Raw genomic sequence first — 115,343 nt, 5'->3', positions numbered from 1 at the left:
ACTTCTATCAAATAGAATTGCCATTGGTAGTCTCCGATAGGAGTGATACATCTGAAAATGATGTTTGGCCAGAAGCAAACCGATTGAACGTTCCTTTAGAATTTCTTCAAGAGGTAAAGTCAAATATTATTGCTGGCGGAGGTGCGTTCAATGCTGCTGATCTTAACTTCTTTGATGGGCCAAATAATATAAGGGTTGGTATAAAAGGAAACCCTAGCTTGGGAGATGTAAGAGTAATGATGGTAGGGATTAAAAATGATAGCGGTACAGATCAATCAGGTACTGTTTGGTTTAATGAAATGCGCCTAAGCGACCTTAAAAATCAAGGCGGATGGGCCGCCGTGGCGAATATGGATGCCAATATTGCTGATTTTGCCAATGTAAGTGCCTCTGGTAGGATTACTACTATAGGTTTTGGAGGTGTTGAACAAGGGCCAAATGAAAGAAGCCTAGAAGATCATCGACAATATGATTTAACTACAAATGTTAACTTGGGACAACTTTTACCAAAAAAATGGGGTGTACAAATTCCATTTAACTATAGTAGAGGTGAAGAGTTGATAACACCGCAGTATGATCCAGAGTTTCAGGATTTAGAACTTCAAGATCTGTTGGATGCGGCGCCAAATGCCGAAGAGCGAGAACGCAGAGAACGTCAATCTACCGATTATACAAAAAGACAAAGTTTTAATGTTATAGGGTTGCGAAAAGAAAGAACTGGAGATGCAAAACCTATGCCTTATGACGTAGAAAATTTTACTTTTTCGGGAACCTATAATCAAACAGATCATAGAGATTTTGAAATCGAAAAGTCTTTAGATCAAACGGTAAGATTAGGAGGGACCTATGATTTTACCTTTCAACCAAAAGAGGTAGAACCATTTAAAAAAGTTAAACTACTCGGTAAAAGTAAATATTTTGACCTGCTTAAAGACTTTAACTTTAATTTATTGCCAACAAGTATATCTGTAAATTCAAATATTAATAGGCAATATAACGAACAAGTATTCAGGGATATTACTTTGGCAAATTTGGGCACAGATAATATTGAGTTACCAACGCTATATCAACGTAATTTCCTTTTTGATTGGCAATTTGGTATTAATTATAACCTCACAAAATCATTGAATTTCAATTTTACTTCTGCAAATAACCGTATTGTAAAGAATTTTATTGATGAAAATAATGTTGTGGACAATACTATAGATATCTGGAGCGGCTTTTTTGATATAGGTGATCCTAATGCCCACAATCAACAGTTACAGGTGAATTATGAAATACCTTTCAAAAAAGTGCCTTTATTTAAGTTTATGCGTGCAACGTATTCTTACAATGCAGATTTTCAGTGGGTAAAAGGAAGTGAAGCTTTAAAAACTCTTGAAGATATCCCGGATTTGGGAAATACAGTTCAAAATGCAAACGTACATACTTTAAATGGTTCCTTGGATATGAATACTTTGTATAAGTATGTGGGCTTGACCAAAATAAAACCGGGAAGAAAGAAAGCTAAAAAAGAAAAAGACTCAAAAGATAAAAAAGAGAAAGAAGAAGAAGGAAAATCTGGAGAAACCAAGAGAACTTCAAAAGCTACCGCCAATAAGAGAATAAAAAGTAAATTGAGTGTTGGGCAAAAAGCATACAATACCCTTGTTGGATTGGTGACCGCAGTCAAAAAGGTAAATGTAAACTATCAACAGGATAATGGTATCTTTTTGCCAGGATATACTCGAGAACCTGGTTTCGTAGGGACTTTAAAACCTACAACCGGATTTACGTTTGGAAGCCAATCTGAGATTAGGGATTTGGCAGCGCGTAACGGATGGCTTACATTGTACCAAGAATTTAATGAACAATATAGAGAGGTTGAAGGAAGACAATTTAATGTTCAGGCTTCTTTAGGATTGTTAAAAGATTTGAAAATAGATATCAGTGCAAACCGTAACTATTCTGAAACATATACAGAGAACTATAGAGTTAACCTGGATACCGATGGTAATATCGATGTAGATAATCCTTATTCATCTCTTACTCCCAATGTTTTTGGTAATTTTACAATTTCGGCATTACTTATTAATACAGCATTCAAGAAGAGTGATGAGTTTAGTTCTGAGGCATTTGATAAATTCAAAGAAAACAGACTAATAGTAGCCAGACGTCTGGCTATAGACAGGGGTAACGATCCAAATGATGTGGGTGAAGATGGTTTTCCTATAGGTTATGGGAGAACAAACCAGGCAGTGCTGTTACCAGCATTTTTGGCAGCATACACCGGGACAAGCGCAGAAAGTGTGCAGAAAGGCGCATTAAGGGATGTTCCTATGCCTAATTGGGATATAAAATATACTGGATTAATGAATCTAAAGTGGTTCAAAAAACGTTTTAAACGATTCTCTGTTGCACATGGTTATCGAGCAAATTATACGATTAATCAGTTTCAAACTAATCTTGAGTTTAATAATAGTGAGTTTGATGAAGGAGGCAATTACCGAAATCCAATATTATATTCAAATATTAACCTTACCGAGCAATTTAGTCCATTGGTTAGGTTTGATATGGAAATGAAGAATTCGATTAAGATTCTTGCAGAATGGAAAAAAGACAGGGCACTTTCATTAAGCTTTGATAATAATCTACTTACGGAAATACAAGGAAATGAGTATATCATAGGTCTAGGATACAGACTTAAAGGATTGACCTTTGCTACTCGAATAGGAGGAAGGAAACAAGTATTAAAAAGTGATCTTAATCTTAGGGCCGATATCTCATTACGTCAAAACGAAACACTAATTAGATATCTTGATCTGGATAATACACAGGTAACCGCCGGACAGGATATTTATGGTATAAAATTCACTGCAGACTATGCACTTAGTAAAAACCTAACGGCATTGTTCTTCTATGATCATACGTTTTCTGAGTACTCTATTTCTACCGCATTTCCTCAAACAACTATTCGAGGAGGGTTTACATTACGCTATAACTTCGGGAATTAAGGATTTTTAGATAATAGATTAAGAAAGGTTATTGACAATAGTTTTTTGATAATTTTTTTATCGGTTTTCTTAAAATCTAACAAAATAGAATTATTTTCGTCGGGAGATTAATTTAAATACTTTTTTCGAATGAATATTCCTTCCGAATTAAAATATACAAAAGATCACGAGTGGATCAAAATTGATGGCGATATTGCTACAGTAGGTATAACCGATTTTGCCCAAGGCGAATTAGGAGATATTGTATATGTAGAAGTAGAAACTGTAGGAGAAGAACTTGAACAAGAAGAAGTTTTTGGGACAGTAGAGGCCGTAAAAACTGTTTCAGATCTATTTCTTCCATTAACCGGAGAAATTGTAGAGTTTAATGAAAACTTGGAAAGCGATCCAGAATTGGTAAATAGCGATCCCTATGGAGAAGGATGGATGGTAAAAATAAAAATATCAGATGCATCCCAAATAGAAGGCTTATTATCTGCAGATGGTTATAAAGAAGTTATTGGGGCATAAAATACTTTTGGCCCTACTTATTGTGTATATCATTACTATTACATGGGCCTCATTGGCCAAATTCATAGTGCCACTAAGTATTAATATGCAAGGAGGTGATAAAATAGGGCACTTTGTGGCTTACTTCATATTTACATTAGTTTTGTTTTCGTTTTTGTTTTTTTCAGAAAGGAGAAACGAAAATTTTAGGCAGAGCCTTATTCGATCTTCGATAATTTGTTTTTTTTATGGAGGATTAATGGAATTATTGCAAATGCTCCTTACAAATTATAGAAGTCCAGAGTGGAATGATATGTTGGCCAATACAAGCGGTATAATTTTTGCTGCAATTATATTGAAACTGTTTGAAAATAAACTGATTGTGTTTAATAAGGAAAAGAAGCCTGTTACTTGAGCAAAAACACTTTAATAGTATTTTGCTTCAATTCACCCGCGAGATAAAAGTTAAAAAACTAATTTTTTGTTTTACATTTTTATCTTTAATTGGAAATTACAAAAGAAATTAGCTATTTTAGCAATCCTATAACGTAATATAATTATGGAACCGAAGAAAAATCCTAAAGCAGATTTAAGCAGAAGAAGTACACTGTTCCTTCAATTGGGACTTATCCTTGTACTTTTTATAACATGGCGAGGTATAGAGTGGAAGACCTATGATAGAAGTAATATAGATATTGGTCAGGTAAACCTTGATGAATTAGAAGAAGAGGATGTGCCTATTACTCAAAATCTTAATACACCACCTCCGCCACCGCCTCCGCCACCTGCTCCGGAAATTATTGACGTAGTAGAAGATGAAGAAGAGGTTGAAGAAACGATAATCGAATCTACGGAAACAAACCAGGAAGAAGAAATCGTTGAAGTAGAAGAAGTAGAAGATGTTGAAGAAGAAGAAGAGATTGCAGATGTTCCATTTGCGGTAATCGAGAATGTGCCAATCTTCCCTGGTTGTGAAGGTGCAGGAAATAATGCTGCAAAGAAGAAATGTATGAGTGATAAGGTTAAGAAATTTGTTAACCGTAAGTTTAATACAGAACTTGGTAATGAGTTAGGTCTGTCTGGTGTAAACAGAATCTATGTAAGATTTAAAATTGACCGAAGTGGTAATATTGTAGGTGTTCAGGCCAGAGGGCCGCACCCAAGATTAGAGAAAGAAGCTCAAAGAGTGGTAAAAATGTTACCAAAGATGACTCCAGGAAAACAAAGAGGAAAAGCAGTTGGTGTACTGTATTCTTTACCAATCGTTTTCCAGGTACAGGACTAAAAAAAATATCCTTTAAAATATCAGAATCCCGTCACATTTATGTAGACGGGATTCTTTTTTGGTATGCTTGTTGATTCAGTATTAATTGTAACGTTAAAACTAAATATTATGAGTAACAAGCATGATGCTAATGTACGAAAAAGTACATTGGTGAACTTTCAGATTGGACTTGTAGCAAGTCTTTTATTTACTTATGTGATGTTCGAGGTGTATACTGCCGTGCCTATTGTAAATCAACCCCCGCCAAAAGAGGTCGATGATAGCGATACCTATGTTTGGGATGGTAGATTTGTAGAGTACAAAGAACCCGAACAAAAGACAGTAGCGGCAAAAAAACCGACACCCGTAGTGGATCCTCAGGATTTTGATATTGTTGATAATGATACTGCAATTAAGGATGAGGATAGGATATTTAAGAATGAACCAGCAGAATCTAACCCAATTGAACCAGGTGTATTACCAGACGATCCAGATGATAATAACGAGCCAATTGTGTATCCTTTTACCAAAATTGAATGGGTTCCCATTTTTCCGGGATGTGAAAAATTGAAAACCAATGCCGAAAGAGCTGCGTGCTTTTCAGAAAAAATTCGAAAAATTGTATCAAGAAAGTTTAATACAGACCTTGGAGAACGATATGGGTTAACAGGTTTGCAAAGAATCTATACACAATTCGATGTAGATCCAAGTGGGTTGATTACAAATATTCAAATAAGGGCTCCACACCCGAAATTAGAAAAAGAAGCAAAAAGGGTTATAGAGTTGTTTCCTCAAATGACCCCTGGAAAACAGCGAGACACGCCGGTAACGGTGAAATATCAATTACCAATTGTGTTTAAAATACAAAACTGAAAATGGATAAAACCCTGTTATCATAAATAGCAGGGTTTTGTTTTTATCTGGTGAGACTTTGATAAATAGTTTTCCTTATTTTTTCAGAATTGATGTAACCACTCCCGTAGCCCTTTACGTCATAATTTGCAGTAATTACAGTATTTTTGGTAACGTCATCTTCAGATTTACCAGCATCAATTTCCTTTTGAATTGTATCTGTAATGTTTTTTAGCATTGCTAAAAATGATTCAAGATCTTTTTTTGTTGCCAATTTTCCATGTCCGGGGATGATTTTTGTATCATCATTTACTATCATTAAAGCTTTTTCTGAGGCTTTTATGTATCCTTTAATACTTCCTCCTGATTTAAGATCTATATAGGGATAACGTCCATTAAAAAAGGTGTCACCCATGTGTAGCACGTTTCCTTTTGCGAAATAAATCAATGCGTCACCATCGGTATGTGCATTATGAACATGAAATGCTTTTATATGTTCTTTTTCAAAATAAAGTTGTAGGCCTTTATCAAAAGTAATTACAGGTAAAGATTTGTAAATGATATTTCCCTTTTCTTGCTGCCTTTTTTTCATTCTGGATCGTACATTTTTTTGTGCAAAAATGGTAGCGCCTTGATTAGCCATGTTTTCATTACCTCCTGTATGATCTCCATGAAAATGAGTATTAATTACCATGGTAATAGGTTGATTGCTTATAGTTTTTAATTTCGAAAGTATTTTACTAGATAGCCTGGCAAATTGATCATCTATAATAAAAAGTCCTTTTTCATTTTTAAAAACTCCTATATTGCCTCCTTGCCCGGTAAGCATATAAATGTTTTCTGATAGTGTATCGATTTTGATAACAACTTCCTTTTTTTGTGCATTAATTGATGTCCAAGTAATTAATAACCCCGCTATTAATAATTTTTTCATGAGTATATGCTTTAAAGAAGTTATGTCGAAATGAAAGTACAAAAATTACCATTGGGACTTGGATAAGTTTCAAAGTTCTTTTGTGTAATAATTGATACTCGAAGCTTTGTTAAGTTGTTAAAGCTTAATAATGCTTGCTTAGAAAGTTGTCTAAAAACCTTTTAAGGTATATCTTTGCACCACTTTTAAAAAAGCTATTATAAAAGACGTGCAAGATTTGAGTGTAACCCAAATTAAAACTGCAAAAGTTTCTGTTGTTCAGGATTTTAAAGAAATCACAAAAATGCGACTTGCGTTAAGTGTGGTTTTTTCTTCTGTTGCAGGGTATTTATTAGGAGTAGAAGTAGTCTCATGGAGCACTTTGTTGCTTTTGGCAGTTGGTGGTTATTTTATGGTTGGTGCTTCAAATGCATTTAATCAAATTATAGAAAGAGATTTGGATAAACTGATGGATCGAACCAAAAATAGACCTATCCCATCAGGAAGAATGTCTGTTAATACGGCTTTTGCCATCGCAACACTGTTTACAATCGCAGGGATTAGTGTATTGTATACTATAAATCCCAAAACAGCGATGTTTGGTGCGATCTCGATTTTTATCTATGTAAGCTTATATACACCTCTAAAAACAAAAACGCCTTTATCAGTTTTTGTAGGAGCAATACCAGGCGCTATTCCATTTATGTTGGGCTGGGTTGCTGCTACTAATGATTTTGGTATAGAGCCCGGGACATTGTTTATGGTACAATTCTTTTGGCAATTTCCTCATTTTTGGGCTATTGGATGGTTTTTATATGATGATTACAAAAAGGGAGGTTTTTTTATGCTGCCTACGGGTAAAAGAGATCAGGGTACAGCTGTGCAAGTGACTCTCTATACCGTTTGGACTGTTGTGACATCATTAATTCCTGTTTTTGGAGTAACAGGTGATCTTTATCTTACTCCTGTTTCAGGAATTGTAATCCTAATTTTGGGATTAATCTTGTTAAGGGCCGCAATTAGATTATATAAAAAAAGGGATGCAAAAACTGCAAAGCAGTTGATGTTGATGAGTGTTTTATATATCACATTGCTACAAATTATTTATGTGGCAGATAAATTTATTCGTATATGGATTTAACACAGGGAACAACCCAAGAAAAGATAAATAGATCCAAAAAAACCATGATGTGGTTTGCAATGGTGAGTATGGCTATGGTGTTTGCGGGTCTTACCAGTGCCTATGTGGTAAGTAAGTCACGAAAAGACTGGGTAACAGATTTGGTTTTTCCACAGGCATTTGTTTACAGTATATTGATAATTATAGCAAGTAGTGTTACTTTTTATTTGGTGAAAAAAGCCATAGAAAGAGGTAGTAGAAGTCTGGCAACTGGACTCTTGGTATTAACTCTTGTATTAGGGCTGCTATTTGTTGTATTACAGTTTGAAGGTTTCAAAGATATTATGAATCAGGGCTATCATTTTACTGGTCCAACATCTAATATTGTTTCTACGTTTATGTTTATTATCGTAGTAACTCATTTAGCGCACATTGTTGGGGGGCTTTTGGTTCTTTTAGTAGTAATTTATAATCATTTTAAACAAAAATATAAACCAGGTAAGACCTTGGGATTAGAACTGGGTGCTATGTATTGGCATTTTGTTGATTTTCTGTGGGTTTATCTCTTTTTGTTTTTGTATTTCGTGAGATAAGAAATTTTTATTGGTAAGACAATGAAAACAGTATTCTTTTTCCGATTTAGATTTACCTTAATTAAAAAGTAGATTTAAGGAGGTGAAATAATAAAATTGATTATTTTTGTGGAAAATTTAACAATACCAAATTCTTTATATGGAAACAACTGTTACTAAAACAGGTACCGAGGATAAGATCTGGGGAGGTGGTAATCAACCACTGAAGGTAAGCTACGGTAAAATGATGATGTGGTTTTTTATCCTTTCGGATGCACTAACATTCTCTGGTTTTCTTGCCGCTTATGGTTTTTCAAGATTTAAATTTATAGATTCATGGCCAATAGCCGATGAAGTGTTTAATCACTTTCCGTTTTTACATGGCGTAGATGCTCCTATGTACTATGTGGCACTGATGACATTTATACTTATTTTCTCTTCTGTTACTATGGTATTGGCTGTTGATGCTGGGCACCAAATGAAGCAGAAAAAAGTAATTATTTATATGTTCTGGACTATTATTGGTGGTTTGGTATTCGTTGGGTCGCAGGCTTGGGAATGGAAAAATTTTATCAAAGGGGAATATGGTGCGGTAGAAACCAAAGGAGGTCAGATATTGCAGTTTGTGAAACCTGTCGATGATGGTTACAAGAGAGTTAAATTAGGAGAGATTGCTATCCTTGATACGCATAAAGAAAGAGCTCAGCATGATAGAAAATCTGGAGTTTGGTATGAGAAAGAAGGTGCACTTCCTACCTATACTATAGAAGAAGTAAGGGCTGGTTTTGCCAAGAAGAGTGACTTGTTAATCCGAACTCAAACCCTTACCAAAGAGGGAGAAAAAACAGTATTATCCAGAGAAGAATCTTTAAGAAGATTACAAGGTGATGCTATCGGTATTGTCGAAGGAGCCAATCTAAGACATAATGAATATGGTACACCTTTGTTTGCCAATTTCTTTTTCTTCATTACTGGTTTTCACGGTTTTCACGTATTTTCTGGAGTGATTATTAATATTATCATCTTTATTAATGTAATCTTAGGTACGTATGAGCGCAGAAAGAACTATGAGATGGTAGAAAAAGTCGGTTTGTACTGGCACTTTGTAGATTTGGTATGGGTATTTGTATTTACATTCTTTTACCTGGTTTAATAAAAATATAGTAGTAAAATAACATGGCACACGATACAGCACATCACGAATCAAATACAGGAAGAATTTGGAAGGTGTTTTTTATACTTTCAGTTATTACTATCGTTGAAGTAATACTGGGTATTATAAAACCAGCGTTTTTAGTTGAAACAACAGTAATAAGCATGAAACTCCTTAACTGGATTTTTATTATTCTGACTATCTGGAAAGCATATTATATCACATGGGCATTCATGCACATGGAAGGTGAAACAAAAGGATTAAGAAGATCTGTGGTTTGGACGGCAATCTTTTTGATTTGTTACCTTATTTTTATATTGCTTACCGAAGGAGATTATGTATATGAAGTTTTCAAAGCAGGATATAAAAGTTGGGACTTTTAATGCATAAAATATATAGTTAAAAGCATTGTAAAAAGACGGTTTATTAGACCGTCTTTTTCTATTTTTGCACCACTTATTCGAGTAGAAATAAAGCTACTTTACGAAATGAAAAAATATCTTGTTCTTGGAATTCTATTTGTATTACCATTAGTGGCATATCTGTTTTTTGCTTCTGGAGTGCATAATTTTGCAAAACTTCCTGTGCTAAATACAAATATTGGAAATATTGAAAACTTCGAGTCTCTTACTTCAGAAAAAATTACTTTTAAAGATAAAATCACAGTATTGGGTTTTCTTGGCCAGGATATTCATAATAAACAGGGAAATGCATTCAATCTAAATCAAAAGATTTATAAAAAAAATCACGGATTTCAAGATTTTCAATTTGTGATGGTTCTGCCATTTGGAAGTGAAAATGCAGCGAAAAAACTTTTAGACGAATTGGATAATATCGCAGATGTATCTGGATGGAAATTTGTTTTTGGTACTCCAGAAAGTATACAAGAATTGTTTAATAGCCTTAAGTCTCCTCATAAACTAGACAAACGATTTGCTACGCGATTTGTTTATATCATAGACAAGAATCAAAGTTTGCGAGGAAGAGACGGAACATTAAAAGAAAATGAGTCAAAAGTATATGGTTATGATGCCAGTTCTGTGGCCGATTTGGCAAATGTTATGAATGATGATATTAAAGTAATTCTTGCAGAGTATCGTTTGGCACTAAAAAAATATAAGGCAGATCGTAAAGTAAAATAAAAACTTCATACAAATGAAAAAGTATTCATACGTAGGTATATCGTTTGTTATTTTAATCTTCGGAATCATTTTTATTCCCAGAATTGTTAACCGAATAAAAAATACTTCTATTGTTAAAAATGATAGAATGAGCGCTTCTAATCCTATAGCAAATGAGAAGTTATCTTATATAAAGATTAATGGAAAACCAAGGAAAGTTCCAGAATTTGCATTTCTAAATCAGGATAGTATTTTAATCACCAATCATGATTATAAGGGAAAAGTATATGTGGCCGAATTTTTCTTTACCAGCTGCCCAACAATTTGCCCAAAAATGAGCAGAAATTTGGTCTACCTTCAGAATGAATTAAAGGAGTATAAAGACTTTGGAGTGGCTTCATTTACAATTAATCCAAAATTTGATACACCACGTAGATTAAAAAGATATGCCGAGAATTATAAGGTCACAGATCCCGATTGGCATTTTTTAACCGGGGATAGAGAAGATATTTATGATTTGGCCAATGCCGGGTTTAATATTTACGCTGCAGAAAATCCTGATGTACCAGGAGGTTTTGAGCATAATGGGCACTTTGCCCTTATTGATCAAGAAGGATATGTAAGATCAAGATATGATGCGTCTGGAAATCCAATTATCTATTATAGAGGCACTATTGGAGTCGACGAGAAAGTTGATGAAAATGGAGAAGAAGAGCAAATCACAATTTTGTTAGAGGATATTAAAAAACTTTTGAAGAAAGATGAGTAACACAACCGTTGTAGAACAAAAATATAATAAGTGGATCATAATATTGTCTATTGCTATTCCGGTAGTAGTAGCTGCTTTATTTGGTGTTAATTTAAGAAGATTGGGTTTTGATGTGAAACCATTAACATTTTTACCTCCGATTTATGCATCGATTAACGGATTAACAGCGGTTATTCTTGTAATTGCACTTTGGGCCATAAAAAATAAAAAAGTAAAATTGCATGAAGGATTAATGAAAACGGCTATCCTTTGTTCGGTGCTATTTTTGGTAATGTATGTAGCTTATCATATGACTAGCGATTCTACAAAATTTGGAGGAGAAGGTGCTATACGTTATGTTTATTATTTTGTTCTTGTTACCCATATAGTGTTATCTATTGTAATTATTCCTTTGGTTCTGATAACCTATGTAAGAGCGCTAGCACAACGTTTTGATAAACACAAAAAAATTGCAAGGATAACTTTTCCTATATGGTTGTATGTTGCGATAACTGGGGTAATCGTTTACTTAATGATTTCGCCTTATTATGCATAATTATATGTTTGCCGAAAAACAGTAATGCCGTTATGAAAACAAAGGTTTTATGGATATCAATTCTTCTGTTATTTGCAACTTTGGATGTAGAAGCACAATGTGCGATGTGCAGAGCTGTTTTAGAAAGCGAAGAAGGACAAAAAACAGCAAAAGGAATTAACAATGGAATCATATACTTAATGATCATACCTTACATCCTAATAGGAACAGTAGGGTACTTTATCTATAAGAATAAAAAAAAATCTACCGGCAGTGAAGGTTAGTGATATAGTAGAATTCCTACTTTTAACATTTTCATAACAACCAAATATGTAACAAAAATGCTATAGGGTTAGTCTTATGTACAAGACTGCACTAGCCAATCAATAGTCTTCAAAGGGGAAAATTAAGAAGATTAATCTGAAAAATATATGTTTCCGTTAGTGAGTCTGACTTATAAAGGTGTATAAATACCCAATAAATTCTTAATAAAGAGTTATGATTGAAATAAAAGACTTACATAAATCTTACCAGATGGGGAGCAATTCACTTCACGTGCTTAAAGGAATAGATTTTAGTGTAAAAGAAGGCGAGCTCGTTGCCATTATGGGATCATCTGGTTCGGGAAAATCTACATTGCTTAATATTTTGGGGATGCTTGACGAGGCTGATAGTGGAAGCTATTTTTTAGATAATGTTCCGATTAAAGGGTTAAATGAAACCAAAGCTGCACAATATCGTAATAAGTTTTTGGGGTTTGTTTTTCAATCTTTTAACCTTATAAACTATAAGACAGCGCTAGAGAATGTTGCTTTACCTCTATATTATCAGCGTAAAAAGAGAAAAGAAAGAACCGAAAAAGCGATGAATTATTTGGGTAAAGTTGGTCTATCCGAATGGGCAACACATTTGCCAAGTGAACTTTCTGGAGGACAAAAACAACGTGTGGCTATCGCTAGGGCTTTGGCAGCAGATCCAAAGGTGCTATTAGCCGATGAGCCAACCGGGGCATTAGATAGTAAAACCTCTTATGAGGTGATGGATATCATCCAATCTATTAATGACGAAGGTAAAACCATATTGGTGGTTACTCATGAACCCGATATTGCCGATATGTGTAAACGAATTGTGCATCTTAAAGATGGTGTTATTGTAGAAGATAAAAAAGTAGAACAGGTAAGAGCATCTCAATATGTTTGATAGGGACAGATGGCGTGAAATATTCGAAGCTATAGGAAAGAATAAGCTACGTACTTTTCTTTCTGGGTTTACTGTAGCCCTTGGGATACTCATATTTACTATTTTGTTGGGTATGGGTAATGGGTTGCTTAATAGTTTTCTTAGCAGCTTTGTCGATGATGCGCAGAATATAATATTTATTAGAGGAGGGAATACTTCAAAAGCATATAAAGGATTTCAGGAAAATAGAAGAATACGATTCAAAAATGAAGATTTTGAGTTTATTAAGAGTAATTATATAGGACAAGTCGAATTTGCTACCCCTAGAATTTATCGCAATAGCCAGGCAAAGTATAAAAAAGAATCAGGAAGTTATAGTATAAGGGCCGTTCATCCCGATCATCAGTATCTCGAAAAAACAATTATGATGAAAGGGAGATACTTAAATGAAGAAGATGTAAATGAACGTACCAAAAATATTGTCATTGGAAGACTAGTTGAAAAGGACTTATTTAAAAATGAAAATGCATTAGGTAAAATGCTCAATGTTGAAGGAATACAATATAAGATCGTTGGTGTATTTCAGGATAGTGGAGGAGATAATGAAGAACGCATTATATATATACCTTACAAGACGGTACAGTTGCTTTATGGGAATAACGAATATTTAGATCAGATCAATATATCCTATAATATGGCAATGAGTACAGAACAGGCGATTGCCTTTGCTAACCAGATAGAAGACGATCTTAAAGAAAAATTTAAAGTTGCTCCCGACGACCAAAGTGCTGTTAGGGTTCGTAGTTTTGCTGAAGATATTAAAGAAACAATGGTGATTTTGGGAGGGATCTATTTTATAATCTTTATTGTTGGAATTGGAACATTGATTTCTGGAGTGATTGGAATAGGAAATATTATGACCTTTAGTATCAAAGAAAGGACCAAAGAATTAGGAATTCGAAAAGCTTTAGGTGCCTCACCCAGATCCATAATAGCTATGGTGCTTCAGGAATCTATTTTGATTACATCTGTAGCTGGATATTTAGGCTTAGTTCTTGGTATTTTAGCGTTAAAGCTTATTGGTAATAATCTTGAAGAATTTTTTATCCTTAACCCAAGAGTAGAAACAGGAGTAATTATTGTAGCTACTATTACACTCATTTTGGCAGGTCTAATGGCTGGATATATACCGGCTAGAAGAGCCGCCAAAATAAAACCAATAATTGCTCTAAGAGACGAATAATTAACTGAAACACCGTGCCGTTATGAAATTTATTTTTGAAAAAGATACCTGGCAAGAAATTTACGGAGCTATTCGTAAAAATAAAATAAGAACTGTAATAACGGTAATAGGCGTTACTTGGGGTGTGTTTTTATTCGTAGTTCTGCTTGGCATGGCAAAAGGTCTTGATAATAGTTTTAGAAGTCAGTTTAACGACTTTGCCACCAATACAATGTTCGTGTGGGGGCAACAAACCAGCATACCAAATGGTGGTTTTAAGAGAGGTAGAAGAATGCAACTTACGTTGGATGATGTAGAAGCACTGAGGTCACAGGTTAATGATATAGAATATATAACACCGCGTAATGTGACCGGGCAATGGGGAACACCACCAGGTCAATTTGTAAGGGGTTCAAAATCCGGTGCTTTTAAAGTTTTTGGTGATTACCCTACAATAGATAAGGTGTCGAAAAAGAAAATTTTTGATGGTGGAAGATTTATTAACGAAGAAGATATCACTTATGAAAGAAAGGTTTGCGTAATTGGAGAAGACATCTACAAGCAGTTCTATGATAAAGATGAGAATGCCATTGGAGATTTTGTGCGTATCAACGGGATCTATTTCAAAGTGATAGGAGTATATAAACCTACACAAAGCGGATTTGAAGGGGATGACTCTATTTTTCTTCCGTTTACCACATTTCAAACCATATTTAATCAAGGAAAGAATATTTCCTGGATGGTAATCACTGCCAAAGAAGATAGAAATATTGTAAATACTGAGACTAAAATTAAAACATTACTTAAAAGAATTCATAATGTTCATCCAGAGGATACCCAGGCATTTGGTAGTTTTAATTTAGGCGAAGAAGTTGCAAAAGTAAATGGATTCCTTTCGGGAATGCGATTAATAACATACATAGTTGGTATTGCTACCCTAATTGCAGGTGTTATTGCTATAGGAAATGTGCTTTTGATAACCGTAAAAGAGCGTACTAGGGAGATTGGAGTTCGCAGAGCATTAGGAGCTACTCCTGCTGAAGTGCGCGGACAAATAATGCTGGAGTCTATTCTACTTACTTTTTTAGCAGGTTTAATAGGTTTTGTCTTCGGAACCCTTGTGTTATGGGCTATAAATACTGCGATAGGTAATAATGATGACATCCCAATATTAAACCCTACGGTAGATTTCTTTGCAGTAGTTGGAGCATTACTATCAATAGTCCTTTTAGGAACATTAATTGGTCTAATACCGGCTCAAAAAGCAGTAAGTATTAAGCCAATAGAGGCGTTAAGAGAAGAGTAAATAGTTTAAAGAGAATAAATCATAATCAATCAGAAATAAAATGAAAAAAGTTTTTAAAATCCTATTGGTAGTATTTTTATTGGTAGCATTGGGTTTTTCAGGTAAGTATCTCATAGATTCCAATAGTAAATCACCTATTGTTTTTACCACAGAAAAGGCGTTTAAAACCTCGATAGAAGAAAAAACAGTAGCTACAGGTAAAGTAGTTCCTGAAGAGGAAGTAGAAATCAAACCACAAGTTTCAGGAATTATCGAGAAAATATACGTAAAAGAAGGTAGTGCAATTAAAGCAGGTGATTTAATAGCAAAAGTAAAGGTGGTACCCAATGAACAATCCTTAAATAGTGCTAGAGGGAGAGTTAAAAATGCCGATATAAGCCTTGCAAATGCCAAGCAAGATTATGATCGTAATAAGGCTCTTTTTGATAAAGGAGTAATTGCGACGCAAGATTTTCAAAATGTACAATTACGATATGATCAGGCAAAACAAGAAGTGCAAAATGCAAAGAATGACCTTCAGATTATACGTCAGGGATCAACAGGAGGAGCTCAGGCAATTACAAATGTGAGGGCTTCGGTTGCCGGAACTGTACTTGAGATACCTGTTGAAGAAGGAGACCAGGTTATTCAAAGTAATAACTTTAATGATGGAACCACAGTAGCTACTATTGCCGATCTTAACAAAATGATTTTTGAAGGAAAGGTGGATGAAGCAGAGGTTAATAAGTTGAAAATAGACATGCCCCTGAAAGTCAGTTTGGGAGCAATAAGAGATAAAGAATTTGATGCAAAACTTAAATTTATTGCCCCAAAAGGGACAGAAGAGCAAGGAGCCGTTCAATTTAAGATAGAGGGCGAAGTTTTTCTCGATAAAGCATATTTTATACGGGCGGGTTATAGCGCAAATGCGTCGATTGTTTTGGATACCAAGAATGATATATTGGCTATAAAGGAAGCATTGCTTCAATTTGATCGCGAAACCGAAAAACCTTATGTCGAGGTACAAACAGGAGATCAAGAGTTTGAAAGACGTGATATAGAGATTGGTCTTTCAGATGGGATTAATGTAGAGGTATTGTCTGGAGTAACCGAAGAAGATAATATCAAAGTTTGGAACAAAACGGAACCTATAAAGAAAGAAGGAGAAGAAAATCAGGGATAAATAAATAACTATATAAGTCTGTGTTTTAAAGAGTAAACCTCTTTTGGCACAGGTTTTTTTTAAAATATTTGTAACAACATCGATCAATAATATACATATAGGCATTATGCGAATAAAAATTTCACTTTTATTAATAGCACTTTTAACAGTGTTGGGGACCCAAGCGCAAGCGAAAAAATGGACGCTGCGCGAATGTATAGAATATGCTTTAGAGAATAATATAACCATAAAACAATCTGCGCTCGATATTGAAAATGCAGATATTGGTAAGTCTGATGCATTTGGTAATTTTCTTCCAACATTAAATCTATCTGCTTCTAATTTTTGGAACTCAGGTCTTGTAACCGATCCTATTACGAATACTAATAGTACTCAAACGCTTAGAAGCTCTAATTATGGCGTTAATGTAGGAATAACAATATTTAATGGTCTAAGAAATATAAAGACTTTTCAAAGAGCTAAACTTAATCAGTTATTAAGTCAATATAATCTTGGGAAATCGAAAGATGACATAGCATTGTTTATTGCCAATAGCTATTTACAAGTACTCTTAAACAAAGAGTCTTTAAAAGTAATTGAGAAGCAACATGAGATAACTTTAGAACAATTACAAAGAACAAAAGAGCTTGTAGATGCTGGGGTATTGCCCCAAGGAGATCTTCTTGAAATTGAAGCAACATCGGCAGATGAGTTAACACGTATTGTCCAGGCAGAAAACTCGGTACAAATAGCTTTAATAGGATTGGCACAAACGTTATTGATCAAAGATTATGAGAGTTTTGATATCGCAGAACAGGAATACTTGGTTCCAGGGGCTGAAATGCTTGAAAAACCAATTGATCAAGTTATAGCAAAAGCCAGAGATTCTAGATATGAAGTGCAAATTGCCGAACAAAATAAGCTTATTGCAGAAAAAGATCTTGAAATAGCTAAAGGAGCTTATTACCCAAGTTTAACAGGAGGACTTAGTTATAATACCAGAGAGTCTGGAGCCAATACATTTGCTCAGGTCTTGGATGAAAACAATCCAGTATTAACGCAAACAATTGGTTTTGTTGAAGGTACAGGGCAAAATGTATTAAACCAATCTCCAAATTTTACATTGGTTGAAAGAGGGCCTTCATCTTTTATTGATCAGCTATATACCAATGATGCAATTTCTTATGGGTTATCTTTAAGTGTGCCTGTGTTTAACGGATTTTCTTCCAGGAATACGGTGAAGAGAAATAAGGTAAATGTAAAACGTGCAGAATTTCAATTAGAACAAGCAGAATTAGATTTGGACAGTAATGTGTATCAGGCATATTTGGATGCAAAAGGGGCGGCAGAGGCCTATGAAGCATCTCAAGTTGCGGTAATAGCACAAGAAAGAGCTTATGAATATGCCAAAGATAGATATGATGTTGGGCTTACCAATGCTTTTGACTTTAGTCAATCAAAATTCAGACTTGAAAATGCACAAAGTCAAGAAGTACAAAATAAATTTGATTATATCTTTAAGCTCAAAGTATTAGAACTTTATTTCGGAATAAAGATCGCAGACATAAAATTATAAATCGAAGGTCTTCCTATTTTTGGCTGTTATCCAAAAGATTGTAATTTCATGTTACAGAATTAATGTAAAATAAGTCATGAATAGAAAAACACTACTTTTTATTTTAAGTGCCGTAATCGTATTAATCATACTTCTTGTCGTTGGTAAAAAAGCAGGATGGTTTGGTAAAAATGGAAATTTTAAAGAAGTATCCATTACCGAAATCAAAAAGATTGATATCATCGAAACTGTAGCAGCAACAGGAAAAATTCAACCCGAAGTAGAAGTTAAACTTTCTTCAGAAGTATCAGGGGAAATTATTGATTTGCCTATTAAAGAGGGGCAGCAAGTAAAAAAAGGAGATCTTTTGGTGCGTATTAACCCAGATATTATTCAATCAGGGTTAAACAGGTCACAAGCAGCACTAGAAAATGTTAGAGCAGGACTACAACAAGCCGAAGCAAGCTTAAAAGAAGCACAGCTTAGTTATGACCGTAACAAAGGTCTATTTGAAAGAGGAGTTATTTCTAAAGCAGATTGGGATGCATCTGTGTCGTCGTATGAAGTGGCGAAGGCTGCAAGACAGTCGGCATATTACAATGTAAAAAGTGCGCAAGCTACAGTTAATGAGGCAAAAGATAATTTAAGTAGAACTACCATTTATGCCCCAATGGGCGGTACAATTTCTAAACTATCTGTCGAACTAGGAGAAAGGGTAGTGGGAACCCAGCAAATGGCAGGGACAGAAATTGTAAGAGTTGCCAACCTAAATAATATGGAAGTTGAGGTAGATGTAAATGAAAATGATATTGTTAAAGTTTCAATTGGAGATTCTACTATTGTTGAAGTAGATGCATATCTTAAAAAACAATTTAAAGGTCTTGTAACCGAGATTGCTAATTCTGCGGAAAATGCAACCAGTGCAGATCAGGTAACCAACTTTAGGGTTAAAGTACGTATTCTTGAGGAATCGTATAAAGATTTAATCGAGGACAAGCCAGAGAGTTATTCTCCATTTAGGCCAGGTATGACGGCGACTGTTGATATCATAACAGATAAGAGAGAAAATGTTATTGGAGTTCCTATAAGTGCTATTGTTATAAAAAATGATACTACTACAACATCAAAAGAGAATAATAATAAAGAAAAACTATCTGATGCTGATGAGAAATTCGAATGTGTGTTTGTTAAAGAAGGAGAGCAAGCCAAGTTACGAGTAATTAAAACCGGAATTCAGGACGATAGTAATATTGAAATTACCGAAGGACTTGGCGAAGGTGTAGAGGTTATTACAGGTCCATATAATATTGTTACAAAAAGCCTTAAAACAGGTGATAATGTAATTTCGGAAACAGAAAAAAAGTCTGACAAATAATTTTTGAATAGGTTATCTTTGCCAAAATTTTTGAGGATGGCCTATATTCTTTGTATAGAAACTGCTACAACCAATTGCTCTGTTGCTTTGGCTCATAATGGGCAGGTTATTGCTTTAGAGGAGGACTATGATGTGAAATATTCTCATGCAGAGCGTTTACATAATTTTATAGATAAGATTGTAAAAGGAGAGGGGTTAACTATGAAGGACCTTGCTGCAGTGGCTGTAAGTAAGGGACCTGGTTCTTATACTGGACTTCGCATCGGTGTTTCTACAGCCAAAGGACTTTGCTATGCATTAGATATTCCTATGATATCTATTCCAACCTTACAATCCTTGGCTTTGCAAATAGAACCCAAAGAAAATGATGCCTACATCATTGCAATGCTAGATGCACGCCGCATGGAAGTGTATTCTGCCGTGTTTTCTCCCAAATATGAAAAAATGAGAGATACAAAAGCTGAAATCTTGGATGATAACTCTTTTTTCGAATATTTAAAGGCTCAAAAGGTATATTTTATTGGTAATGGAGTTGAAAAATTTTCCTTGATTTGTCAAAATCAGAATGCTGTCTTTATAAAAAATAAGTTGCCATCGGCAAAGGAAATGGCAACTTTAAGCCATTCGAAATTTTTAGAAAAAGACTTCGAAGATGTTAGTTATTTCGAACCATACTACTTAAAAGACTTTGTGACGGGTTAGCATTTAAATTCTTTAGAGCATTATATCTGGCAACTAGTCTTAGTAAATCTTCTTCTTTTTTAAGCTTTAATTTTTCTTTTTTCATGTATTCTTTTAGTTCTTTTTCTTTATCAGAAAAAGTAAGTAATAAGTCCTTTTTGCTTAGAGGTAATTCTAGAATTATTTCATTCTCTTCGAGATAAAATGTGGTAACAAGTTTAATTTTCCCCATGGTGAAATTTTCGGGCATTGTTTCCATTTCTACCGGATCTGTAATTTTAACCTCGAATTTTTTATATATCCTATAGGCATCATTTAATTCTACAAGAATATAATATCCTTTTTTTCGTATTCCACGCTTCGTCTTAAAATTACAATAGTAAAAATAATCGTCATTAATTCTTGCGTAAATGGTGGGTGCTTTGGTTATTTCAAATCTCTCTACACCCGATTGATATTCTATGGCATCAGTATATATGTTATAATTTAATTTTAAGTTGTAGGCATTTGAGTTTTCATCAATGATACTTGCCTCTTGAAATTCATTTTGAATATATATGGAACCAGCATATTTATCAAATTTAGAAACCCTTTCAGAGGACTTTAGGAAGTGCCGGGGAAGTTGTGCTAATAGAAGAGGGGCTGAAAAAAAAGCAATAATTGTAGTAATTTTCTTATAGCTAGATTATTTCGTATACTCTATGTATAGTTAAATTATCAATAAAATGCAAAAAAATAGATTTTAATGTATGTTTAATAAAGAAGAAGCGCTATAATCCCATGATGGGGATAATTAAATCTTTATTTTAAGAGACCATTACTTAGGTTGAATTACAAAAAAAATGCCGACCTATAATGAGTCGGCATTTTTTACTTTTCGATTAAAATAAATTAATTGCGCCTTGTGCTTAATAAACTTTGAGAAGGATTATTGTCACTACTTTTGAGTGCATTGTACCTAGCTACTAATCTAATAAGGTCTTCTTCTTTTTTAAGGCGTATTTTTTCTTTCTTCAAATACTCTTTGAGTTCTCCTTCTTTATCACTAAATGTCGCAAGCATATCTTTTTTATTCATAGGTAATTCCATAATTAGACCTGATTCTTCTAAGTAATATGTGGTAATCATTCTTAGTTCACCAGCTTCATTAGCTTGGGTAAGGGTGTTTCTAGTAGGTTCTTTGATTTTAAGGGTAAACCTTTTATAAATACGATATTTATCATTTAGTTCGACCAAAACATAATAACCAGTTCTCTTAAGACCACGGGGTGTTTTAAACTCACAGTAATAAAAATAATCTCCATCAATTCTAGCATGAACCGTTGGGCTTTTTACTACCTCGAACAATTTAGATCCTTGACTATATTCTAGAGCATCTGTAAAAACATTGTATTTTAGCTTGGCATCAAAAGTGCCAGCTTTTTCATCTATTACGCTCGATTCTTTGTATCTGGATTTCATATACATTGAACCGTCGTATTCGTCAAAAGTAGTAACTCTTTCTGAAGAGCTTAGTAAATCTCTTGGTAATTGTGCAAATAATGCAGAAGTTGTTGTCAAAAACAGTAAAAGTAATATTCTTCTCATATTCATCGATTTGGTTACGATAAAAGTAAATAAATGTCGGATTAAATGCAATCAATACGGTTTTTTGGGTAAATTTTTACGAATTTTGCAACACTACTTGTTAAACGCTTCATTTTTAGAAGTAAATAGTGCTTTTTGTCAAAAAATTCACATAAAAAAAGTACGGTTTAACCATAAAATTTGTCGGATTTTGGCTACGAAAACGTTGTAATTCGTCAATTTTCGTCATTTCAAGCACTAGCAGCAGTATAAATTTTAACAAAAAATAGTTGTTAAAGTGGATATGACTTTAAGATGGATTTTAGTTTTTTAAGCATGTATAACTTATCGAAAAAAATCTAATCTGTTATTAAGGACATTATATAAATGATATGGATATATGTCTAACCGCTTAATTAATCTAAACTAGTTTTTAACAATGATAATGTTATAATGTGCCGTAAAAGTTTGCAAGTTGTAACAAATCTTTTTCATCATTAAAACGCAGTTTCTTTTCTTTAATAAAACTTTTAATCTCGTTTTGATGGTTTGGAAAAGAGTTGGCTATCTTCTTTCTATTCATTTCAATCTTAATCAATGTACCTTTGTCTGTCTTTAGATAATAGCTTTGATGATTACTTAACTTGGCTGGAATATCCTTTTCCAAAGAAGTTTTTGCGGGTTTTGGTAAACGCAGTTTTTGATAATAATCTTTTAATATTACAACATTTTTGCTATTGTAAACCTCCTTTAGATATCCTAACTTTTGCTCATTCTTGTGATTAACAAAGGCTTTATAATAGAATTTATCATCTCCTAATTGTGCTACAAGGGTAGAGCCCTTTTTTAGTCCAACTATATTTTCTGAAGAAACATCGTATTTTACTTCAAACTCATCATTATAGATATTATATCGTAAAAAAACCGCTTCAGATTTCCCTGTAAGTTCATCAAGTATTTTTCCTGGTGAAAATTTTTCAGATAAATAGGGAGACCCGTCAATATCATCTACCTTAATAGGTTCATTTGTTGGCGTTCTCAAAAAAAACTCTTGTTTGATTCGATTTAAAAAATAAGTGTCCTGGGCAGAAATCCCCGCCCCTGTTTCTATGTTGTTTTGCGAATAACACATGAAACAACAAAATAAAAAAACAAGAAGATGAAATACTTTGGTTCTCATAACAAACAGTTTTAATGATTTCAATATAACAAAATTAATCAATACAAAGATTTTATTTAATAAACTTTAGCGCTTCTTTTATTTCTGAAACGGGGTACTTACAAGAATTGTTTACACAGATATAAATTAAAGTCTTGTCTTGTGAAAACCTATTTTTCAATAAATTTCTGTGAGAATCTTTAGCGCTACCGGCCAATAGTTTGTTGGGAATGTACATTGTATTTAATTGTTTTACTCTATTTATACATTCGGACCCTACAACAACGACTTCATAGAAGTTAAAAGAGAAGTTTAGCATTACATCAAGCCAGTTAGAATAACCGGAAGGATATGATTCGATCTGTGGTTTTAAATTATGTAGCATCTGCTGGCTTATGTTTTTATAATTAGACAGACCATAATAGTGAGATAATAAAAACAGGTTTTTGGCCATAATAGAATTTGATGCTGGTACAACATTGTCGCTAGATTCGATACTTCGGGTGATGAGTTTTGGATCCTTGTTGGAGGTAAAATAAAACAAATTTCTTTCTTCGTCGAAGAAATGTTTGATAGTATATTCGGTCATTTTTTTAGAGATATCCAACCACTCATGATCCAAGGTGTTTTGGTACAACAAAATAAAAGCTTCAATTAGAGTAGCATAATCCTCGAGGTATCCATTTATAGTACTGTTTCCGTTTTTATAATTATGAAATAATGAAAAGTCATTTTGTAACTGGTTATTTTTTATAAAAGTTGCGTTTTTAAGCGCAATATCAAGAAATTGCTTTTCTCCAAAGACTCTATAGGCGTCCAGATACCCTTTTAACATAAGGGCATTCCAGGATGTTAAAGTTTTGTCATCCAACCTGGGTCGAGAACGTTTCTCCCTGTATTTGATTAATGTCTTTTTCCAATAAGCTACCTTTTTATCTAAATATTCCTGATTTAAGCTATTTTCTTTACAAAACTCTGCATCGCTCGATCTCTTAATCAGCACATACTTCCCTTTTTCCCACAAACCATAATCGTTTATGTTATAATAATCAGAAAAAAGTTTGAAATCTTCACCTATAAGTGTCTTTAATTCCTCTTTTCTCCAAACATAAAAAGCGCCTTCTTCCAATTCGCCACTTTCGGTTTTGCTATCGGCATCAAGTGATGAATAAAAAGCTCCTTTTTTATTTGTTAACTCACGAGAAACAAAGTCTAAGGTCTGGTAAACCACGCTTTTGTACCAGGGATCCTTAGTTATCAAATAAGCATCAGCATACAAGCTCACCAATTGAGCATTATCGTATAACATTTTTTCGAAGTGAGGGATATGCCATTTACCATCTGTAGAATATCTTGAAAATCCACCGCCGATATGATCATATACCCCTCCATATGATATTTTGGATAATGTGGTATTTACATATTCAAACAGTTCTTTATCCTGGGTTTGGTGAGCATAGCGCAGTAGAAAATGATAATTATTGGGCATCATAAATTTTGGAACCCGTTTAGTTCCTCCTTTTTTATGATCGAATTGCTTACTCCATTGTTGTACTGCTGTAGCTATGAATTCTTTGTTAAAGTTAAACTTATCAGGGTTTGTTTCAATGAAATCAACAGCTTTGATACCTTCTTCTAGTTTTTTAGCATATTCAAGTAATTTTTGTGGTTGTTTTTCATATAGATTCGAAATTTGTTGCAATGCATCCATCCAATTTCCTTTTGGAAAATAAGTGCCGCCCCAAACAGGGCGTCCATCGGGTAACGCTACAACATTAAGAGGCCAGCCACCACTTCCTGTCATTAGCTGTACAGCACTCATGTAGACTTGATCTACATCGGGTCGTTCTTCACGGTCTACTTTGATATTGATATAGTTACTATTCATGATTTCGGCGACTTTGGAATCTTCAAAGCTTTCATGCTCCATCACATGGCACCAATGGCAAGCAGCATACCCTATACTTATAATGATAAGTTTATTCTCTTTTTTTGCTAAATCAAGAGCTTTTTCTCCCCATGGCTTCCAGTGTACCGGGTTGTGAGCATGCTGAAGTAAATAGGGACTCGTTTCGTTTATAAGATTATTGGTATATGCGTGTTCTTGCATAGGTGCTTTATTTTGGCTGTTGCATGAAGCGGTAAGTATAACTAAAAAAAAGAACCAATTTTTCACAACAGTTGGTTTTGAGAATACTAAAAATATAAAAAGCATCCCGAATAATCAGGATGCTTTTTATCAAAGAAAAGATAAATTTTTTAATCGATCACAAACGAGATTTTCAGATTTACTCTATATTCTGCTACTTCGTTATCTTTTACGACAACTTTTTGGTCGGATACCCATGCCGATTTAATGTTTTTAACTGTTTTGCCAGCTTGTTTTATCCCGTTTTTTGCTGCATCGTCCCAACCTTTTTCAGAACTTGCAATAACTTCAATAGTCTTTACAATTGCCATTTTAATAATGTTTTGGTTAATATTTTATGAAAGATTCTCTAAGATACGAGATACTTTGCGGTTTTAAAATAAAAACCCACATTCTTTTAATGGTGATTTTCGATGTAATTAACGATTATTCGTTCAACTACCCATTTAGAGCTTCAACATACTCGACTTTGTCTTTCAACATTTCTTTTAGCATGTTTTCAATACCGTTTTTAAGGGTAAAAGTTGAAGATGGGCATCCACTACAGGCCCCTTGAAGGATTACTTTTACACCTTTGCTTTCAGGGTCGTAAGAATCGAATAGAATATTACCCCCGTCACTTGCAACAGCAGGCTTAATATATTCTTCAATAATATTTACTATATCTTTAGAAACATCATCCAGATTCTCAAAATCAAGATCTGCTTGTTTTTCTACTTCACTTTTTGAAACAGTAGCATTGGCTGCTAAAACTTCTTTTCCTTGTTCTAGATAAGTACGCAGAAATTCTCTTACTTCTAGAGTAATATCATTCCAATCGGCCATATCGTATTTGCTTATCGAAATGTAGTTTTCGTCTATATAAACTTCTTTTACAAATGGAAAATGAAATAGTTCTTGAACCAAAGGGGCTTCATTGGCATCATCGATGTTTTTAAACTCGTGCCCGGTAGTTACTAATTTTTTATTGGCAACAAATTTAAGAACGGCCGGGTTGGGCGTACTTTCTGCATAAATAGTAACAGGTACTTTTTTGCTGGTTTTGGTTTCAGTAACTACAGCTTGTCCACTATTAAGATAGTTTTTGATTTGTTCTGCTACTTCCTCTTGCACATCTGCCCACGCTACAATATCATATTTATCAATGGCAACAAAGTTTTGTGCTATAAAAACCCTTTTAACAAAAGGGAGATGGAATAATTGTTGAGCCAAAGGGGAGTTTTTGGCATGATCAATATTTTCAAATTCGTAACTGGTATGTTGCGTCAAAAAATGATTGGCTTCAAATTTAATAATTCCTGAGTTTGAAGTAGACTCTATTTTTATTTCAAAATTCTTTTCCATGTGCTAATTTTTGACAAATTTACTAAAAAGCAATTCGATATCATTGCCACATAGGATCTACTAACATTTTTTAACAACTTATACTTAATGCACTTAAAATCTTGGTTTCTTGCAAAAATTTATATCTTTGAAATCGTCATTAATTGATGATATTTTAAAAAAAATATAGTGAAGCCCCACAATATAAACTGTTTTTAATAGTTTACATTTAATTCACGAAATCTGTTTGTCCCCATTAAAAGCAGTGCCTAGATGAGCTTAAAAAAGACTTATGTAATATTTTTAATGTTACTTTCCCAACTTGTTTTTTCGCAAGAAGGGATTCCTGTATATGCAGATTATCTTTCAGATAATCTTTATTTGGTGCACCCTTCAATGGCTGGCGCTTCAAATGCAAATAAAATTAGACTTACCGCAAGAAAACAATGGTTTGATGTAGATAATGCGCCTAATTTGCAATCTGCAAATATCAATTTTAGGATGGGAGATAAAACTGGTTTGGGAGCCATTGTCTTTAAAGACGAAAATGGTCGTTTCTCACAAACAGGGGTATATGTTACTTTCGCTTATCATTTACTGTTTTCTAGAGATAGAACCGATCTTAATATGCTTTCTTTTGGATTAAGTGGTGGATTTATACAATCTAATGTAGATTTAAGGGGATTAGATGATATTGTAGATCCTGATCCAGTGATTTTGAATAGGATACAAAAAGATGCTTATTATAACGTTGATTTTGGACTATCATATCATTATCTCGAATGGTATGGCCATTTTACAGTTAAAAACATTCTACCCACCACAAGAGATATTTTTGATAATAATACCCCAATACAGGAACCAAATAATCAACGCAGGTATGTAATGTCTTTTGGACGTGTTTTTGATTTTGGAGAGAAATGGAGCTTTGAACCTTCATTGTTATATCAAGTTACAGAACGTACCGAAGAGAGTAGTATAGATGTTAATGCCAAAGCATATCGTGATTTGGGTGAAAAAACAACTATTTGGGGAGGGTTATCCTATAGACGAAGTCTTGATGGGGCCGAATTCTCTGAAGATGGCGTTTTGGTTGAAAATCAACAATTACAATACTTTACACCTTTTCTTGGCGTAAATTATAAAAAATGGATGGTAGGATATACCTACAGTTATCAAGCCAATTCGGTCGTTTTAAGTGATGGAGGGTTTCACCAGCTTACCCTGGGGTATGATTTTGGAAAACGTAAAGAGCGTTGGAACTGTAAATGCCCTGCGGTGAATTCGAAGTAGAGTAGGAGTTGTGTATTGATTTAGGGTACTCTTGTCTGAATTGAACATTCTCAATTTCAAAGATCACTAAGATAGTTATAAAGTTATCTTATGTTTTTTAATTTTCAAGTACGTTAGTGAAATTAGTAGCATAATAACAAACCCTATTAATCCCAGAAGTCCAGATTCGGGACCATAATCTCCGCCTGTAAATAGATCTGATCCGATATTTTCAATACTTAACAAAGAGTTTATAGATTTATTACCACTCATTGTAAATCCGAATAGAGTTTGACTAAAATTCCAAGCAGCATGCAATCCAGTTGAAAGTCCTAAATTTTTAGTTATGACAAATGGAATGCACCATACAATTCCATTTATTGTAAGTAATGTCATTGAAATTATAGATGCATTATTATTGTTAAAATGGGCTAGTCCAAATAAAATTGACGATAGTAATAAGGAAATTAAAAGAGCTTGTTTCTTACTGATTATTTTGAATTTCAAGCCATCACGGAGATTAGTGAATAAATAACCTCTGAAAAATAACTCCTCCCAAATGCTTACAAGAAACATCTTAAAACCGAAAAGACATAGTAGCCAAGGTTTAGGTACTAATAAGAAACTATTTATTCTAATAACACCTATTGTTTTACCTAAAACTAGCATTAAAACAACAGATAAAAATCCGAATAGTAAACCAACTATAAGATAAACCAAGGTTTCTTTTTGTATTATTAAACCATAACTGGAAAAATCTTTTTTGTCAAGAAACTTTGAGTTTAAATAAATTCCAAATATTAATATTAATACAGCTATAAAGAGTTGTGCGTACGAATTATCAATTAGGGTTAGAGGGGAAATTGCAAGAATTAATAAGGAAATAAAAATTAGAATTCTCCAAAGCACTCTTATCTGGTTATTTTCAGTATAAAATACATTTTTGATATTCATCCAATCTCGTGGTTTAGTTTTATTACTTTCCTCTTTTCCGATCCAGAAGTTTGACGTTTATCTGGTATTGTCTTTCGAGTTCTTTTTCCTCGTCGCTTTATTTTGTTTGGGTATAATAATTGAATACATCCAAAAGTAGATATATTTCTAAAAACATAAAATTCCAAAAGTATATAAGTCTGAAGCTGTCATTATTCGAAACCAAAAAAGCCCTTCCAAACTGGAAGGGCTTTTATATAAAGGCTATATTATTGTTCCCACGAGAATGACTTTTTCTCTCCTTGTTTTTTTATTGCATTCAATAATGCTTGTTCAAGATTAGATTCTTCTGTTTTGCGATTGTTTTTGATGTATGTCACGCGTTTTTTGTTAAGCTCTTGTATCTTTTGTTGGATTTCTTTACGTTTTTTACTTTTTTCGGCAATGTGTTGTTTTAGTTCAGCTTTTGATTTTTCCTTTAATTCTTTTGGTAAATCATCTTTGGCTACTTCTTCCAACTCAAATGATTCATCCTCGGCGGCATCAATAAGATCCCAACTTTTGTTTTTATAAAAACCTGAACTTTTACTCACGGTTCGACTTACTGCATTGGCAGCACTATACGATGCAGCATTTTTATCTTGTTCTTGTTGCACCATTCTTTTTTGTGCACCTCTGTTTCCGTAATAGATGTAGGTATCATTAAGTTGGTTGTTCAACTCCAAAATGATATCATCATACGGTGTGGCAATATGCACGGTAGCAACATTATGATCTATTGCACTATATTCTCCATAAGTTATATCTGCTCCATGTTTCCACTTGGTATCGATCCCTTGTCGGTAATTACCACAAAAAATGGTATTGATGGTAACCCCTTTTTCCATAGCATCTATTGCAGCATCTTTATAGTTTACGGGGCCTTGTGTAAAAGGTTCGTTTCCGGCAATAAAAATGAGTTTCAGATGATCGTTATTTTTTTTCCAATCTAATTGATTGATCGATGTATTGATCACCTTTCCGCAATATTCATTTCCACCATTGGTAGTGAGTGCAAAAAGCTGTTTTGAGATTTCGTCTAGGTCCTCAGAAAAAGGTAAAACCTGTCTTATAAACCCTTCTTGAGATGGTAGACCATCGTTTCCGTATTCATAAAGAGCTATCTGAAGTTTTATTTTATGATGCCCACACTTGGCGTAAGAAAGCTCGTTTACAATTTCCCATAGCTGCGCTTTGGCCTGATCGATTAATCCGTCCATACTATTACTGGTATCAAGCAAAAGTGCTACCTGGATGTTTTTGGTATTCGAATCGGTTTTGGCAGTATAAATCTCATGCACCCCATCATTTTGAAAAGCAAGATTAGTATTCTGTTTGTGTTTTGCTGTGCATGAAATATGAATAAATAAAGATAATACACTACATATAAAAATTGTTTTCATCATTGTTTTTTTTTGAATTCTGAAGTAAAACTATGATGAACCTTTTTGTATAAAAATTAGAAATGAGGGAATGAACCCTTTGAATGAGGGATCAAACGCATGTACTTAGTAAAAGGTCTTTTAATAGAATAAAAAAGCTATTATAGCCAGAAAACAGGAAGAAGTACATTTTATAATCCCATCTAAATGAAGTAAGTTTATCGTATTATAAATGAGTATAATGAAGAAAATAGGTGTGATATTGATGTTTTTAGGGTTGTTACCACTCTTGGTTTTGAGCCAGGAGTCGCCAGCTGCTTCAAGGGTTTCTGAACCCATGAGGATAAAAGGGTCGGTAAAAGAGGAAGGTACAAGAAAACCAATTGAGGGGGCAGAAGTATCCGTGTTAGGTGGTAAAAGTGTAAAAACTGATGTTTTTGGAGATTTTAAAATAGAAGTTCGTGTTGGGGATAAGCTCACTATTAGTCATGATAGTTTTAGTACAGTTCGTTATACAATAAAGGATAATCAAAGAATAGATGTGTTGGTTGGAGAAAATCCCGCAGAGTCGGCTAGAAAGGCTAAAAAATTGAAACGAGATAATGCAACATATCAATCCAATCTAAATGCTGCAAAACGATTTTTAAAGGAAGATGCTACTACAAGCATAGGGTATATTACTAAAGCTTTGGAGACTGTACGTGATGATGATTCTAAAGCCGATGAGAAAAAGGCTGAACTATACGAGGCGTTGGCAGATATTTATGATTTTTGGAAACAACCTGATCTTGCTGAAAGTAATTATCTAATAAGCTTGAATAATAAATATAGTACCGATGTAAAAATTAAAATGGCTAAGGCACAATTAAAGGGTAATAATTATCAGAAATCTCTTGAAACGTTTAATGAGTTAAGGAAGTCAAGATTAAATTCTAACCAAAAAATCCTTGTTTTCGAAGGGTTGGGTGATAGTTATGTGGGATTACAAAATAATACCCTGGCGATTTCCAATTATAATAAAGCATTAAGTATGAGCCAACGTAAAGGTTTGGATGATAAGGTGATTTCATTAAATTCAAAACTTGCGGGATTGCTACAACAACAAGGAAATATATCTGATGCCCGGGAGTATTTGGAGAACTCTGTTCAACTGGCAGAACAAAAGGACAAGAAAACAGCAGCCAGACAACGTAGTGTGGCAGCCGATTTTTATAGTAAAAGTCGAAGTTTTGATAAAGAGATTCAGCTTAGGAAAGAAGCGTTGGAGGATATAGAGGAAATCGAAGAAGAACAGAAACAAAATAATTATGAAGCTCCTGCTTCGGTCGAAGAAGATGAGTCGTTGACTTTACAAGTTCAGAATTATAAAATAGCCAACGCTTTTGCAGCACAAAACAAGTATGATGAAGCTATTACATATTTGGATGAAAGTATAAAGGAAGCCGAATCTAAAAATGATCTGATTGTTCAAAAAGATGCCACCCGAAAATTAGGAGAAGTATACCGAGAAAGAGGAGAACTCAAGAAGGCTTCAGAGGCATTTGAAGAATATGAAGTAATTGTAGACAAATTATACATCCAAAAAGAGCAGGAGATATCACAGGCTGCACGTTTTAGTCGTGAACTAACCACTAGTGCTAATCGAATTGCCACTTTAGAAAAAGATAGAGAACTTAATGAAACCAGATATCAACTGGCTTTTGCATCTCAAGAATTAGTGAATCAACAAAGCATACGTCAGCAGATTATAATCTATTTTTTAATTGGGTTAACCTTATTATTACTCCTAGCGGCTTATCTAATGTATCGCAATATTAAGCAACAACGATATGCCAATAATCTTTTGGCATTAAAATCTCTGAGATCACAAATGAATCCTCACTTTATTTTTAATGCGCTTAATTCTGTAAATACCTTTATTGCAACAAGCGATGAGCGAACAGCAAATCGATATTTGACCGATTTTTCGGTGTTGATGAGAGCTGTTTTAGAAAATAGTGAACAAGATTTTATTGCGTTACAAAAAGAGATTGAACTTTTGCAGGTATATGTTCAATTAGAACATTTTAGGTTTCAGGATAAATTTGATTACAATATCGATGTAGATCCAGAAATTAATATCGAAGAATTTATGATTCCGCCAATGCTACTGCAACCTTATGTAGAGAATGCCGTTTGGCACGGATTGAGGTATAAGAAAGAAAAAGGGCAGTTAATCATTAGTTTTAAAAAGATTGACTCCGATAGTATAGAAATTAAAATTGTTGATGATGGGATTGGACGTAAAAAATCTAAAGAATTGAAAACTACTAACCAAAAAATACAGAAATCTAAAGGAATGGGTAACATTAAAAAAAGGATTGCAATCCTAAATAAAATGTATAAAGATAAGGTAGACGTTATTATTTCGGATCTTGAAGAGAATTCTGAAGGAACCCAGGTGCAATTAATTCTTAAAAAAGATAAATAAAATTTGGTATATGAGTATTACAGCAATTATTGTTGATGACGAGGCAAATAGTAGAGTTATTCTTAGAAATTACCTTAGTAAATATTGCCCATCAGTAAGTATTTTGGACGAAGCAGCTAGCGTGCAAGAAACATTAAAACTATTAGAATCTCATACACCAGATGTTTTGTTTCTTGACGTAGAAATGCCATACGGAAATGCTTTTGACCTTTTGGAACAAGTACCCGATCGTACTTTTGAAATTGTTTTTGTTACTGCGTATGATCACTATGCTGTTGATGCCTTAAATGCACAAGCCACCTATTATTTATTGAAACCTATTGCGATAGATAATCTTATCAAAGCGGTAGATCATGTTTCCCATATAAAAGAAAGAGAAAAAGAACTACAAGATGCTATTTTGGTTCCTAAAGTTAAAAATGTTGAAGGCAAAATTACGATACCCCAACAGGATGGATTCGAAGTTTTAGAAATTGTCGATATTTTATATTGCCAGGCAGATGATAACTATACCAAGATTTTTCTAGATCAAGGGCAAAAATTGGTAAGTAAAACACTTAAGTATTTTGAAGATTCTTTGACTGATTATGGATTTGTAAGAATTCACAAAAGTTATCTGGTTAATATTAACAAAGTAACACGGTATCGAAAAGGAAAGGGGGGAAGTATTGTCCTTTCTTCAGGAAAAGAACTTGCAGTCTCTTCTTCTAAAAAAGGGATTCTTTTAGATTATTTTAAATAAAACAGTATTAAAAGTCAAGTCTAGATACAGAGTAATCAGTGGTGCTTGATTTTAGAATGTCTACCAATGTGTCTACATTGTCATTGGTGTATAAAATATGTTTGCCAGATTTTGTATTCGTAGTAAGTAGGTTATTCGATTTTAAAATTGCCTGAGTTTGCCTTGCAACCGCTTCACCAGAATCTATAATAGTAACCTTGCTCGATAACATGGTTTGTAAAATAGGGATAAGGTATGGGTAATGACTACAACCCAAAACCAAATAATCAATATTTTTTTTGATCATGGGGGCAATATAAGAAAAGAGTAATTTGTGCATCTCGTTACTATGAATTTGACCTCTTTCAATTAGTTCTACCAAGCCTTTTCCGATGACTTCAATAACCTCAATATTCCTAGCATATAAATCGGAAGTTTTGGCAAATAACTCGCTAGATAATGTTCCTTTCGTGGCTAGAACCCCAACTTTTTTGGTTTTGGTATGAAGAGCGGCAGGTTTAATAGCTGGTTCAATGCCTATAAACGGAACATCGTACATAGATCTTAATTCTTTTATAGCATTGGTAGTAGCTGTATTACAAGCAACAACGATAATCTTACAGCCAAAGCCTAATAGTTTTTCGGTATTTTTGATACTAAGTTCGAGAATTTCGGCTTTGCTTCTTTTTCCATACGGTGCATACTTGCTATCTGCAAGGTAAATTGTGTCTTCATTGGGAAGTAATTGTGTAATCTCTTTCCAAATTGAAGTGCCTCCTACACCGGAATCAAATATACCTATAGCTTGTTGTTGCATAATAATTGCTCAAAAATAAAAAAAACAGTAAGAATTAACTCTTACTGTTTTTTTTATGTTTTTGATAAGAGGATTTTAAATTCCCAAATCTTTCTTTACGTCTGCCATAAGGTCCTTACCGTCTGCCATAATAACTCCAGTTCCGGTTGTAGAATCTAGTACATATTGAAACCCTTGAGCTCTAGCAACCTTTTGAATTGAGGTGCGTGCTTGTTCCATAATAGGCTTCATTAGTTCAATCTCCTTTTTCTGAAGGTCTTTAAGTGCATTTTGTCTGTAATCGTTAATGCTCTTTTCTGTAGCCTGAATTTCTTGCTGTCTTTTTAAATTTTCCTCATCAGTTTTTGTTTCTGCTTCTTGAGAATACTTTTTGATAGTGTTTTGTAATTCTAACACCATATTTCTGATTTCAGCATCATATGTTTTGTTAAGTTTGTCGATCTCACTTTTAGCATTTTTAAATGCAGGCATTGATTCTACAAGCTCTTGCGATGCAATATGTGCTACTTTTGATTGCGCATTTACAAAACTTGATGTTCCCAATGTAAGTGCAAAAGCTATAAGTAATGTTCTAAATTGTTTCATTTGTAATTAATATTAAAGGGTGTTATAAATTTATAAATTCGTTTTTCTAATTGTTGGCATCTCCATTTCCATCTTCATTATTAGAATCAGATGAGGTTCCACTTTCTTTTAAATTATCTCTTTGTTCTTTTAAAGCATTGATAGAGTCCTTTTTTCTTTTTTGCACTTCAAGAAGCTTAGCTCTTCTTTCTTCAAATTCTTTTCTTTTTGCCGCTCTAATAGAGTCTCTTTGTGCTTTGCGCTCCTCTAATAAACGTTCTCTTTCTGATTGCTTCTGTTGAACAGCTCTTTCTCTATCGCTTATTTCCTTTTCTTGTTCAGCATTTCTTTTTTCTGCTCTTTCAAGAGATTTTTTTTCTTTTTTTGTGTTAAGTTGTTTTCTTTTGGCAACTCTATTTAATCTTAATAAAACTTGATCACTTATGTCGTATCTGTCTGCTGAATATAACATCACTATATCTGCAGATTTGTCAAAGATAAAATCATACTTTTTGTTTTTTGCAATTTCCTGTACTGCTACAAAAACTTGATCCTGCACGGGTTGAACCAGTCTTCTTTTTTGAATAAAAAGATCACCATTTGGTCCAAATCTTTTTTGTTGATACTCTAGTATTTCTTTTTCTTTAAAAAAGATATCTTCTTCTCTTTCCTCAATAAGTTCTTTGGTTAGCAAGACCCTTTCATTATTTAGATCTTTACGCATTTCTTCAACATTTTTCAATTCAGCCTCGATCTCAACTTTCCATTTTTGAACTTTCTTTTCGAGATCTGCCGAAGCTTCATTATATTCTGCAACATTTTCTAGAATATAATCCATATCTATATAGCCAATTCTGATACCTTTCTGAGCTTGAACGGTATTTGCAAAAAATAACCAACCTATTGTTACGATAAGTAAAAGACCCTTTGTTCTCATAATTTTGTGTGTATATTGAAATAATCGTGCCAAAACTAAAACTGTTGTCCTATAATAAAGTGAGTTTCCCACCCATTTGGCTCGACAGTTCCAGGAATTGGATCAAAACCGTATCCAAAATCAATACCCAATAATCCAAATGCTGGCATAAAGATACGTATTCCTGCTCCGGCAGAACGATTTAATTGGAATGGATTAAACCCTTTGAAACTATCATAGGATGCTCCTCCTTCTAAAAAACCTAGCATATAAATAGATGCTGCAGGTTTCAATGTAATAGGATAACGAAGCTCTAACGAGTATTTGTTATAAATTGTTGCACCATCGCCATCAAAATCTTGATCATTTGGTCTACTAAGAGGTATTAATGATTGGTTTGGATATCCCCTAAGCGCTACAACTTCTCGTCCATCTAGGGCGGTAGCTCCTAATCCATCACCTCCTAAGAAAAATCGCTCGAATGGGATATTCCCCCGGTCATTATTATAGGCTCCCAAGAAACCATATTCTGCTCTTGTACGTAAAACTAAGGGTTTTTTTCCAAGGTTTATTAAACTTGTGTACCAAGTACCATCAAACTTGATTTTGTAGTATTCTAGCCACTTAAAGCGTTCCTGATCGATCTCACCAATTTCATCATTGATTTCGCTATTTCTTACAACATCCCTTGAGTTTGTAGGGTCAAGATTACTTTGTTCCTCTTCTAAAGCGTCTCTTTCTGCAGCTAAAGCACTATAGTCGTTTCCGTCCCAAATAGAGTATGGTAATGAAAGTTTGGCAACCAAGTTAAACTCAGAACCCCCTATTGGGAAAATTGGGTTAACTGTAGTATTATTTCGATTAATTCCTATGGTATATGATAGGTCATTAGAAGATCCGTTTCCGAAGGTAAACAATCTGGTATTATAATTTTTTAGGTTGTAATGTCTTATGCTTACTGCTTGTGAAAGGGTAAAATAATTATCTGGCCAGTTTAATCTTTTCGCAATTCCTATGGATCCACCAGTAATTAAAAACTTACTGTTTCGGTCCACATCACGGTTAAGGTTGTTAAATAAAAACTGGATGGTATGTGAAAATGAAGTCGAAAGCTGGTAAGGTCTTTTACCTCCCAACCAGGGTTCTATAAAAGATAAGCTGTATGTCTGGAAAAATCTACTTGCTTGAGCCCTTAGCCTAAGTGTTTGACCATCTCCCATTGGAAGCGGGCTATAAGCTTCTCCATTAAATATGTTTTTGATAGAAAAATTGTTAAATGCCAGACCAAGGGTTCCAACAAAACCACCACCTCCAAAACCACCTTGAAGTTCAATTTGACTGGATCCTTTTTCTACTACAGGATAGTTAATATCGATGGTTCCGGCTTGAGGGTTGGCATTTTTGAACTGAGGTTCTAGTTGCTCAGGATCGAAAAATCCTAATTGACCAATTTCACGAACTGTTCTAACTACAAGATCTTTGCTATAACGTTGCCCCGGTTTTGTTCTTAAAATTCGATAAACCACATGATCATTTGTTTTATCGTTTCCGCTTATGGTTATATGATCAAAGTAAGTGAGTTTTCCCTCTCGAATTCTAATTTCAAAATCAATGGTATCATTATATACCTTGGTTTCCACAGCATCAATACTCGAAAACAAATACCCATTGTTTTGATACAAATTGGTAAGGTCATTTGCATCTGGTTTGGTGTTATCGGCAATTTGCTTTTCAAGAAGAACGCCATTGTAGACATCTCCTTTTTTGATAACCAATTGTCGAGCCAACTGTTGGTCGGTATATACACTATTTCCTAAGAAATTAATATTTCCGAAGTAATAACGATTACCCTCTTCAATATTAAGATTTAAAGTAATGTCGTTGTCATCATTAACAATAAGAGTATCTGAAACTACTCTAGCATCACGATATCCTTTTTCTTTATATTTTTTTACAATACTTTCTTTATCTTCTTGGTAGTCTGCCTTTATATACTTTGATCGTTTCCAGAATCTAAAGCCTTTCTTTTGTTTCGTGTTTTTCATTGCTGCACGAACTCGTGAATCAGAAAGTTGACCATTTCCATTGATATTTATTTTATCAATTTTTACGCGATCTCCTTTATCAATTCTAACGAGCATATTTACCTTATTGGTGGCAACAGTATCTTTTACTGGAGTAGTATTTACAACAACTTTGGTGTTAAAGAAACCTTCTTTTTTGTATTTATTTGTGATAAAGTTTCTTGTAGTGGTTATTAGGTTTTCTGTAACTTTTGCGCCTTTGGTGAGATTATTGTCTTTGATTAATTCTTCGGCTTTTCGTTTTTTTACACCTTCTATTCTGGTTTCATTTAATTCTGGAACCTCTTGGATGTTAATTTCAATATCTGCAACATCTCCTTCTACATTTGTAATGTAAAAGTTGATATCACTAAATAGTTCAAGATCCCATAGTTTTTTAATCACTTTACTTATTTTATCTCCAGGAAGAAAAATACGTTCGCCTTTTCTGAGCCCTGTAAAAGTGATTACGGTTTTCTCATTATAAGTTGTAGTTCCAGTAACTTTTATTTCACCTAGAATATATTGTTTCCCACTGGCACCCGGTATGTTTTGAGCGGTAAGTGATAATGAATTTATTAATAATAGCACTAACGTAAAATACGTAAAAGGTAATTTTTTTGTCATTTCTTTAACTGAGCTGCTCACTAGTTTTTCCAAATCTTCTTTCTCTTTTTTGATAATTTAATATAGCCTCGAATAAATCTGCTTTTCTAAAGTCGGGCCATAAAATCTCTGTAAAATATAATTCTGCATACGCAATTTGCCATAATAAGAAATTACTGATACGTTGTTCTCCGCTTGTACGTATCAATAAGTCCACATCTGGCAAGTTTTTGGTATACAAATGCTCATTAATGACTGTTTCATTTATAAGATGTGGCGAAATTACACCATTTTTAACTTTAATACTTATTTCTTCAATAGTTTTTATAAGCTCTTCTCTGCTTCCATAGCTTAAGGCCAAGGTAAGGGTCATCCTAGAATTCGACTTTGTTTTTTCTATTACCTCGAGAAGTTCTTTTCTGGCTTTTCCAGGAAGGGATTGTAGATTGCCTATAGCGTTAAGTTTGATGTTGTTTTCCTGAAGTGTTTTTATCTCTTTTTTCAGAGAGCTTACTAAAAGTTTCATTAGGGTATCTACCTCTAGTTTTGGTCTGTTCCAATTCTCTGTAGAGAATGCATATAGTGTAAGATATTTTACGCCTATTTCTGCACAACTTTCAACTGCTTCACGTACAGCTTTTGTTCCTCTTTCATGCCCGGCGGCTCTGAATAAGCCTTTCTTTTTGGCCCATCTTCCGTTACCATCCATAATTATGGCAACGTGTTCAGGAATATTAGAGTTTAATTGTTTTTTGTCAATCATTTTTAAAAAGTACAATCACATGGTATTCTACCCCAGGTATAAGATATCGTTATGCCTGTAAACATATACCAGTCATTGTTGTTTAAATTACCAAATCCTTCGCCAAATCTACTTTCTGGGTCACTACCATCAAGGTTATCAGTAAAGGTAAATCTGGCGCCAATTTCTGCGCCAATTACAAAATCTCTGCCCAACGTTTTTTTGATTCCAAAAACCATAGGAATTGCAAAGCTCCACTTGTCTGCATAAGAATTTATTTCATTATTAGCATCAATGGCTTGCGCACCATAATTAAACGTTGTTATACCTGTATACAAATATGGAGTAAATTGAGGTTCGCTATCGTATAGATACCACTCCAAAAAATTATATTCCATTCCTACAGATATTTCCTTAATAGAATTATCAAAAGTTAACCCTCTTTGTTTTCTTCTGTCATCTCCCTTACTATCATCTCCATTGATTTCATAGTAGATAAAGGATGCTCTAAATGCATGCCGCTTACTTCTATTCCATTTTCCAATCGCACCAACAGCGATATCATTGGGGGCGATGTAGTATGTAGACCCTACATCACCTATGTAGTTGGCTCCTCCCGCAATTAAACCTACTTCATAAGTTTGAGCGGTTATGGATTGTACAAAAAACAGAACAATTATAAATGATGTTAAGTATCTCATAGATTTTCAAAAGTTTGCAAATATAACAATTAACTTTAGTACACAAGAATTTGAGTAAAATAGTCTGAAATAAAAAACACTTTTTACCAGATTTTATTGTTTAATTACGTTTATCTTCTCCCCATAGCATCTTTTTGCGCAAGGTTTTAAGGAAACTGTCGTTCTGCAAAACGACCATGTTAATCTTGAAAGGGGCTTTTTTTATAATCACGGTGGTTTCATTTGGTAGGGTATGAATTCTAGAGTCTAGCGAAACCAAATAGGTATCTTCTCTACTAGAGATCTGCAGCTTTATTTCTTGATTTTCTGGAATTACAAGAGGTCGCGCATTAAGATTGTGTGGGGCAATTGGAGTAAGTACCATGCTTTCGGCTTCTGGCATCATTACTGGTCCGCCGCAACTTAAAGAATAACCCGTGGATCCGGTAGGGGTGGCAACTATTAGTCCGTCGGCCCAATAAGAAGTGAGAAATTCATCATTAAGACTAGTATTTACTGTAATCATCGAAGTAGTATTTCTTCTACTTACAGCAATCTCATTCATTGCGAAATTTAATACGCCAAATTCTTTGGTAGCCGGAATGGTATCTACAGTTACAAGACTTCTAGGAGAAAGGTAATATTTCTTATTAAGGATTAAATCGATACTATCTTTGATTTCTTCCTTCTGGATGGTTGCCAGAAAACCAAGCCTTCCTGTATTGATTCCTGCTATTGGAATTCCTAAATCTCTTACATAGGTAATTGTTTTTAGGATTGTGCCGTCTCCACCAATACTAAAAAATAAATCGTATGAAGTGTCTAATTCCTCAAAAGTGCTAAAATGAGAATAGCTTTTATCAATTTCATCATGAAGGTTTATGAGTTCTAAAAAATTCTTTTCGATTACTACTTCTACATCATTTTCATCCAGTGTCTCTAGTAATTGCTGAATATATATACCAGAGTTTTTATGATAGAACTGACCGTATATACCGATCTTCATAATATATTGATTTGTGTTAGTTGATTAAATGGTGGTCTAAATATTAAGGTATTTTTCTAAATATTCTGACCTTTCTTTAAGATTGGTCAAAAATGTATCTTCATGATGTTTAGAAACAATGTTATAGCTATATCTTCTAAATGTTTGGACAATATTGTTAATATCACTGTCACTTATTTTCAAAGTGATTTGAGCAACATCATTTTCCATGTTTGAAATAAAGAGCCCTAGAACTTTTGCGTTATTAGATTCTATAATTTGGGCAATTTCACTAAAAGAATAATCTAAAACTCCTTTTTCTACAATTAAAATATTACCCGGCTCACTTAAAAAAGGTGTTTCATTGAATAGGTTCATGATGTCTCCTAATTCAAAAAAACCCAAGTAATTGTTGTTATCATCTAGAACCGGCATTATGTTGGATTTGTTTTGGGCAAAAGCTTCCAAAATATCTAACCAGTTATTTTCTTTTCTTACAAAAAAACCTTCAAGAGCATATTGATATGCTTTTAGGGTTTTATCGGTTTCAAAACATCTTATATCTGCTTCAGAAATGCAACCCATATATGTTTTTTCCTTAATTACGGGGAAATGAGTATAGGTGAGTTCGTTAAAATGTAACTGTGCATCCGTAACCTTTACATTGATATCTAAAGGTGCAATTTCATTAACTATGTACAAATTTGTTTTCATAATTTCTTCAGGAGCTATATTACGCAAAATAATCAAAAATTATGCAACCAAGGCGTTCTCAAGTTTGTATTTTTGCTTTTTTAGATAAACACATCAAAAAGTATGACAAAATTAAGTGTTAACATAAATAAAATTGCAACTTTACGAAATTCGAGAGGGGGGAATGTTCCAAATTTACTTATGGTTGCCAAGGATATTCAAGATTTTGGAGGCGAAGGAATTACTATACACCCAAGACCTGATGAACGACACATTAGATATCAAGATGCATATGATCTTAAACCCATTGTGCATACCGAGTATAATATTGAAGGGAACCCAATACCTAAATTTATTGACCTAGTTTTGTCCGTGAAACCTACCCAGGTAACATTGGTTCCTGATGCCGTTGATGCTATAACAAGTAATGCAGGATGGGATACAAAAAAACATAAAGACTTTTTGGTAGAAGTTATATCCGAGTTTAAAAGAAACAATATAAGAACTTCGATATTCGTAGACCCGGTAGAGGATATGATTCGAGGAGCTGCAGAAACAGGAACAGATCGTATTGAGTTGTATACCGAAGAGTTTGCTTTAGAATATGCTAAAGGAAATAAAGATTCGGTTGTTCCATATACGAATTGTGCAAAATTAGCGATAGACCTTGGATTAGGGGTTAATGCTGGGCATGATCTTTCGTTAGATAATATTAAATTCTTCAAAGAGCATATTCCTGGATTGTTAGAAGTTTCAATTGGCCATGCTCTAATAAGCGAGTCCATATATCTAGGATTGGAAAATGTGGTGAATATGTATTTACACCGACTCAAATAAATAGTATAAGCATATGAAATTACACGCAAATGTTTTTGGTGAAGGGGAACCTTTCATAATCCTTCATGGTTTTTTGGGAATGGGGGATAATTGGAAAACTTTGGGTAGAAAAATAGCTGAACAAGGTTTTCAGGTGCATTTATTGGATCAACGTAATCATGGGAGAAGTCCGCATAGCGAGGACTTTAGTTATGATATTATGTCAAACGATTTGAAGGAATATTGTGATGCCAATAGCTTTGAAAACATACACCTGCTTGGACATTCTATGGGGGGTAAAACGGCTATGCTTTTTGCTGTAGATCATCCAATAGTAATTCAGAAATTGATTATAGCCGATATAGGTCCCAAGTATTATCCATTACATCATCAGGATATATTAGACGGACTTAGTTCTTTGGATTTTGATGTTTTGAAATCCAGAGGCGAGGTTGATCGTGCATTGAGTCCATATGTTCAAGATATTGGAGTGCGAATGTTTCTCTTAAAAAATTTGTATTGGAAGGAAAAAGGAGTTTTGAGATTGCGATTACATCTTGATGCATTGATTAAAAATGCTTCAGAAATTGGTGTAGAGTTGGCAAAAGATAAAAGTTTTGATGGGGACGTTCTTTTTCTGAAAGGAGAAAAATCCAACTATATTATTGAGGATGATGAAGTTAGAATTCGAGCGCAATTTTCTGGAGCAACAATTGGCCAAATTTCTAACGCTGGCCATTGGTTACATGCTGAAAATCCAACAGATTTTTTGAGGGCGGTATTAGAATTTGTCAAAAAATAAATTAAAAATGCTATGTATGCATAATATTTTGCTCATTTCGTTGGATAATTGGTATTTTCTATTAAATTTGGGTCATCAATTTTTCAAAATCCTAAAAAACAAAAACAATTCTAATTAATTATGAGAAAACTTTTTTCGTTAGTTCTATTTGTCACGGTAACCATGGTTACATATGCAGGTGGATATAGAGTTAGTGTGCAAGGACAGAGGGCAATGGCCATGGGGCACACTGGGGTAGCCGTAGTAAATAGTGCTGAGCTTGTGTTCTTTAATCCTGCAGGACTGGTGTACCTAGAAAACAAATTAAATGTAAGCGTTGGGGCAAGTGGTATTTTTACCGATGTTATTTTTCAAAACGAAGATCTTGGAATTTCTTCGGAAACAGATAACTCTGTAGGTACACCGATTAACGTTTATGCTTCTTATCAGGTGACCGACTGGATGTCTGTAGGTTTAGGAGTATATACTCCATATGGTAGTGAGGTAACATGGCCAACAGATTGGGCTGGTTCTCATTTGGTGAACAATATTGATCTGGCGGCAATTTATGTTCAGCCAGTAGTTTCATTTAAACTTTCAGATAATGTTAGTATTGGTGGTGGACCAATATATGTTACAGGCTCTGTAAACTTTAATAGAAATGCTTCCAGAACATTAGCAGATATTAACGGGACAAGATCTAACATTACTGTAGATGATTCTGGAGTGAGTAATTGGGGTTGGAGCGTTGGAGCTATGGTGAACTTCACTGATGATCTTCGCCTTGGGTTTAGTTACCGAAGTGAAATTATTATTGAGTCTGAAGACGGGACGGCTACATTTGCTAATTTTCCAAATTCGCCCGCAACTCCACCAAATGGAGATACTTCGTTTAATGCAGAATTGCCGTTGCCTGCAGAGTTAACCATTGGACTTTCTTATGAGTACAAGAAATGGTTATTTGCATTTGATTATAACCGACAGTATTGGGATGTATATGAATCTTTGGATCTTACATTTGGTAATGGTCAAGTTTCTCAAAATCCGCGTAATTATAAAAATTCTTCTGTTTATCGTTTTGGATTACAATATCAAGCTACAGAGAAAATTGCTCTTAGAGCTGGGTATTACAGAGATGAAACTCCTGTGCAACCAGGATTTTTTGCACCAGAAACACCACGTAACGACTCTGATGGATTCTCTGGGGGGTTAAGTTTTGCTGTAACTTCTAGGTTGGCAATTGATGCATCTTTCTTTTACCTAAGATTTGAAGAAGTAGATGCTTCTTATGACTTTGGAGATGGAGGTCCTTTTGAAGGGACTTATAAATCAAGCGCTTTTGCGCCAGGACTTGGTTTAACTTATAAAATGTAATTAATGATGATAAAGAATAATATAAAATATTTAGCAGTTCTGGCCTTAGGATTAGTAGCTTGTGAGCCAGAATTTGATAACCCAATTGAAGATGCCGGAACCTTTACAAATGGCGAAGCAGATTTTAGCAATTATGTTGCGTTAGGAAATTCGCTTACTGCTGGTTTTGCAGATGGTGCTTTATATATAACTGGTCAAGAAAATTCATTTCCAAATATCTTATCTCAGCAATTTGCCAAAGCAGGAGGGGGGGATTTTACTCAGCCGTTAATGTCTGACAATGTTGGAGGATTTGCAGAGGATAACACTAATTTTCCTCCCAGATTCGTACTTGCTTTTGATGCCGATGGAAATCCTGGTCCTGCACCATACACGGGGGCGCCATCTTCTACAAGTATTGCTGCTAATTTAGGCGGTGCCTTCAATAATATGGGAGTTCCTGGAGCAAGAGTATATCACTTGGATTTTGCGGGATATGCAACACTTAATCCATATTATGGGCGTTTTGCACAGAGTCCTACAGCAACTGTTGTAGATGAGGCTGTAGCGCAAAACCCAACCTTTTTTAGCTTGTGGATAGGTAATAATGATATTCTTGGATACGCTACTTCTGGAGGAGTTGGCGAGGATCATAATGAAACGGGTAATTTAGATCCTAGTACATATTCTGTAGCCGGATTGGATATTACAAACAATAATGTTTTTGCTGCTGCATATAGCGGTCTTGTTGCAAAGCTTGTTGCTAATAATGCAAAGGGAGTTTTGTTAAATCTTCCTGATGTGACTTCATTACCGTTTTTTACAACAGTTCCCAACAATGCTTTGGTTCTTGATGCTACAACAGCGGCAAGCTTAACTGGATTTTTTCAAGCCGTTGCCGGTATTGTAACAGCACAAATTGCAGGAACAGGAGTGCCTTTAGATCAAGCACAGGCAATAGCTTCTCAGTATGCTATTACTTTTAATGAAGGACCAAATCGTTTCTTGCTTAAGACAGAGGTTACACAAACCAATCCTTTAGGCTTTAGGCAGATGACAGAGGCAGAGCTACTATTGTTAACTATTGATAGTGCTGCATTGGCACAAGGTTATGGGTCTGTTGTGCTGACCGATGAAGTTCTTCAGGTACTTGGAATTCTTCAAATGGGAGGGATGCCTACTCCAGAACAAGGGGCTATGGTAATTGCAGCAATTAATGCTATAGATGATAAAGATGTATTGGATGTTGATGAATTATCGGCTATATCATCTGCTCGCTCTTTCTATAACACTACCATTTCTAGCCTTGCTTCGGCAAATGGATTAGCGTTTTATAATGTTGCAAGTGATTTATCACAAGCGGCAAATGGAGGAATTCCTTTTGATGGAGGAGTGGTTACTTCCGATTTTGTTACAGGAGGAGGTTTTTCTTTAGATGGAGTTCATCCTACACCTAGAGCACATGCTTTGGTAACCAATGGTATTTTAGATGCTATAGAGATTACGTATGGAGCTAATTTGCCAAGAGTAAATTTGGCTGATTATGGTACTGTTACTTTAAGTAATGAAGTGAATTAAAAAGTATAAGCTTGTATATACATTAAAACCTGCTATCTTTAGATAAGCAGGTTTTTTTATATTTATAAAGAAAAACATCAATATATGAAACTTATCTTAAAATTAATTCTAAATGCTGTAGCAGTCCTGGTATTGGCTAATATATTACCCGGAGCCACCGTAGATAATTACGTAAGCGCTTTGATCGTTGCTGTGGTAATAGCTGTTTTAAACGCAATTGTAAAACCAATTTTGGTGATATTAACCTTGCCTGTTACTGTAATTACTCTAGGGTTGTTTTTGCTGGTAATTAATGCAGGAATTATCTTATTGGCCGATTATTTTATCGATGGCTTTTATGTAAAAGGATGGATTTGGGCCTTAATTTTTAGTGTTTTATTATCTGTATTTCAATCGATCCTTCATACTATTTTATTAAAAGATAAAAATTAACTGTTTTTCAGTCAGTTAAAAAATTTGTTGGGATGTAAAAAAGTGTTACTTTTGCATCCCAATTTTTAGTAGTAAACGCAGAGATAATGAATATTTCAAAAGAGCAATTAGACGAGTTAAATGCTATTGTAACAGTAGATATCGCAAAAGAGGATTATAGTGAAAAGGTAGATAAAATCTTAAAGGATTATCGTAAAAGTGCAAATATTCCTGGATTTAGAAAAGGACATGTACCCATGGGTCTTGTAAAAAAGCAATATGGAAAAGCGGTACTTGTAGATGAAGTTAATAAGCTTTTGCAAGATGCATTAAATAAGTATCTTACCGAGGAGAAACTTGATGTTTTAGGAAACCCATTACCTAAAGAACAAGATAATTTTGACTGGGATGCAGATAATTACTCTTTCGAATTTGAACTTGGTTTAGCGCCAAAGTTTGAAGTTAAACTTAACGGAAAGAAAGCAATAACACATTATAAGATTATTGCTAATGATGAGATGGTGGATAACCAAATTAAGACTATCCAAAAACAATACGGTAAGTTAGTTTCAAAAGAAATTGCAGAGAAAGATGATCTTATTGCAGGGACATTTGTAAATGAAGAAAAGGAGATCAACAATGCTACAACAGTTTCTCTTGAAAAGATCAAAGGGAAAAGAAATATTGATAAGTTTGTTGGGGCTAAAGTAGGTGATGTTATCACTTTAAAAACCAAAGGATTATTTAGTGATAATAATGATTTAATTAGTGCTTTAAAGATTAGTCAAGATGATGCTAGTGATTTAGATATCGAAGTTACTTTCACTGTTACCGAAATCAATAAGCAAGAGCTAGCAGACTTAGATCAAGAGCTTTTTGATAAATTGTACGGACCTGGAAATGTAAAGACAGTTACAGATTTAAAGGATAAAATTAAACAGGATGCAGAGCGTCAATTCGAGCAACAGTCTGATCAGCAATTGTTAAATGCGATTACTGAAAATGTACTAGAAAATACACAGTTTGACTTACCAGTTGAATTTTTACAAAAATGGATTCAGACTACCGGAGAGCAACCATTAACAGAAGACGAAGCCAAGGATGAGTATGAAAAAAGTGAAAAAGGGCTGCGATACCAACTTATTGAAGGTAAAATAATTAATGATAATAACCTTCAGGTTACTTTTGAAGAGCTTAAGGACTTTGCCAAGAATTTAATCAAAGGGCAGATGGCGCAGTTTGGGCAAAATTCTCCAGAAGAGAAAGAACTAGAAGATATTGCTGCAAGAATACTTTCTAATCAAGATGAAGTAAAAAGAATATCCGAGCAATTGATGAGTCAAAAATTGTTAAATTACTATAAAGAGAATGCAAAACTAAAAACAAAAGAAGTTAGTTTTGACGAATTCATAAAAGAAGTTTACAAATAATTAATGTTGTAATTTACTAACGAATTTATACTTATATTTAAGGCGTTAAACTGTGATTGGTTTAATGCCTTTTTTATAAATAAAAATTTCAGAAAAAGAAATATGGATTACGGTAAAGAATTCGAAAAATATGCTACCAAACATCATGGTATTAATAGCAATTACTATAATCAGATTATAAGTAGCATGTACCCGGTTGGTATGACTCCTAATATTATTGAAGAACGTCAAATGAATATTGCAATCTTTGATGTTTTTTCGAGATTAATGATGGATCGTATCATATTCTTAGGTACAGGAATTAATGACCAAGTGGCAAATATTGTACAAGCACAATTGTTATTCCTTGAAAGTGTTGATTCTTCAAAAGACATTCAAATATATATCAACTCACCAGGAGGTAGTGTTTATGCAGGTTTGGGGATTTATGACACCATGCAGTTTATTAAGCCTGATGTAGCTACAATCTGTACAGGTATGGCAGCTTCAATGGGAGCGGTATTGTTATGTGCAGGAGAAAAAGGAAAACGTTCGGGATTACCTCATAGTCGTGTTATGATTCACCAACCTTTGGGAGGAGCTCAAGGACAAGCTAGCGATATCGAAATCACCGCCAGAGAGATTTTAATTTTGAAAGAAGAATTATATAAGATTATTGCAAAGCACTCTGGGCAAACCTATGAAAAGATTTATGAAGATAGTGATAGGGATTATTGGATGAAGGCCGATAAGGCACTTGAGTATGGTATGATCGATGAAATTTTGACTAGGGAGTAGAGTAAATCTTTTTTTATTCGAAAGTTGTGATTTATATTTTCGACTTATCGTAGAATAAGAAATAATAATGAATTTAGCATATTAATAACCAGATATTTCCGTTATATTAATTGCTCAAATTTTGTCTATTTTTTGAGTTATGGCAACTTGGCAAAATTATAATTGAAACTAAATAACTATGGCCAAAGAAGATTTAGAATGCTCTTTTTGTGGGAGAAAAAAGCCTGAGACCAATCTGTTAATTGCAGGTTTGGATGCTCATATTTGTGATCGCTGTATTGTTCAGGCACATGGGATTGTTGTTGAAGAAGCAAAGGATGAAGAAACCGGCGAACTAAGCAGTGAGCTAATGCTACGTAAACCAAAAGCAATCAAAAAGTTTTTGGATGAGTATGTAATCGGACAAGAGTTTACCAAGAAAATAATGTCTGTTGCGGTTTATAATCATTATAAAAGATTGCTCCAGCCTCAAACCGATGACGATATAGAGATTCAAAAAAGTAATATTGTAATGGTTGGTCAAACCGGTACAGGTAAGACTTTAATGGCAAAAACTATTGCCAAAATGCTTAATGTTCCTTTGGCTATTGTAGATGCAACAGTACTTACTGAGGCAGGTTATGTTGGAGAAGATGTAGAGAGTATTTTAACAAGACTACTTCAGGCTGCAGATTATAATCTTGAAAAAGCACAAAGAGGAATTGTATTTATTGATGAAATAGATAAAATTGCTAGAAAAAGTGATAATCCTAGTATTACAAGAGATGTTTCTGGAGAAGGTGTGCAGCAAGCACTTTTAAAACTTTTGGAAGGTACTGTTGTAAATGTTCCGCCAAAAGGAGGGAGAAAACATCCAGATCAAAAATTTATCGAGGTAAACACCGAAAATATTCTTTTTATAGCGGGGGGAGCTTTTGATGGGATAGAGAAGATGATCCAAAAGCGTCTAAACATGCAGGCAGTAGGGTATAGCGCTTCCAAAAGTGAGGATGAGATAGAAAAGGATAATTTACTTCAATATATCATCCCCAAGGATCTAAAAGATTTTGGATTAATTCCAGAAATAATAGGTCGATTACCAGTACTTTCCTATATGAATCCTCTTGATGCTGAAACATTAAGATCTATTCTTACCGCGCCAAAAAATGCTATTATTAAACAGTATAAAAAACTGTTTGAGATGGATAACATTTCTTTCTCTATTACAGAAGGTGCTTTGGAGTATATTGTTGAGAAGGCTATGGAGTACAAATTGGGTGCAAGAGGGCTTAGATCTCTTTGCGAGGCTATTCTTACCGATGCAATGTATGAAATGCCAGAAAGTGAGGATACAGAGTTTAGAGTAACCAAGGACTATGCAGAGAAAAAACTCAATAAATCGACAATTAAAAAACTTAAGGCAGTTTCTTAAAGAAATAAAATTATTAAATAAAAAAGACCTTAGTGCTCGGCACTAAGGTCTTTTTTTGGTTGGAGTAGTTAGAACCAATCTTTAATCTAGTCCGTATAGGATACTCTGTTTCTATTTCTTTTAATAATGTCCTCAGTATTTTTTAAAGCAATGTTGTTACTTTCTTTAAGTTCGATATCAAAGTTGTTTTGTCGAATTAAAGCTTCGTAAAAAGTAACTTTTGAAATTTCGCTATAACAAATATCTTCTTCCATTGCAGTACTTGACATTTGTAAAGTTTCAGAAGTAGTAGTGTTTTTTTCAGAAACTAATGTATTTTCTGTTTTATTATTATGTTCGGTTGTAGTGATGGTTTCTTGCGCGTGAACTCCTATAGTCAGGAATGAAAAAATAAAAAAAGATACAATCGTTTTCATACTTTGGGACTTTGATGAATTTATAACTATCTGGCATCAAATTTAATACGAAAAAAAGAAGGCAAAAAAGGATTTGTTAATTTTTAGATTAAACGCATTTTTTGAACGATGAAATACTGCTTTTTTTGTTAAAAATTATAATTCTTACACACTTTTTTTGCGGTAAAACCGTAATTTAAATATTAAAATCAACTCTAATTTCAAAGAAAAAAGCAAAAAAGGAAACTATATTTTGTCTAAGACGAAAAAGAATTTACTTCGTTAAGTGCAAGTAATTCATCTACATATGTTCTGGTATTTGATAGTCGAGGAATTTTATGTTGACCACCTAATTTATCTTTCATTTTTAGCCAATCATAAAATAATCCTTTTCTTGCTTCTCTTACCTTAAGTATGGTAAGTGTGGTGTCATTGTAACGTTTAGCTTCATAATCACTATTTACATTTTGTAAATTTTGATCAAGAATATGTTTAAACGCATCAATATCGTTTGGTGCTTTTTTAAATTCGATTACCCATTCATGGGCTCCTTTTTCTTTTCCTTGCATGAATATTGGTGCGACAGTATAATCTACAATTTCGCTATTGGTTGCCCTGGTAGCTTTTTGCAGTGCTTCTTCTGCATTTTCGATAATCAATTCTTCTCCGAATACATTGATATGATGTTTGGTTCTGCCCGAAACTTTAATTCTGTAAGGTTTAATAGATGTAAATCGTATGGTGTCACCTATTTTGTATCGCCATAAACCAGCATTAGTGGTAATCACCAACGCATAATTTTTTCCGATTTCTACTTCATTAAGAGGAATTATTTTTTCGTCGGAAGTGCCATAGGCATCCATAGGAATAAATTCATAAAATATTCCGTAGTCTAACATTAATAGTAATTCTGAAGAGTCATTATGGTCCTGAATAGCGAAAAAACCTTCAGAGGCATTATAGATCTCATAATATTTAAAAGAATCTTTCGGTAAAATCTTGGCATATTGATCACGATATGGATCAAAACTTACTCCTCCGTGAAAATAAACTTCAAGGTTGTTCCAGATTTCAAATAAGCTTTCTTTTCGGGTAGCTTCCAATACTTCATTAAGTAGTACCAACATCCAGGAAGGGACACCAGCAAGACTGGTAACGTTTTCCTGAATGGTTTCATTTACTATTGCCTTCATTTTATATTCCCAATCGCTCAGTAATGATATTTCACTACTAGGAGTAGAGCTAAAGTCAGCCCAAAATGGCATATTATCAATAATAATTGCAGATAAATCACCAAAAGAAGTGCCATTTTCTTTATACAACTCTTTGCTTCCTCCAAGGCGTAAACTCTTACCTGTAAAAAGTTGAGAATCCTCATTATTATTAAGGTACATGCATAAAAGATCTTTACCAGCTGCAAAATGGCAATCCTCTAAAGATTCTTGGCTCACCGGAATAAATTTACTTTTTGCACTAGTGGTTCCACTTGATTTGGCAAACCATTTAATAGTAGAGGGCCAAAAAATGTTGTTTTCGCCCAAACGGCTTCTTTCGATCATCGATTCATAGTCTTCATATGATCGTATAGGAACACGTTCTTTAAATTCCTCATAGCTGCGAATAGAGGAAAAGTCGTATTTTTTTCCAAATTCGGTATTCTTTGCAGTCTCCAGTAATACATGCAATAATTCACGTTGAACCTCATTAGGATACTTAAGGAAAAGTTCCATTTGGTGAAACCTTTTTTTTAAGAACCAGCTTGCAATGGAATTAACTAAAGGGATTGGCATTTTTTGATGTATATTTAGGCTCAAATAGTATTTTGCTTACTATTTTTGGTTGTAGTCAACTAAAATAATAAAAATAATTACATTCTATTTAACGGGTGAATTTATAACAAAATTTTATGCAATATCAAGGAGTGCTTACCAAAATGCAAACAGAGATAGGGGACCCTATTCAATATTATCTGGTTTTCGAATCCGATTTTATTCATGTAAATCAGTTGCTTGATAAGAAGCTGCGTATCGAATTTGTCGGGTATGAGTGCCTTGCCTGTAAAGAAAACAAAAAAATATATAGACAGGGATATTGTTATGACGATTTTTATAATCGCCCCGAAGTAGGGGATTGGGTGATGCGCCCAGAGCTAAGCAAGGCACATTTGGGTGTTGAGGATAGGGATTTGGAGTTTGAAAAGAAAGTGCAATTACAACCGCATATCGTCTACCTTGCAAATTCTAGTAATGTTAAAGTAGGGGTAACCAGAAAATCCCAGGTACCTACGCGCTGGATTGATCAAGGAGCTCATGAAGCAATCGAAATTGTAGAGACCCCTAATAGGTATCTTGCGGGTATTACTGAAGTTGCTTTAAAAGAACATGTTTCTGATAAAACCAATTGGCGTAATATGCTTAAAAATGATGTTAAGGATGAGGATCTTATTGTTTTTAAGAATAATCTTAAAAATTTTATACCTGATGAAGTCAAAGAGTACTTCATTGAAAATGGTAAGGAAACAGAATTGCATTTCCCGGTACTGCAATATCCTGATAAGCTAAAAAGCCTCAATCTGGAAAAAACACCTGAATATATGGGTGTTTTGAAAGGGATTAAAGGTCAGTATCTAATCTTTGACGATAATACAGTTTTTAATGTACGTAATAATGAAGGGTACGTGGTTAAACTATCTATAAATTAATTTTTCTGCCTGCTGGTTTCCAAAAGTTGTTCATCGGCATAAATCTCACATTCTTTCAAGGTGTTTTTAATATCTTCGAGCGTGGTTCTTGGATTTATTAAGCACATTCTAAGTACAATTTGGCCTTGTAATACGGTTGTTACTAGCAGTGCTTCTCGAGAAGTAACAATTTTTTTAGAAATATTCTGGTTAATTTGATCTAGTTCTTCCTCTGAAAAACTACTCCCAATAGGATTGTATCTGAAATTAATGATGGCCAATGTGGCTGGTGAAGTTATTTCCCAAAGAACGCTTTTTCGTAGTATGGCTTCAGTTTGTTCTGCCAGATCTAGGTTATAGGTTATAGCACTTTTAAAAGATTTTAAACCAAAAGTTTTTAAAGACATGTAAAACTTTAAAGCTCTAAAACGACGTGTTAATTGTATACCATGATCATAGAAATTAATTTCAGATTCGTTTCCTTCAATATCTCTTAAGTACTCTGGGGTTTCAGTAAAAGTACTACTTAACCAATTATGATTTTTTACAAGCAAACATCCTATTTCATAAGGTTGAAAGAACCATTTATGTGGGTCGACCGTTAATGAGTCGGCTCTTTCAATCCCTTTAAGAAGCTTCTTTCCATTTGGAGATAAAATAGCTGCACCGCCATAGGCACCATCAATATGAAACCACATATTTTCATTTTCACAAATGCCTGCAATTTCATCAAGGGGGTCTATTGTTCCAGTATTTGTAGTTCCTGCCGATGCGATTATACAAAACGGTTGAAGCCCTTCGAGGCGATCTCTAGCGATGATGTTTTTTAATTTATTCATAGAGATCTTGAACTCCATATCGGTGGGAATGATACGAATTTGTTCTTTTTTAAAGCCAATTACTTTGATAGCTTTAATATTGGATGAGTGAGCCTGATCAGAAAGGTAAATAGTAGCTTTAGAAAAATCACTTCCACACTTAATTCTCCTGGCTGTAACAAGAGCAGTCAAATTTGCCATAGAGCCGCCACTTGTGAAAATTCCGCCTCCTTTTTTTGTTGGAAACCCAAAGATCTCTAACAACCAGTTCATGGTTACAATTTCTAATTGTGCTGCAGCTGGAGATGCCGCCCACCCCCCAGAAAAAACATTAAAACCTGTTGCTATAGTATCGGCCATTACACTTATATAATTGCTGGGGCCTGGGACGAAAGAAAACGATTTGGGATGGGATACGATATTGCTATTGGGAATAACTTGGTCCATAACAAAATCCAAAACTTCATTGGCAGGCAAAGGTGTATTGGGGATGCCTTGCATGAGTAACGATTCCATTTCCTCTCGAGAGGCTAATGCAACCGGTTTTTTAATGTTCTGAGTTTCAAAATGATTTACGATATGGTCTATGATCTTATAACCATATTGGCGCATCTCTTCTTTTGGTAAACTTAACGTATAATTATTCTGATTTTCTTTTGAGGTCATCTTATAGCTTTAGGACCTACAAAAATACAATATATACCTATTAATTTACTTGTATAATTCTTTAAAAAAATGGTAATCTTAGAACTTGATAATATTATTCAATCACGAATTGGATACTTTGGAAAATTGAAATTGCGATGAGTGCGACACCAATAATTCTATGAAGTTTTGTCTTAGAACCTTCTTGTTTTTGTGCCATTCGGTTTCCTCATCTTCCATAGAAATATAATGTGGTGATTTTTCCTATATAAATGCCCATGAAAAAGAGGAATAAAGAAGAGATAGAGTTCTGAACGGTGAGCTTAAAAATATATTTGTTAACTAGAGAAATTGCTATGATCCAATAAATGATTACTGGAGGATTTAATATTGCCAATGAAAACCCGGTGAGTAGTTTTGAATCTGATATTTTGATTCTGCGGCGCTTGTTTGGGAGCGTTATTCTATTGGTTAGAAACATGAAATAAACCCCTACCAAGAAGAAAACAACTATAAAAATGACTTGAATCCATCTGTTTTCTTGAAAAAAAGTGGAAAGTTGCAAACTACAATGTAATGCAAAAAGCGCCAAAATTACTTCTCCTACTCCTGCTGCAAGGGCTATGTAAGATGCTTTTTTTACATTTTCTTTTATTGATGTATTAATTACAGCAATATTAACAGCGCCTAGAGGTGCAGCACCTATGATAGCAATTAAAGTCCCAAAAAGAAGATATAATATTGACATGCTTATTTAGTAGTAGTTCATCCTGTTTGCTTACAAAGTAATAAAAATAAGAAAGCGGCAATTGCCGCTTTCTACCCTAAGTAAATCTGATAATTTAAACACATTACAAATTATAATTTTTCTAGAAACTCCCATTAACTCCAATGCGCATTTTTTTAATGATCTCCTCAAAATAGAGGATAGTCCAAATTATTTTTTCGGTATCTGCATATGGAACTAATTCCTCGATAGTTTCCCGGGTGACTTCTAGTCCTTTTTCGGTTGTTTCTTTGTTGTTTTTAAGTATTTTAACATGTCGAGAATCTTCCTTTATACCAATGTCTCTTAATCTTACTCCAGCTTCATTTGTAAGGGATAAAAGAGGTAATACGGTCATAATTTCTTCAACACGATCTTTGTATATCTCAATAAGTTCGCCCTTTTTCATTGCTTCAAGATCCCCTATTGTATGAAATCTGCTAACTTGTTTTTGTTGGTTAAAAAAAACAGCATCATCTATTTTTTGAGCAAGCACCGTATTTGTAATGAAAAGAAAGATAAAACTAAAACCAATTATTGTTTTGAGCATCATAATGTAATCTAAGTTTGGTATGCATTAATGTTTTTAAGAATTGTGTAAAACTTAATTATTGCATAACCATATAAGTGTTTAATGATTTTTTTAATTGAAATTTGGGGTTTACATTGCTCTGTGGATCGTTAAACAATTCTTTTACATCTACAAAGCTCTTGGTAAACCTATTGTATTTAAGAATATCTAATGAAGTCTTTTTCATGGTTTGGTTAGCGACCATAACTCCTTCTCCATGTATATTAAAAAAGCTATTATCCATCATAAATGCCTTTTGAAGAAGGGGTAATGATGTATAGGATTTGTCAAACTTAACTACATCAGAAAATCCAGATATTTTTGAGTTGTGGACATAAATAAGAGCAGAGTTTGTTGCCGAAATTGCTGCCGTAGTATGTTGGTAGTTTGTTTTATCTGATAAATTAACCAATGTTGCATTGGTGATAGTCACATCGGTAACTGCATTTGGTTGGATATACCCTAAATCGCTATTGTAGCCGTCAACTTCAACGGCATAAGATCCTTTTGGGCTGGTAATATAAGGGTGACGTATTGCAATTACATTATCCAAATTACCTTTGAAACCTTCAGAAAGTTGATAATCATCATCTTGAGCTTTTAAAGATATAAGATTTTGCATATTGTTTTTCCCACCATGAAAATTAAACGAATCCTGGCCAGAATAACTTACCATAACATTGTCAATGATTGATGCAGTTCCAATTCCATATAAAGATAAACCATTGGCTCCTTCTTTTCTTTTAGAGGTGTTTCCTGCGAATTCAATTCTTACATGGCTAAATATTGTTGTTTCTTCTTCAGATTGATTACCTCCGTAAATGGAAAACTGTGGCTTGAAATTTCCTTCGATTAAACCGTTTCCAGAAACAGTATTAACTTTTCCAGATCCTGCAATAACTATTCCGCCCCAATCTCCATTACTTCTTGACTTTGGTGCTTTGTTTGATGTAAAAACAATTGGATATGCTTTGGTGCCAGCTGCGATTAGTTTTGATCCTTTGGTTACAATTAGACTTGCAGGGTTTTCGTGATCACAGCGTATTATGGTTCCTTCTTGAATAGTTAGAGAAGCACCATTGATTACATAAACGTCACCAGACATTAAGTATACAACATCATTTCTTAAATAGGTATGATTTGCGATAATATTAGGTAGTTTCTCTTCAGCTTCTGGATAATCAGTTTTATTGGGCGAGAAATTCGTCCATCCTTTTACCCATCGGTCACTATTCTCGTTAAAATTTTGTGCGGTAATTATAAAAGAAGAAAATAGAAATATAAAAGCTGTAAGTAGAGAACATCTTTTTTTCATGATATTTTGTTTTGGGGTTAAAATTTTTGGAGGAAATTTCTTTCTACCAATTTTGGGAACACTAAGTTATGCTAGTTTTGTTAAAGTAGGTTACGTTTTTACCGTAAACTTTGTACGTTTATCGGTATTTTAACTTAATTTAATATAAAATTATAAGTAAAATTCCTACGTGACTATTGTGTATTATGTTGAATATCAAAAAATTAACTAGTGTTTATTTTTTCTATGGAAAGGGTGAACAAAAATTATGCAATGGCAGTTTTTTTAAGAAAAAATGTAATTTTTCCCTGTAATTTGAACGTTTTGGGCTAATTTTTTACAAGTAACGAATGCATTTTTTATTCAAGAAAAGTCAGTTTTTTAACATAATATGTTATTATGTCATACATTATATCATAAAATTAACAATCAAAATTTATTTTATTATGATGTTTATAAATAAGCCTATTTTTATAGACCTGATTAAAAGCGGGTGGTTTTAGTATTAGTAATAACTAAAAATTTCCACTGGCTCCGATCCTTATCTTTTTTATGACTTCTTCAAAGTATAAAATTGCCCAGATGATTTTTTCGGTATCTGCATAGGGTATTAGTTCGGTGATAAGATCATTTGTGTTTTCTAGGGCTTTTAGAGTAGCCTCATGGTGTTTATCCAAAGATTTTAAATTACCCGAGTTTTCTTTGATGCCAATGTCTGATAACTTTACACCAGCTTCATTGGTTAATGCTAGGTAGGGTAGCACTGTTATGATTTCATTAATGCGTTGTTTATAGAGTTTAATTAATTCGCCTTTTTTTAAATCTTCTAGTTCATCAATAGTATGAAACTTACCAATTAAAGTACTTTGATCAAAAAAAACATTTTTTTTGGATTGGCTATAACCTATTGAAACCATAAAAATGGCCAAAATTGTAATATATAAAGATTTCATTACTGAGGGGATTTGATGATTGTGTTATTCAAATTTACTGCATTGTGCTATAAGTACCAGAATCTTTGATAGTAAATTTACCTTTTTACTCAAAAAGATGAGTAAAAAAGAATCTATTAGGTGCCGAAACGAATTGTATTTAGTTTTTAGTTTTGTTTGGTGGTGTCCTTTTTCTTCCCCAAGAATCCACCTAAAATATCTTTGGCAGTATTTTTTAATGCATCCTCTGTTTTTGTAGTTGTAGAATCACCTTTTTTCGAACCACCCAATAAATCTGTAAGAGCTTTTTCACCTTTACTAACCAATTGATCCTTGGCTTTATTCTTTTGTTTATCTACAATTTGTTGGGTAAGTTGTTTTACGGCCTGGGCAGTATTCAGGTTTATTTTGGGATTTGTAAAGTTTCCTGAAATCCCAATAGGAAGTCCTACCGTCATTGTATTTGCTTCTTGATCGTTAAGTTGTGACATTAAACTTCCTACTTGATTTCCTAAATATTTAGCCGGTAGATCCAAAGTCACATTATAACTCATGCTTTGGTCAAAGCCATGTTCTCCTCCTGCCTTAATTTTTATACCCTCTACATCAAATTCAAAAGGTTTTACATGGATCTTTCCGTCATCAAAACTTAAATTGGTCTTGATATCTTTCAAGTTTAACTTGTCTAATTCTACAAAATTAAGTTGATTGTTTAGTTTTGATAATAATGGAGTTTTTGTAGTAGAAACCTGGGCATTCAAAATTTCGGCCAGTGCTTTACCCTTTAACGAAGTTAAAACCGGGGTTAAGTTTTCGTTTAATCTTCCATTTAGATTAATCTGTGTGGTAAGATTACCTGTTAAAGCTCTGGCTATAGGGGCCAACCCTTTGATCAATTCAAGACTATTAAAGGATTGTACGATATCTATTTGGCTTAGATCCAGGGCCATGTCAAAAGTTGGGACTTGAGATTTGGTGGATACATTACCATTAAAAGCCAAACCACCATCAAAAATGTTTGAAGTTACATTTTGAAGATAAGCAGTCTCATCTTTTATTTTTACAGTTCCCTTTGTGTTAAGTAGTTGTAGGTTGTCGTACACTACCTTTTTGGTGTTAAAATTTAATGTAGCATCCAAGAAGGAAGGTATTCTCATGGTTTGATCTTCGACGCCGTCATCATTCGTTTCATTCGTTTCGTCAGGTATTTCTTGTTCGTTCACCATAAAATCACTTACGGCGAATACATTAGAACTAACATCAAAATTTCCTTTTAAGTCTTGTTTTGCAAATAAGAATCCCATCAAATTGGTAATCGTTCCACTAGCCAGAAGATCGGATTGTCCTGTAGTTGCTTGTATTTGATCAAGGGATATAGTTTCCGGATTGAAACTTACATCTGCTTTAGAGATTTTTATTTCATTTGGCATTTCCTTGGAAGCATAGGTGAATCCAGAAATACTAGCTGTTCCAGAGCTTTTCACATTTTGATATTGTTCTTTTTTCAAAGATTGCATATCAAAATGTGTTTTAACATCTGCAGTAACGATACCGTTTAACTTTTCTTCAAGATCAAGTGGATAGGCTTGATTTAGGTTTTGAAGGTTAAGAGTGCCTTTGAGGATCATATCTACAATAATGTTTTTGGTAAGATTGCGTAGACTTCCTTTTGCCGCAAATGAATCTTGGTCTATTTTGAAGGTGAGATTTCCAATTTTGATATAGGTATCATCGACCAAACCGGTTTCATTTTTAATCTGTGTATCAATATTGATGTTTTTAACTCCCTTTGGAAGATCTGGATATTTAAAAGATGCATTGTGTGATACAATAGCAATATCCATTTTAGGGATATACGTATCATCACTTTTTCCTTTAATGAAACCATTAATAGAGAAATCCCCACTTGTTTGAACCCCATCAAGGTTTTTGGTGTACACTTCGGGTATAACCGCTAAAAAGTTTTTGAAATCTGAAGACGGTGTTTTAAAGCTGAGGTCCACATTGGTATGCTTTTCAAACAATTGTACAAATCCGGTAAACTCTAGTGGTAATCGATTAATAAGTGCTTTGTTTTCTTTGAAAGAATATTTTTGATTTTTAAGATCTAATTCTATTTGTGCATCCAGCTGGAGCTTATTTTTATTTAAATATTTTGTGTCATCCAATCCAAAAGAAGCTTTGGTATCCGTATGCGTGTCCAGAATTACTTTATCTCCAGATACAGCCCCATCGCCGTTATGGTTAAGGTGGACCATTTCTAACACAGTTTTGCTTACATCGTCTCTAAATAAGATCTTACTGTCATTGATTTCATAATGTTCGAGTGCAAATGTGAAGTCTCCACTTTCTTCTGTGGCAGGAATTTCTTGTTTGGGCTTTTGTGTTTTTCTGGCGATATCAAAGTTCGAGTTACCCAAAGAATCGGTTTTGATAGCTATATTTGCCTCATCGATTATTACTTTTTGAACATTAATTGCTTCGCTGGCATCTTTGAACAATTCGTTAATAGACATATCCAGAGTTATTCGTTTAGAATATGCAAGGGTATCACCTTCAAAAGGAGCATAATTTATAATTGAAAGATCGTCAATAATTACAGATGCTTGTGGGAAACTGCGAATAAGGCTAATATCAATATTTGCAAAATCTACTTTGGCATTTACATGTTCGTTTACCAAGTAACGTACTTTATCCTGAATGGTCCCTTTGAATAGAAAAGGAATAGAAATAATGCCTATAATTAATAATAAAAGTATGATTCCGAAGATTTTAAGGGCTTTCTTCATGACTTTACGTTAAAAAAGATTATGGTTGTATATAGAAAAACTAAATACAAAGATACTATGTTGCTTTTTTAAAGTTAAGTATTTGTTATAATTTAAATTTCCATAGCTAGCTCGCCTCCTTCTTTCAGGTTAAATCTGCGTCTTAAAAAATACACAGCTACATAAAGTATGGGTGTGTCTAGTGCGGCTACAAGAACTTTAAATAAAAAACCGTTTAGCAGTAATACCCCAAAACGTTCCCATTCAATAATGTCTGCAGAGCATAAAAGCAATAATACGGTGAGTGTATCTATAAATTGGGAAGAAAAAGTTGAGAAATTATTACGCAACCAAAGGTGTTTTCCTTTGGTGATTCTTTTCCAGAAATGAAAAATCTGTATGTCAATGTATTGAGCAAAAAGGTAAGCCATCATAGAGGCAAATACAGCAATGACCGTAGCTCCAAAAACTTTGTCAAAAGTTTCGTCGTTTATAGGAGACCATGAGGTGGCAGGTACAGCTGCCGAAACAGATACAATGATTAGCGAAAAGAACGAAGCAAAAATACCAGCAGTTACAATTTGATTGGCTTTTCGTTTTCCGAAGATTTCACTAATAATATCGGTAATCAAAAATGTTATGGGATAGGGTAATATGCCAACAGAAATTTCAAAAGTGTAAATCCCTAAAAAATCCCAGGAAAAGAATTTCTGAAAAATAAGATTTGAGGCTACCAAAGAAGATATAAAAAGGGCTCCCAAAATTAGATAAATTCGATATGCTACTCTTTGGTCCTTAAGGTTCGATACGATTTCGCTCAAAATGAAATTAGTTAATAATACTTCAACAAAATATAAGGTGAAGTGTTTTTGTTTTGCTTAATTTGCTCCTAAAATAAGGAGTTCTGACCAGAATATAAATACTCAAGCTTGAAAACACCACATCTCATACATATTTCTTTAGGAAGTAATATCGGGGATCGATTAGATTTTATCCAAAATGCGGTTGACGAAATTTATACAACTATAGGAGATGTAACAAAGATTTCTGGAATTTATCAAACACCGGCCTGGGGCTTTGAGAGTGACGATTTCTACAATGCCTGTATTTCTATCAGTACGTTTTATAGAACCGAGGAAGTCTTGGACCGATTGATGGCTATAGAAAAAAAATTGGGCAGAGAAAGAAGCAATGCCGAAGGTTATCAAGCCAGAACTATCGATTTGGATATCATTTTTTCTTCGGAAGGAAATATAACCACCAAAAAACTCACCGTTCCACACCCAGCACTACAAGATCGAAGGTTTGTACTTGCTCCTCTGGCTGATATTGCTGGTGAACTAGAGCATCCTTTACTGAAACAAACTGTGTTTCAATTGTTGGGTAATACTTCAGATAGTGCAGAAGTAACAAAAATTGCGAAAAAGATCATAAGTCCTAAAGAGGAATATTCTTTATCCAAATTTCAATACCTTACGATTGAAGGAAATATTGGAGCTGGTAAAACAAGTCTTGCAAAATTGATTGCCTCCGAGTTTAACGCAAAACTGATCCTAGAACGATTTGCCGACAATCCTTTCTTGCCTAAATTTTATGAAGATATGGAGCGGTATGCTTTTCCGCTAGAAATGTCCTTCTTAGCAGATCGGTATCAACGACTTCAAGAAGATATTGCACAGTATGATCTTTTTAAAGATTTTGTGGTGAGCGATTATGATGTGTTCAAATCTTTGATTTTTGCCAAAGTAACTTTGCAAGAAGAAGAGTTTTTATTGTATAAACGGGTTTTTGACTTGATGTATAGAAATCTCGCAAAACCTGGTTTGTATGTATACTTATACCAAAATACCGAACGACTTCTTGAAAATATCAAAAAAAGAGGCCGAGAATACGAACAGAAAATCCCTGCAGAATACCTGGATAGAATTAATAAAGGATATCTTCAGTTTATAAAATCTCAAACAGAATTTAATGTAAAAATTATTGATGTGTCTGAAAGAGACTTTATATCAAACCGAACCAATTATATTTCAATTTTGGAAGAGATTTGTGGTTAGCCATTAACTTTTTTGAAATTCTTTGGCTACTTTTTGTACTTCGTCCAGTACGCGTAGCAGATTTCCGCTCCATAACTTTTCTATTTCTTCTTCGGTATACCCTCGTTTAACTAATTCTAGGGTAACATTAAAGGTTTCAGAGGCGTCACTCCAACCTTCGATACCGCCACCACCATCAAAATCTGAACTTATTCCTACGTGATCAATGCCAATTTTTTTAACCATATAATCGATATGATTTACAAAATCAGCTACATCAACAGCCGGAGGGAGGTTGGTCATTTTTTTGACTTTTGCTCTTCGAATGGATAGCATCTTCATGTAAAAATCATAATATTTTTCTTTCTCTTCGGTATTTAGTTTGCGTACTTCATGACGTTCTAACCAAGTGACTCCCATAGAATCGGCTATGTTCTTGGCAATAGCAACTAGTTTTTCGTTTCTTTTTTCAAATTTCTCGGTATTCAAGTAAGAAGTAAAAGCAACAGTTTGTACAACTCCACCATTTTCTTTTAACCATTGCAATTGCTCATCATCAAGATTTCGACTATGGTCACAAAGTGCTCTAGCCGAAGAATGAGAAGCGATTATAGGAGCTTTGGAGAGTTCAATCATCTGGCGCATGGATTCTTTTGAAGGGTGTGAAACATCGATCATCATTCCGTATTTATTCATTTCGGCAATTACCTCTTTGCCTAAGTCACTTAGTCCATTATGCAACCAGACGCCATCAGCCTCACCTGTATTCGAATCACAAAGTTGACTATGACCGTTGTGAGATAATGACATATATCGGGCGCCCAGATCATAAAACTTCTTTACGTTACCAATATCTGTGCCTACGGGATACCCATTTTCGATACCTATCATAGCCACTTTTTTTCCTGTTTTATGAATTCTTCTCACATCTTCAGAGGTTAAAGCTATTTCAACTTGATTAGGTGCTATTTCTTCCGTAAGTTTATGAATGGCATTAAATTTTGACATGGCAATTTCATGTGCCTTTTCAAAGCCGACAGGTGTTAATGAGTCTTGCCCTGTGTAAACAATAAACCAGGCAACATCAAGCCCTCCTTTTTTCATTTTTGGAAGTGTTACCTGTGCATCCAAATCTTGGGTGTAATTAATCGAATCGGTAAAATTCTTTACATTAATATCGCAATGTGTATCGAGAGTGATAACCTTATCATGAATTTCTTTTGCTTTGGCAATCAATTGATTTTCCGAAAGGTCTTTTTTTGTAGTGCTTTCTTGTTTGCAAGAAAAAAGAAAAAGCGTAATTAGGGTAAATACTAAGAAGTTCTTCATTTTCGAGTATGGTTGTATGTGAAACTTATCTTGCTTTAAACTTACGAAACAAATTTCAGATGATATCTTAATAAAATAATAACTGCCCAAAAACTAATTTGGGCAGTCGTAACTAACAATTCAAAGGTAAACTCTAATTTTTAACGAGTTTATGGGTGACCTTTTGGTTATTATCTTCTATAATTATAAAATAAACCCCTTTGCGAAGGTTGCCAATATGGTAAGTGATGGTTTCGGTTTTAGAGTTAAAAACATCAATCTTTTTTCCTAGGAAATCGGTAATCGTAATATTTATGGACTCATCTGTTTTTGACGTACGAGGATATTTTATATTTAAAAATCCAGATGTTATTGGGTTTGGGAAAACGCTGATATTTTTAAGAGAAATTTCATGAATATCATCATCGATAATATCGTTCGAGCCAGATGTAATATCAATATTGTCTATGGCCATATCACTTCTATAACTTGATCCAGTTATACCTTTAAGTTGTAGTTTGATTACAGAACCACTATACCCTGATAAACTTACGGTTTTAGAATTCCAGATATTTCCTTGGTCATCACTTTTAGTCCAGATGGTAGTCCACGAAGCTCCATCATCATTAGAGGCTCTTATTTCCAGAGTTCCCATATTGGATCCGTACATGTGATAATCAAAACTAAGTTGTGCATCGGTTTCAGTGGTTAAATCTATACAAGGACTAGTCAATAAAGCTATTTTGTTTGGATATCCGGTGCCGTTACCTGATGCTTCAGTAAATATATAATTGCTTCCGTGTGTTGGTCCCGAAGGTCCTGTATTTGAAGAAGGGGTGGTGTTGCTCTCAAGAGACCAATTGATATCGTCATCGGTTTCCTGAATCCATGACCCAAAATCGGGTTCAAAACTTTTTCTATAAGGAAAACCTGTAATACCATTACAGCTACTGGGAGGATTTGTTGTTGTTGAAGCAATCTTTATATTATCGATAGATAAATCACTTCGCCAACTGCTTCCTGTGGTTCCTTTGAAACGTATTTTGATTACAGCCCCAGAATAAGTGGCAAGATTTACGGTTGCCTGGTTCCAGGTATCACCTTTATTTCCGTTTTGAGACCAAACAGAAGAGTATGAGCTTCCATCGTCTGTGCTAATTAAAACTTCTAGAGTTCCCATATCGGTTCCTAACATGTGATAACCAAATTCTAGTGATAAATCAGTTTCGTTGCTTAAATCGAAACAAGGGCTATCAAGTATAGCTACTTTATTTGGGCTACCGGGTGGAGATACGTTTGTTGAAGCTTCTGTATACAAATAATACGAGCCACTCTGACCTGTCGAAGGTCCGGTACCATTAGAAGGAGTGCCTCCAGAATCTCGTGTCCAATTTATATCATCTCCATTGGCATTGGTCCAATCTGCAAAGCTAGATTCGAAACTTTCGCTGTATGGAAAATTACTGATGTTGGTACATGCCGGAGGGGTTGTTGTGTCCAGTAAATATGCTCTGTCTGATTCTAAAGAAACAATAATAGCATTTTGTTGTTGTTGAGTAAAACCACCGTCTCTACAGCTTTTTCGAGTGTAAGACATTACATTTCTAGTGTCAGGCTGGTATTGATCTCCATTGGCGTCAGTCCCAGAACCCGTATAATTGCAGCTAGAGTTCACCAAACCACTTAATCTGGGATCTGCTGGCGTATCACAAAAAAAATCTCCCGCATTGCTACAATTAGTTCGTTGTACTAATTCTCGTCCATCAGAAGTTGAATGTGTATGAAGTATAGAGAAATAATGCCCTAATTCATGAGAAGATGTAGATCCATTTTGCGAACAGGATGCATCTAATATTGCCCGATTTCCAGTTCCTGGAAACTTAGCAAATCCACATATAGTAGAGCTTCCTGAAGTTACTTCGGTAAAGTAAAAAATATTGATTGCTTCGCTAACTTCATATTGCACTAGTTGGCTATCATTACTTTTGTTAAATGTAGGGTTCCAATTATTGTTATCGAGAAACCTGGTAGGCCCGTACTCATAAAATGAAATATTCATAGATGCGTAGGTGGCATTAAGTTCATCCATAACGTTTTGAATCTCTGTAGCAGAAACAGACGGAGAACTCCCGTTTGATTTACGTGATACATGATGCTGAATTGGTAATGATACTGGAGTAGCCAATGCTTTGGCATTTGAAATTGATGCCAGCCTTTTAAGCATAAAATTACCATAGTCCTTTGGAGGCTCTGCTCCACATTCCTCCTGGGTAAATCCAAGCCGTACGTTACATAACATTAAAAATGTTAGAAATACTACTAATTTTGTGTTTGGTTTCATGAGTTTGTGTGTTTTAGGTTGTGTGTTAAAATCACTTTGGTTGTTATTTATAAAGACGTAGAAAAAAGAAAACACCCTAGTTAGGATGTTTTTTATTGATACAACTTATATGATTTTGAAAGAAATGTATCCTAATTTTGAAGTTTATTAAACAAATCCCAGAGCACGACTCCGGCACTTACAGAAATATTTAAAGAATGTTTGCTTCCGTATTGCGGGATTTCGATAACCGTGTCACTTTCTGACACTACTTCTTGTTGAACACCTTTAACTTCATTTCCAAAAACAATGGCATATCTTTGATTGGGTTCAGGAGTGAAATTGTTTAACATAACTGCATTTTCGGCTTGTTCTATAGAAAGTATTTTGATGTTTTGGGCCTTAAGGGTCTCTATTAATTGTGAGGTGTCTTTTTGATGTTCCCATTCTACAGTATCTGTAGCACCAAGCGCAGTTTTTTGAATATCTTTATGAGGAGGTGTGGCAGTAATACCGCACAAATATATTTTTTGAATCAAAAAAGCATCGGCTGTTCTAAAAACAGACCCGATATTGTTTAGACTTCTGATATTATCCAAAATAATAATCAACGGTGTTTTTTGTGCTGCCTTGAATTCTGCAATGCTTTTACGATCAAGTTCGCTGTTTTTTAGTTTTCTGTTCATTTCCATTGGTGCAAAAGTATTATTTATTGTCATTCTGGCGTAAACCAGAATCTATTAATATGGATCCCAGCCTACGCTGGGATGACATTTTATGAAACTTTATTACAAATATCCACTACCAAACTACCCACTAACTGCTACCCACGAAATAATTGTGAATAAAATTGAATAACTCCTAAGGGTGATATTTCAAAAAAAATAAGAGAATAGCTACTTTAGCATGATTGATAAAATTACAGGCTGAATGGCAGGAAAGAACGGCAAGAAGGTGACCCCATTAATGAAGCAATACAACGCTATAAAAGCTAAGTACCCGGATGCTTTGTTATTATTTAGGGTAGGAGATTTTTACGAAACTTTTGGTGAGGATGCGATTAAAACAGCCGCAATTCTAAATATCGTTTTAACAAAAAGAGGAAACGGTAGTGAGCAGGAAACGGCACTTGCTGGATTTCCGCATCATTCGTTGAATACCTATTTGCCAAAATTGGTTAAAGCGGGTGAGCGTGTTGCTATTTGCGACCAACTAGAAGATCCCAAACAAACCAAAACTATTGTGAAGCGAGGAGTGACCGAGCTTGTAACACCTGGGGTCGCGTTGAATGATGAGGTGTTGCAAAGCAAAACGAATAACTTTTTGTGCGCACTGCATTATGGTAAAAAAGAGATTGGAATTGCCTTTTTGGATGTGTCAACCGGAGAGTTTTTAACAGCACAAGGTGACATAGCACATATGGATAAGCTAATGCAAAACTTTAGCCCTAGTGAAGTGTTAGTGACCAAACCCAAAAAGCAATCTTTTTATAAAGATTTTGGAGAAGATTATCATTCGTTTTTTCTAGAAGATTGGGTTTTTCAAAATGACTATGCCAATGAAACTTTAAATAAACATTTTGGTACAGCATCTTTAAAAGGATTTGGAATTGATCATTTACAAGAAGGTGTTATTGCAGCAGGTGTAATTTTACATTACCTCAGCGAAACCCAGCATCATAAATTACAGCACATCACCTCGATTCAACGCATTGCCGAAGACCAGTATATCTGGATGGATCGTTTTACTATGCGTAATCTGGAATTATATCGTCCTAATGCGGCAAATGCGGTAACCCTTTTGGATGTAGTAGACAAAACTATTTCCCCTATGGGCGGTAGGATACTGAAACGTTGGTTGGCGCTTCCGCTCAAGAATATTGCTGCAATACAGAAGCGTCATGAAGTTGTGCAGTTTTTTATAGATAATCCAGAATTGCATCAAAAAATTCAACATCAAATAAAACAAATTGGAGATATTGAACGATTGATCTCCAAAGTAGCTACAGGAAAAGTGAATCCTCGAGAGGTCATTCAGCTCAAAAATTCACTAGAGGCTATTGTACCTATAAAAGCACAAGCTTCTAATAGTAAAAATGAAGCTTTAAAAGTAATTGGTGATACATTAAATGATTGCGAATTACTGCGTAACAAAATTAAAGAAACCCTTAATGAGGAAGCTCCGGTAAATGTACTCAAGGGGAATACCATTGCTAATGGATATCTAGAGGAGCTGGATGAGTTACGATCTATTGCTTTTTCTGGAAAAGATTATCTCGACAAAATGCTTGAGCGCGAAACTGAAGCTACTGGGATTACTTCTTTAAAAATTGCCTCAAATAATGTATTTGGATATTATATCGAAGTTAGGAATACGCACAAAGATAAAGTACCGGATACATGGATCAGGAAACAAACCTTGGTAAGTGCCGAGCGCTATATTACGGAAGAGCTTAAAGAATATGAAGCTAAAATATTAGGGGCCGAAGAAAAGATACTAGCACTAGAGCAACAACTGTTCAATGATTTAGTGATTTGGATGAATGAGTATATAAAACCAGTACAGCTTAATGCTATGCTAATCGGTCAGTTGGATTGTCTATGTTCTTTTGCTCAATTAGCTCAAGAAAACCAGTATGTACGACCTTTTATTGATGAATCTTTTGATTTGGAAATAAAGAATGGTCGTCATCCAGTAATCGAAAAACAATTACCCCCAGGTGAACAATATATTGCCAATGATGTATTATTAGATAGAGAGCAGCAACAGATTATTATGATTACCGGGCCCAATATGAGTGGTAAATCGGCCATATTGAGGCAAACTGCATTAATTGTATTATTGGCGCAGATGGGATGTTTTGTCCCTGCTGAAGAAGCAAAAATAGGAGTTGTTGATAAAATTTTTACCAGAGTAGGAGCCAGTGATAATATCTCAATGGGTGAATCTACGTTTATGGTAGAAATGAATGAAACAGCAAGTATTCTTAATAACATTTCTGATCGTAGTTTGGTATTGCTCGATGAGATTGGACGAGGTACCAGTACCTATGATGGAATTTCTATTGCCTGGGCCATTAGTGAATATTTACACGAACATCCTGCAAAACCCAAAACATTGTTTGCAACACATTACCATGAATTAAATGAGATGTGCGAAACTTTTGGACGTATCAAAAATTATAATGTATCAGTAAAGGAGTTAAAAGATAATGTGCTTTTTCTGCGTAAACTTGTCCCTGGCGGTAGTGAACATAGTTTTGGAATTCACGTTGCCAAGATGGCGGGAATGCCCCAACAAGTATTGCATAGAGCCAATAAAATGCTAAAAAAGCTTGAGAAATCGCATAGTAGCGAAGAACTTACAGACAAAATAAAAGGAATGCAGGAAGAGGATGAGTTGCAATTAAGCTTCTTTAATTTGGACGATCCTTTACTAGAAGAAATCAAAGAAGAAATTCTGGATATTGATATTGATACACTTACGCCTGTAGAAGCCTTAATGAAGCTAAATGAGATTAAACGTATGTTAACCAGGAAGAAAGCTTCGCCTGCATAATTTTTTTTATTCTTTTTCTAAAAAAGACTTTGGTATTACTAGAATTGTATTAAATTTGCATCCGCAATAACGAATTGCAACGATCATTAAATTACTGCGAAAGTAGCTCAGGGGTAGAGCATCACCTTGCCAAGGTGAGGGTCGCGGGTTCAAATCCCGTCTTTCGCTCTGAGATTATATAAAGTCCATGCTGAAGTGGTGGAATTGGTAGACACGTTGGACTTAAAATCCAATGGCCTGTAAGGCCGTGCGGGTTCAAGTCCCGCCTTCAGTACTTAAAAGGTTCTATATCATTATAGGACCTTTTTTTATTTTGTACATTTTACTCATCCTTTTTTGGTATATCTGATAGCAGATTTTAAGATTCCCATTTTGATCGAACTATTTACCAACTTTATTTCTCTATTACAAAGCATTTTGTATACATAAAATCCGAATGTCGGAAATATTATACTCCGTCGATTTTATACCATTCCTCAGTCGGAAATCTATATAGATTTGACGGACTTCTTCTATAAGTAAGGCATTATCTCAAACTACCTTTGGCATAATAAAAAATAATAATCCGGGGTGTGTTATGGTAAATGTTGTATTAGATGTTTTAAAAGATAAACTCAATGAATATTTTAAAAACGTAGTAGGTACTACAGAGTCAAATATTATAGAATTTATTAGTACTACTGGTAATGATCCGGTTTCTTTTACCAACGATAAAATAACTCCATTTTTAATCAACATTTCAGAAGACAGGAAATTTAGAAATCCAGATCAATACTCGGGTATCGTGAAAAATGGAATCCGTACACAGACCAATCCTGAAATACGAATAGAGCTTTTGATTCTTTTTGTATCCAAATTCAGCAAGTATGATCAAGCACTTAAATTTTTATCTCATGTCATTAAATTCTTTCAGGTAAATAGGATTTTTAACCCACTTAATTCCCCACAATTATCCGATGAGAATATAGAGAAATTAGTGGTAGAACTAATTTCAATCCCTTTAGAAGAACAGAATCAAGTATGGCATTCGTTAAACACTTCCTACTTGCCCTCTGTATTGTATAGAGTACGTCTGCTTTCGTTCATTGATGAGCAAAGTATAGAATTTGTAGGAGAACCATTATCAAGTATAGCACTCAACACAGGACAAAAATAAGATTAAGGTTCTTAAGATGAATAGATTACTCTAATAAGTAAGTAACATATTGAATTAAAAACATAAGCAGAAAGATGAAATATCATGAATTCTTTCATATAGAAATTATACATCCTTATTTTTCAGGTTTACCCAAGGATTTAGTACTGGTCCCTGATAATGAAACTAAGAAGCGCTTAAATAACCTGGGCTGTATCCTAAGAATAGATGTTGGTAAAATAAAGGTCTTAGCGCCTATTGATCAAGAGAGTAATGTCTTCCCTGTTTTAGGAGAAAATGATGTATTTACTTTTTACATCTATCCAACATCAGAACGTATCCAGGAAATCACGGATTTTTCTGCCATAAAAAAGAAAAACATGATTTCTTTTACAAATTTGGGACAACCAGTAGGTAATTCAGAATTAATGAGTACCCAGATAGAGCAAAAAGGTGTTTTTCAAGGATTCCCCTCAATAGCAAATATTGTCATTGCCGGAAATAAGATCGATACAGATATTATTGGTGAATCAGCCAGATTTAAGGCAATATTCAAGGTAAAATCTATAAAATGGAAGTATTATTTCGTTTCTGAGTCTCAAGATTCTGATGTAAAATTAGAATCCAGAAATGAACAAATCCATTTTAATGAAATCAATATTGATCAAAATACATCAGATCAGATCATAACTTCCCTACAATTAAATTTTCCGAATAGTCATATCAGAGCCTTTGAGTCCAAAGAGGCAATCCCCTACAGCAGTAAACCCTTAAAAAATATCAAACTAATTCAAAATGGAGATGTACTCATCAATCATTTGTCAAATCCCCAAGAACAACAACAAGGTATTCAAATAATTAAAATTAAATAAGAAAAAGGCGTATCAGGAGAATCATATTGGTTTTTAGAAATGCCCATTATAAATATTAAAACTATTAAAATATGTCTAGATTTTTAACACCAGATGTGTACACTGAGGAAGTACCTCTTTTACCACAGTCTGTAGCAGAAGTTTCTACTGCAGTACCAGCTTTTATTGGATATACAGAAAAAGCTGTAAAAAACGGAAAAAATATTAGAAATACAGCCGTTAGAGTATCTACGCTATTAGAATTCAAAGAGGCCTTTGGAGGCGCGCAACCTGCATCTTTTAAAGTAAGTATTACTGAAGATGATGTAATAGGAGATATTGAAGTCACAACTCCTCTACATACCTTGTATCACGCCATAGATTTATACTTTAAAAACGGAGGTGGTGATTGCTATGTAATTTCTGTAGGAAGTTATCAAGATGATTATAGTAAAACATCATTCTTGGCAGGACTTGAAGCATTGAGCAAAGAAGATGAACCTACTTTGATTATGCTAGGTGAGGCTATTAGGTTAGACGCCGTAGATTATCATGAGGTGTGCCAAAGTGCATTAGCACAATGCCAAGAATTGAAGGATAGATTTTGCATTTTTGATATTCAAAAAGATGATGAAGAAGGAACTTCTTTTAGAAATGGAATAGGAACCAATAATCTAAAATATGGTGCAGCCTATACGCCATATCTGCAAACATCGCTTACCTATCGTTATCAAGAAGACCTTGTTGAAGTATCAGGTTCCTCGGCTAATGAAACTCTGCAACTAGAAATCGCTGGAGCTATTAGAGTTGTGTATAATGGATCTGCTCAGGACACACCTAAGGTTAAGATTAATAAAGGATCGGGTAATGTTCCTTCTTTGAGTGTTTCTGATACTACATTAACCATTAACGTTGGAGATGGAACCCCTGCCAGTGAAATTATAGATGAGTGGAATGCAACTACAAACAAAGGTGATTTTGATATTATTTTGTTAAATGGAGCTACTATCGTAGAATCTTCTACAGGAACCAGTGATCTTATTACTACTGGTGGTGATAATGCATCTGTTAGTTTATCTACTTTCAAAGAATCTCGCTCTGAGTTATACAGTAGAATCATCAGTGAAATATCAAAACAACGTATCATTTTACCACCTAGTGCTGCAGTAGCAGGTGCATATGCTACCACAGATAGAGAAAGAGGTGTATGGAAGGCTCCGGCAAATGTAAGCTTAAATGCTGTCATTGGTCCTATCTCGAAAATTACTTCAAAAGATCAGGAAAAACTTAATGTAGACGCTACCAGTGGAAAATCCATCAATGCCATACGAAGTTTTGTTGGAAAAGGAACCATGGTTTGGGGCGCTCGTACCCTTGCCGGAAATGATAACGAATGGCGTTATGTACCAGTGCGAAGGTTATTCAATATGATAGAAGAATCTACCAAAAAAGCATCTCAATTCGCAGTTTTCGAGTCAAATGATGCAGTGACCTGGCTTAAGGTTAAAGCAATGATTGAAAGTTTTTTATATGGAGTTTGGCAACAAGGTGGATTAGCAGGAGCTACAGAAGAACAAGCATATTTTGTAAATATCGGACTGGGTAAAACTATGACACAACAAGATATTCTCGAGGGCAAGATGATTGTAGAAATAGGACTAGCCGCAGTACGCCCTGCAGAATTCATTGTGCTAAAATTCTCTCATAAACTACAGGAATCATAAGTAGCATAGAAAAAATTTAATGAATAAGTAAAAAGTAAAAACAATGGCTTTAACTAAAGAACAAATAAAAACAAATTATCCCTTGGTAACCTACAACTATAGGGTAGACATTAATGGAGAATCTATAAGTTTCTCAGAGGTATCCGGTTTAGAATTATCCTTTGAAACTACAACGTATAAAGAAAGTTTTGCCACTGGAGGGAAAGTTGGACCTGATATCATGTACATGCCTGGGCAGATTCAACCCGTAAATATATCTATGAAAAAAGGACTGGTAAAAGGAAAGAGTATTCCTGTTTTTTATGATTGGATCAATGATATACAATTGAATCAGGTAGACAAAAGGGATATTGTAGTTCATCTTTTGGACGAGACGGGTAGTACGGTAGTTAGCTGGAAGGTAATAGATGCTTTTCCAACTAAATTGACAGCACCTTCTTTTGATGCTAGCTCTAATGACGTGGCTATAGAATCAATGGATTTGATGGCCTCTAGAGTAACTATGGAAGAAGCCTAAAAAATGTTGCGTACAAAAAGCAAAATTAAAGTAATAAAACTTTTAGTGTGGCAGTCGATAAACAACATATTGTAAATAACTATCCTTTACCAGTATATAACTATCAAGTAGTGGTTAATGGTAGTGAAATAATGTCTTTTTCTGAGGTTTCAGGTTTAGAGCTAGATTACGATCATGTGGTGTACAAGCATGGGTTCAGTTGGTTCACGGGTAATTATTTAATCCGTGGCCAACGAAAACCGATCAATGTAAACTTAAAAAGAGGGGTCGCAAAGCAACGCGATCATCTGTACCAATGGATAAAGTCTGGAGAAGTAAAGGATATTAGGATAGAACTATGTGATGAAGCTGGTATGCCAGTAGTAACTTGGGAAGTAATCAGAGCAGTGCCTTTAAAACTAGATGCACCATCTTTTACAGCCAATTCTAGTGAGGTGGCTATAGAAAGTTTGAGTTTGGTTGCTCATGATTTGAAAATTAAACATAATTAAGAATATCAAAAGATGTTAGACGTTTTAAAAGCCATAAATTTTGCCGATAGAGAACCGACCTTGTCGCACAGATTTGGAGTGTTCTTTCTGGCAGGAGGAATAATTCCTAATCCGATAGATCTTAGGTTTCAAAGAGTAAGTGGTATCAGTACCGAAGTACAATTAGAAACCATTAACGAAGGTGGAGAAAACCTACATATGCATCGTGTGCCAAAAATGACGAATTATAACAATTTGGTTTTAGAACGAGGATTTGTAGCAAGTCCAATTCCTTCACCGTTACATCTAGAATTTAAAGCAGCCTTTAACTCGTTTACATTTTCACCATCCAATGTATTAGTAACTGTATTTAAGGAAAATGGAATCCCAATTGGGGGATGGATCTTTAAAAAAGCGTATCCGGTAAAATGGTCGGTATCCGATCTGGATGCGCAATCAAATTCGGTAATAATTGATACCATGGAATTGGCATATTCCAATTTCCAAATTCTAAGAATGTAAAATGGCTGTAGAGATTAGAGAGATTGTGATTCGGGCAGTTATATCCGATGACCAAGAACCGAATGTGATAAGCAATTCAGAAGGCGACGCATTGGATAAAAACAAAATGGTACAAGAATGTGTAAACCAGGTGTTAAAGGTGTTGAAAAACAAAAATCTAAGGTAAATGTCAAATTTCAATAAAAAGGAAATAAAATCTTTTAAGCTTCAAAAGCTCAAAATCTTCTCTTTTGACAATGAAGAAAGAACAGATGGAAAGAACGAGTTCGAAGTGATGTTTAATCCTGAATCTGTACGACGAAGTTTTGTGAATAAGTTCACTAATGATGCTAGCAACCCGCAAAATAAAAGTAGTACTAAGTTTATGTATAGTGGGTCATCCACAGTTAGTATGAAACTAGTTTTTGATGGAACCCATGTTGATCAATATGGAGCAGAGATAGCATTTAGACGATTACGAGGCACCCAAAAAAACGTTACGGCACGGATAGACGATTTTTTAACAAACATTGCAAAAATAAAAGGTAAAATCCACGAACCTCGTCATCTGGTATTGAGCTGGGGGGAAACATTAAAGTTTAATTGTAGACTTACTAGTTTAGATATTAACTATACACTATTTAATAGAAGTGGCGATCCGTTGCGAGCAGAACTAAATGTATCTTTTATTGGTGACAATGCAACCAAAGAGCAATTAGCAGAATTGGATTTGCAATCTCCAGATTTAACGCATTATCGAATGGTAAAGGCAGGGGATCAATTGCCCTTAATGTGCCAGGAGATTTATGGCTCTCCTTTTTATTATCCATTAGTAGCAAGTGCTAATAGGCTAACAGATTTTAGGAATCTCATCCCAGGACAAGAAATTTACTTTCCACCAATAGAAAAATAAACAATGGCATCAACAGCAGTAACCAATACGATCAAAAGTAACGGCAAGATCCTTCCACTAGGATCGTATGAATTGATGTCGATAGATACCACTAAAGAGTTCAACAAAATACCAATGGCAGAGCTCAAACTATCTGATGGTTGTGTGGCAAATCAAAAGTTTGAAACCTTAGAAAGCGATGCTTTTATACCAGGAGCTTTGATCGAAATTTTTATGCGTTATGAAGGAAGAAATACAAATGAGCAAAAGATTTTTGAAGGGGTAGTGATCAATCAGGAGATTGAACGCTCTCAGTTTCAGTCTATACTTACTATTGAGCTCTGGGATCCATGTATAAAAATGACCAGTTTACGAAAAAATAAGGTGTACCAGAATCATGCAGATAGTAAAATTATAAAAGACCTGATAGGTACTTATAACGATCTAAAAGCACAGAAAATTGAAAGTACTTCTTTTACACATCCTCAGATGGTGCAGTACTATGTTTCAGATTGGGATTTTATGGTGTCTAGGGCAGAAGCTAATGGACAATTAGTACTAGCCGATAATGGAGAAATCTCTGTTTTTACTCCACAAATTGGTAGCACAGATCATACCTTAACCTTTGGGATAGATCTGGCACATTTTGATTTAAAAATTAGTAGTCGTCATCAATATGAGAAGGTACAGGCATTTGGTTTGGATACAAAGAAGGATCAATTAGCATTAAGCATACCAAAGAAAGGTAAAGAACAAGTACTTAATAGTATTGATTATAAAACATCACAATTGTCTGATGCTGTTGGTGCCAAAGAAGCCAAGCTAGTGCATGCGGTACCTACAGATCCAGAAGAGTTGCAATCCTGGTCGGATGCCCAGCTCATAAAATCCAGACTTTCTCTTGTACAAGGAACGATTAGAATTAACGGAAATGGTAAGATAAAAGTGGGGCAGACTCTAAAAATCGAAAATGTGAGTCGGTTTAATGGAGAGCATATCATCACTGGAGTTCGACATGGGTTTGTAATGGGGTCTGGGTGGTATACCTATATACAAATCGGGATGGATGCCAACTGGTTTAGCACGAAATCTGATATTATCGCAACACAAGCTGCAGGATTGCTTCCAGGGGTTAATGGTCTACAAATAGGAACCGTTTTGGGACATGTAGAAGATGCCGATCATGGATTTCGTCTACAAGTTCATATTCCGGCATTTCATCAAGAAGGTAAACCTGTAGAGGTATTAGCGATGTATACTTCCTTAGATGCAGGAGTAGATCATGGAATCTTCTTCCCTCCAGAAAAAGGAGATCGAGTAGTCGTTGGTTTTTTAAATGATGATCCAAGGCAGGCAATCGTATTGGGAGCTATGCATAGTAATAAAGTACCACATACAGTAAAGGAAAAAAAAACATATAAAGGAATTTTTACCAAATCTAATTATCAATTGCTGTTTGATGAAGAAAAGGAGACAGTAACACTCTCAACCACTGATGCTAATCAAACCAACGAGCAGCTTCTTACTCTTAATCAGAAAGAAAAGATAATTACACTGAAAGATGCTCATGGAAACAGCATTGAGATGGGGAAAGATGGTATCAAAATGTTAAGTACCAAAGATTTTTCAATAGATGCTACAGGAGATTTTAGTATCAATTCAAAAGGAAAGGTAAAGATTAAAGGAAAAAAAGTGGATTTAATATAATAGATTATGAACAATACATTTTTAGGAAACGGTTGGGCATTCCCTCCGGCTTTTGGAGTTGGGGGAGCAGAGGTCGAACTCACTTCGGGAGAAGAAGATATCAAACAAAGTCTCCAGATTTTATTGTCTACTTCGTTAAAGGAGCGCTTGATGCATCCTGATTTTGGATGTGATCTTACTCAGTTTTTATTCGAAGAATTAGATCAACGATTTGCCAATGAGCTAAGCAGTACAGTATCTCGTGCTTTATTATTATATGAACCAAGGATTGTCGCGGATAACGTATCTGTTACCAATATAGATCCCGAAAATGGTATAGTACATATCGATATCGATTATGTGGTAAGAACTACAAACAATCGATTTAATCTGATATATCCATTTTATATCAATGAAGCTTCTGCCATAGCATTTGACCTCTAATTAATATAGTGAACTAAGTAAAAAATCAAAATGGAGCTAATACTAATGGATGGAGATCAGGTTAATTTTTTACCTGTATTTGGAAGTGCCTTGGTAAGTGTACAACCAGGAAAAATGATTGCGTCAGGAAAAACGACAATTAACGGAAAAAAAGTTTGTGTGGCAGGAGATGAATCAAAAGTAGAAGTTAAAAACTGTTCCTATGTTGCACCTCCTTTTGTACTTCCTGGTCAAGGGACTTTAACAATAAAAGAACTAGGTCCGAATCAATTAACAACAAAAAGTAAAAGTGGAAATAAAAATATTATTGTAAAAGGTAATGCGTTCATAGCTGAGTTTAAAGTTACATCTCCCGCAAAACAACCACCTCCAGCTAATACTCCTGATCCTTTACCAATGTATCCGGGACAAGGAACATTAGTGCCTTCGAATGCAAAAATTAAAGCCACTTAAACCTATAAAAGCTGTAAAAAGTGATGAATACTATTCAAAATTCAGATACCATACTACTTAGAGATGGAACCAGTCAAAAAGATCGGTATGTAGATGCGATTCGCACTGATTATATACCAGTAGAGGATCGTAGTATAGAAGAAATGATTTCTGAAGCACAGCGTTTGGCCAAAGAACTTCAGTTTTTCGATAAAAATAATAGACCCACCGCTACTTGGGAGTCATTTCTAATAGATGATCCGAATATTTTTAGTAAGAACTCGCCAGAAGGGAGAAGAATACAACAAAAGAATTGGGCAAAAGAATTAGCCAAATATGTAGAAAATCCGGAATTGTTTTACAATGATTCCGAAAAGAAAGTTAAGTTATCTAAACCTCACGTGGTTCTGTTTATGACTTTTCTGAAGTTACTGAATCATGTAAAGTCCAAAATGAATGGACTTACAGAAAAACATCTGGATTTTTATTATAGAAAATGCTTGGGATTACATCCAAAAGAAGCCGTGCCCGATGTGGTGAATGTACTTTTGGAATTAGAAGAAGATACCAAGTATCTGGAAGTAAAAAAAGGAACTAGATTACAAGCTGGAGAAGATGCAGAAGGAAACGAATTACACTATGTAACCAATGAGGATACCGTGATTAGTAAAGCTCAGATAACACAGCTAAAAAGTGTTTTCGTTTCAAAGGAACTGCTCACTATCAAAAAGGTACATCAAGAACGTGGAAAAACCAGGGAGACTGCTTTTGTAGATATGATAGAAATGGCCTTGGGACATCCAAATCCTGGAGATAAACTTCCGGATTTTCCTGAGGAGCAAATTGGGGATATTTTTCAATTACATGAAGCCGTAAAAAATGAAAATACCGCTGCAATTGAATATGTGAACAAAACGCTGTTTTTAGAAAGAGATCAATTTGAAAACATCTTTTTAAAACATCAAAAAGAGCAAGAAGGGATTCCTACAGATTGGGAACCTGTATATGAGTTATTGGATCAGGCGTATAAGAGAAAAATTATCCATCAAAGACAACAAGATTTGCTCGAATTGGATACGAGTGAGGGATTTGATACTATGCTAAAAAAGGTATATGGTAATCCAAATCCTGGAGATGCATTGCCCCTATACAATGGCGAAACAGCTTCATTAGAGCAAGTGTTTGAAGATATGCAAAGCACAGAAAACGACAGCGCAGAAAAAGCATTGGAATATATTGAGGTAGAATTACTGTTAAAAAAACCGGATTTTATCCATATCATGCAAACCAAAGCGGATTCAGAGGCTTCTGAAGCAGATAATGATAAAATATACCGTATTCTAGAGTTTTCAGAACGAGAGTTACGTTTGGTTACCATTCCTTCTCCGGAAATTGAAAAATTATCTGATATTTATAGCACTTCGAAAGCCAAAGATTTTCTTTTTAGCCAATATGATTCAGCATCCGAAAGTAAAAGATTCAAAACCTTTGGTAACAGGCTATCGGCAATAGCAGATCATTCTTTAAAACCTTCAGAGATTGGTTTTGCGATCAGTTCACCTACCTTATTACTCAAAGACGGAAAACGTACTGTTGAAGTATTACTAGATCTGGCTATTAAAAACCATGAGATTAAAGAGGTACAATCTGTTTTTGATCAAAATGATCCTTTTAAGACCTATTTAAGCAGTGAAGAACAATGGTTTATTCCTGATACGGTTCGATATTCTTTAGGAAATTATGTTGGATCTGCATCAGAAACTAATTTAGATATAGAGATAAAGGATCAAACCATTACCATAATAGATGCTACTAATTTTAACATCACAGATGTTGGAAGTTTTATTGTAGATACCACTCAAAAAATTTATGAAATCATAAGTCTTAAAGATCCTAAAATTGTGAAGGTTAAAGAAGTAGGTCTTACTGATGTGCCAATGGAAAAAGCTCAGAAATACTCCAAGGATCAAGTGTATCTGAACGCCCTAAAAATCGAAATACAACTTCAGGATAATGATTTACCTGTTACTTCCTTCGGGTCCCTTCCTTCTCCTTTTATAACATCAGATCACCCAACCATAGTGTGTACCATGAATTATTTTCTAGAAGAACATGGCATTAATAGTAGCTATCAACATTTGGTGGGTTTGACATTACAGAAAGCTCATATTTATGTCGATGTACAGGGAATGCAGCACAGTATTGTACAGAATGATCAAGGTACAATTGATACTAAAAAGCCATTTGAACCTTTTGGTTTTCAGCCCGAAATAGGAAACAGTTTTTATGTCGCGAATGAAGAAATATCTCAGAAGAGCCTAAAAGATTTGCACTTTAATTTAGAATGGGTCAAACCACCCAAATCCTTTGTGGACTATTATAAAAACTATTGGCTGATACAAGCAGATCTCACGGAAGACGAACTTGCAGTACTGAATGAAGATCAACTCACTGAACTTATTGAACAAAAGTTAGCATTTGATGCAGCCATTATTGAAGACAATAGTGATTTTAGGGCTGATGTGTTTTTCCATGATCGTAATGCAGAGGTATTACTTTCTACAAAGACCAAAGATGAAAAAGGGAACACGTTAACAGTAGGATTTCCACTTTTCAACAAAGAAAATACGATGTCGATTACCCACATGCCTTCCAGGATAAAGGAAACGAGTCCAGGCTATCAATACAAAGAGCGTTTTGGAATACAGACAGATGAAGATGAAGTATTGCTATGGGAACGCTATTTTAGGGTAGAGCTAACCCCAATAAACTTTCAACATAGCGCATATAATACCTTATTTGCTAAGCAAGCAATATCGGAGAATGTAGGGATAAAAAATCTTAGAATCAATCCGCCGTATCTGCCTAAGCTAAAAAAACTAGGAGTTTCTTATACCGCTTGCGAGACTATCACAGCAGATATAGAGGCTGCCACAGATACGAATAAGATGTTTCATATACATCCGTTTGGATATGATTATATAACACCAGGAAAGGAAACCTCCTTGATCCCGGTATATAACGATGAGGGTTCGTTGTATCTGGGCATAGCGCAACTAAGTACACCACAAATTTTATCGATTTTATTTCAGATGGCAGAGGGTAGTGCGGATCCAGACATACAAAAACCCGTATTGCAATGGAATTATCTGCGTAATAACGAATGGGTGGCATTAACACCGTCTGCCATTCTCCAAGACGGGACCAATGGGTTGGTTAACACAGGTATTGTAAAAATCAAAATACCCGAAGATGCTACCCAAGGAGGTACCCTAATGCCAGCAAATTTGCATTGGATCAAAATCTGTGCTTTTAGAAATATAGAAGGTGTATCCGATACGATTGATATCAAAAGTCAGGTGATCAGCGCCACACTTGCTAGTGAAACCGTTGCGCCGGCTCATTTCGAAAACCCTTTGCCTGTAGATACAATTACAGAAGTGCTTAATCCGATACCCGAGGTGGCAAAGATTACACAACCTTTTACCTCGAGCAAAGGAAAACCGGCCGAAAAAGGAAACGCACTTTATAAAAGAATCAGTGAACGCTTGCGGCACAAAAACAGAGCACTAACGATGTGGGATTATGAGCATATGGTATTGCATCGGTTTCCAGAGGTCTATAAAGCAAAGTGCCTTCCATCTACAGATCGAATAGGCGGCGTGGATGTCATTGTAGTACCTGATATCAAAGGAAAGTTACCGTTTAATCCCTTTGCACCCAAAGTAGCGGCAGATACCTTGTTTCAGATCAAAGAATACTTGCAGAACCTTGCCCCAACCTATGCAGAGGTAAGGGTAGCCAATCCTTTTTATCTTCAGGTTTCTACAGAGTGTATTGTAAAATTTCATCACGGATACGATGAAGGTTTTTATAAGAAAAAACTTATTGAAGAAATCAAACGATTCATGTCACCTTGGGCATATGGAGATGAGAGTGATATTCAAATTGGGGGATCACTTCACGCCAGTGTGATTATCAATTTTATAGCAGAACGTCCCTATATCGATTATGTGGCAAATCTGAAATTATTTCAGAGTGAAGATGGAAAAACCTTTACCGATGTGCGAAGTCTTAATAATGGAAAATCCATAGTAACGCCTTTACAACCCGATATGATAATGGTGGCTGCGCAGATACACGAAGTTTACGTGGTCAATGAAGGTGTATTCCAAGAGGATAGCTTTGAAGGAATTAATTATATGGAAATTAATAAAGATTTTATCGTACGGTAAACACTTTAAAGAGTTGTAACGATAGTAAACAAAATACAGCATAGCCCATAGAACTAGGGGTGATTGATGAAGATAAAAAATAGAACCTTATGGAAATCAATAAGAAAAACCGAACGGAACTCAAAGAATATTTTAAGATTAATGATAAACCTACTCAGGAAGAGTTTTCGGATTTTATAGAAGCAGGATTGAACCAGGCTGAAGATAGCATTGCTAAGGTACAGGGAAATCCTTTGTCGATACAAGCAGAAGGAGAGCGGGTTGGTACACAAGAGGTATTAGACCTCTATGAAAACTTTGCCGATGATAATCCACAATGGTCTGTCAATCTGAATCCGAGGGTAAATAGTAATGAGCCTACTAGCAATCAACCTGGATTTAATATCAAAGATGCTACAGGCCAAAGTCGCTTGTTTATCAAATCGGGAGAAGGTACTGTTGGAATTGGCACTGTAGAACCTGTAGCACCTTTAACGGTAAAAGGAAATACAACATCAGATAAACCTATCGGTGCTATGCAAATTGCCGAGGACCGTATTTTATTTGGAGGTAAAAACACAAATGAACATAAGGATTCTGCAAAAATTGAAGTAGGAACAACCACGCTTACAATATTTGGGAAATCAACTAATAGTGATTCTGCTAGTAGAAAACTAGATATTATTGCCGATGGTGGTACCCGTATTCAAGGAGCAGTATCGGTCGAAGGGGATATGACAATAAAAAACCTAAAGGCAGAGAACATATCTCCTAGTGTAGATTTAGATAAAGAAGGTGCAAGTCATCAAAGAATTCCTACCCAAATGGCTGTAAAAACCTATGTAGATACGCGTATGCCAAAAGGAGTGATCGTCATGTGGTCCGGAAATATAAGTAGTATCCCGGTAGGATGGGTATTATGTGATGGAAGCCAAGGTACTCCAGATCTATCAGGAAAATTTGTTGCGGGATTTGAGAAGGATAATCCAGAGTATCAAATTGGAAAAACAGGAGGGAAAGACGCAGTAACCCTAACTAAAAATCAATTACCTGCTCATAATCATTCAGGAAATACTTCAGAAACAGGAGATCACATACATGATATATCACATCCTGCTTCAGGAAATGATAGTGGTAATGGACTTAAAACCATTACAATGGATGGGGAAACACATGGCGCATTAAATACCAAGACCAAATCAGCCGGTAAACACAAACATTCTTTTACAACCAATTCTGTTGGAGGTAATCAACCTCACGAAAATCGTCCTCCTTATTTTGCCTTGGCATATATCATGAAACTATAAGGGCCTAAGAAAACCGGTAACAACAGACCTATTGTAGAAAAGCTATCATCTTAAAAGAATAAATACATGGAAATCAATAAAAAAAATAGGACAGAACTTAAAGAGTATTTTAAAATCAATGATAAACCTACACAAGAAGAATTTGCCGATTTTATAGAAGCTGGGTTAAATCAAGCAGAAGATGGCATCGCCAAGGTACAGGGAAATCCAATATCTATACAAGCAGAAGGAGAGCGAGTGGGTACACAAGAGGTATTAGATCTATACGAAAGTTTTGCTGATGATAATCCACAATGGTCCATCAACCTAAACCCCAGAGTAAATTCTGATGCGCCAAATAGCAATCAACCTGGGTTTAATATAAAAGATGTTACTGGTCAAAGTAAATTGTTTATTAAATCCGGAGAAGGGAATGTTGGAATAGGAACCATAGAACCTACCTCCAAATTAGCAGTAGAAGGAAAAGATACATCTCCGTTAGTATCAATAACCGATACCACAAGTACTCCTACTACTATTTTTAAGGTTTCTAAAAAAGAAGGGGTGGCTGTAAAAGGCACCTTACAAGTAGAAGGAAATCTAAAAGCATCCAATATTTCGGATGACGAAGAACTGGATAATGGAGCTACGAGTCATGATAAGCTTGCGACTCAAAAAGCAGTAAAAACCTATGTAGATACCCGTTTGCCAAAAGGGCTAATTTCTATGTGGTCTGGGCAAGATATTCCAAAAGGATGGGTGTTGTGCGATGGAACCAATAACACTCCTGATTTATCAGGTAGATTTATTGTAGGAATGGATAAAAATAACTTAGAGTACCAAATTGGAAATACAGGAGGAGCAAAAGAAGTAACTCTTACTAAAGCAGAAATGCCTTCTCACGCCCATTTAGATAAGGGTCATAAACATAGTATTTCAGATCCTGGACATAATCACATTAATGGAAGTTTTGACAGCTTAGTGAGATTTACCGGTCATAATACAACTAAAGGTGTAGATAGTAGTCTGGGAAAAGATAAGAAAAATGAATTTGATTTAAGACACTCTGGTAAATTAAAAACAACCAAAACCAATGTTTCGATTGTTAATGGGAAAGCAAATATAGAACCCACCGGAGGGAATCAACCCCACGAAAACCGGCCACCTTATTTTGTATTAGCATACATCATGAAATTATAACTTTTCAACACTTAGAGAAAGACATGCATACCATTTTGGTGAATTAATAACACGAATTACCTTTTACGACGATGACAGATACAATCACAATACCCAAAGAAGTACCAAAAGACAGTGCCTTGAGTTACGAATTCCTTCGAACAGAGGGGATGAAATTAATTCAAAAAATGGCAGGAGACACCTGGACCGATCATAATATCCATGATCCTGGTATTACTATCCTGGAGCAAGTATGCTATGCAATTACAGATCTGGCCTATCGTATGGAATATGATATCCAAGATTTGTTAGGAAGTAATTCTGGGAGCACGTATGATAATCTATATAGCGCTGCGACCATATTGACCACCAATCCTGTAACCTTATTGGATATTCGTAAAATGGTAATTGATGTAGAAGGTGTTAAAAATGCTTGGATCGAAAAGGCAGTTCCTGAAACTACAAATGTGCCTGGAACTATGATTCCTAAAGGATTATTTCGGGTTTTTATTGAAAAAGATGGCTTATTTGATATTCCTGGAAGTAAAATCATTGCTGCTGTAAGAGAGAAATTGTATGCCAGCCGTTCGATCTGCGAAGATTTTGAGGAAATAAAACTACTGGATACTCAGGGAGTTCGTTTGCAAGGTATAATTGAGATTGCTGATACCGTTGATGATGTTAATGAAATGATCGCAACTATGTTGCATCGAGTTGGAACTCATTTTTCACCACGAATTCCTTTCTATACTTTACAACATCAATTGGAAAAAGGGAAAACAACAGATGAAATTTTTGATGGCCCCAGATTAGAGCACGGTTTTATTGAAGATCGGGATTTGATACACGCCTATCGTAAAGAGGAGATCCAAACCTCGGATGTAATCAAAGAAATTATGGATCAACCGGGAATATTGGTCATAGATAAACTTGCCCTTGCTACGGGAACCAATACCGTAAAAAATTGGATATTGCCACTAGACCCTTCCAAAACACCTATATTGGATATAGATGGTACATTGGCACAATTGTCATTTACATCCAAAGGACTTACCGTAAGTATCGACCCAGAGCGCATCAAAAAGATATATAATCAAAAAAGAGCTGATGAAGGATCCAGATTAGTATTACTGCAGGAAAAAGATATCATCCTACCAGAAACTGAAGCACCAAAATTAGAACAATATTATCCTATTCAGAACCAGTTTCCTATGAATTATGGTATTGGAGAAATAGGATTGCCTGATACTGCTTCTACAGAGAGAAAAGCACAAGCAAAACAGCTAAGCGGATATTTATTGTTTTTTGAGCAAGTACTTGCCAATTACTTTTCCCAGTTGGCAAACTTTAAAAAGTTGATGAGTTTTGATGGTGAAGATACGCATACCTATTTTAATCAAAATTTATTGGATTGTGTTCCAGGAATGTCTGAAGTACTGGGAAATACAGAAAGTTATATTTCTTATTTACAAGAAATGACCGCCGATACCGCTAAGGGATTGTTACGAAAGAATAAATTCCTCAATCATCTGTTAGCTCGATTTGCAGAGAAATTTACTTCCTATGGGATGGTATTAAAAGATGCTACCAATGATCAGGATACTTCAGATAAAAAACTAATCAAGGACAAAACCCTATTTCTGAAAGAATACCCAACAGTAAGTGCTTGCAAGGCTAAGGCTTATGATATCAATAGCAATAGCTGGAATACCCGGAATATCTCAGGATTAGAAAAAAGAATTGCATTAAAGGTAGGGATCGAGGATTATAGTCGCAGAAACCTGGGGAAGGGGGAAACTTCAGGATTACATATGGTAGAACATATTTTACTTCGACCCAGAAAATCCTATCCCTATCCTTTTACAACATCCTATACTCCTTTTCAGATTCAACGATTTGAGAATGCAATTACCGATGAATTTACGCGCTGTATTGTAGGAAACCATGCATTACAATCAGGAGAAGAAATACAGATTACAGGCAATGAACAATTTAGCGGCACCTATACCATATTGGCTACAGGTGAAGATTTTTTTGAGATTAAAGCTGCTTTTCAAGAATCGGAAGCGGGAGGGGTATGTCAACGAACCCCCGATATACGATATTACCTGCAGTCGGCAGGGATAAGAGAATTCGCCGCATCAAGTAAGGGGGCTAATCATGTGTTTTGTAATGTTGGTATGCACAAGCTACAGGTTGGAGATACTATAGAAATCACCCAAACTGAAAATTACTATGGAGTACATACGGTAGTATCAATAACACCAGAAGGTTTTGATATCCCAATACCTTTTGTAGAGGAAGAGGTAGGAGGTAGATGGATGTCGACTACAGCTCCAGAGGATCCCTACTCTTTACAAGTAGCTTTTATGCTTCCTTCTTGGGTAGAAAGATATCAAGATACCGATTTTAAAAAATTTGTGGCGCTCACTATACGCGAAGAAACGCCTGCTCATATCAGAACAAATATCCAGTGGTTAGATCAAGCCGAAATGAAACGATTTGATCATGCATATCAGCGTTTTCTTACCGAAATTCACAATGGATAAATAAACGTACCATGGCACAGCAAAAACATATCATCAATAAGCAAATTTTAGAAATTCACCTGTCCCCAACAGCAGATGCTTTTGCGGTGCAACAGCAGTTGAGTGTGTTATGTCGAAATCAATTAACTACTGTGATGGATCGTGTGTTTTGTCAAGTAAATGAAGCCAGTTTACCGCTCCAGATTGAACAGCTAACATTAGATTTAGGAAAAGTATCTTTAGAAAATTTTGAAACGGTTTTTACTAAAAAGTTACAAGAAGAACTTGTTGAGTATAAACAAACTGAAGAGGTTTCAAAAAGACAAAAAAATAACAATACTGAAGAAGAAACACCACTTAGAGCAGTAGTTTATTATCTAAAAACAGGCGTATTACCATGGTGGGCAAAGCAAGGAAACAAAACCGATTTTCAAGAGCAATTGGGCCAACTTTTACAAAAACCTAATACCACTTTTATTAGATTACTAAAGGAATTACAATGGAACACCAAACACTTAGAACGATTTGTGTATGCAAGTGCCGAACGCCAATTGCTGGCATCTTTTCAACTGATATCGGAGCTTTCATCTAGGGATATTCTAAAATTCAAAGACAGTATTCAGAGTAAAATTCAGAAAAAATATACTATTGAAGATAAGAAGATACAACGTAGCTTTTGGAAAACTGCTTTTCTAAAACATCATATTGCCAGTACCGATCGCCTATTCGAAAGAGAATGCACGCACCATCTACTTTTAGACTTAGGAATTGATCATAAAGAAAACAAAATACAGCGTCACATTCAGTATGTCTATGAGATCAAGTCTTTAGTAGCTTCTTGTAAGCAGATGTTTCCCAAAAATCCTATATGGAAAGCATTTTTTAAACAGTTATCTACTGTAGTCACAAATCCTTTTTTTGACCAGTTACCTGCTCAGGTATTGAAGCAATCTATACAAATGCTTCAAGACTTGCATAGTATTCAGGAGCAAACATTACAAAAAATAGATACCAATAGTTTACTGAAGCCTTTAGCAACTAGCTTACAAGGGCTACAAAAGGAATTAGAAAGAATAAAAGCACAACCTCAATCAATGGTTACAGACCAGTTTTCATTAGATTTTGAAGATACAGATTTTATATCCATACAAAATGCGGGATTGGTGTTGTTTTGGCCGTTTTTAGTACGTTTTTTCGAAAATTTACAACTCATAGCCAATAAGACTTTTATAGATGAAACGGCTAAACATATGGCTGTTTATGCGTTACAATATCTATGTGAAGGTGAAGACCAGGAATGGTTTGAAGGCGCTCTGCCATTAAATAAACTATTATGTGGTTTGGAAGTAGATGAGGTTGTGTCTCCCATCGAATTATCAGAAGAAGAAATAGCAATCGCAGATGATTTGTTAACCGCTGTGATAGAAAGAGGTCCAAAATGGAAAAACCTTTCCCCAGAAGGATTCAGAGCTTCCTATCTGTGTCGACCAGGCTCTTTACGCACCCGAGATGGGCATTGGTTATTGCAGGTACAAAGAGAAACGCATGATATCACCTTAGAAAAATTGCCGTGGGGTTTTCATACCATAAAGTTACCCTGGATGCAAGAAATTATTGTTGTAGAATGGTTGTGAAAGGAATTGATCAAATAGAAGTAGTACGGTCAGTTCGAGTGATCACTTGAAATGTAATGTAAAGTGATTGTAACGAGAACTCTTTTAAAAATTGATAGTTAGGTTACATATCGATACATTTTTTGCTTTGCTATCGCTATGCAAAAAACGCTAGATGCGACGTATCAGGATTGATATAACTAATTTGAATGAGGTTAAACAAAGAACAAAAAGATTAAAGAAATAGCACTATGGAAAAACAACTAGAGATCATAAAAGATCATCATATTAAACTATCTGCCGATAAAAACACCAGTACTGCCAATGCTTCAGTATTACAGGCGGAACTCGCTTGGCTAAGCGCCGTATTGCAAACCCGTTTAGAACTACATTTTCAACAGGAAACACCATATCAATCTATACAGGAGTTAACACCGCCAAACATAGTAGATAAAGAAGGAAGCTATGCCAACTTTATCCAGGAACACAAACTCAACTTTGCGGGACGGTTGCTACTGATTCTGGCATTAGTACCACATGTCAAACCCGAAGTGTTAGATATTCTGTTAACTAAGAATAAAGACTATGATCGCCGGTATAGTGAATTTGGGGGGCTGCTATTAGAAGGACATTTAGGATTGATCCCTACCGCAGAAACAGCCATGTTTTTATTAGCAGGAGACAACCTCCAGAAACGATTACAATATCACGCATTAGTTACCCAGGATTTTGTGCCAATACGACAAGGGATAATAAGTATATCCCAAACCAAAGGCAATAGCCCATTGCTAAGTAGCATCTGGATGATTGCCAATGAATATGTAGCTTATATCCTAACAGGCACACCCTATCAAGCAGTGTACAGCCCTGATTTTCCTGCGCAGCAATTGCATACCAAGCAATCGTGGCAGGATCTTATCGTCTCTAGGTCTACAGGCCGTAGCTTGCAGGAAATCAGGGATTGGGTGACTCATGGGCAAACGGTTTTGGATGCTTTGGAACTTGGTAAACGACTAAAACCTGGTTATAAAAGTTTGTTTTATGGTCTACCGGGAACCGGTAAAAGTATGGCAGCTGCTTTATTGGGTAAAAGTACTGGTAAGCAAGTCTATAAAATCGATTTGAGTATGACGGTCTCTAAATATATTGGAGAAACCGAAAAAAACCTGGCCAAAGTATTCGACCAGGCACAACAACACGACTGGATCTTGTTTTTTGATGAAGCCGATTCTTTATTTGGACAACGTACCCAGGTAAGTAGCGCCAATGATCGTTATGGAAACCAGGAAATAGGCTATTTACTACAACGTATCGAGGATTTTCCCGGAGTAGTGATTCTTGCAAGTAATCTAAAAGACAACATAGATGAAGCCTTTACCCGAAGATTCCAATCCATGATAGAATTTAAAATGCCAGGAGCAGAAGAGCGCTATCAATTATGGAAACAATCCTTTGCCAAGAAATTACCCTTGGATGAAAATGCAGACCTGTGGAGCATCGCAGAATCCTATGAGATCTCAGGGGGATTGATGATGAATGTGATACGTAAATGTACGTTGCAGGCAGTCACGAATAAAGAGAAAATGATTACACAACAAAGCCTGGAAACCGCTATACGATGTGAATTACAGAAGGAAGGAGTTTTATTGAATTAGTATGAAAGTAGTATAAAATGAAAACGAATGTCATACTGAGTTTGTCAAAGTGAAGTCTAAGGATCACTAAACTCACAATGACACAGATTTGCAATCGGTAATGATTATAAAAAGTAAAAAAATATGAAAACACAAACCGATAAAAGCCAGGAACCAAAAAACTCGATTACCCCGAGAGTTACTAGTGAATCTAGTAACGGAGGTACGGCTCAACTTATGGACAACCGTACCTCTTCTATCGATCAACGTAAACTAAAATCAGGAATAAACAGTGCTGAAAACAGTATAACACCGATTCAACAAAAAAATAATACCGGATTACCTGACAAATTTAAATCTAGTATCGAAAATCTCTCTGGCTACAGTATGGATGATGTAAAGGTACACTACAATTCCAGTAAACCAGCACAACTACAGGCTCATGCCTATGCCCAAGGAACGGATATCCATCTCGCACCAGGCCAAGAAAAACATTTACCGCATGAAGCTTGGCACGTAGTGCAACAAAAGCAGGGGAGAGTGAAGCCTACAAGACAGCTAAAAAGTAAGGTAAATATTAATGATGATGCAGGATTGGAAAAAGAGGCGGATGTGATGGGTGCTAAAGTACTAAGAATGCAAAGTGCAAATAGTCAAAATCTAATTTTAGAAAAAGAAAATGGTAGCAGTAATACAATACAAAGAAGGAGAGAAGACACCTACATATTAAGATTGCTGTTTTCGGGCTCAGGACATAACTTTATAAGTGAAAACAGACGGATTGAGGTAGAGAATAATGTACATCAAGATGAAAAGTGGTCAACAGAAGAACGCGTAAAGGTAAAAAAAAGATTACTTCCCACTACTCATGATACCGAAAGAGAAAAAGTAGAAGAGTTCGATATAGCAGGACCTGGAGCACCAAAAGCGAATTGGTTCAAATCGCTTGCTGGTACAGTTGATGTAGGATCAAATAAAATAGCAAATCTTAAAACAGGAATATTAGAACTGGTTAAGCGCAAGATTATTGAAAACAAAGACTTACCGAATAAAAAAATAAAAATAGTGGGACATAGCAGAGGTGCAGTAGCAGGAGCATATGTAGCAGAAGCTTTAAAGCAGGAATATAGAAATCAAAGAAATCAAGTAGAAGTATCTTATTCTGGTTATGATCCAGTACCTGATGCTAAATATTTTATTGACCTTGGATCAACTACCCCTACAGATTTAGAAAGTGTAGATAAATCTGCTGTAGTATATTCAGTTGCTTCTGGGCAAACAGGGGCAATCGATTCTGTAAGGAAAAAAATGTTTGGAAAAAAAACTCAACATAAATTTAGTGGTTTAATGAAGCCTAAAGCGCTATTGAACTCTAAAGTAGTTATTTTAACAAGTGCACAACATAGTGCTAATTTGAACGGAGTTTTTGAATATGTAGGTAAAGAATATAGCATGTTCAATCTAGTAGACCTTCCTGGCGGAGTTTATGTAGAAGATGAGTGGATTGAGATGGAAGGTGGAGGAAAAAGAGGAGAAGATAGTGCCTTTGGTAAAATAATACTTGCCAAGCTAAATGATATAAATGATTTTGATAACGCGTATAAAGAGTTGCAAAAAGAGAGCAAGGCTATACCAGATTGGGGAAGACAAAAAGAGGTTAAAAAAGCAGCAGTTACAACATTTACAAATGAAAATGATACTTAGATCAAAACTGAATAGCATCAGCTCCCGCTAGTCTTCCCTATGGCGCGGATTTACAATCCGTGCTACTAATGTCCGTAGGTCTAAATTAATATGAGAATTAAGAATAATGAAAGCACCACTAGAAAATACTCAAGAACAAAAAAAAGAAACTGTACAAAGTGTACAACAAGAACCTACTACTGGGGGCACTGCTATGATGGTAGATAATCGACCTTCAGCTGTTTATCAACGTAAGTTAAGATCGGCTATCGACGCCTCGCCTACTAATGACAAACCTGTTCAAAGAAAAGTACTCAAGGGTTCCTCCCGCTTTCAACAAATAGCGACTAGTATGGGTGAAAAATATGGGGTAAATACATCCAAATTAGTTGCTACGCATAATTCTCCTTTTCCTGCTACATTGGGTGCAGCGGCTACTATACAAGGAAATAATATACATTTTGCTCCAAAAATGGATACAGACCATAATATAAAGCATGAAGTGGCACATGCTATTGATAACAAACTTCATGGAACTCCAAAAGGAGATAAGATGATAAATGGACATAAAGTAGATACCACTAGAGAAAAGGTAGTAGATACTATGGTAAAGAATACACAGCAAGTAAAAGGAACTAATTCAAAAAATAGTGCAAAAGAAGAAGTATCCGATTCACCTGTGCAAAGGTTACCGTTCGTATTAAATCAAGTTACAAAAAAATTAAGGAAAGGAGGATTTGAATTTGATGATGATGCAGTGACTAAAGAAGGTGATGGAAACATATCTAGACTGACTATAGAGCAAATGCAATATCAAGGTTTAGATTTTAATGATGTTGTATTTGAAGTTAGAGGAAGAATTTTGGAAGGAGATATCGCGCAAGGAGTTAGACTTAATATCGGAGCAATAACAGGTAACAATTTGAAGGTAGGTAACAAATTCTATAGAGTTACCATAAATAATCTAAATATAAATATACTATTAATCAAAAAAATTAAAAACATAGGAGTTATTTTGACGACTATGATTATCAATGGGATTATAAGATGGCTGCCTTTGCCAAAAAGTCTTAGACCAAATCAAATTTCAGTACCGTACTCAAAATATGGCCTGAATATGCTTGGGGCTGGTTCTGAGATCACTATTCAACAGTTACAAATCGATACATTACTAGGATCAATAGCTACAAGGATAGGAAAAGGCGGGTATACCGGAGAAGAAGGAGAAGTACAAACACAAAGTCGGGTAGAAGGTTCTGTTCAGGTAAATAATTTAGCGTTGAATGTAGCTCGGGTACCTAATAGAAATCAAGATGAATATGAAACCAACGTGGCCATGGGAAATCTAACTATTGATCAAAGGAAGAAAAAATTAATTAAAGCAGGAAGAGAAACTAATAAAACTGCTCGTGATCAGTTCGCAATAGCGAATTTAGATTTTACAATAAGTCAAAACCGTGATAATTTTAATTTAAATAATTTGAATTTCGATAATCAGGTTCCAAGTACTATTATAATCCAAAATAAAGGACCTTTTAGGAATATAACAATAGATAGTTTACAATCTGCTGTAAATCAAAACGGAACAGGTAACATAACTGCTAATATTAGTATAACAATTAAAAATTTACCTCTTGTAAATATTAATTTTCCAGTTAATGTACCTATTACTAATTGGGTAGTTACGTTAGATGACATCTACCAACAAATTAGTGTCGGATTAAGAACTAATTATCTCCCTCTTCCAGTAGAAACTATTTTATCATATATAATAGATTTAAGAAACCCAGGTGTACTAAGGCGAACGTTAGAGGTATTCGATCCAGAAATCCCAAATACGGATCAGGATGTTATTACAACAGCCGCCGCACAAGGAAACCAACCAGAAAGATCACTAGGGATTAACATAGCAAGACTTTTTGAATATCACGCAGCTTCTAAAATTCGTGGAGCTTTAGGAAGATAAAGATTAAATATACACTTTTAAATGGGCAATATCTCATTAATTGTGTAAGTAAAAAAAGACGTTCTTTAGAACGTCTTTTTTTTATACAGTTATCTGTCTATACTCCTAATTTTGCGATATCATAGTAGCATACGCATCTTTGGCAGTACCTGTGGTGACGGTTATAGAAGCATCACCATCATCATTAATTTGTAATACTGCGATGTCGGTTAAAAAACGCACCGTAGCAAGATAATCTTTGCCTTTTTGACCTGTATTGAATTCAAGATCTTCAGTCCAGTAATTCATAAAAAAGTCAACAACAAGATCTTTATTACCCTCAAAAACTACTTTGGTACTGATTCGTTTTCCTGTAGGTAACTGGTCATAATATAAGGTGTACGAGATTTTTCTCTTTTTAAGGTTACCAGGAGTATTGCTTTGGTGTATCCACTGTAAACAATTCGTTTTGCATGCTATAGCTTTGGCTTCCCACTTTGTTTGATTTTGAATAAAAGGTTGCACCATTTTTATAATACCATAGGTATAATCTACCTGATCACCTGTAGTATTGGTAAGTAACCATTGTTTGTCGTGCGTAGCGGCTGCTTCAATATCCTCTTGCGAGTAATCGGTTTGAGCAAAAACAGTAAGAGGAAATAAGAATAGAAGAAGTAATAGTTTTTTCATAAGCTATTGATTTGTAATTTGTTGTATTTAAATTTACGAAATTTTTTTGAATTTTCCTCGGCTTATAAACACAAAAACATATTTGTTTTGACCATATCCAGATGAATTTAAGATTTGTGTAATGATATTTTCCAGGTATTGTTACAATATCAAAACGAATAACAGATCCCTTCAATACCTATATCTACATCAACCTATCGGGTTAAGGAGTAATCGCAATACGTAAAGCGTTATACGCATTGAATAGGTAATTATTTTCCAAAAAAGAGGTGGTTGTATATGGTTCTTTATTATTTCTAAGGGCCACTTAGGTGGTTCAGTGTGATTTTGAGGCACTTTGAAGGGATATATAGGTGCTTCGAATCGTTAAAAAGGTAGTTCGAACCACCTTTCTTTGGGTTGATTAGGAGTAAATGATCACAAAAAAGCGCTTCATAATCCCTTTTATTCGGTGATTTATCGAAATGAAGCACCAAATTATCAGCTCGAAGTAGTAAAGTATCAGCTCGAAGCGGTAAAGTATCACTTCGAATTACCTTTTGTTGGACTGAAACCCATTCAGAGGTGCATGTACCCCTTATGAGTAGGGGGTATGGTCATCACTATTGGCCTGTAAATAATAGCCAAAGTGTTTAACTAATATCTGTCTACAATTCGATAGCATCTGGGGGGCGCATTCGTAACTTCCAAAATATGAACTTTGAGATGCTGAATATAGTAGGGCTATTTAGCCAAAAAATATTTTTTTCATAGCCTAAGTCGCCGTAAATCATAGGAATGTCGGAATTTTCCTTTTATTTACCGCTTTTGTGCTAGCTATTCGATGCATTATGATACTACATTTGGAGTAACATAAATCGGTACACTATGGAAGATAGAACATCATTGTATTCGTTAAGAAAAACGATTGGTATTTTGGGATTGGCACTACCCATATTGCTGTTAGTAACCCATCAGGATTTGCTCGCTAGTATGAGTCATTACTACTATACTGCAGGTAGTGTGTTTTTTATTTTAATTCTATCTGCTTTTGGTTTGATTTTGATCAATTACAAAGGCTATCCCAAAAAAGAAGGAGAGTTGCTAAGCGATCGATTCATAACCACCGCAGCAGGAATCTGTATCCTAATTACGGTATTGATTCCTACGAAATCCGAAAAGTCATTGGGGACGTTGTTTTTTACGGGATCTCCTTATCTATTTGGTCATGAATCTAATGGGTTTTTGGGAGCGGTTCACTTACTAAGTGCCGGATTATTTCTCTTTTTACTGGGATATATGAGTTTTTTCAAATTTGTATTGAACCATCAGGCATCTGAGTCCAGAAATCGATTGTTTAAAAGAAGTGGTATCATCGTTTGGGCATCTGTAGGAACGCTTGTGATGATTTTTGCTCTGGAAGCAATTCTGGGGATTAATTTTGATACCATTATTCCAGCATATACTTTCTGGATAGAATGGGTGGCTTTGTATGCCTTTGCAGTTGCTTGGCTGGTAAAAGGAAGAATTCATCTGGATCTTGAAAAAATGATCAAAACCTTTCATACAGAAAAAAGTATGAACAAACATTAGGTTATTTTTTGAAAAAGTATTCCAAGTTAATAACCCGTCTTAAAATTTCTTTCATTTGGCGGTTTTGTGATAGTCAAAACACCTGTTTCACGATACTTTTGGACAATCGATTATCTAATTCAAATATTCCATGAAAGCTACCAGTATTGCAAATCACGAAAAAACCTTTTTTGAAACAGGAAGAGACTCAGACGGCAAAGAATTTGTGTTAACAAATATGACTGTGCCCATTAAAGGGACTAACCAAGTAATGCCATATATAAATTGTAAGTCAAAAAATGGAGACACTTCGTTTTTTTATCAAGAAAAAAATACGAAGACGCAAATTGTACTTCATTATACAGCGGGTTATTTAAAAGGGGATGTAGCTGCTTTGTCTAAACCCAATAATCACGTATCTACTCCGTTTATCATTGCTCGAAATGGTAAGATCTTAAACTTATGGTCGTCTGCATATTGGTCATATCATTTAGGCTCTGGAGCAATTGGTGGTAATACCAATGGCAGCAAAAGAACCATTGCAATAGAAATGTCTAATATTGGTTTTTTAAAACGAATAGATAACAAATTGGTCACTGTGTATAGCGATACGGATGTGTATTGTGATATAAGCGAAAAACAATTTTATACCAAGTTGGAGTCGCCGTATCGCGGAGAATTATACTACGCCAGATTTACAAGACGACAATATCATAGTTTGCAGCTGTTACTTCGTTACTTAACTGCCGAATATGATATTCCTAGAGAATTTTTGCCAGAAGAGAAGCGATATATAACAGGGGCAGAAAATGAGTTGGTTAATTTTAAAGGTATAGTATCGCATGTAAATTACAGGTCTTCTGGTAAGTGGGATATAGGTCCAGCTTTTGATTGGAAAAAAGTAATCGAGAACATTTCATAATGCTCTTACCCCTGCATGATGTCGCAAAAATCAAAGAATTTGTCGCATCTGTTATAGTATGATGGCTAGCTGTAGACGTAATTTTGTTACTACAGGTATAGTGTGTCTTAAAATCGATGCACAAAATAAAATCATTGCACATGAAAAATCTCAACATTTCTTTTTTCCTTCTTCTCATTTGTATTTCAGGTTTTGTAAATAGTTGTGCGAGTTATGCTCCAAGAAATAATAAACTTTCTGTAGTCTTATCAAAAACACAACAAGCAATAACAGGTTTAGAAGAAAAAATTATCAAGTCTAAAGAAGATGAACTTATACAGGTCTATAGCAAATTGAATAAAAAAAGTGAGGAACTATTTCCGCTCTTAAAAAAATGTAATGACAAATATGCACTTACCACAGAGTATATAAAAACGTTACAAGAAACTGAAAAGATATTACGTAATATGGTAAAGGAGTATGAAACATTACCTGATAAGATCTTTATCCTAGATGCAATATCTCAAGATTATGATGCCAAGCTACAAACCATCAAAAATACCGCAAAAAACGACGCGACCACAAAAATTAAAGTAATAGTAAATTCAAATGAAGAAGAAGGATTTTTTGTTTTCGGAAAATTGTCCTACGAGCAGGGACAGGATATTAAAAGATTTCGGTTTAATCAACCTACTCAAAATGCTGTACAGGATTTTGTGCCTGGGTATTATCTATTTTGGTTAGAAAAAGAAGATCGTATAGGAGAGCCAGAACTACATCTTATTATGAGTAATGCTGGTGAAGAAGAGAAAACATTGGTTTTAAAAACTCCAAAATTGTAATACTATGTTGGTATCTAAGTTAAAGGAAGTTTGGAAAGAAATTACGTTGCTCAGTACCTGGATTGCTTCGGTAACTGGCGCGTTTATAATACCTCTACCTTCATGGTATGCATCAGACGAGAATACTTCGTTTTTTGTAAAATTTGGAGTCTTTATCGCTACAGTCCTAGCCGGATTTTTGATTTTGTACTCCCTAAAAAATAAAATAATACGTACGTGGATGCGTCTGTCTATCGAGTTTATTGTTCTTTTTATAGGGGCCTATGCCACATATCATTTTGCTCGTGAAACAAAAACATTACCCTACCTGGAAAAAGATATTGTTATTGGGGAAGAGCTATTGGTTAACAATCCATTTGAAGCCTTTAAAGCATCGCATGGATTTTTACCCGCACGAAATGAGCAGATGATGATTATTTTGGGTGATCCCGAAAAAGCCTGGACCAAAGAGAGTATTACATCAAATAGAATACAACTCATGGTACTGTTGTTTTTGTGTTATCTGTTTTCGGCGGGGTTTATTATTTCTTTTTGCAACCTTATCATTTTGCACAAAGAAAAATATCAAAAAAAGAATGATGTTTTATTAAATAAGTAGTGTTTTAAAAGTGTTTAGTTCGAAGTTTTGATAGAAAATACCTTTCAACTATTTCCTTTTCAATATCACAAATTTTTGGTCTTATGATCTTCTGTCTAAAGATTATATGATAATTATGCAATTTTCTTAAACAAAAGAAAAGTTCATTGATATATGTTGAAAATCTTCTAATATGTGTTGGATTTAACACTTGTTACGGGTGTGATTAAAAAAATGATAAGTAGTTTTATAGCAAATTTAAGCAGCTTAAAACCTATTATTCTACCTGTAACCAAGATTTTTCATGTTTTTTTTCAACATTTTTTTATGTCAATCCAGAAGATATGTATGTAAAAAGAAGTCTACTAGTTGTGTTTTTATTGGAGTTCTGTTTTTTCTGAGTTTTACAAAGTTATTTGCAAATACCCAAAAAATAGATAGTTTATTAGATCAATTAAATTCATATAAAAAAGAAGATACCATAAAAGTAGATCTTCTTAATACTATTGGTTTTGAATATTGGATCATAGATGCAAATAAGTCTATCACTTATGGTGAAGAAGCATTGCGATTATCAAGAATTTTATCCTACGTAAAGGGGCTTGCAAAAGCAAATCGTATTATTGGCGTAGCGTATTGGGCACAGGGGAATCAAAATAAGGCATTAGAATACCTGAATAATTCTCATAAGTTTTACGAAAAAATCCAGGATAAAACAGGATTAGCCAATACAAGGCTCAATATCGGGATGGTCTATGCCGATCTCAAAGAGTACAAAAAAGCGCTACATTATTATGAGCAAGCGATTAATGAGTTTACAGCTTTAGGGTTAAAAAGTAGAATTGCGACTACATTTACCAAAATAGGTACTTTGCTTATAGAACAGCATAAAGATGATGAGGCACTGCAATACCTTTCTGATGCCTTACAGATGCATACAGATAATAATTTCACATATGGTATAGCCGAGGCTCATAATAGACTAGGGAGATTATACTTGTACAAAAGTGAGATCGAACAGGCTCATTATCACATAAAAAAGTCTATGGAACAAGGTAGTAAAGTAAGTGATATTGATGGGCTAACCAATAACTTGATTATTCATGGAAAAATCCTTAGGCTTTCCAACCGATTAGATGAAGCCGCTATTGAATTAAACAAAGGTTTGGAACTCGCAAAAGAAAACGGCCTCAAAAAATACGAATTACTGGCATATGAAGAATTGAAAGAGTTGAAAAAGCTACAATCTGAACCGGATGAAGCTTACGCTTTTTACGATAAGTATCTTATTCTAAGAGATTCTCTTTTCAACTTAGAGAAATCAAAGCAAATTGCATACTTGGAATTTGAAAATGAGTTGAAAAGAAAAGATAAAGAACTGGTAGCTCTCAAAGTACAAGAGAAAAAGGATAACCTTATTCAGCTTATTTTGGTTTTAGGATTTTTGATTATATCAATGTGTGGAGGCATTATTTATATCATCACAAGACAACGTGCCAAAAAGAACAAACAGTTGACGTTGAAAAACCAGGAGCTTTTAGAATCAGCATTCGCACTTACTCAAAAAGAATTGGAGAATTCAGAATTGAAGCAGCAGGAATTGAAACAACAATTGGATTTTAAGAATAGGGAACTTAGCTCATACACACTTAATTTTATAAAAAAGAATGAGGTTGTTCAACAATTACAAAAAACTATTCAGAATATAAAAAGAGCTCCTTCTTTAGAAAAACAGAAATTGATTTCAGATCTCAATAAAATAATTCGAAAAAACCTTAGCATTGATAAAGATTGGGAAGATTTTGGCAGATTTTTTGAAGATGCACATCAAGGATTCTATTCAAGATTAAAATCAAAGCACGAGGGTTTAAGTACGAATGATTTGAAAATTTGCTCTTTGATACGATTAAATCTTAATGTTAAAGAAATGGCGAGCATTCTTGGAATATCCCCAGATAGCGCAAGAACGGCTCGATATCGCCTTCGCAAAAAGCTAAAACTAACTCCAGAGCAAGAGATTTTTACCTATTTGGTACACATGGAAAAAGAATCTGAGAACGTATAAAGAGTTATTATTGTATTAAAAATAGAAACAGCTTAAGTATTTGAAAATCAAGTTTTTGTTTGTTTTTTGTCTACAGATTGTACCCCCTTTTTAACAGTCTACTTTTTTAAAGTTCACATATTGTAGGTATTACTTTTATGGAGTAACCTTAAGCTTGCTATAGCTTTGTATTTGTTACACAACAAGTCGCTCATGTAATGATTGTAAAATCAGAGTTTGACATTTCTTATACCAAGAACCAACTTATTTTTTGATACGATATGATGAAACCTAAAACTGCCTATACCAAAAGTGGAAATGTGAATATAGCCTATCAAGTTTTTGGTTCTGGCCCCATTGATTTAGTATATATTCCTGGTTGGGTTTCTAATATCGATTGGATGTGGGCCTGTCCAGAGTTGGTTCATTTCTTGCAGGAATTGGGTAAAATAGCCAGAGTTATTTTGTTTGACAAACGTGGAACCGGACTTTCTGATCGAATTGTAAATTTTCCAACTTTAGAAGAAAGAATGGATGATATACGTGCTGTGATGGATGCAGTAGGTTCTGAAAAAGCAGTTTTATTTGGTCATTCTGAAGGAGGATCTGTATCGGCTCTTTTTGCAGCTACCTATCCCAACCGCACAATTTCCTTGCTTACCTTTGGTATTTTTGCAAAACGAAAATATTCTCCAGATTATCCTTGGGCACCAACCAATCAAGAGCGACAGGTAGTTTATGATATGATTGAAAAAAATTGGGGGAGCGGAGAGATGAACTTAGAATCATTAGCTCCTTCCAAGGCCGATGATAAGAGGTTTATGGATTGGCTAGCCAATTATTTTCGTTCGGGAGCCAGCCCAAGTGCTGCTATGATGTTAACAAAAATGAATACCGAAGTGGATATCATTGATATTTTGGGTTCTATAAAAGTTCCTACTTTGATCATGCAACGTACCCATGATATTGATGTTAAGATTGCAGAAGGACGGTTTATAGCCGAGCGTATCCAGGACTCAAAATTTGTGGAGCTCGAGGGTAGTGATCATTTGTTTTGGACCGGTAATACAAAGGTTATTTTGGAAGAAATGAAGGCTTTTATTTTAAAAGTGAGACCAGAACCGGTATATGAAAAAAAGCTGTTCACGGTTATGATAGGGAAAATTAATCCTTCTAAAACGCATAGCACAGAATACCAAAAGCTTATACAAAAGTATATAAAACAATATACAGGAAATATTATAGAGTATGATGCCCAAACATTTACTGCCACGTTTCAAGGGCCCAGCACAGCTACATTTTGTAGTATTGATCTAACCAACGCCATTAGAAATAGTAATGGTGAAGTATTTATTGGTATAGATATTAAAGAATGTTTTGTGAGGAATTGTATTTGTGAAGAAACAGAAGATTTTGCTGTAACAGTTTTTAAGCAACCCAAACCTAATCAAATAATCCTCACACAAACAGTAAAGAATTTATTGGTGGGGTCTGGAGTAAACCTTGTGCCTCATAAAACAATTTTTAAAACCGAATCTGGCCAACCTCTTTCGCTTTATGCAATTAGCGAAAAGTTAAAGCATGATAATTGCAAAAAAGTCAATGAAAAAAGACTCCCACAGCAGGATTCATTCTTAGAAAAAGTGCTTCAAAATATAGATAATCACTTAAGTAACGACTATTTTGGAGTAACAATGCTTTGTAAAGAGATAGGCATAAGTGAGCGACAACTACAACGTAAACTTAAGGCGATTACCGATAAATCACCGAATCAATTAATTTCCTCGGTACGTTTGCATCGGGCCAAAGAATTAATTTTAAGTCAACAAAAAACTATTGCTGAAATTGCTTTTCAGACTGGTTTTTCTAGCCCTTCTTACTTTTCTAAATGTTTTAAAAAAGAATTTGCATTAAGTCCCTCTGAGCTTATGAACTAAAAAATGATTTTATTTTACGGATTTCCGTAAAAAGTGCACCTAGAAATTTCTGAATTTAGCATCGTGATTAAATGTCAAAGATGAAGAAAGAAGGTGTAATACTTGATGAATACGAAAAGCTTATTCTTGATAAACTAAAAACAGGATCAACACAAGTTGATATTTCAAATTATCTTAAGGAGAAAAACATTGAGCCTCATAGCCTTAGGTCAATTGAGCACCGTATAAAAAATCTTAAAAAAAGATTTCAAGCAAAAACACTTATCGCTCTTATATATATACTTACCAAAAATAATCATATCTAACTCCTCAATTTAGTTTCCTTAGGTTTAAATACATCGGTAAACGACAAAAAAATGTTTTTGATCGGGTTTTACCGTTTTTATTCACCAGTTTTTTGATTGTCTGAAAATTAGATCAGTAACTTCATTATAAGTTATCAGTTAAGTTAATAAAGTGATTATATAATGAAAGACACTCTGGACATTTCAGATATACGTTTGATTATCCGGAATTTAATCACATTTATTGTGGTTGAAGGGAAGGAATACGTGAGCGATATTTATAAACGAGAGTATGTTTCTGGTTATGTACAGGTGCTTATTAAAACTATTCATCTTATCGAGGAAGAGGAGAGACTTTCCATTGTTGAAAATATTGCCGAAGACATCTCAAAGTACCTAGACTAAAATACCATTGGTTGGTTGTTTTTTTATGTTGATTCGAGAAAGCCTTTTTTATAACTATAAAAGAGGCTTTCTTTTTTTGGGTAATATTTTTTATATATTAAGCGTTTTATTATCCAAATCTTATATCATAGTGGACAACAAAGACTATATCGAACGGTTAAAAAAAGAAAACAAATTACTTCAGGATAAGCTGGATAAGATCAATGCTGGTAAGCAGAGAAAAAGACGTATTCGATGGTGGTTGTTAAAGAAATCAAGTGTTCCTGTCTTAGGTTCACGACTTAAAAATAGTATCACTAGTGCGATTAACGAGTATAAAGAATATAAAACAGTCTCTGTAGATACAGTTTCCGATGTTTCTTCAAGTGTGATTTGGCGAATAACCCGGATCGGGCTATTTGCTTTTTTCTTTGCGGTGTTGCCCTCGGCAATATTAATTGTTCAAACCATGTTTTTAAAAACCCAAAATGATTTGGTCGAAACCCAAACCGGATTGGTAGAATCTCAACGAAGATCTTCTCTTGTATTTGTAATGGATAATGTGTTAAGTGATTTGAACGAAGAATTGAAATACAAAAGTGTTAATTCTAAAAATAACATTAGTAATACATTACAAGCAAGAATAGTAAGCTTGTCTCGTGCTATGCAGCCTTATAAATATAAAGAGGGAGAAGAGTTGATCGAAAAAAAGATTAGTCCAGAACGTGGTCAATTGCTCTATAGTTTAATTAAAAGTGATTTGGGAGAACAATCATTAAGTGATATTTTTTATGCCGGAGATTTTGAATATAGTAACTTAAAAGAAGTATCACTGGGTAGAGGGGTTTATCTTAAGTATGCAAAATTAAATCATTCCAATTTTGCCAATGCAAATATGCCGGCAGCCAATTTGTCTAGTAGTGAGCTTAAAGAAGCAGATCTTCATGGTGTTAACCTTTCTGATGCCACCCTAAGTAGAGCAAGATTAATCAAGTCAAATTTTAAAAATGCAGAATTGGCGGGTACAGATTTTACGAATGCCAATGTGTCTGGAGCAGATTTTACTGGAGCAGATCTTTCAGAATCAAAGTTGTGGGGAGCAAAATTAGTGGACGCAAATTTAACCGACGCCATTCTTGATAATGTGATCGTGGATCGACAGGATTGGATGGATCATATAGACGCTTCTGGAGTAATTGGTGCAGGGGATATCGAAGATAAGTATAGAATCAAAAAACAAGGAAAACAACAGTTTGTGTTGGTGTCTAGAAAATAATTTTATTCAGTTTTTTGAGGAATAATAACCGAGTGTACTTTATTAACAAACCAGTTTCCTGCAGGAAAGTATAAAGCAAAAAACAGAGCCATACCTAAACTGAAGTTTTGAGGGTTAAAAAAATGGTCTAATACATTATCCGGATAAGCATAAGATGTTTTTAGCCAATACCCAAGAAACTCTAGTATCCCCATAGCTACAAGTCCGTAGGCATATTGTTCAAAGAACTTATATTCTCGTAAAAGTATCGAGATAGGAACCATATACAAAATATAACAGGTGATTACTTGCCACCAATACGTAAATCGAGCAATTTCCATTTCTGCTCCAAAACGATTCATACCCAATCCCCATAAGAAATAAACGATTACATAAACAAGTAATAAAGTTTTTGGTGTTGTTTTTAAGGTTGTTAGGTGTTTGTTTATTAGTTTCTTCATTGTTTTAAAGGTCTATTTTGATAATTAGTCTAAAAAACGGCTTTTTCAAGATTTTGAATTTCTTAATGCCAAAATCTTCAATTATTTTTTTTAGCTCAAACACCGAAAAGGCACGTTGTATTGCTATTAAACCATCTTTTTTTGCAATATGAGATATTGGAAGCAAATGTCTAATGAATTTAAACAAATAGTACGCTATTACATTCCTATACAGTTCACTAAAGATAACATGTTTAATAGTTCCTGATTCAATTTTTTTAAGAAAAACAAGAAGTCCTTCATTATCAAAATGATACATAAAATGACTGCTAATAAGAAGATCACAATCGGGTACTTTAAAAGCGGGATCGATGATGTTTGCCACTTTATAATCAATTTGTTTCGGGTTGGGGTTATTTTTGATGGCATAATCAATACTATGGGGATTTCCATCGATTCCTATAAAATGCGCTTTGACTCTACTTTTTTCCAGCTTTTTTGATAAATAAGTGATACAATCTCCACCACCGCAACCAAGGTCTACAATATGGATTTCATTCGTATTTTGATTCGCTCTACAATATTCAAGAACGGCTGTACCCAACTGCCTATGATTACCCAATACTGAATTAATGAATTTTAAGCTTTGCAAAGTTCGTTTAAGCGGAGTACCAGATAACGATAGATTGTCAAGCTCTTCTGGTGTATGTAAACGATTCTGCAGTTGCTTCATACTATTAAATTAATGATAAGATTCAATTTTAGTCCTTAGAATAGTAATAACTTTACAAAAAAAGAAATTATATGATTTATAAGAATATACATGAAGTTATAAAAAACCGAAGATCGGTTTTTCCTCCGCAGTATAATAATACTCCGGTTAGTAAAGAGTTTATAACAATGTTATTGGAAAATGCAAATTGGGCGCCAACACATCGATTAACACAACCCTGGCGTTTTAAAGTAGTACAGGGAGAAGCAAAAGAGCGACTGGGAACATTCTTATCAGATACCTATACAGATATTACACCAGATAATGAATTTTCTCCTTTCAAACACAAAAAAATTCGTAATAATTGTAAATCTGCAAGTGCAATATTGATTATTTGCATGCAACGCGATTTAAAAGAACGAATACCAGAATGGGAAGAAATAGCATCTACAGCCATGGCAGTCCAGAATATGTGGTTAACTTGCTCTGCATATCGAGTAGGGTGTTATTGGAGCAGCCCTAAATTGATTAATTATATGGGTGAATTTTTAGAGTTTGAAGAAGGGGAACGTTGTTTGGGTTTCTTTTATCTGGGGAATTATAGTGTAGAAGATGAGTTGACTTCAAAACGTACTCCTGTTACAGATAAAACTATGTGGGTAGAATAAAATATAAAAGCCATCTCAAATTTTGAGATGGCTTTTCTTAATCTAATATAACTTTGTTACTGCTTCTTTTTAAGGGCATCAGCGGCAGCATCAGCTGCTTTGTCAACACCTTCTTTTGCAGTTTCTTTTGCAGCGTCTACTGCTTCACCAGCAGCGTCTTTTGCGGCATCTACCGCTTCACCAGCAGCATCTTTTGCAGCGTCTACCGCTTCACCAGCAGCGTCTTTTGCAGCTTCTGCAGCTTCACCAGCAGCATCTTTTGCAGCTTCTGCAGTTTCTTTTGCAGCATCTACTGCCTCAGTAGCAGCATCTTTTGCAGCTTCTTCAGCCTCTTTAGCAGTTTCTCTACATGATGTTACTGTTAGAGCAAACGTTAGAGCCAAAGCTCCTAAAAATACTTTTTTCATAATAAATAGATATAGTTAATTGGTTACTTTAACGTCAAACATAATATTTTATTTCGTGTATTAAAAAATAATAATGGGTAAAAAATCCACACATTTGCGCTAAAACACAATATTTTAACGATTAAATGCTATTCTGATACCAATACTTCCCTGATTAAGTAGTGTTTTTCTCGATAAGATATTTCCAATATCGTTTAGGAAGATGTTGATGATGTAATTTTGTGTTTTTTCGTGATTTTATGTTTACATTTTCGTAATAGGTACTCCATAACTTTTGAGAATCAACTTCTTGGTTGGCGTAGTGGTTTTTAATTGTATTGATGTCAATTCCTTTTAAATTTTCGAATGTTACTATTTCTACAGAATGTAAGTCGTAGTAAATGCCGTATTTTCTGGCAGTGTCAAAAATCAACCATTTTTGATCGGCATAGCGATCCTTAAAGTGATGTGTTATTAAAGGCAAGACATTAAAGTCGGGTGAAACTGTAGCCACGTACAATCCATCTTTGATAAGTTGAAAACGTACAAAGGCCTCCATTCTATGTTTTTCTCGGCCCACCATACGTGCCACCTGACTTATTTTCAGAATATCCTTATTACTAAAATCAATATTATTATTGGTCTCTTTGGTAAAAGTACTTCTCATATAACTTAACAAAGTATTTTCAACACCTTTGATTTCACTTAAAAAAGCTTTGAAAAAATCTCTTTGTTCACTTAAATTCGTTTTTTTCTTAAAGCCATTCCATACTCTTTCAGCTTTGTCCTTTTGGGTAACAACTTGTTCGCTTATTGTAAAAAGCTGATTGTTGGTTTGTGTTTTTTTTCTAATTATTGGAGCGGATATTTTTTGTTCATAGGCCATAAAAACACTACATAAAAACCCATCAAAAGTGCCATCATAAAGAAGTATAGTTTGCGGATTCATTGAAGGGAATTTTAAGAAAATAAACTTAATTGTTGATTAAAATACGTTCTGTATTTACTATTAGAGTTTTTCACTATTTTATTTTTGAGCGCTACGGGAGAAAGGTCCTTATTATAAAAGTCTTTAGAATTGCAAATAATGAAGTATTGTGCTTTATTTAGGGCTATACCAATTGCTTTAAGATGTGACCAATCCAGATTTCTAAATTTTCTGGCATGCATAATTTTGTATACAGATTGCATACCAATTCCTGGTATGCGGGCCAACATTCGTTTTTCTGCTTTATTAATATCTACAGGAAATAAGTGCAAGTTACGTAATGCCCAACCCAATTTTGGATCAATATCCAACTCTAGATTTTTATAAGAGTCATTTAGCAGTTCGTTTATCGAAAAACCATAAAACCTAAGTAACCAATCAGTCTGATACAATCTGTTTTCCCTTAGCATTGGTACGGCGGTACCTAATGAAGGAAGACGATCATCGGCAAGTACAGGTACGTATCCAGAGTAATACACTCGGCGCATATTAAATTTTTTATAATAATATGTAGCCGAATACATGATATCACGGTCACTTTCTCCGGTTGCACCAATAATCATTTGTGTACTTTGCCCCGCGGGAGCGAATCTTGGAGTACTTTTAATGATTTTGCGTTCTACTTTGTATTGAATGATTTCATTTTTTACTTTTTCCATTGGTTTAATGAAATCGTCATGCTTTTTGTCTGGAGCCAGAAGTTTCAAACCGGATATTGTTGGAATCTCAATGTTTACACTTAAGCGATCTGCATATAACCCGGCTTCATACATAAGGTCATCACTTGCACCAGGTATTGATTTTAAATGAATGTATCCATTAAAATTTTCTTCTAATCGAAGTTTTTTGGCGACCTGTATGAGTCGTTCCATAGTATAATCTGCATTTTTGAAGATGCCAGAACTTAAGAATAACCCCTCAATGTAGTTTCTTCGATAAAAATTTATGGTAAGGTCTACAACTTCTTGAATTTTAAAAGCTGCTCTTTTAATATCATTACTTTTTCTCGTTACACAATATGCGCAATCAAAAATACAATGATTGGTAAGTAGAATTTTTAACAGGGATACACAGCGACCATCTTCGGTATAACTATGGCAAATTCCCATACCTGTATTATTGCCCAAACCTTTATTGCTATTAGAGCGTTTGCCGCCACTACTGGCGCAAGATACATCATACTTTGCGGCGTCGGCCAGGATAGAAAGCTTTTCTCTTACACGATCAAACGACATAAGAATTTGAAGTTGTGGCCTGCACCTGATTTTTGATAGCTCTAAAAATTTCGTCGATATCGACCAATACCTGATAATCGGTAAATCTTAATACCGTTACTCCCAGTGAAGCAATAAATAACTTTTTGGAAGCGTCCTGATTGTGAATATCTTGAAACTCATGCGCATATCCATCAATTTCGATTGCGATCTTTAATTCTGGACAATAAAAGTCAAAATGGTAACGACCAATTTGTTGGTTTTTTAGGAAATGATATCCTTTTTCCAATAATTTGTCCTGTAGGATATCTATAGCCTTAATGGTGTTGTTTAAAGAATGACGAATAACTTTTTCGGGTAGTTTTTGATGTAATGGGATAATTTGTGTTGACATAGCTGGCTGATTTAGTTGTAATTTTTCCAAATTTATGGAATTTTTCCATAAATATTAAAATATATTTATGTTAAAATTGGAATTATTCCAAAATCTTTTATCTTTGTTAGTAATTATCCCAAATCCTAGAGGTGTGTATCTGAGATAATAATTAAAATCCTGACTTTATGGATAATTTGACTGACCAAACCATTAAGCGATTTAAACAAATTCGCGAAGAGAACCATTATACCCAATCTGATTTTGCTGGAATCTTGCAGATTAAAAATTCAACAGCAGATATCGAAAGAGGGAAGACCAAAATTTCGGGGAAAGTCGTTGCCAGACTATTACAAGAATTTAATATTAACCCTTTGTGGCTCTTTGGCGAGAGTAATCAAAAGAAGATCCAATTGCATCAAGGGGATGTGTCGCCAAAAGTTGTAACTGTAGATTCGCAAAACAATGAAAATATTGTTTTGGTGAATGTAAAAGCAGCTGCAGGGTATCCTCACAATGTACAAGATTTGGATTGGTACCAACAGCTGCCTGCATTTGATATTCCTTTACCAGAGTACCGCAATGCAACCTATCGTGGTTTTCAGGTAGAAGGGGATAGTATGATGCCGGTTTTAGAACCGAAAGAGTGGGTCATTGGCAAGGCAATTAATAACCTCTCTGAAATTGGAAACAATGCAATTTGTGTTGTCGTTTTGGAAGATAGCGTAGTGGTAAAAAAAATTAGAAAGAATGAAGATGCTTCTGTTATTACGTTAATTTCTTTGAACCCCGAATATCTACCCTATAACGTGCAAACACATCAAATTGTTGAATTATGGGAAGTAAATAGCAAATTGAGCTTTAATATTGATGCGAATTCTGATTCGGCGAGTATTAAGCAATTGCAAGAGGCAATGTTAGCGCTTACTTCAGAGGTTAGAAGTATGAAGAGCTAATTAATAAGTCCTAGCTTTGTAGCGTGTTCCATAGCTTCTTCGGCACTGTGAACAAGTAAAATCGGTGAAGCATCAAAGGATTGAATTATCTTTTTGATTCGTTTTTCTTTGCGTCTATGGTTTACATTTCTTAAATAAATTGCCAAAATACGGCCTGGAAAATCCTGAGCTATTTTGGTGTATATATCTGCGTCCTTTTCTCCACTGTCACCGATCAAAATAAACTTCATTTCTGGATACATTTTCAGAAGATTTAAAATTTCGGATAGTTTATGTGGCATTTTCGGTTTGGGCGTTTTGTCAAAAGGAGTTCTGAAGTCCCTTAATAAAATGGGGCCTTTAGGGAAGTTGTTCTTCTTAAAAAAAGCATTTAGGTAGTCATATAAATTCCAGGGACTATTACTCACATAAAAAAAAGGATTCTTCGGATTGTTTTTTTTACCTAACTGTAATCTCTTGTAAAATTTTACAGTACCGTCAATTGCCTTACGTTTATCAAAATTTTTAAATATAGTATTTACAATAACTCTCCATTTAAAGAATGAGGCAACACCGGTATGTAATATAGTATCATCTATATCACTAATCACTCCATATTCAGCTTCTTTAGAGGGGATCAGCATTTCGCTGGCAAAGGTGTTGAGATTGCTTATTTCTTTTTTGGTTTCTTCTTCTTTATATGAAACGCTATAGGTTACCCATCCGGTTTTATTCAAATATTGGGATAGTGAAACAATTTCAAGTTCCAGATGATAATATCCTTCATGATCGGTTGAAGCTTCAATAGTTTGGTTGTTTGGAAGCTTTAATGTTAATGAAACATTCCTTACTTCATCACTCTCAAATTGCCGGTATATATTCCGTAAGGTTTTTAATGTTCCCTGATTGTGACTAAAATCTACATTTTCATCTTCTAAAGCTCTACCGGTTGCTCGGAAAAGGGTATTTGTTCCATAGCCAAGGTAAGTATTTATGCGCAAAGCTTTTTTTCTGAACATAGATTAGAAAAGTAGATTTTGACATAAAAATAAACAACCTCGCCCAAAAGAGCGAGGTTGTTGTATGTTATTTTTGACTTTTTTATTTAAGTGAGACCTTTATTTTTTTAACTTCAGCCTCTACTTCTTCAAGAGATCCTTTAAATTCTTGTACTTCTTGAATTATTTTTCCATCTTTTGTAGTCTCATAAGTAACCGTTGCAACTGCTAAGTCTCCATCCATTTTGAAAGCTACTTTAACCTTCTTTTTAGCATTGCTTTCCAATGCGTCAATAACCTCGACATTGTGACTTGCGACAGCAGTTCCTTCAGTATGCCCTCCTAAAATCGGAGCGATCACTAAACCAACAAGGCACGTTAGTTTGATTAAAATATTCATAGATGGACCAGAAGTGTCTTTAAAAGGATCACCAACCGTATCACCAGTTACTGCAGCTTTGTGGGCGTCAGAGCCTTTGTACGTCATTTCTCCATTGATTTCAACTCCAGCTTCAAAAGATTTTTTGGCGTTATCCCAGGCACCTCCAGCATTATTTTGGAAAATAGCCCACATAACACCGGATACACAAACACCTGCCATATAACCTCCTAATGGTTCTGCTCCAAAAAGTAGTCCAATGATAATTGGAGTAATAATAGTAATTAATCCAGGTAATATCATCTCTTTTAATGCTGCTTTTGTTGAAATATCAACACATTTTGCATATTCTGGAGTACCAGTGCCTTCCATAATACCTGGTATTTCTTTAAACTGGCGGCGTACTTCTTGTACCATTTCCATTGCTGCTTTACCTACAGATTTCATGGCTAAGGCAGAGAAGATCACTGGAATCATCCCTCCAACAAAAAGCATGGCTAGTACATCGGCTTTAAAGATATTAATACCATCAATTCCTGTAAATGTAACATATGCCGCAAATAAGGCTAATGCAGTTAATGCCGCAGAAGCAATAGCAAAGCCTTTTCCTACAGCAGCTGTTGTATTTCCAACAGAATCCAGAATATCTGTTCGCTCGCGCACATGGTCTTCTAATTCACTCATTTCAGCAACTCCACCCGCATTGTCTGCGATAGGTCCAAAGGCGTCAATAGCCAATTGCATTGCTGTGGTAGCCATCATTGCCGAAGCTGCTAATGCCACACCATAGAACCCGGCAAGTTCATAGGATCCATAAATTGCAGCAGCAAAAAGGATTACCGATAAAAACGTAGATTTCATTCCAACTGCGAGACCGGCAATAATATTGGTAGCTGCTCCTGTCGAGCTGTTTTGAACGATATCTAAGACTGGTTTTTTGCCTAAACTGGTGTAATATGCAGTTACAACAGAAATTAGCGCACCCACGGCCAAGCCAATTAGTGTAGAATAAAATACATTCATTGAAGAAACTGATTTAAACCCTTCACCGAAAAAATTCATTTGCAATGTTTCAGGTAACATATATTGAATCAGGAAATAACTAGCTATAACGGTTAATATAATAGCAACCCAGTTACCAAGATCTAATGCTTTTTGTACTTGTGCTTCTTTGGCCTCATTATTCTTCACGCTTACTAGAAAAGTTCCAATGATTGAAGCTAATATACCTACACCGGCGATAACAACTGGCAGTAGGATAGGGCCCATATTACCAAAAGCATCAGTAAACTGAGTGGTTTGCGACATATCTCTAATCACATAGTTTCCTAATACCATAGCGGCCAGTACTGTTGCTACGTAAGAGCCAAATAAATCTGCTCCCATTCCTGCAACATCTCCTACGTTATCTCCTACATTATCGGCAATGGTTGCTGGATTACGTGGATCGTCCTCTGGGATCCCCGCTTCAACTTTACCAACAAGATCGGCTCCAACATCGGCAGCTTTTGTATAGATACCACCCCCAACACGAGCAAAAAGAGCAATAGATTCTGCTCCCAAAGAGAAACCGGCCAGAGCTTCTAGTACAATAGTCATATTATTATAAAAAGATCCTTCTGCACCCATAAATTGACTGGTAAAGAACATAAAGAACAAGCTAAGTCCTAGTACTGCAAGTCCTGCAACGCCAAGCCCCATTACTGTTCCACCGCCAAAAGATACTTTTAATGCCTGTGGAAGACTTGTTTTTGCCGCTTCTGCAGTTCTTGCGTTAGCTTCAGTGGCGATACGCATACCTATATTACCGGCAAGAGCAGAAAAGATGGCTCCAAAAACAAAAGCCGGTACAATCATCCAACTTGTCGTAGGGACCAATAATGAAATGCCAAAAAGAGCTGCCGAAGCAATAACTACAAAAATTACCAATAGCCTATATTCTGCAGCTAGAAATGCCAAAGCACCTTCTTTAATACTTTTAGAAATTTCTTGCATTCTTTCATTACCAGGAGCTTGCTTTTTTACCCAAGCCATTTTGATAAACATGAAAAGTAACCCCAAAATTGCCAATGCAATTGGCACAAAGATCATATTTGATTCCATTAAATATATTTTAAGTTAATTAGTCGCTAAAAGTAGTAAAAATACCCTAAATAGAAAAAGCACAATATTTTGTTATAAATATTGCGCTTTTTAACAGTTTTTGGATTAAAAATTAGTGGATACTAAATAATCCGGCGGGTTTGTCTTTAATATCTTCAAAACGCTTTACGCATGCTTTGATAATCTCTTTGGCTTCATCTATATTTCCCCATCCGCCAACATCGACTTTCTTTTCTTCTAAATCCTTATATACCTGGAAAAAATGTTCTATTTCTTTAATGAGATGAGGGTTCATTTCTTTTAAATCTGCTAATCTATTTGCAATAGGATCGGCTACAGGGACACATATAATCTTTTCGTCAGGTCCTTTCTCATCAGCCATATGAAATACTCCTATTGGTTTTACTTCGATCACGCACCCTGGAAATGTAGGTTCGGTAACCAATACCAAAACATCAAGTGGGTCTCCATCTAATGCCATAGTTTCAGGAATGAATCCGTAATCAGCAGGATACATCATTGAAGAAAATATCATGCGATCATATCTTATTTTTTTTATATCAAAATCGTATTCATATTTATTACGACTCCCCTTTGGGATTTCGATAAGTACATCAAAGCTCTCACTATTCGCTGCGCTCATAATTTTTGTTTTCTTTTTTAATGGGCGGCAAAGATAGGTATTACAAGGAGTTAGTTAAAATTTATACAAAGAAATTATTGCTTTTTTGAGTAATTTCTATTTCGATACTAAACTATAACGTTTTCAATAACATTAAAAACACTAAAACTTAATGTAAAAATAATGAGAAAAGTCTCCGTTTCTTTTAGAAATAGAAACCAAAAGACCCAGTAACTCCAAATTTTCGGGCATCTGGATTATCAAAATAATTTCCTCTGAAATGGAAATCAATCCTGAAAATTTTAAAAATATTTCCAACGCCCAGGCTATATTCCCAATAGATTTCATCTTCTGGAGCTATCAAAATTTCATTTGAAGG

Annotated in this window: 104 protein-coding genes and 2 tRNA genes (2 of these 106 cut by a window edge); 66 read left to right on the top strand and 40 right to left on the bottom strand. The window is 34.8% G+C overall.

Features of this window, described 5'->3' with window-relative positions; translation table 11 throughout:
* The 5 genes from sov to U6A24_RS01540 form a co-directional block, all read left to right on the top strand.
* A protein-coding gene (sov, locus tag U6A24_RS01560; protein ID WP_456062059.1) for a T9SS outer membrane translocon Sov/SprA crosses the window boundary here: on the top strand, positions 1–2,993 show its 3' portion. The gene continues 4,222 nt to the left of window position 1, outside the view; only the last 2,993 of its 7,215 coding nucleotides appear in the window; the start codon falls outside the window, past its left edge; the stop codon is at positions 2,991–2,993.
* Positions 2,994–3,122: 129 nt separating this feature from the next.
* Positions 3,123–3,503 carry a glycine cleavage system protein GcvH gene (gcvH, locus tag U6A24_RS01555; protein WP_324178176.1) on the top strand — a complete coding sequence of 127 codons (381 nt, stop codon included), beginning with the start codon at positions 3,123–3,125 and terminating at the stop codon, positions 3,501–3,503.
* Positions 3,475–3,897, top strand: coding sequence for a VanZ family protein (locus U6A24_RS01550; protein ID WP_324178175.1), 423 nt, complete (start codon positions 3,475–3,477; stop codon positions 3,895–3,897). Before gcvH ends, U6A24_RS01550 begins: the two co-directional genes overlap by 29 nt.
* 144 nt (positions 3,898–4,041) lie before the next feature.
* Positions 4,042–4,767, top strand: coding sequence for an energy transducer TonB (locus U6A24_RS01545; RefSeq protein ID WP_324178174.1), 726 nt, complete (start codon positions 4,042–4,044; stop codon positions 4,765–4,767).
* 108 nt (positions 4,768–4,875) lie between these two features.
* Positions 4,876–5,619, top strand: a complete 744-nt coding sequence (locus U6A24_RS01540; RefSeq protein ID WP_324178173.1) for an energy transducer TonB — start codon at positions 4,876–4,878, stop codon at positions 5,617–5,619.
* Between the two features lie 43 nt (positions 5,620–5,662).
* Here the strand turns inward: U6A24_RS01540 and U6A24_RS01535 are convergent, their stop codons facing one another.
* Positions 5,663–6,532 carry an MBL fold metallo-hydrolase gene (locus tag U6A24_RS01535; protein ID WP_324178172.1) on the bottom strand — a complete coding sequence of 290 codons (870 nt, stop codon included), beginning with the start codon at positions 6,530–6,532 and terminating at the stop codon, positions 5,663–5,665.
* Between the two features lie 217 nt (positions 6,533–6,749).
* On the opposite strand from U6A24_RS01535, the gene cyoE reads away from it, so the two are divergent.
* From cyoE to tsaB, 15 genes are all read left to right on the top strand, one after another.
* Complete coding sequence (cyoE, locus tag U6A24_RS01530) at positions 6,750–7,652, top strand: heme o synthase (protein WP_324178171.1); 903 nt, start codon at positions 6,750–6,752, stop codon at positions 7,650–7,652.
* Positions 7,643–8,224, top strand: coding sequence for a cytochrome c oxidase subunit 3 (locus tag U6A24_RS01525; protein ID WP_324178170.1), 582 nt, complete (start codon positions 7,643–7,645; stop codon positions 8,222–8,224). The genes cyoE and U6A24_RS01525 overlap by 10 nt, the downstream gene beginning before the upstream one ends.
* Before the next feature lie 139 nt (positions 8,225–8,363).
* Positions 8,364–9,356, top strand: coding sequence for a cytochrome c oxidase subunit 3 (locus tag U6A24_RS01520; RefSeq protein ID WP_324178169.1), 993 nt, complete (start codon positions 8,364–8,366; stop codon positions 9,354–9,356).
* Between the two features lie 23 nt (positions 9,357–9,379).
* Complete coding sequence (locus U6A24_RS01515; RefSeq protein ID WP_324178168.1) at positions 9,380–9,739, top strand: cytochrome C oxidase subunit IV family protein; 360 nt, start codon at positions 9,380–9,382, stop codon at positions 9,737–9,739.
* Between the two features lie 105 nt (positions 9,740–9,844).
* Positions 9,845–10,498, top strand: a complete 654-nt coding sequence (locus U6A24_RS01510) for a hypothetical protein (protein WP_324178167.1) — start codon at positions 9,845–9,847, stop codon at positions 10,496–10,498.
* 13 nt (positions 10,499–10,511) lie between these two features.
* Positions 10,512–11,246 (top strand): SCO family protein, encoded by a 735-nt coding sequence (locus U6A24_RS01505; RefSeq protein ID WP_324178166.1) that lies wholly within the window; start codon positions 10,512–10,514, stop codon positions 11,244–11,246.
* The gene (locus tag U6A24_RS01500; protein WP_324178165.1) at positions 11,239–11,781 is read left to right on the top strand and encodes a DUF420 domain-containing protein; all 543 of its coding nucleotides are present in this window, start codon (positions 11,239–11,241) and stop codon (positions 11,779–11,781) included. The genes U6A24_RS01505 and U6A24_RS01500 overlap by 8 nt, the downstream gene beginning before the upstream one ends.
* A gap of 32 nt (positions 11,782–11,813) precedes the next feature.
* Positions 11,814–12,044, top strand: a complete 231-nt coding sequence (locus U6A24_RS01495; protein ID WP_324178164.1) for a hypothetical protein — start codon at positions 11,814–11,816, stop codon at positions 12,042–12,044.
* Between the two features lie 214 nt (positions 12,045–12,258).
* Positions 12,259–12,960: an ABC transporter ATP-binding protein gene (locus tag U6A24_RS01490; protein WP_324178163.1), complete on the top strand. Its 702-nt coding sequence runs from the start codon at positions 12,259–12,261 to the stop codon at positions 12,958–12,960.
* A complete protein-coding gene (locus U6A24_RS01485) occupies positions 12,953–14,182 on the top strand; it encodes an ABC transporter permease (RefSeq protein ID WP_324178162.1) in 1,230 nt (409 codons plus the stop codon). The genes U6A24_RS01490 and U6A24_RS01485 overlap by 8 nt, the downstream gene beginning before the upstream one ends.
* A gap of 22 nt (positions 14,183–14,204) precedes the next feature.
* Positions 14,205–15,467, top strand: coding sequence for an ABC transporter permease (locus tag U6A24_RS01480; RefSeq protein ID WP_324178161.1), 1,263 nt, complete (start codon positions 14,205–14,207; stop codon positions 15,465–15,467).
* Positions 15,468–15,507: 40 nt separating this feature from the next.
* Positions 15,508–16,629 (top strand): efflux RND transporter periplasmic adaptor subunit, encoded by a 1,122-nt coding sequence (locus U6A24_RS01475; protein ID WP_324178160.1) that lies wholly within the window; start codon positions 15,508–15,510, stop codon positions 16,627–16,629.
* A 106-nt stretch (positions 16,630–16,735) separates the two neighbouring features.
* Positions 16,736–18,184 carry a TolC family protein gene (locus U6A24_RS01470; protein ID WP_324178159.1) on the top strand — a complete coding sequence of 483 codons (1,449 nt, stop codon included), beginning with the start codon at positions 16,736–16,738 and terminating at the stop codon, positions 18,182–18,184.
* 76 nt (positions 18,185–18,260) lie between these two features.
* A complete protein-coding gene (locus U6A24_RS01465) occupies positions 18,261–19,538 on the top strand; it encodes an efflux RND transporter periplasmic adaptor subunit (protein WP_324178158.1) in 1,278 nt (425 codons plus the stop codon).
* 36 nt (positions 19,539–19,574) lie between these two features.
* The gene (gene tsaB / locus U6A24_RS01460) at positions 19,575–20,240 is read left to right on the top strand and encodes a tRNA (adenosine(37)-N6)-threonylcarbamoyltransferase complex dimerization subunit type 1 TsaB (RefSeq protein ID WP_324178157.1); all 666 of its coding nucleotides are present in this window, start codon (positions 19,575–19,577) and stop codon (positions 20,238–20,240) included.
* On the opposite strand, the gene U6A24_RS01455 is transcribed toward tsaB, so the two are convergent.
* The 6 genes from U6A24_RS01455 to U6A24_RS01430 form a co-directional block, all read right to left on the bottom strand.
* Positions 20,194–20,451, bottom strand: a complete 258-nt coding sequence (locus U6A24_RS01455) for a hypothetical protein (protein WP_324178156.1) — start codon at positions 20,449–20,451, stop codon at positions 20,194–20,196. The two genes, tsaB and U6A24_RS01455, sit on opposite strands and share 47 nt — an antisense overlap.
* Before the next feature lie 659 nt (positions 20,452–21,110).
* Positions 21,111–21,806 (bottom strand): hypothetical protein, encoded by a 696-nt coding sequence (locus U6A24_RS01450; RefSeq protein ID WP_324178155.1) that lies wholly within the window; start codon positions 21,804–21,806, stop codon positions 21,111–21,113.
* A 427-nt stretch (positions 21,807–22,233) separates the two neighbouring features.
* On the bottom strand, positions 22,234–22,965 hold the full coding sequence (locus U6A24_RS01445; protein ID WP_324178154.1) for a hypothetical protein: 732 nt from the start codon (positions 22,963–22,965) through the stop codon (positions 22,234–22,236).
* A 52-nt stretch (positions 22,966–23,017) separates the two neighbouring features.
* Positions 23,018–25,054 (bottom strand): thioredoxin domain-containing protein, encoded by a 2,037-nt coding sequence (locus tag U6A24_RS01440; protein WP_324178153.1) that lies wholly within the window; start codon positions 25,052–25,054, stop codon positions 23,018–23,020.
* A 149-nt stretch (positions 25,055–25,203) separates the two neighbouring features.
* The gene (locus tag U6A24_RS01435; protein WP_324178152.1) at positions 25,204–25,404 is read right to left on the bottom strand and encodes a dodecin family protein; all 201 of its coding nucleotides are present in this window, start codon (positions 25,402–25,404) and stop codon (positions 25,204–25,206) included.
* A gap of 127 nt (positions 25,405–25,531) precedes the next feature.
* Positions 25,532–26,437, bottom strand: coding sequence for a NifU family protein (locus tag U6A24_RS01430; RefSeq protein ID WP_324178151.1), 906 nt, complete (start codon positions 26,435–26,437; stop codon positions 25,532–25,534).
* A gap of 252 nt (positions 26,438–26,689) precedes the next feature.
* On the opposite strand from U6A24_RS01430, the gene U6A24_RS01425 reads away from it, so the two are divergent.
* Complete coding sequence (locus U6A24_RS01425) at positions 26,690–27,709, top strand: PorP/SprF family type IX secretion system membrane protein (RefSeq protein ID WP_324178150.1); 1,020 nt, start codon at positions 26,690–26,692, stop codon at positions 27,707–27,709.
* A gap of 75 nt (positions 27,710–27,784) precedes the next feature.
* Here U6A24_RS01425 and U6A24_RS01420 read toward each other — a convergent pair whose 3' ends face one another.
* Both U6A24_RS01420 and U6A24_RS01415 read right to left on the bottom strand, forming a co-directional pair.
* On the bottom strand, positions 27,785–28,642 hold the full coding sequence (locus tag U6A24_RS01420; protein ID WP_324178149.1) for a CPBP family intramembrane glutamic endopeptidase: 858 nt from the start codon (positions 28,640–28,642) through the stop codon (positions 27,785–27,787).
* A gap of 248 nt (positions 28,643–28,890) precedes the next feature.
* Entirely contained in the window at positions 28,891–30,063 is a 1,173-nt protein-coding gene (locus tag U6A24_RS01415) for a VWA domain-containing protein (RefSeq protein WP_324178148.1), read from the bottom strand.
* Between the two features lie 220 nt (positions 30,064–30,283).
* Here U6A24_RS01415 and U6A24_RS01410 point away from each other — a divergent pair, with 220 nt between their 5' ends.
* Entirely contained in the window at positions 30,284–32,512 is a 2,229-nt protein-coding gene (locus tag U6A24_RS01410) for a histidine kinase (protein ID WP_324178147.1), read from the top strand.
* A 10-nt stretch (positions 32,513–32,522) separates the two neighbouring features.
* Positions 32,523–33,254: a LytR/AlgR family response regulator transcription factor gene (locus U6A24_RS01405; RefSeq protein ID WP_324178146.1), complete on the top strand. Its 732-nt coding sequence runs from the start codon at positions 32,523–32,525 to the stop codon at positions 33,252–33,254.
* A gap of 7 nt (positions 33,255–33,261) precedes the next feature.
* On the opposite strand, the gene murI is transcribed toward U6A24_RS01405, so the two are convergent.
* The 8 genes from murI to U6A24_RS01365 form a co-directional block, all read right to left on the bottom strand.
* Positions 33,262–34,050, bottom strand: a complete 789-nt coding sequence (murI, locus tag U6A24_RS01400) for a glutamate racemase (protein WP_324178145.1) — start codon at positions 34,048–34,050, stop codon at positions 33,262–33,264.
* 75 nt (positions 34,051–34,125) lie between these two features.
* The gene (locus U6A24_RS01395; protein ID WP_324178144.1) at positions 34,126–34,635 is read right to left on the bottom strand and encodes an OmpH family outer membrane protein; all 510 of its coding nucleotides are present in this window, start codon (positions 34,633–34,635) and stop codon (positions 34,126–34,128) included.
* Positions 34,636–34,681: 46 nt separating this feature from the next.
* Positions 34,682–35,551 carry an OmpH family outer membrane protein gene (locus tag U6A24_RS01390; RefSeq protein WP_324178143.1) on the bottom strand — a complete coding sequence of 290 codons (870 nt, stop codon included), beginning with the start codon at positions 35,549–35,551 and terminating at the stop codon, positions 34,682–34,684.
* Positions 35,552–35,586: 35 nt separating this feature from the next.
* Positions 35,587–38,220: a BamA/OMP85 family outer membrane protein gene (locus U6A24_RS01385; protein ID WP_324178142.1), complete on the bottom strand. Its 2,634-nt coding sequence runs from the start codon at positions 38,218–38,220 to the stop codon at positions 35,587–35,589.
* Between the two features lie 4 nt (positions 38,221–38,224).
* Positions 38,225–38,962, bottom strand: coding sequence for an isoprenyl transferase (locus U6A24_RS01380; RefSeq protein WP_324178141.1), 738 nt, complete (start codon positions 38,960–38,962; stop codon positions 38,225–38,227).
* A gap of 2 nt (positions 38,963–38,964) precedes the next feature.
* Positions 38,965–39,642, bottom strand: coding sequence for a type IX secretion system protein PorG (gene porG / locus U6A24_RS01375; RefSeq protein WP_324178140.1), 678 nt, complete (start codon positions 39,640–39,642; stop codon positions 38,965–38,967).
* Positions 39,643–39,742: 100 nt separating this feature from the next.
* Entirely contained in the window at positions 39,743–40,627 is an 885-nt protein-coding gene (locus U6A24_RS01370) for an NAD kinase (RefSeq protein WP_324178139.1), read from the bottom strand.
* Positions 40,628–40,663: 36 nt separating this feature from the next.
* Positions 40,664–41,320 carry a CBS domain-containing protein gene (locus U6A24_RS01365; protein ID WP_324178138.1) on the bottom strand — a complete coding sequence of 219 codons (657 nt, stop codon included), beginning with the start codon at positions 41,318–41,320 and terminating at the stop codon, positions 40,664–40,666.
* Positions 41,321–41,422: 102 nt separating this feature from the next.
* Here U6A24_RS01365 and U6A24_RS01360 point away from each other — a divergent pair, with 102 nt between their 5' ends.
* The 8 genes from U6A24_RS01360 to clpX all read left to right on the top strand — a co-directional run bounded on the left by U6A24_RS01360 (position 41,423) and on the right by clpX (position 49,856).
* Positions 41,423–42,136, top strand: a complete 714-nt coding sequence (locus U6A24_RS01360) for a pyridoxine 5'-phosphate synthase (RefSeq protein WP_324178137.1) — start codon at positions 41,423–41,425, stop codon at positions 42,134–42,136.
* Between the two features lie 13 nt (positions 42,137–42,149).
* Positions 42,150–42,917, top strand: coding sequence for an alpha/beta fold hydrolase (locus U6A24_RS01355; RefSeq protein WP_324178136.1), 768 nt, complete (start codon positions 42,150–42,152; stop codon positions 42,915–42,917).
* A 120-nt stretch (positions 42,918–43,037) separates the two neighbouring features.
* Complete coding sequence (locus U6A24_RS01350) at positions 43,038–44,270, top strand: OmpP1/FadL family transporter (RefSeq protein ID WP_324178135.1); 1,233 nt, start codon at positions 43,038–43,040, stop codon at positions 44,268–44,270.
* A gap of 3 nt (positions 44,271–44,273) precedes the next feature.
* Complete coding sequence (locus tag U6A24_RS01345) at positions 44,274–45,827, top strand: G-D-S-L family lipolytic protein (protein ID WP_324178134.1); 1,554 nt, start codon at positions 44,274–44,276, stop codon at positions 45,825–45,827.
* Between the two features lie 84 nt (positions 45,828–45,911).
* The gene (locus U6A24_RS01340) at positions 45,912–46,259 is read left to right on the top strand and encodes a phage holin family protein (protein WP_324178133.1); all 348 of its coding nucleotides are present in this window, start codon (positions 45,912–45,914) and stop codon (positions 46,257–46,259) included.
* Positions 46,260–46,345: 86 nt separating this feature from the next.
* On the top strand, positions 46,346–47,668 hold the full coding sequence (gene tig, locus U6A24_RS01335) for a trigger factor (RefSeq protein WP_324178132.1): 1,323 nt from the start codon (positions 46,346–46,348) through the stop codon (positions 47,666–47,668).
* 102 nt (positions 47,669–47,770) lie between these two features.
* Complete coding sequence (gene clpP / locus U6A24_RS01330) at positions 47,771–48,445, top strand: ATP-dependent Clp endopeptidase proteolytic subunit ClpP (protein ID WP_324178131.1); 675 nt, start codon at positions 47,771–47,773, stop codon at positions 48,443–48,445.
* A 178-nt stretch (positions 48,446–48,623) separates the two neighbouring features.
* Complete coding sequence (gene clpX / locus U6A24_RS01325) at positions 48,624–49,856, top strand: ATP-dependent Clp protease ATP-binding subunit ClpX (RefSeq protein WP_324178130.1); 1,233 nt, start codon at positions 48,624–48,626, stop codon at positions 49,854–49,856.
* An 86-nt stretch (positions 49,857–49,942) separates the two neighbouring features.
* Here the strand turns inward: clpX and U6A24_RS01320 are convergent, their stop codons facing one another.
* Entirely contained in the window at positions 49,943–50,272 is a 330-nt protein-coding gene (locus U6A24_RS01320; RefSeq protein WP_324178129.1) for a hypothetical protein, read from the bottom strand.
* Positions 50,273–50,508: 236 nt separating this feature from the next.
* Positions 50,509–52,041, bottom strand: coding sequence for a GH3 auxin-responsive promoter family protein (locus tag U6A24_RS01315; protein WP_324178128.1), 1,533 nt, complete (start codon positions 52,039–52,041; stop codon positions 50,509–50,511).
* A 116-nt stretch (positions 52,042–52,157) separates the two neighbouring features.
* Between U6A24_RS01315 and U6A24_RS01310 the strand changes: the two genes are divergently transcribed.
* A complete protein-coding gene (locus U6A24_RS01310; protein WP_324178127.1) occupies positions 52,158–52,952 on the top strand; it encodes a DUF2797 domain-containing protein in 795 nt (264 codons plus the stop codon).
* On the opposite strand, the gene U6A24_RS01305 is transcribed toward U6A24_RS01310, so the two are convergent.
* The 7 genes from U6A24_RS01305 to U6A24_RS01275 all read right to left on the bottom strand — a co-directional run bounded on the left by U6A24_RS01305 (position 52,949) and on the right by U6A24_RS01275 (position 61,546).
* Entirely contained in the window at positions 52,949–54,415 is a 1,467-nt protein-coding gene (locus U6A24_RS01305; protein ID WP_324178126.1) for a pyridoxal phosphate-dependent decarboxylase family protein, read from the bottom strand. The two genes, U6A24_RS01310 and U6A24_RS01305, sit on opposite strands and share 4 nt — an antisense overlap.
* 208 nt (positions 54,416–54,623) lie before the next feature.
* A complete protein-coding gene (locus U6A24_RS01300; protein ID WP_324178125.1) occupies positions 54,624–55,142 on the bottom strand; it encodes a LysE family transporter in 519 nt (172 codons plus the stop codon).
* 121 nt (positions 55,143–55,263) lie between these two features.
* Complete coding sequence (locus U6A24_RS01295; protein ID WP_324178124.1) at positions 55,264–55,713, bottom strand: hypothetical protein; 450 nt, start codon at positions 55,711–55,713, stop codon at positions 55,264–55,266.
* A gap of 55 nt (positions 55,714–55,768) precedes the next feature.
* A complete protein-coding gene (locus U6A24_RS01290) occupies positions 55,769–57,046 on the bottom strand; it encodes a hypothetical protein (protein WP_324178123.1) in 1,278 nt (425 codons plus the stop codon).
* Positions 57,047–57,540: 494 nt separating this feature from the next.
* A complete protein-coding gene (locus U6A24_RS01285) occupies positions 57,541–57,978 on the bottom strand; it encodes a hypothetical protein (RefSeq protein WP_324178122.1) in 438 nt (145 codons plus the stop codon).
* A 146-nt stretch (positions 57,979–58,124) separates the two neighbouring features.
* Complete coding sequence (locus tag U6A24_RS01280; RefSeq protein WP_324178121.1) at positions 58,125–60,746, bottom strand: AsmA-like C-terminal region-containing protein; 2,622 nt, start codon at positions 60,744–60,746, stop codon at positions 58,125–58,127.
* Between the two features lie 92 nt (positions 60,747–60,838).
* Positions 60,839–61,546, bottom strand: coding sequence for a queuosine precursor transporter (locus U6A24_RS01275; protein ID WP_324178120.1), 708 nt, complete (start codon positions 61,544–61,546; stop codon positions 60,839–60,841).
* 108 nt (positions 61,547–61,654) lie between these two features.
* Between U6A24_RS01275 and folK the strand changes: the two genes are divergently transcribed.
* Positions 61,655–62,782 (top strand): 2-amino-4-hydroxy-6-hydroxymethyldihydropteridine diphosphokinase, encoded by a 1,128-nt coding sequence (gene folK / locus U6A24_RS01270; RefSeq protein WP_324178119.1) that lies wholly within the window; start codon positions 61,655–61,657, stop codon positions 62,780–62,782.
* 3 nt (positions 62,783–62,785) lie between these two features.
* Here the strand turns inward: folK and U6A24_RS01265 are convergent, their stop codons facing one another.
* From U6A24_RS01265 to U6A24_RS01255, 3 genes are all read right to left on the bottom strand, one after another.
* On the bottom strand, positions 62,786–64,090 hold the full coding sequence (locus U6A24_RS01265; protein WP_324178118.1) for a dipeptidase: 1,305 nt from the start codon (positions 64,088–64,090) through the stop codon (positions 62,786–62,788).
* 133 nt (positions 64,091–64,223) lie between these two features.
* The gene (locus tag U6A24_RS01260) at positions 64,224–66,410 is read right to left on the bottom strand and encodes a T9SS-dependent choice-of-anchor J family protein (protein ID WP_324178117.1); all 2,187 of its coding nucleotides are present in this window, start codon (positions 66,408–66,410) and stop codon (positions 64,224–64,226) included.
* A 131-nt stretch (positions 66,411–66,541) separates the two neighbouring features.
* Positions 66,542–67,081, bottom strand: coding sequence for an RNA methyltransferase (locus U6A24_RS01255; protein WP_324178116.1), 540 nt, complete (start codon positions 67,079–67,081; stop codon positions 66,542–66,544).
* A 238-nt stretch (positions 67,082–67,319) separates the two neighbouring features.
* On the opposite strand from U6A24_RS01255, the gene mutS reads away from it, so the two are divergent.
* The 22 genes from mutS (at position 67,320) to U6A24_RS01145 (ending at position 94,702) form a co-directional block, all read left to right on the top strand.
* The gene (gene mutS, locus U6A24_RS01250) at positions 67,320–69,947 is read left to right on the top strand and encodes a DNA mismatch repair protein MutS (RefSeq protein ID WP_324178115.1); all 2,628 of its coding nucleotides are present in this window, start codon (positions 67,320–67,322) and stop codon (positions 69,945–69,947) included.
* A 96-nt stretch (positions 69,948–70,043) separates the two neighbouring features.
* Positions 70,044–70,115 (top strand) — tRNA-Gly (locus tag U6A24_RS01245).
* A gap of 21 nt (positions 70,116–70,136) precedes the next feature.
* Positions 70,137–70,221, top strand: a tRNA-Leu gene (locus U6A24_RS01240).
* 303 nt (positions 70,222–70,524) lie between these two features.
* The gene (locus tag U6A24_RS01235) at positions 70,525–71,103 is read left to right on the top strand and encodes a DUF4255 domain-containing protein (protein ID WP_324178114.1); all 579 of its coding nucleotides are present in this window, start codon (positions 70,525–70,527) and stop codon (positions 71,101–71,103) included.
* Positions 71,104–71,177: 74 nt separating this feature from the next.
* Positions 71,178–71,954, top strand: coding sequence for a hypothetical protein (locus tag U6A24_RS01230; RefSeq protein WP_324178113.1), 777 nt, complete (start codon positions 71,178–71,180; stop codon positions 71,952–71,954).
* A 71-nt stretch (positions 71,955–72,025) separates the two neighbouring features.
* Complete coding sequence (locus U6A24_RS01225) at positions 72,026–73,657, top strand: phage tail sheath family protein (RefSeq protein WP_324178112.1); 1,632 nt, start codon at positions 72,026–72,028, stop codon at positions 73,655–73,657.
* 43 nt (positions 73,658–73,700) lie between these two features.
* On the top strand, positions 73,701–74,174 hold the full coding sequence (locus U6A24_RS01220; protein ID WP_324178111.1) for a phage tail protein: 474 nt from the start codon (positions 73,701–73,703) through the stop codon (positions 74,172–74,174).
* Positions 74,175–74,221: 47 nt separating this feature from the next.
* Entirely contained in the window at positions 74,222–74,665 is a 444-nt protein-coding gene (locus U6A24_RS01215) for a phage tail protein (RefSeq protein ID WP_324178110.1), read from the top strand.
* 12 nt (positions 74,666–74,677) lie between these two features.
* Complete coding sequence (locus U6A24_RS01210; RefSeq protein ID WP_324178109.1) at positions 74,678–75,166, top strand: phage tail protein; 489 nt, start codon at positions 74,678–74,680, stop codon at positions 75,164–75,166.
* 1 nt (position 75,167) lies between these two features.
* Positions 75,168–75,332 carry a DUF5908 family protein gene (locus U6A24_RS01205; RefSeq protein ID WP_324178108.1) on the top strand — a complete coding sequence of 55 codons (165 nt, stop codon included), beginning with the start codon at positions 75,168–75,170 and terminating at the stop codon, positions 75,330–75,332.
* Positions 75,333–76,058 (top strand): CIS tube protein, encoded by a 726-nt coding sequence (locus U6A24_RS01200; RefSeq protein ID WP_324178107.1) that lies wholly within the window; start codon positions 75,333–75,335, stop codon positions 76,056–76,058.
* A 3-nt stretch (positions 76,059–76,061) separates the two neighbouring features.
* The gene (gene vgrG, locus U6A24_RS01195) at positions 76,062–77,744 is read left to right on the top strand and encodes a type VI secretion system tip protein VgrG (protein ID WP_324178106.1); all 1,683 of its coding nucleotides are present in this window, start codon (positions 76,062–76,064) and stop codon (positions 77,742–77,744) included.
* Positions 77,745–77,750: 6 nt separating this feature from the next.
* A complete protein-coding gene (locus tag U6A24_RS01190; RefSeq protein ID WP_324178105.1) occupies positions 77,751–78,167 on the top strand; it encodes a GPW/gp25 family protein in 417 nt (138 codons plus the stop codon).
* A gap of 30 nt (positions 78,168–78,197) precedes the next feature.
* Positions 78,198–78,620: a hypothetical protein gene (locus U6A24_RS01185; RefSeq protein WP_324178104.1), complete on the top strand. Its 423-nt coding sequence runs from the start codon at positions 78,198–78,200 to the stop codon at positions 78,618–78,620.
* A gap of 23 nt (positions 78,621–78,643) precedes the next feature.
* Positions 78,644–82,834 carry a baseplate J/gp47 family protein gene (locus U6A24_RS01180; protein WP_324178103.1) on the top strand — a complete coding sequence of 1,397 codons (4,191 nt, stop codon included), beginning with the start codon at positions 78,644–78,646 and terminating at the stop codon, positions 82,832–82,834.
* Between the two features lie 89 nt (positions 82,835–82,923).
* A complete protein-coding gene (locus U6A24_RS01175) occupies positions 82,924–84,120 on the top strand; it encodes a phage baseplate protein (protein ID WP_324178102.1) in 1,197 nt (398 codons plus the stop codon).
* A 66-nt stretch (positions 84,121–84,186) separates the two neighbouring features.
* Positions 84,187–85,299, top strand: a complete 1,113-nt coding sequence (locus U6A24_RS01170) for a hypothetical protein (protein WP_324178101.1) — start codon at positions 84,187–84,189, stop codon at positions 85,297–85,299.
* Positions 85,300–85,370: 71 nt separating this feature from the next.
* Complete coding sequence (locus U6A24_RS01165) at positions 85,371–87,827, top strand: hypothetical protein (protein ID WP_324178100.1); 2,457 nt, start codon at positions 85,371–85,373, stop codon at positions 87,825–87,827.
* An 11-nt stretch (positions 87,828–87,838) separates the two neighbouring features.
* Positions 87,839–89,440, top strand: coding sequence for a contractile injection system tape measure protein (locus U6A24_RS01160; protein WP_324178099.1), 1,602 nt, complete (start codon positions 87,839–87,841; stop codon positions 89,438–89,440).
* 230 nt (positions 89,441–89,670) lie between these two features.
* Positions 89,671–91,074 carry an ATP-binding protein gene (locus tag U6A24_RS01155; RefSeq protein ID WP_324178098.1) on the top strand — a complete coding sequence of 468 codons (1,404 nt, stop codon included), beginning with the start codon at positions 89,671–89,673 and terminating at the stop codon, positions 91,072–91,074.
* A gap of 123 nt (positions 91,075–91,197) precedes the next feature.
* Positions 91,198–92,757, top strand: a complete 1,560-nt coding sequence (locus tag U6A24_RS01150; protein WP_324178097.1) for an eCIS core domain-containing protein — start codon at positions 91,198–91,200, stop codon at positions 92,755–92,757.
* A gap of 106 nt (positions 92,758–92,863) precedes the next feature.
* Positions 92,864–94,702 carry a hypothetical protein gene (locus tag U6A24_RS01145; protein ID WP_324178096.1) on the top strand — a complete coding sequence of 613 codons (1,839 nt, stop codon included), beginning with the start codon at positions 92,864–92,866 and terminating at the stop codon, positions 94,700–94,702.
* Between the two features lie 105 nt (positions 94,703–94,807).
* Here U6A24_RS01145 and U6A24_RS01140 read toward each other — a convergent pair whose 3' ends face one another.
* Positions 94,808–95,371, bottom strand: a complete 564-nt coding sequence (locus U6A24_RS01140) for a hypothetical protein (protein ID WP_324178095.1) — start codon at positions 95,369–95,371, stop codon at positions 94,808–94,810.
* 867 nt (positions 95,372–96,238) lie between these two features.
* On the opposite strand from U6A24_RS01140, the gene U6A24_RS01135 reads away from it, so the two are divergent.
* The 9 genes from U6A24_RS01135 to U6A24_RS01095 all read left to right on the top strand — a co-directional run bounded on the left by U6A24_RS01135 (position 96,239) and on the right by U6A24_RS01095 (position 105,167).
* On the top strand, positions 96,239–96,943 hold the full coding sequence (locus U6A24_RS01135; RefSeq protein ID WP_324178094.1) for a hypothetical protein: 705 nt from the start codon (positions 96,239–96,241) through the stop codon (positions 96,941–96,943).
* Between the two features lie 130 nt (positions 96,944–97,073).
* Positions 97,074–97,844 (top strand): N-acetylmuramoyl-L-alanine amidase, encoded by a 771-nt coding sequence (locus U6A24_RS01130; RefSeq protein ID WP_324178093.1) that lies wholly within the window; start codon positions 97,074–97,076, stop codon positions 97,842–97,844.
* Between the two features lie 140 nt (positions 97,845–97,984).
* A complete protein-coding gene (locus tag U6A24_RS01125) occupies positions 97,985–98,665 on the top strand; it encodes a hypothetical protein (protein WP_324178092.1) in 681 nt (226 codons plus the stop codon).
* A gap of 4 nt (positions 98,666–98,669) precedes the next feature.
* The gene (locus U6A24_RS01120; RefSeq protein ID WP_324178091.1) at positions 98,670–99,263 is read left to right on the top strand and encodes a hypothetical protein; all 594 of its coding nucleotides are present in this window, start codon (positions 98,670–98,672) and stop codon (positions 99,261–99,263) included.
* A gap of 283 nt (positions 99,264–99,546) precedes the next feature.
* Positions 99,547–101,307: a tetratricopeptide repeat protein gene (locus U6A24_RS01115; RefSeq protein WP_324178090.1), complete on the top strand. Its 1,761-nt coding sequence runs from the start codon at positions 99,547–99,549 to the stop codon at positions 101,305–101,307.
* A 260-nt stretch (positions 101,308–101,567) separates the two neighbouring features.
* Positions 101,568–103,223, top strand: a complete 1,656-nt coding sequence (locus U6A24_RS01110) for an alpha/beta fold hydrolase (RefSeq protein ID WP_324178089.1) — start codon at positions 101,568–101,570, stop codon at positions 103,221–103,223.
* An 80-nt stretch (positions 103,224–103,303) separates the two neighbouring features.
* A complete protein-coding gene (locus U6A24_RS01105; RefSeq protein ID WP_324178088.1) occupies positions 103,304–103,528 on the top strand; it encodes a hypothetical protein in 225 nt (74 codons plus the stop codon).
* A gap of 162 nt (positions 103,529–103,690) precedes the next feature.
* Positions 103,691–103,912 (top strand): hypothetical protein, encoded by a 222-nt coding sequence (locus tag U6A24_RS01100; RefSeq protein ID WP_324178087.1) that lies wholly within the window; start codon positions 103,691–103,693, stop codon positions 103,910–103,912.
* Positions 103,913–104,042: 130 nt separating this feature from the next.
* Positions 104,043–105,167, top strand: coding sequence for a pentapeptide repeat-containing protein (locus tag U6A24_RS01095; RefSeq protein ID WP_324178086.1), 1,125 nt, complete (start codon positions 104,043–104,045; stop codon positions 105,165–105,167).
* A gap of 2 nt (positions 105,168–105,169) precedes the next feature.
* On the opposite strand, the gene U6A24_RS01090 is transcribed toward U6A24_RS01095, so the two are convergent.
* On the bottom strand, positions 105,170–105,607 hold the full coding sequence (locus U6A24_RS01090; RefSeq protein WP_324178085.1) for a hypothetical protein: 438 nt from the start codon (positions 105,605–105,607) through the stop codon (positions 105,170–105,172).
* A gap of 4 nt (positions 105,608–105,611) precedes the next feature.
* Positions 105,612–106,319 carry a methyltransferase domain-containing protein gene (locus tag U6A24_RS01085; RefSeq protein ID WP_324178084.1) on the bottom strand — a complete coding sequence of 236 codons (708 nt, stop codon included), beginning with the start codon at positions 106,317–106,319 and terminating at the stop codon, positions 105,612–105,614.
* Positions 106,320–106,390: 71 nt separating this feature from the next.
* Here U6A24_RS01085 and U6A24_RS01080 point away from each other — a divergent pair, with 71 nt between their 5' ends.
* The gene (locus U6A24_RS01080; RefSeq protein ID WP_324178083.1) at positions 106,391–106,966 is read left to right on the top strand and encodes a nitroreductase family protein; all 576 of its coding nucleotides are present in this window, start codon (positions 106,391–106,393) and stop codon (positions 106,964–106,966) included.
* Positions 106,967–107,022: 56 nt separating this feature from the next.
* Here the strand turns inward: U6A24_RS01080 and U6A24_RS01075 are convergent, their stop codons facing one another.
* From U6A24_RS01075 to U6A24_RS01060, 4 genes are all read right to left on the bottom strand, one after another.
* On the bottom strand, positions 107,023–107,373 hold the full coding sequence (locus U6A24_RS01075; protein WP_324178082.1) for a hypothetical protein: 351 nt from the start codon (positions 107,371–107,373) through the stop codon (positions 107,023–107,025).
* 154 nt (positions 107,374–107,527) lie between these two features.
* The gene (locus U6A24_RS01070) at positions 107,528–108,301 is read right to left on the bottom strand and encodes a TIGR03915 family putative DNA repair protein (protein ID WP_324178081.1); all 774 of its coding nucleotides are present in this window, start codon (positions 108,299–108,301) and stop codon (positions 107,528–107,530) included.
* Between the two features lie 11 nt (positions 108,302–108,312).
* A complete protein-coding gene (locus tag U6A24_RS01065) occupies positions 108,313–109,575 on the bottom strand; it encodes a putative DNA modification/repair radical SAM protein (RefSeq protein ID WP_324178080.1) in 1,263 nt (420 codons plus the stop codon).
* Positions 109,565–109,948 (bottom strand): endonuclease domain-containing protein, encoded by a 384-nt coding sequence (locus U6A24_RS01060; RefSeq protein WP_324178079.1) that lies wholly within the window; start codon positions 109,946–109,948, stop codon positions 109,565–109,567. Before U6A24_RS01060 ends, U6A24_RS01065 begins: the two co-directional genes overlap by 11 nt.
* 167 nt (positions 109,949–110,115) lie before the next feature.
* Here U6A24_RS01060 and U6A24_RS01055 point away from each other — a divergent pair, with 167 nt between their 5' ends.
* Positions 110,116–110,883, top strand: a complete 768-nt coding sequence (locus U6A24_RS01055) for an XRE family transcriptional regulator (RefSeq protein ID WP_324178078.1) — start codon at positions 110,116–110,118, stop codon at positions 110,881–110,883.
* Here the strand turns inward: U6A24_RS01055 and U6A24_RS01050 are convergent.
* The 4 genes from U6A24_RS01050 to U6A24_RS01035 all read right to left on the bottom strand — a co-directional run.
* Positions 110,880–111,881 (bottom strand): App1 family protein, encoded by a 1,002-nt coding sequence (locus U6A24_RS01050; protein ID WP_324178077.1) that lies wholly within the window; start codon positions 111,879–111,881, stop codon positions 110,880–110,882. The genes U6A24_RS01055 and U6A24_RS01050 overlap by 4 nt on opposite strands.
* 82 nt (positions 111,882–111,963) lie before the next feature.
* On the bottom strand, positions 111,964–114,342 hold the full coding sequence (locus U6A24_RS01045) for a sodium-translocating pyrophosphatase (RefSeq protein WP_324178076.1): 2,379 nt from the start codon (positions 114,340–114,342) through the stop codon (positions 111,964–111,966).
* A 112-nt stretch (positions 114,343–114,454) separates the two neighbouring features.
* Complete coding sequence (locus U6A24_RS01040) at positions 114,455–114,985, bottom strand: inorganic diphosphatase (protein WP_324178075.1); 531 nt, start codon at positions 114,983–114,985, stop codon at positions 114,455–114,457.
* A 184-nt stretch (positions 114,986–115,169) separates the two neighbouring features.
* On the bottom strand, positions 115,170–115,343 hold the final stretch of the coding sequence (locus U6A24_RS01035) for a DUF5686 and carboxypeptidase-like regulatory domain-containing protein (protein WP_324178074.1). It continues 2,322 nt past the right edge of the window; only the last 174 of its 2,496 coding nucleotides appear in the window; its start codon lies off the right edge, out of view — the gene reads right to left on this strand; it ends in the stop codon at positions 115,170–115,172.

The organism is Aquimarina gracilis (genome assembly GCF_035285365.1).
GTDB classification, from domain to species: Bacteria; Bacteroidota; Bacteroidia; order Flavobacteriales; family Flavobacteriaceae; genus Aquimarina; species Aquimarina gracilis.
The sequence above is the reverse complement of the archived record's forward strand: the minus strand, read 5'-3'. Positions and strand labels throughout refer to the sequence as shown.

What these genes read in the sequence shown, in the direction of transcription:
- gcvH (WP_324178176.1), top strand. Translation starts at nt 3,123, where the DNA reads ATGAATATTCCTTCCGAATTAAAATATACAAAAGATCACGAGTGGATC.
- U6A24_RS01550 (WP_324178175.1), top strand. Translation starts at nt 3,475, where the DNA reads ATGGTTATAAAGAAGTTATTGGGGCATAAAATACTTTTGGCCCTACTT.
- U6A24_RS01545 (WP_324178174.1), top strand. Translation starts at nt 4,042, where the DNA reads ATGGAACCGAAGAAAAATCCTAAAGCAGATTTAAGCAGAAGAAGTACA.
- U6A24_RS01540 (WP_324178173.1), top strand. Translation starts at nt 4,876, where the DNA reads ATGAGTAACAAGCATGATGCTAATGTACGAAAAAGTACATTGGTGAAC.
- U6A24_RS01535 (WP_324178172.1), bottom strand. Translation starts at nt 6,532, where the DNA reads ATGAAAAAATTATTAATAGCGGGGTTATTAATTACTTGGACATCAATT.
- U6A24_RS01525 (WP_324178170.1), top strand. Translation starts at nt 7,643, where the DNA reads ATGGATTTAACACAGGGAACAACCCAAGAAAAGATAAATAGATCCAAA.
- U6A24_RS01520 (WP_324178169.1), top strand. Translation starts at nt 8,364, where the DNA reads ATGGAAACAACTGTTACTAAAACAGGTACCGAGGATAAGATCTGGGGA.
- U6A24_RS01515 (WP_324178168.1), top strand. Translation starts at nt 9,380, where the DNA reads ATGGCACACGATACAGCACATCACGAATCAAATACAGGAAGAATTTGG.
- U6A24_RS01510 (WP_324178167.1), top strand. Translation starts at nt 9,845, where the DNA reads ATGAAAAAATATCTTGTTCTTGGAATTCTATTTGTATTACCATTAGTG.
- U6A24_RS01505 (WP_324178166.1), top strand. Translation starts at nt 10,512, where the DNA reads ATGAAAAAGTATTCATACGTAGGTATATCGTTTGTTATTTTAATCTTC.
- U6A24_RS01500 (WP_324178165.1), top strand. Translation starts at nt 11,239, where the DNA reads ATGAGTAACACAACCGTTGTAGAACAAAAATATAATAAGTGGATCATA.
- U6A24_RS01495 (WP_324178164.1), top strand. Translation starts at nt 11,814, where the DNA reads ATGAAAACAAAGGTTTTATGGATATCAATTCTTCTGTTATTTGCAACT.
- U6A24_RS01490 (WP_324178163.1), top strand. Translation starts at nt 12,259, where the DNA reads ATGATTGAAATAAAAGACTTACATAAATCTTACCAGATGGGGAGCAAT.
- U6A24_RS01485 (WP_324178162.1), top strand. Translation starts at nt 12,953, where the DNA reads ATGTTTGATAGGGACAGATGGCGTGAAATATTCGAAGCTATAGGAAAG.
- U6A24_RS01480 (WP_324178161.1), top strand. Translation starts at nt 14,205, where the DNA reads ATGAAATTTATTTTTGAAAAAGATACCTGGCAAGAAATTTACGGAGCT.
- U6A24_RS01475 (WP_324178160.1), top strand. Translation starts at nt 15,508, where the DNA reads ATGAAAAAAGTTTTTAAAATCCTATTGGTAGTATTTTTATTGGTAGCA.
- U6A24_RS01470 (WP_324178159.1), top strand. Translation starts at nt 16,736, where the DNA reads ATGCGAATAAAAATTTCACTTTTATTAATAGCACTTTTAACAGTGTTG.
- U6A24_RS01465 (WP_324178158.1), top strand. Translation starts at nt 18,261, where the DNA reads ATGAATAGAAAAACACTACTTTTTATTTTAAGTGCCGTAATCGTATTA.
- tsaB (WP_324178157.1), top strand. Translation starts at nt 19,575, where the DNA reads ATGGCCTATATTCTTTGTATAGAAACTGCTACAACCAATTGCTCTGTT.
- U6A24_RS01455 (WP_324178156.1), bottom strand. Translation starts at nt 20,451, where the DNA reads ATGGGGAAAATTAAACTTGTTACCACATTTTATCTCGAAGAGAATGAA.
- U6A24_RS01450 (WP_324178155.1), bottom strand. Translation starts at nt 21,806, where the DNA reads ATGAGAAGAATATTACTTTTACTGTTTTTGACAACAACTTCTGCATTA.
- U6A24_RS01445 (WP_324178154.1), bottom strand. Translation starts at nt 22,965, where the DNA reads ATGAGAACCAAAGTATTTCATCTTCTTGTTTTTTTATTTTGTTGTTTC.
- U6A24_RS01440 (WP_324178153.1), bottom strand. Translation starts at nt 25,054, where the DNA reads ATGCAAGAACACGCATATACCAATAATCTTATAAACGAAACGAGTCCC.
- U6A24_RS01435 (WP_324178152.1), bottom strand. Translation starts at nt 25,404, where the DNA reads ATGGCAATTGTAAAGACTATTGAAGTTATTGCAAGTTCTGAAAAAGGT.
- U6A24_RS01430 (WP_324178151.1), bottom strand. Translation starts at nt 26,437, where the DNA reads ATGGAAAAGAATTTTGAAATAAAAATAGAGTCTACTTCAAACTCAGGA.
- U6A24_RS01425 (WP_324178150.1), top strand. Translation starts at nt 26,690, where the DNA reads ATGAGCTTAAAAAAGACTTATGTAATATTTTTAATGTTACTTTCCCAA.
- U6A24_RS01420 (WP_324178149.1), bottom strand. Translation starts at nt 28,642, where the DNA reads ATGAATATCAAAAATGTATTTTATACTGAAAATAACCAGATAAGAGTG.
- U6A24_RS01415 (WP_324178148.1), bottom strand. Translation starts at nt 30,063, where the DNA reads ATGAAAACAATTTTTATATGTAGTGTATTATCTTTATTTATTCATATT.
- U6A24_RS01410 (WP_324178147.1), top strand. Translation starts at nt 30,284, where the DNA reads ATGAAGAAAATAGGTGTGATATTGATGTTTTTAGGGTTGTTACCACTC.
- U6A24_RS01405 (WP_324178146.1), top strand. Translation starts at nt 32,523, where the DNA reads ATGAGTATTACAGCAATTATTGTTGATGACGAGGCAAATAGTAGAGTT.
- murI (WP_324178145.1), bottom strand. Translation starts at nt 34,050, where the DNA reads ATGCAACAACAAGCTATAGGTATATTTGATTCCGGTGTAGGAGGCACT.
- U6A24_RS01395 (WP_324178144.1), bottom strand. Translation starts at nt 34,635, where the DNA reads ATGAAACAATTTAGAACATTACTTATAGCTTTTGCACTTACATTGGGA.
- U6A24_RS01390 (WP_324178143.1), bottom strand. Translation starts at nt 35,551, where the DNA reads ATGAGAACAAAGGGTCTTTTACTTATCGTAACAATAGGTTGGTTATTT.
- U6A24_RS01385 (WP_324178142.1), bottom strand. Translation starts at nt 38,220, where the DNA reads ATGACAAAAAAATTACCTTTTACGTATTTTACGTTAGTGCTATTATTA.
- U6A24_RS01380 (WP_324178141.1), bottom strand. Translation starts at nt 38,962, where the DNA reads ATGATTGACAAAAAACAATTAAACTCTAATATTCCTGAACACGTTGCC.
- porG (WP_324178140.1), bottom strand. Translation starts at nt 39,642, where the DNA reads ATGAGATACTTAACATCATTTATAATTGTTCTGTTTTTTGTACAATCC.
- U6A24_RS01370 (WP_324178139.1), bottom strand. Translation starts at nt 40,627, where the DNA reads ATGAAGATCGGTATATACGGTCAGTTCTATCATAAAAACTCTGGTATA.
- U6A24_RS01365 (WP_324178138.1), bottom strand. Translation starts at nt 41,320, where the DNA reads ATGAAAACAAATTTGTACATAGTTAATGAAATTGCACCTTTAGATATC.
- U6A24_RS01360 (WP_324178137.1), top strand. Translation starts at nt 41,423, where the DNA reads ATGACAAAATTAAGTGTTAACATAAATAAAATTGCAACTTTACGAAAT.
- U6A24_RS01355 (WP_324178136.1), top strand. Translation starts at nt 42,150, where the DNA reads ATGAAATTACACGCAAATGTTTTTGGTGAAGGGGAACCTTTCATAATC.
- U6A24_RS01350 (WP_324178135.1), top strand. Translation starts at nt 43,038, where the DNA reads ATGAGAAAACTTTTTTCGTTAGTTCTATTTGTCACGGTAACCATGGTT.
- U6A24_RS01345 (WP_324178134.1), top strand. Translation starts at nt 44,274, where the DNA reads ATGATGATAAAGAATAATATAAAATATTTAGCAGTTCTGGCCTTAGGA.
- U6A24_RS01340 (WP_324178133.1), top strand. Translation starts at nt 45,912, where the DNA reads ATGAAACTTATCTTAAAATTAATTCTAAATGCTGTAGCAGTCCTGGTA.
- tig (WP_324178132.1), top strand. Translation starts at nt 46,346, where the DNA reads ATGAATATTTCAAAAGAGCAATTAGACGAGTTAAATGCTATTGTAACA.
- clpP (WP_324178131.1), top strand. Translation starts at nt 47,771, where the DNA reads ATGGATTACGGTAAAGAATTCGAAAAATATGCTACCAAACATCATGGT.
- clpX (WP_324178130.1), top strand. Translation starts at nt 48,624, where the DNA reads ATGGCCAAAGAAGATTTAGAATGCTCTTTTTGTGGGAGAAAAAAGCCT.
- U6A24_RS01320 (WP_324178129.1), bottom strand. Translation starts at nt 50,272, where the DNA reads ATGAAAACGATTGTATCTTTTTTTATTTTTTCATTCCTGACTATAGGA.
- U6A24_RS01315 (WP_324178128.1), bottom strand. Translation starts at nt 52,041, where the DNA reads ATGCCAATCCCTTTAGTTAATTCCATTGCAAGCTGGTTCTTAAAAAAA.
- U6A24_RS01310 (WP_324178127.1), top strand. Translation starts at nt 52,158, where the DNA reads ATGCAATATCAAGGAGTGCTTACCAAAATGCAAACAGAGATAGGGGAC.
- U6A24_RS01305 (WP_324178126.1), bottom strand. Translation starts at nt 54,415, where the DNA reads ATGACCTCAAAAGAAAATCAGAATAATTATACGTTAAGTTTACCAAAA.
- U6A24_RS01300 (WP_324178125.1), bottom strand. Translation starts at nt 55,142, where the DNA reads ATGTCAATATTATATCTTCTTTTTGGGACTTTAATTGCTATCATAGGT.
- U6A24_RS01295 (WP_324178124.1), bottom strand. Translation starts at nt 55,713, where the DNA reads ATGATGCTCAAAACAATAATTGGTTTTAGTTTTATCTTTCTTTTCATT.
- U6A24_RS01290 (WP_324178123.1), bottom strand. Translation starts at nt 57,046, where the DNA reads ATGAAAAAAAGATGTTCTCTACTTACAGCTTTTATATTTCTATTTTCT.
- U6A24_RS01285 (WP_324178122.1), bottom strand. Translation starts at nt 57,978, where the DNA reads ATGAAATCTTTATATATTACAATTTTGGCCATTTTTATGGTTTCAATA.
- U6A24_RS01280 (WP_324178121.1), bottom strand. Translation starts at nt 60,746, where the DNA reads ATGAAGAAAGCCCTTAAAATCTTCGGAATCATACTTTTATTATTAATT.
- U6A24_RS01265 (WP_324178118.1), bottom strand. Translation starts at nt 64,090, where the DNA reads ATGAAGAACTTCTTAGTATTTACCCTAATTACGCTTTTTCTTTTTTCT.
- U6A24_RS01260 (WP_324178117.1), bottom strand. Translation starts at nt 66,410, where the DNA reads ATGAAACCAAACACAAAATTAGTAGTATTTCTAACATTTTTAATGTTA.
- U6A24_RS01255 (WP_324178116.1), bottom strand. Translation starts at nt 67,081, where the DNA reads ATGGAAATGAACAGAAAACTAAAAAACAGCGAACTTGATCGTAAAAGC.
- mutS (WP_324178115.1), top strand. Translation starts at nt 67,320, where the DNA reads ATGGCAGGAAAGAACGGCAAGAAGGTGACCCCATTAATGAAGCAATAC.
- U6A24_RS01235 (WP_324178114.1), top strand. Translation starts at nt 70,525, where the DNA reads ATGGTAAATGTTGTATTAGATGTTTTAAAAGATAAACTCAATGAATAT.
- U6A24_RS01230 (WP_324178113.1), top strand. Translation starts at nt 71,178, where the DNA reads ATGAAATATCATGAATTCTTTCATATAGAAATTATACATCCTTATTTT.
- U6A24_RS01225 (WP_324178112.1), top strand. Translation starts at nt 72,026, where the DNA reads ATGTCTAGATTTTTAACACCAGATGTGTACACTGAGGAAGTACCTCTT.
- U6A24_RS01220 (WP_324178111.1), top strand. Translation starts at nt 73,701, where the DNA reads ATGGCTTTAACTAAAGAACAAATAAAAACAAATTATCCCTTGGTAACC.
- U6A24_RS01210 (WP_324178109.1), top strand. Translation starts at nt 74,678, where the DNA reads ATGTTAGACGTTTTAAAAGCCATAAATTTTGCCGATAGAGAACCGACC.
- U6A24_RS01205 (WP_324178108.1), top strand. Translation starts at nt 75,168, where the DNA reads ATGGCTGTAGAGATTAGAGAGATTGTGATTCGGGCAGTTATATCCGAT.
- U6A24_RS01200 (WP_324178107.1), top strand. Translation starts at nt 75,333, where the DNA reads ATGTCAAATTTCAATAAAAAGGAAATAAAATCTTTTAAGCTTCAAAAG.
- vgrG (WP_324178106.1), top strand. Translation starts at nt 76,062, where the DNA reads ATGGCATCAACAGCAGTAACCAATACGATCAAAAGTAACGGCAAGATC.
- U6A24_RS01190 (WP_324178105.1), top strand. Translation starts at nt 77,751, where the DNA reads ATGAACAATACATTTTTAGGAAACGGTTGGGCATTCCCTCCGGCTTTT.
- U6A24_RS01185 (WP_324178104.1), top strand. Translation starts at nt 78,198, where the DNA reads ATGGAGCTAATACTAATGGATGGAGATCAGGTTAATTTTTTACCTGTA.
- U6A24_RS01180 (WP_324178103.1), top strand. Translation starts at nt 78,644, where the DNA reads ATGAATACTATTCAAAATTCAGATACCATACTACTTAGAGATGGAACC.
- U6A24_RS01175 (WP_324178102.1), top strand. Translation starts at nt 82,924, where the DNA reads ATGGAAATCAATAAGAAAAACCGAACGGAACTCAAAGAATATTTTAAG.
- U6A24_RS01170 (WP_324178101.1), top strand. Translation starts at nt 84,187, where the DNA reads ATGGAAATCAATAAAAAAAATAGGACAGAACTTAAAGAGTATTTTAAA.
- U6A24_RS01165 (WP_324178100.1), top strand. Translation starts at nt 85,371, where the DNA reads ATGACAGATACAATCACAATACCCAAAGAAGTACCAAAAGACAGTGCC.
- U6A24_RS01160 (WP_324178099.1), top strand. Translation starts at nt 87,839, where the DNA reads ATGGCACAGCAAAAACATATCATCAATAAGCAAATTTTAGAAATTCAC.
- U6A24_RS01155 (WP_324178098.1), top strand. Translation starts at nt 89,671, where the DNA reads ATGGAAAAACAACTAGAGATCATAAAAGATCATCATATTAAACTATCT.
- U6A24_RS01150 (WP_324178097.1), top strand. Translation starts at nt 91,198, where the DNA reads ATGAAAACACAAACCGATAAAAGCCAGGAACCAAAAAACTCGATTACC.
- U6A24_RS01145 (WP_324178096.1), top strand. Translation starts at nt 92,864, where the DNA reads ATGAAAGCACCACTAGAAAATACTCAAGAACAAAAAAAAGAAACTGTA.
- U6A24_RS01140 (WP_324178095.1), bottom strand. Translation starts at nt 95,371, where the DNA reads ATGAAAAAACTATTACTTCTTCTATTCTTATTTCCTCTTACTGTTTTT.
- U6A24_RS01135 (WP_324178094.1), top strand. Translation starts at nt 96,239, where the DNA reads ATGGAAGATAGAACATCATTGTATTCGTTAAGAAAAACGATTGGTATT.
- U6A24_RS01130 (WP_324178093.1), top strand. Translation starts at nt 97,074, where the DNA reads ATGAAAGCTACCAGTATTGCAAATCACGAAAAAACCTTTTTTGAAACA.
- U6A24_RS01125 (WP_324178092.1), top strand. Translation starts at nt 97,985, where the DNA reads ATGAAAAATCTCAACATTTCTTTTTTCCTTCTTCTCATTTGTATTTCA.
- U6A24_RS01120 (WP_324178091.1), top strand. Translation starts at nt 98,670, where the DNA reads ATGTTGGTATCTAAGTTAAAGGAAGTTTGGAAAGAAATTACGTTGCTC.
- U6A24_RS01115 (WP_324178090.1), top strand. Translation starts at nt 99,547, where the DNA reads ATGTTTTTTTTCAACATTTTTTTATGTCAATCCAGAAGATATGTATGT.
- U6A24_RS01110 (WP_324178089.1), top strand. Translation starts at nt 101,568, where the DNA reads ATGATGAAACCTAAAACTGCCTATACCAAAAGTGGAAATGTGAATATA.
- U6A24_RS01105 (WP_324178088.1), top strand. Translation starts at nt 103,304, where the DNA reads ATGAAGAAAGAAGGTGTAATACTTGATGAATACGAAAAGCTTATTCTT.
- U6A24_RS01100 (WP_324178087.1), top strand. Translation starts at nt 103,691, where the DNA reads ATGAAAGACACTCTGGACATTTCAGATATACGTTTGATTATCCGGAAT.
- U6A24_RS01090 (WP_324178085.1), bottom strand. Translation starts at nt 105,607, where the DNA reads ATGAAGAAACTAATAAACAAACACCTAACAACCTTAAAAACAACACCA.
- U6A24_RS01085 (WP_324178084.1), bottom strand. Translation starts at nt 106,319, where the DNA reads ATGAAGCAACTGCAGAATCGTTTACATACACCAGAAGAGCTTGACAAT.
- U6A24_RS01080 (WP_324178083.1), top strand. Translation starts at nt 106,391, where the DNA reads ATGATTTATAAGAATATACATGAAGTTATAAAAAACCGAAGATCGGTT.
- U6A24_RS01075 (WP_324178082.1), bottom strand. Translation starts at nt 107,373, where the DNA reads ATGAAAAAAGTATTTTTAGGAGCTTTGGCTCTAACGTTTGCTCTAACA.
- U6A24_RS01070 (WP_324178081.1), bottom strand. Translation starts at nt 108,301, where the DNA reads ATGAATCCGCAAACTATACTTCTTTATGATGGCACTTTTGATGGGTTT.
- U6A24_RS01065 (WP_324178080.1), bottom strand. Translation starts at nt 109,575, where the DNA reads ATGTCGTTTGATCGTGTAAGAGAAAAGCTTTCTATCCTGGCCGACGCC.
- U6A24_RS01060 (WP_324178079.1), bottom strand. Translation starts at nt 109,948, where the DNA reads ATGTCAACACAAATTATCCCATTACATCAAAAACTACCCGAAAAAGTT.
- U6A24_RS01055 (WP_324178078.1), top strand. Translation starts at nt 110,116, where the DNA reads ATGGATAATTTGACTGACCAAACCATTAAGCGATTTAAACAAATTCGC.
- U6A24_RS01050 (WP_324178077.1), bottom strand. Translation starts at nt 111,881, where the DNA reads ATGTTCAGAAAAAAAGCTTTGCGCATAAATACTTACCTTGGCTATGGA.
- U6A24_RS01045 (WP_324178076.1), bottom strand. Translation starts at nt 114,342, where the DNA reads ATGGAATCAAATATGATCTTTGTGCCAATTGCATTGGCAATTTTGGGG.
- U6A24_RS01040 (WP_324178075.1), bottom strand. Translation starts at nt 114,985, where the DNA reads ATGAGCGCAGCGAATAGTGAGAGCTTTGATGTACTTATCGAAATCCCA.